Source organism: Microbacterium altimontanum, assembly GCF_058349865.2.
In genome coordinates this window covers 57672-168241 of the sequence record NZ_JBYRJB020000005.1, presented here as the reverse complement: position 1 = coordinate 168241, position 110570 = coordinate 57672, and the positions used below count along the sequence as shown (strand labels likewise).

The window sequence follows — 110570 nt, the reverse complement described above, 5'->3', positions numbered from 1 at the left end:
ATGACCGGCATCTACTCGGGCTTCCAGAGCGGTGTCGCGGCGATCGCCGCAGGCACGTCGGTGCCGATCGCGGGGATGACGGATGCCGGATGGCGCGTGTCGCTCGGCGTATGGGCGGGTCTTGCGCTCATCGGATTCGCCGTGTTCCTGCCGCAGCTGCGCCGGCGCCACACCGCGGCGGCGCAGGCCGCGGATGCCGCGGCGACCGCGGACTCGCCGTCAGACCCCGCTCACGTCGGGTCGATGTGGGGCATCCCGCTCGCGTGGTTCGTCACGCTGTACCTCGGACTGCAGTCGACGATCTATTACACGGTCATCACGTGGTGGCCGGCGATCGAGCACGGCGACGGGCTGCCGGTGGCGGCGGCAGGGTGGCACCAGTTCGTGTTCCAGGCGTTCGGCATCGTCGGGAGCCTGTCGGCCGCGGCGCTGCTGCACAGGTTGAAGGCGCAGAGCGGCCTGGCGGCCGTCGCCGCGATCCTCGCGTTCGCCGGCATCGCCGGGCAGTTCTTCGCGCCCGATCTGGGACTCGTGTGGGTGACGCTGCTCGGCGTCTCGGGCGGAGCGTCGATCACGCTCGCGCTGTCGCTGTTCGGCCTGCGCACCCGCAACCACGACGAGGCGGCGTCGCTGTCGGGAATGGCGCAGTCGGTGGGATACCTGCTCGCAGCGTTCGGGCCGATCGTGATCGGCGTGCTGCATGACGCCACCGGCTCGTGGCAGGTGCCGCTGCTGGTGCTGATGGGCGTGGCGATCGGCATCCTGCTGTTCGGGGCCCTCGCGGGCCGCGCACGCTTCGTCTTCGACCGCCCCTGACCCCTGCCGGCGAGGTCGTACGATTTCGTCGAGTGAACATGAGACTGCGCGCTGGCTGATGTGCCGTCGACGATCTGATGTTCAGTCGGCGACGCGGCGGCGCGGCCGGGGCGGCGGCGGCACCGCGATGGCATGTGTGACGCTCGCGAGCGGCACCGTCACGAGGCCGCGCCGGGTCTCGACCGTGCAGGAATCGGGCGTGACCTCGCGCAGATACCCGAGGGCATCCGCCCACCCGTGGTCGATGCGGCGCCGCACCGTGACACGCGTGCCGATCGTGCACGTGCGCAGGAACGCGACGGGGTCGGTCATCCCGCAAGCTTAGGCAGGATGGCCGACCCTTCGCGGCCCCGTGGGGCGCCTCGCGCAACCGTGGGGCAACTCGGCCAACCGAGGGGCGACTCGGCGAACCATTGGGCTACTGAGCGCGCAGCGCGGGCGGGACTAGAGGGCCGATTCGGCGTAGGTCCGCAGTGCGTCGCGCACGAGGGTCGCCCCCTCCACCCCGCCGTAGTTGGCGGCGAAGCGCGGGTCGGCGACATACATCTCACCGAGACCGAGCACGTACCCCTTGAGGTCGCCGCCGTCGCCGGCGGGTGTGCCCGGGATCGACCGCAGCCACTCGACGTGGCGGCCGGCCAGCGCCTGGGCCTCCTCGTCGGTGGGACGGATGCCGCGGGCCGACGCATCCGTCCAGTCGCGGTTCAGTTCGGCCATGCGCCGCTGCCACTGCTGCTTCTCGTCGGAGCTCAGGCCGCGCCACCAGGCGTCGCTGCGCGCGTACGCGTCGGCGCCCCAGCGCTCGGTGACCTCGTCCTCGTACTGGGTGTGGTCGAACCCGTCGAACATGTCTTCAGCCATCAATCGTTCACCTCCTCTCATCGCATCGATCGTCATACAGACCGCTCGGATCTGGCGTTCCAGCCGCTCCTGCTCGTGCCTGAGCAGTTCGCGGTGCGTCGTGAGCGCGTCGACCTCGCTCGTGTGCCGTGCGAGCACCTCCGCGATCTGCGGCAGGCCGAGGCCCAGCTCGCGCAGCAGCAGAATGCGCTGCAGCCGCACGAGCGCGCGCTCGTCGTAGTGCCGGTAGCCGTTGGCGGCCGTCCGCGTCGGCTCGAGCAGTCCGATGTCGTCGTAGTGACGCAACGTGCGGCTCGTGGTTCCGGTCAGCTTCGCAACCTCCTGGATCGACCAGTCCACGTCGTCCTCCCTTCCTCACTCCACGGTAGAAGTTGACGCCGCGTCAAGGTCAAGCTCGGCGGGTCGATTTCTTCGCACGGCCCTTGACACGGACGCGATATATCGTGTTACTCTTCCGATATCGCGATATATCGCGACTCCCGATCCCCCACACAGGAGACACCATGACCCTCGAGAAGTGGCTCATTCAGCCAGGTCAGACACGCGTGATCGACATCGACGACGTGCGCAAGCTCAAGGTCGGGCTCGTCGGCGGGCAGATCGACGTGATCGCCCACGACGAGCCCGGCATCCGCATCGAGGTCCACGCCGTGACCGGCAAGGACCTCCGCATCGAGGCGACGGGCGACCTCGTCGAGATCGACCACCCGCAGCTGCGATGGGACAACTTCCTCGAGGTGTTCCGCAACTTCGGGTCCAACGGGCCGAAGGCCGAGATCAGCGTCGCGGTGCCCCGCCAGATCGCTCTCACCCTCGGGGTCGTGAGCGCGAGCGCGCTCGTCAGCGGCATCGGCGACGACGTGCGCCTGAACACCGTCTCGGGCGACATCATCGTCGACGACCTGACCGGCGACGTCGTCGTCAACGCGGTGTCGGGCGACGTGCAGATCCGCCAGATGGTGGGCGCTCTCGGCGCGAACAGCGTGTCGGGCGACGTCGCCGCCACCGGCACGATCCGCAAGGCCACGATCGACACCGTCTCGGGTGCGGTTCTCGTCGACGCGGCCGGCGATGTGCACGAGGTCTCGCTGAACACCGTGAGCGGCAACGCCACCGTGCGCCTCGACGAGGGCTACCCCGCGAACGTCGTGGCCCGCAGCGTCAGCGGCCGGGTGCAGATCGACGGCATCGTGCGCTCCTCCTCGGGGCCGACCAACTGGACCGGAGCGACCGGGGAGCTCAGCGGCAGCTTCGTCGACGTGCGCACGAACTCGGTCTCGGGCGACCTGACCGTGCTGCGCCGGCCCGCCGCCCCCGCTGCGAGCGAGGCGCCCGCAGCCGACGAGCAGGAGTGGTGATGGCTCCCGTCTTCTCACACGGCGATCTGCGCCTGTATCTCCTCAGCCTGCTCGACGAGCAGCCTCGCCACGGGTACGACCTGATCCAGGCGCTGTCCGACCGCACCGGCGGCACGTACACCCCGAGCGCGGGGACGATCTATCCGCGCCTGGCGAAGCTGGAGGAGGAGGGCCTCGTGACCAAGACGGTCGACGGTCGCAAGACGATCTACGAGATCACCGAAGCCGGACGCGCCGAGGTGGCTTCGCGCTCGGGTGACCTCGAGGGCATTGAGGCGGGGCTCGCCGACAGCGTGCGCCTCATCGCCGACGAGGTGCGCGGCAGCGTCCGCGAGGCGATGAAGAGCCTGCGGGCCGACCTCGCCTCCGCGGCACGCGACGAGCGCGTCGCCCAGCCGTCGGCCGGCCGGCCCACCGACGACCCACGGGTGCACAGTCGTGAGCAGCTGCAGCGGGCGGATGCGGCGGTGAACGCCTTCCGTGCACAGCTGCGGTCCGACCTGCGCACGCACGTCGCGCGGGGCGGCACTCTCGCCGCATCCGTCGTCGACGACCTCACGCGCGCGCTCGACGAGGCGGCGCGCGCGGTGACGCGCGCCATCCGCTGACTCACCAGGCGATGTCCTGGTCGTCCTCCACGATCTCGCTGATCGGGACGACCAGGACCGGCCGCGTCTGCCGGTGCGCGAGGCGGACGGCGACCGAGCCCGTGAAGAACTCGCGGACCGACTCGCCGAACCCGCGCTTGCGCGTGCCGACGACGATGAGGCGCGCCGTCAGCTGCTCGGCGAGCCGCTTCATCGCGATCGCCGGGTCGCCGACGAGCTGGCGCAGCGTCCAGGCGACGCCGCATCCTTCCAGGGCCGCCGTCACCTCGGTCGTCACCTGCTCGAGTTCGTTCTCGCGGCCGGCGATGCTCAGCTCGAGCGGAGCCGTCTGCACGGCGCCGTCGGGGTCTTCATATGCCACGAAGCGCGTGACGTCGACGTTCACGACGACGAGCGGAGCACCGAACGCCTTCGCGAACCGCGCGGCCTCTCGGACGACCCGCGCGGGCTCCCCCGGAACGACGCCCACGATGACCGCTCCCGCGAGCTGATCATCGGTCGGGCGGTCGGATGCCGCATCGGACATATGCTCACTCACCTCTCGCGGCGGGGCGCTCGCGCACCGCTGTGGGACAGGGCCGGACCTCAGCCCGCGTGTTATCCTGAATGCTACTCTTACCGGTTTGAGACCGGATTCGTGAACGCGTCGGGCCGTGACAGCCCGCCACTTGGACCATAAGGGGGTCTCGCATGGGGCGTGGCCGTCAGAAGGCGAAGCACACCAAGATCGCCCGAGAGCTCAAGTACGACACGTACAGCGTGAACTATGCGGCACTCGAGCGCGAGCTCGGGCATCCCGACAACGCCGAGGACTCGTACGTCGACAAGTGGGCGGATGACTACGCCGACGAAGACGACGACACCGAAGACGACGAGGCGACAGACTCGTACCAGCATCTGAAGGCGTAGACCGCCCTCTCGGACCGCTGCGGCGTCCTCGAGCCGCAGGGGCTTCGCCGCGGAGCGATCAGCTCTCCTGCGAGCCCTCGACCCAGGCGAGATACTCCTCGCTGACCGACCCGGTGACGTACCGGCCGTCGAAGCAGCTCATGTCGAGGTCGTCGAGATCGCTGCCCTCGAGGATCGCCGCCTTCAGGTCGTCGATCTCCTGGTACACCATGTAGTCGGCGCCGAGCTCCTCGGCGATCTCCGGGATCGTGCGGCCGTGCGCGACGAGCTCATGCCGCGACGGCATGTTGATGCCGTACACGTGCGGGTAGCGCACGGGCGGTGCGGCCGACGCGAAGGTGACGGACGTGGCGCCGGCATCCCGCGCCATCTGGATGATCTGCTTGCTCGTGGTGCCGCGCACGATCGAGTCGTCGACGAGCAGCACGTTCTTGCCCTTGAACTCGCTCGACATCGCGTTGAGCTTCTGGCGCACGCTCTTCTTGCGCACCGCCTGGCCGGGCATGATGAACGTCCGGCCGACGTAGCGGTTCTTGTAGAAGCCCTCGCGGTACTCGATGCCGAGCTTGCGCGCCACCTCCATCGCGGCGGGGCGGGCGGAGTCGGGGATCGGCATGATGACGTCGATCTTGTCCATCGGCACGTGCTTCGCGATGGTGTCGGCGAGCCGCTCCCCCATCCGCAGGCGCGACTCATAGACGGCGATGCCGTTCATGATCGAGTCGGGGCGGGCGAGGTAGACGTACTCGAACGAGCACGGGAACAGCTGCGTGTCGGCCGCGCACTGGCGGCTGTGCAGGTTGCCGTCGATGTCGATGAAGACCGCCTCGCCCGGCTCGACGTCGCGCACGACCTCGAACCCGCCGTTCTCCATCACGAGCGACTCGCTGGCCACGAGCCACTCCGCCGAGCCGTCCTCCGCGTCGCGCCGACCGAGGATGAGCGGACGGATGCCGAACGGGTCGCGGAACGCGAGCAGGCCATAGCCGGCGATCAGTGCGATCGCGGCATACGATCCCTCGACGCGCTCGTGCACGCGGGACACCGCCTGGAAGACCTCGTCGGGGCCGAGCTGGAGGCCCGAGATCGACGACTGCAGCTCGTTGGCGAGCACGTTCACGAGCAGCTCGGTGTCGCTCGACGTGTTCAGGTGCCGGCGGTCCTTGTGGAACAGCTCGTCGGTCAGCTCGCGGGTGTTGGTGAGGTTGCCGTTATGCACGAGGACGATGCCGTACGGCGCGTTCACGTAGAACGGCTGCGCCTCCTGCTCGTTGCCGGCGACGCCGCGCGTGGCGTAGCGCACATGGCCGAGGCCGATGTTGCCGAGCAGCGAGCGCATGTCGCGGGTGCGGAACGCCTCGCGCACCATGCCGGAGCCCTTGTGCTGGTGGAACGTGCCGTTCGGCTCCGCCGTCGCGATGCCGGTGGAGTCTTGGCCGCGGTGCTGCAGGAGGAGCAGCGAGTCATAGATGTCCTGGTTGACCGGGCTGCGCCCGACCATGCCGACGATGCCGCACATGTGGTGTTACTTCGCTCCGTGGGGGTGGGAGGGGGTGTCGGTGTAGCCGCCGACGAGGCGCACGGCGCCGCCGTCGACGCCCTTGGCGCCTTCGATCCATCCGCCGCGCTGCTCAGCTGGGCGGGCGCCGTCGCCGACGACGCCGACCTGCCAGGTGTCGATCCCCGCGGCGTTGAGGGCGGATGCCGCATCCTGCGCCTTCGTCGCATCGACGACAGCGAGGAACCCGATGCCGAGGTTCCACGTGCCTTCCGTGTCGACGAGGTCGATGTCGCCGAGGTCCGCGAGCACGCGGAACACGGGTGCGGGCGACCAGGTGGAGCGGTCGAGCTCCACCCAGGTGCCGGGCGGGAGGACGCGGGCGAGGTTGGCGGCGATCCCGCCGCCGGTGACGTGGCTCAGCGAGTGGACGCCCTCGCCGAGCGTCTCGATGAGCTCAAGGAGTGGGGCCGTGTAGAGCCGGGTCGGCTCGAGCAGGGCCTCGCCCCACGTGGCGCCCAGATCTGCGGAGTGGTCGGCGTACGAGATCCCCGCGCCGGTGACGATGTGTCGCACGAGCGAGTATCCGTTGGAGTGAAGTCCCGAGGAGGCGAGCGCCAGCACGGCGTCACCCGGCCGCACCCGGTCGGCGCCCAGCACCCGGTCGGCCTCCACGACACCGGTCGCGGCGCCCGCGACGTCGTAGTCGTGCGGGCCGAGCAGGCCCGGGTGCTCCGCGGTCTCGCCGCCCACGAGCGCTGTGCCGGTGTCGGCGCAGCCGCGGGCGATGCCCGCGACGATGTCGGCGATGCGCTCGGGGACCACCTTTCCGCAGGCGATGTAGTCGGTCATGAACAGCGGCTTCGCGCCGACGACGACGATGTCGTCGACGACCATGCCGACGAGGTCCTGCCCGATCGTGTCGTGCTTGTCGATCGCCTGAGCGATGGCGACCTTCGTGCCGACACCGTCGGTGCTCGAGGCGAGCAGCGGCCGGGCATAGCCGCGCAGTGCGGATGCGTCGAAGAGGCCGGCGAAGCCGCCGAAGCCGCCGAGCACCTCGGGGCCGTGGGTGCGACGGACCGCCGTCTTCATCAGTTCGACCGCGAGATCACCCGCGGCGGTGTCGACTCCGGCGTGAGCGTAGGGGTTCGCAGAGGAGGGCGCGGCCACGGTTCCAGCCTACCCGGGTGGTGCCTGGGTAGACGCCGCGTTGCGCCGGCGAGAACGGCGGTGCCAGAGCGCTCCCCGGGCGGGTGGACGCGCCCCTACAATGGCGGCATGCACAGCGCCGCAGGGCCGGAATGGGTCATCCGCGAGGACGCGGATGTCACTGTGCTGGTCGCCCTGTGCCTGCGTCAGATGATCGGCGTGCGTGCTCCCGAAGAGCTGCCGCATCTGCGCGGTGTCGCGCCGCGGGCCAACGATCGCTCCGCGGAGGCGCAGCAGGCGCTCGAGCGGCAGTGGACGGCGTACTGGGAGATGACGGTCGAGCCCACCGCCCATCCGTCTGCCGTCGCGCTCGAGCTCGTCGACGGGTTCGAGACGCTCGTGGCACTGCCCGTCACGGGGTTCGCCGAGTTGCGGTCGGCGATCATCCCGCATGCCGCCGAGGCGCTGGCCGCCGCGCAGTCGATGCACGCGCGCTATGTGAAGACGGCCGTCGGGGGCTCCGGGGCGACGTCGTACCGCGCCTATGCGAGCGCGATCGCGGAGCACGAGCGGCAGGTCGGCCGGCGCGCGCACTCGTTCGAGCTGAACGTGCAGGTGCTGCCGCTCGCGCAGCGCGGGGTGTGGTGGATCGGTGCCCTGACGATCGCCGTGACGGACGGACTTCGTCAGGATGTCGCGGCCTTCGACGCCGCGATCCATCCGATCATCGCCGAGCTGGCGTGACCCCGATCAGTCGACCGGCGTGACGGTCTCGCGGTCGACGCGGACCCGCTTCGTGCGGCGGCCGATCGTGCGATCGAGAATCACCGCGACGACGCCGCCGACGGCGACACCGATCACTCCGCAGATGAGGACGAGGAAGCCGAAGATCTCGCTCTTGGAGTAGGCCACGGTGGTCTCGCGGCTCACCTCGCTCCCCGTCGCGTCGACGACGCCGAATGCGTAGGTGAGGATGAGCGCGACGATCACGCCGAGCGCTGCGCCGACGATGAGGAACACTGACACCTTGGGCGCACGCCGGACCGTCGCCTCTTCGTAGTCGTCCTCGATGAGCTCGGCACGGGCGCGGGGAGAGGATGCCGCAGCCCGTGCGTGCTCGGGAGTGTGCGCCTCGTCGACCATGCCTCCATTCTCGCACTCCGTCGGGTGCGAGGCTCCTCACTCGTCGGAAGCGAGGAGCGTTCCTAGGGGCGCAGCGGCAGCAGGTCGGAGAGGTCGGCCCGGACTCCGGATGCGAGGATGCGACCGGCTCCCTCGGCCTCCGCCCACTGCTGACGACCGAGCGCCAGCGAGATCCACGTCATCGGGTCGGTCTCGATGACGTTCGGCGGTGTGCCGCGCGTGTGCCGCGGGCCTTCGATCACCTGCACGGCGCCGAACGGCGGCACCCGCACTTCTACGGTGTGACCGGGTGCCTTCTCGGCGAGGAGCTGCAGCAGGTAACGGACGGCGGTGGCGAGGTCGGTGCGCTCGGGATCGCCGCTGTTGACACCGGCGAGCGCGGCTCTGCCATCCTCCGTAGAGATCTTGCGCGCCATGCGCCCACGCTACCCCGCCGATAGGCTGGGCGGGTGAGAATCCTCGTCCTCGGCTCGGGCGCGCGCGAGCACGCCATCATCCTCGCCCTCCGCGCCGAGACCGAGGCGCACGAGATCTTCGCCGCCCCCGGCAACGCGGGAATCGCCGAGGATGCGGTCGTCGTGGCGCTCGACCCGGACGACCCGGCAGCGGTCACGACGTACGCGAACGACGAGCGCATCGACCTGGTCGTGGTGGGGCCCGAGGCGCCCCTCGTCGCCGGCGTCGCGGACGCGCTGCGCGAGCGGGGCATCCCGGTCTTCGGCCCGGGCAGGGCGGCCGCGCAGCTCGAGGGGTCGAAGGCCTTCGCGAAGCGGATCATGGAGGCGGCCGGCGTGCCCACCGGGCGCGCGGTGCGGGCGCACACGCGCGACGAGGTGGCGGTGGCACTCGACGAGCTGGGCGCGCCGTACGTCGTGAAGGCCGACGGCCTCGCCGCCGGGAAGGGCGTCATCGTCACCGACGACCGGGAGGCCGCTCTCGCGCACGCGGAGCAGTACCTCGGGGGTGCCGCGGTGCTCGTCGAGGAGTACCTGGCCGGCCCCGAGGTGTCGCTGTTCTTCCTCGCCGACGGCGACCACGTGCTGCCGCTCAGCCCCGCGCAGGACTACAAGCGCCTGCTCGACGGCGACGCCGGCCCGAACACCGGCGGCATGGGCGCGTATTCGCCGCTGCCGTGGCTGCTCGAGCGCTTCGGCGGCGAGGACGCGTTCGTCGAGCAGGTCACGCGCGAGGTCGCCGAGCCGGTGATCCGGCAGATGGACGCGGAGGGCACACCGTTCATCGGTCTGCTCTACGCCGGGCTCGTGCTCACCGAGAGCGGTGTGAAGGTCATCGAGTTCAACGCGCGCTTCGGCGACCCGGAGACCCAGGTCGTGCTGCCGCGGCTGGTCGATCCCCTCAGCGAGCTGCTGCTGGCAGCGGCATCCGGTCATCTCGAGGACATGCCGCGTCCGGCCTTCGCCGAGGCGACGGCGGTCACGGTCGTGCTCGCCAGCGAAGGGTACCCCGCCGCCCCGATCACGGGTCGGGTGCTGACGGGGCTGGATGCGGCGGCCGCCGTCGAGGGAGTGCACGTGGCGCATGCCGCCACCGGCCGCACCGACGAGGGCCTCGTCGCGACGGGCGGTCGCGTGCTCAACGTCGTGGCACTGGGGACGACGTTCGCCGAGTCGACCAACCGCGCGTACCGGGCGCTCGCGAAGATCGACCTGCAGGGCGGCCAGTACCGCACCGACATCGCCGCCCGCGTCGTCGAGGACTGAGTTTCAGCGCGCCATCCCGGCGACTTCACCGCCCCTGCGTGTGCGTGCTCCACGGATCAGCCGGTGCGGCGGTAGACGAACACGTCGGTGATCTCCGGCAACTCGAAGACGGAACGGCCGCGAGTGTCAGGATGCGTGTCGAGGATGCGCTGCACCTCCGCTGTCATGCGGGCGTGTTCGTTCGGGTCGTCGGCGGCCGGTCGTACTCCTCGCCGATGCCGCGGAACGACCGCGCCAGCCTCGCATCGACCATCTCAGAGCTGGGCGAGGCGGGGCACGACATCGGCGGCGAGCACCTCCACCGATTCGAGCTGATGATCCGGCCGCACGCCGAACACGACGAGGTCGATGCCGAGCGACGCGAACCGCTGCATCGTGGGCCAGAACTCATCCGCGCGGGGATCGAGCCGAGTGCCCATCACCTGCTTCTCGATCGCGTCGAAATCGGTGCCCACATCGTCGCAGTGCCGGCGCAGCACGTCGAGCAGATGCGCCGCCTCGTCGGGATCGGCCGTCGTGAGGTTCACGATCTGGGCGTACTGCGCAGCGATCCGCAGCGTCTTGCGCTCCCCCTTGCCCCCGATCATGAGGGGCGGATGCGGCGCACTGACCGCCTGCGGACTGTTCAGCGTCGCGGCGAGAGAGTAATGCTCGCCCTGGAACTGCCCGTCGTCTTCGCTCCACATCTGCAGCGCGATGCGCACGGCCTCTTCGAGCCGCTCGAAGCGCTCCGCGATCGGCGGGTACGGCACTCCGAGCGCGTGGTGCTCCCGCTCGTACCAGGCGGCGCCGATCCCCAGTGCGGCACGTCCGCCGCTCAGCACGTCGAGCGTCGTCACCGTCTTCGCGAGCAGACCCGGATGCCGGTACGTGACGCCGACCACGAGCGGCGCGAGCCGCATCCGGTGCGTCTGTGCAGCCACATACGCGAGCGTCGAGAACGCCTCCAGCATGGGCTGAGCGGGATCGCCTGCCGCCTCCATCTGGAACCAGTGGTCCATGACGGTGAACTGCCCGAACCCGCCATCCTCGGCGGTGCGGGCGGTGCGCCCGAGCACGTCGGGGATCGTGGCCGGCTGACCCGGCATCGTGTAGTTCCAGAAGTGCAGTCCTGCGCGCATGGCGCAACGCTACGCCTGTCGCCCGCGCTATGGGCTGTGGGATGTCGGCGCAGGTAACGGCCCGATAACACCCGGAGGCGCCTCTCAGCACTCCCGGTCTACGCTCGACGCGTGAGACTTCCCCTGCCGAAACGACTGAATCGCTACGTCCGTCGCGCCGGCCGGGCGATGCAGGCCGAGCGGGTCGCGTACAGCCGGTCGAAGGCCATTCAACACGACGTCGTGCTGTACGAGTCGTTCGCGGGCAACGGCATGCTGTGCAATCCCGAGGCGATCTTCCGCTACCTCGTGAACCGCCCCGAGTTCGACCACCTGTGGCATGTGTGGGCTCTCACCGGCGACGACGCGATCGCCCGCTTCACCGCTGAGTTCGGAACGCACCCCCGCGTCCGCTTCGTGGAACGCGACAGCTTCGCGTATTGGCAGGCGCTGTCCCGCGCCGGCTACCTCGTGAACAACGCGACGTTCCCGCCCGCGTTCGGCAAGCGGCCCGGTCAGGTCTACATCAACACGTGGCACGGCACGCCCCTCAAGCTCATGGGCTTCGACATGCCGAACGGCGCCGTCGAATCGGCGAACACCCTGCGCAACTTCCTCATGGCCGACTACCTGCTCGCGGCCAACCCCTTCATGGCCGAGACCATGTACGAGGACGCATACCGGCTGCGCAACGTCTACCAGGGTCAGATCATCGAAGAGGGCTACCCGCGCGTCGACCGGCAGCGGCTGACGGATGCGCAGAATGCCGGTGTGCGGCTCGAGCTCGAGCGTGCGGGGATCACCCTCGATGACCGGCGCATCGTCCTGTTCGCCCCGACGTGGCGAGGTGCGTCGTTCAGCGACCCCGACGACGATCTCGACGCGCTCGCAGCGCAGGTGCACGCGATCCAGTCGCGCCTCGACGACGACTGCGTCGTGCTCCTGAAGACGCATCAGGTCGTCCACGCCCTCGCCGCCGACCGGCCGGCGCTGCGCCGCATCCTCGCGCCCAACACGATTCCGACGAACGTGCTCCTCGGCGCATCCGCCGCTCTCATCACCGACTACTCGTCGATCTTCTTCGACTACCTCGCGACCGGGCGGCCCATCGCGTTCTTCACACCGGATGCCGACGACTACGCGGTCGATCGCGGCACCTACCTCTCGCTCGACGAACTGCCCGGACCCGTCACGTCCGATCCCTTCGAGGCCGGGGCGGCGGTCGCGGCGAAGCTGCGCAGCGGTGTTCTGCACGAGCGATACACGGAGTGGGCCGAACGCTTCACGCCGTATGAGGACGGCCACGCGACCCGCCGGGTCGTCGACATCGTCTTCCGCGGCGACGCCACGGGCCGGCGCGTGCGTCCCGTGCGCGACGACGGTCGCACGCGGCTGCTCTTCTTCCTCGGGGGCATGCGCTCCAACGGCATCACGACCTCGGTGCTCAATCTGCTGAACGCGATCGATCACACGAAGTACGACGTGACGGCCCTCATGCCGCTGTTCCGCGCCGAGAACCCCCGCGCCAACCAGGCCCTCATCAACCCCGCCGTCCGGCAGGTTTTCCGCATCGGCGGGATGAACGGCTCGAAGGCGCTGCAGCTGCGGCGACGTGCCCGCGACCGGCGCGGCCTGCCGCCGGCGCCGCGCGACGAGCGCTGGCACGCGAAGCTGTGGGACAGCGAGTGGGCGCGCGTGTTCGGGTCGGCCACGTTCGACTGGGTCGCCGACTTCAGCGGATACAGCCCGATCTGGACGAACCTGCTGCTGCACTCGCCCTATGCCCCGCGTGCGATCTGGCTGCACAACGAGATGGCATCCGACCGGGAGCGCACCGTGGGCGGCAAGCAGCCGCTGCGCCGCAACCTCAGCCTGGTCTTCTCGCAGTACGGCGCGTTCGACCACCTCGTCTCGGTCTCGCCGCGGCTCACCGAGCTGAACCGCACGTCGCTCGCCGAGTACGCCTCGCCCGAGCGCTTCACGACGGTGCGCAACCTGCCCGACGTCGACCGCGTCGTCACCGGGATGTCCGCGCCGTTGGAGACGCTCCTCCATGACGACGAAGACATGCCCGAGTGGATGTCGGAGCTGCGCACGCCCGAGCGCGAAACCTACTGGTTCGTCTCGGTCGGCCGCCTGTCGACGGAGAAGAACCACGCGCGGCTCATCCGGTCTTTCGCCGAGGTGCACGCGCAGGATCCGCGCGCCCGGCTGGCGATCGTCGGGGGCGGGCCCCTGGAGGGCGATCTGCGGACGCAGATCGCCGAGGCGGGCCTCGAGCACGCGGCGTTCCTCACCGGACAGCGCTCGAATCCGTTCGCGATCATGGCGGCCGCCGACTGCTTCGTGCTGTCGAGCCGCTACGAGGGCCAGCCGATGGTGCTGCTGGAGGCGGCGCTGTGCGGGCTGCCGATCGTCTCGACCGCGTTCGGCTCGGTGCGCGATGCCCTGCCGGGCGACACGATCCACGTGGTCGAGCAGTCCGACGAGGCACTGCAGGACGGGCTGCTCGCCGCGCTGCGCGGCGATGTCCCCGCGAGCACGCTCGACGCCCCGGCGTACACGGCCGAGGTGGTCGCCGAGCTCGACGCCCTCATCGCCGCCGGAGCCCGGGTCGCGTTCACCGGTCCCGTGCGCACCGTGCGGCCGTAGGTCCGACCGGGCTCATCGGATCGTATGGGAGGGTGGAGGGAGACGGCGGGCGCCCGTCCCGCTCCAGGAGGATCCGATGACTGATGCTGCAGCCACCACCCTCGACGAGTCGGCCCCGTTCTTCCGGGCCGGTCAGCGCCACCGCTTCACGGCGCGCGAAGCGACGGTCGTGGCTGTGACGCATCCGTCGCCCGACTACATCCGCGTCACGCTCACCGGCCCCGACTTCGGCGACTTCGTCAGCGCCGGGCCGAGCGACCACGCCCGCACCTTCTTCCCCGACCCCGCCACGAGCGAGCTCGTGGCGCCGGTGGCGACCGGCCCTGGGGAGGATGGCATCGTCCGACCGGATCAAGCCACGTTCGGCCGCGACTTCACCCCGTTGAACGTGCGCGACGAAGACGGGCGGCGATTGGTCGACCTCGACATCCTCCGCCACGAGAGTCCCGGACCCGCTGCCCGGTTCGGAGCGAAGGCAGCGGTCGGCGACCGCCTCGTCCTCGTCGGTCCGCGAGGGTCGAAGGCCGCGACGCAGAACGCATCCCGCGTGGTGCTCGTCGTCGACGGCACGTCGCTCCCCGCGGCGGGCCGGTGGCTGGCCGAGGTTCCGGTGACGACGGCCGTCGAGGTGATCGTGAGCGGCGCGATCGCGGACGCAGCGCGGGCGTATCTGTCCGGCTTCGCCGAGCGCGAGTTCGGACTGCGCGTCGCCGACGATCTCGTGGCGGCACTGACGGCGGTGGGCGTGGATGCGTCGACCTATGTGTTCGCCGCGGGCGAGGCATCCGCCCTCGTGCCGCTGCGCCGGCACCTGCGCCACGCGCTCAGCCTGCCGCGCGAGCAGTACAGCGTCTCGGGCTACTGGCGACGCGGCGTCGACGCGTGGGACCACCACGCCCCGATCGACCCGGTCGACCCCGACTGACCCGCCGGTCGGCTCAGGCGACGGGCTCGGCCGGCGCCTCGTGCGCGCTCTTCCAGGCTGTGGCCTTCGAGGCGCGCGCCTCCTTCATGAACAGCACCACGACGACCCCCACCGCCATCACGATCGCGGGCAGCAGCATCGACTGCGCCATGGCGTCGGAGAACGGGCCTGCCACGAACGACGGCAGCTGACCCGACCCCATCTGCCCGGCGTGCTCGCTCGCTCCGGGAAGGTTCGCCTCGAGGCGCGCCTGCATGATCGCCGCGATCGCCGACGAGCCGAGCACCGATCCCATGGTGCGGGTCGTGTTGTAGATGCCCGAGCCGGCCCCGGCCTGCCGCGGGTCGAGGTTGCGGGTCGCGGTTGTCGCGAGCGGCCCCCACACGCCCGAGCTGCCGATGCCCATCAGGGCCGAGGGCAGCAGGAACATCCAGATCGGGGTGTCCATGTTCATCAGCCAGGCGTACCAGAACAGGGCACCGGCGAACAGCGCGATGCCGGGCACGAGCAGGAACCGGGAATCGGTGCGGTCGAGCAGCCTGCCCGCGAACGGGGCCAGCACGCCGGACAGGACGGCCATGGGGATCATCAGCAGCGCCGAGTCGGTCGGGCTGAGCCCGCGCGCGAGCTGGATGAAGAACATGAGCGGCAGGGTCATCCCCGTCACGGTGAACCCGACGATCGCGATGCCGAGGTTCGAGACCGAGAAGTTGCGGTCGGCGAACAGACGGAGCGGTACGAGCGCCTCGCTGCGGGTCTTCGCCTGCTGCCAGATGAAGACGCCGAGCAGCACGACGCCGACCGCGATGAGCTCCCACACGGTGATCGGTCCCCAGATCGGACCCCAGTCGAACTTCTCGCCCTCCTGCAGCCCGAACACGATGAAGAAGAGCGCGGCGGCCGAGAGGAACACGCCGACCATGTCGAAGCGATGCTCGTGGGTCGGCAGCTTCGGCACGAGGATGAGCGCGAGCACGAATCCGATCACTCCGACGGGCAGGTTGACGAAGAAGATCCACTCCCAGCCGAAGCCGTCGACGAGCAGACCGCCGGCGAGCGGGCCGACGAGCATCGCGACGCCGGAGGTCGCACCCCACAGCCCCATCGCCGCGCCGCGCTGGTTCGGCGGGAACGTGCGGGTGATGACGGCCATCGTCTGCGGAGTCATCATCGATGCGCCCACGCCCTGCACGGCACGGAACGCGATGAGCATCGGCAGGGTGGTCGACATCCCTGCGCCGAGGGACGCGAGCGTGAAGATCGACAGACCGACGAGGTAGATGTTCTTCGGCCCGAACCTGTCGCCCAGGCGCCCCGTGATCAGCAGCGGCACGGCATACGCGAGCAGGTAGGCGCTCGTGACCCACACGACGTTGTCGAGGTTGTTCGTGTCGGGGTCGAGCGCCGCCTTGATGGCGGGGTTCGCGACCGAGACGATCGTCGTGTCGACGAGGATCATGAAGAACCCGATGACCAGTGCCCAGAGGGCCGGCCACGGGCTGCGCGGCTGGTGGCCGCGGGGGGCGGATGTCGCGGCCTGCGCCGCGGGAGAGGTCTCGGTCATCGCTGGGCTGCCTTTCGCAGTGCCTGATAGGCGTCGATGTGATGGGGAGAGAGCTCCGCAATCCCCCAGGGATAGTCCTCGCGCTGCAGACGCGCGAGGAAGGAATCGGTCCAGTCGAGTTCGGCGGCGAGGAGAGCGCTGTGCCGATCGAGCTCGATGACGAACTGCTCGGCGACGCCCCTGCTTCGTGCTGAATCCAAACCGCCGTGCAGCGCGCGGTATTCCGCCGCGAGCGCGTCGCGCCGCGCGGTGATGAGGGAGATCACCTCGGCACGGTCGAGGTTGTGCGCCTCGGCGAGCGCGACCCGGAACTGCGGCACGCCGTCGGTGCGCGCGAGGTGCATGCGCACCCACTCGGCGAGGACCTCCGGCGCGCGCTCGGTGAGCGTGTAGGTCGTCCGTTCCGGGCGGTTCCCCTCCCGGTCGACGCCGACCTCGGCGATCAGTCCGTCGCGCTCCAGCCGCGCGACCGTGTGGTAGAACGTGCCGTTCGTGAGCTTGACCATGCGGTCGTCGCGCCGATGGCGCAGCAGCCGCATCATCTCGTACGGATGCATATCGCCCTCGCGCAGCAGCGCCACGACCATGACCCCCAAGGGGGTCAGCGCAACATCCTTCACCGTCTACTCCAACTCGACTAGTCCACATGGAATATACACGCCGGCGCCGCCGCTGTCACGACGTGCGTGGGAGGATGGGCGCGTGAGCACCCCCGCAGCAGTCCCCGGCTGGACGCACATCTACTCCGGAAAGGTCCGCGACCTGTACGTGCCCGACGGCACGCCCGAGGGTCCCCGCCCCGAGCGGATGCTCGTCGTCGCGAGCGACCGGGTGAGCTCGTTCGATCAGGTGCTCAGTCCCGACATCCCCGGCAAGGGCGCCCTGCTCACGACGCTGAGCCGGTGGTGGTTCGAACGCCTGGCGGGCGGGGACGGCGGGCCCGCGATCCCGAACCACCTCATCGACGACGCCGAGGTTCCGGATGTCGTGGCCGGCCGGGCGATGATCGTGCGGGGGCTCGAGATGCTGCCGATCGAGTGCGTCGTGCGCGGGTATCTCACCGGGTCGGGATGGGGCGAGTACCAGGCGAGCCAGACGGTGTGCGGCATCCACCTGCCCGACGGACTGCGCAACGGCGACCGGCTGCCGGCGCCGATCTTCACTCCGGCCTACAAGGCGCCGCTCGGCGAGCACGACGAGAACATCTCGTTCGATCGCGTCGTCGAGCTGATCGGCGCGGAGCGGGCTGCGGCGGTGCGCGCGCTGTCGCTGCAGATTTACGAACGCGCGGCCGCCACGGCGCGGGAGAAGGGGCTGATCCTCGCCGACACCAAGTTCGAGTTCGGCGTCGACGATGACGGCGTGATCCGGCTCGCGGACGAGGTGCTCACGGCGGATTCCTCGCGGTACTGGGATGCCGAGACCTGGGCGAACGGGACCACTCCTGCCGAGCGGATGGCGAGCTTCGACAAGCAGATCGTCCGGGACTGGCTCTCGGCGAATTGGGGCCCCGCGCCCGGAGGCTCGGCGCAGCGCGCCAGCGATGCGCCGAGTGGGCGTGGGGAGGGCCCCGCGCCCGGAGGCTCGGCGCAGCGCGCCAGCGATGCGCCGAGTGGGCGTGGGGAGGCTGGGGAGAGCGAGCCGCCGACGCTGCCCGACGACATCGTGGAGCGCACGGCCGCCCGCTACCGCGAGCTGATCGACCGCCTCACCGCGTAACGCGGGGAGGTGTGCCGGCGCTGCGCGCATCCCTTCCAGGCCGCAGCGGCACTGCTCACAGGACGCTCCCAGGTAAAGTCGTCACGGCGGCATCAGGTCGCCGATTCCACCCCCTGGAGACCGCATGCCCCTCTGGACCCTGCACGGAAACGGCCGCACCGTGGCCCCCGGCGACGTCGTGCACCCCGGCGAACGCCTGAGCTGGCCCGCGACGATCGCGATCGGCGCACAGCACGTCGTCGCGATGTTCGGAGCGACGTTCCTCGTCCCGATCCTCACAGGGTTCCCGGTCTCGACGACACTCCTGTTCTCGGGCATCGGGACGATCCTGTTCCTCCTGGTCACGCGCAACAAGCTCCCGAGCTACCTCGGGTCGTCGTTCGCGTTCATCGCCCCGGTGACGGCGGCCACGGCATCCAGCGGCATGGGCACCGCTCTCGCCGGCATCGTGGCCGTCGGCGTGCTGCTGGCGATCATCGGCTTCGTCGTGCAGTTCGTCGGCGTCGGCTGGGTCGATCGCTTCATGCCGCCGGTGGTCGCCGGCGCCATCGTCGCGCTGATCGGCTTGAACCTCGCGCCGGCGGCGTGGGGCAACGTGCAGAAGCAGCCGCTGACGGCGACGATCACGCTGGTCGCGGTCATCCTGTTCTCGGTGCTGTTCCGCGGATTCCTCGGGCGGATCTCGATCTTCCTCGGCGTCGTCGTCGGGTACGTCGCCGCCGGCTTCCAGGATCAGATCGACTGGAAGGCCGTGAACGACGCGGCTTGGGTCGGCCTGCCGGAATTCCACCTCGCGAACTTCACCGCACCCGGCACGTGGGGCGCGATCGCGATGTTCCTGCCCGTTGTGCTCGTGCTCATCGCGGAGAACGTCGGTCACGTGCGTGCCGTCGCCACCATGACCGACAAGTCCGTGAACAAGCAGACCGGCAAGGCCCTCATCGCCGACGGCGCCTCAACGACGCTCGCCGGTGTCTTCGGCGGCTCGGGCACCACGACGTACGGCGAGAACATCGGCGTCATGGCCGCGACCCGCGTGTACTCGACCGCCGCGTACTGGGTCGCCGGCATCGTGGCCATTCTGCTGGCCCTGTCGCCGAAGATCGGCGCGCTGTTCAATACGATCCCGGCGGGAGTGCTCGGCGGCGCGACCACAGCGCTGTACGGCCTGATCGGCATCATCGGCATCAAGATCTGGGTCGACAACCGCGTCGACTTCTCGCGCCCGGTCAACCAGTACACCGGAGCGGTGGCGCTGGTGATCGCGATCGCGAACTTCACGATGGGCTGGGGAGCGTTCCAGCTGAACGGCATCGTGCTGGGCGCGGCGGCGGCGCTGGTGGTCTACCACCTCGGCAACGCGATCGCGCGCTGGCGCAAGACCGGCGCCGACGATGGCGGCCCGATCCCCGCCGTCGGCCCGCTGGGCGGCGATCCGGAGTAGCGGGACCAGCAACCCGGGCAGCAGCTGGACCGGCCAGCTCCCGAGGCCGGGCCGGCCCGGCAGAGACGACGAAGCGGCCGAACTGGTCAACGGAAGCGGCCGGACTGGCCACCCCGGCCCAGGCGTGGCATGGTGAAGCCATGGCCACCGACGAGATCCTCGCGCCCGAGATCGCACGTGCGGCGCGCGCCCTCAGCCGGGTCTCCGCAAAGCACCTTGCAGTGGAAGCCGGCATCGCGAAGCACGACCTCCGCGATTTCGAGCGCGGCAACCGGGAACTGCGCACCGACGACCAGCAGCGCCTCCGCGAAGCGCTCGCCGCGCACGGCGTCGTGTTCATCGCCGACGACGAGGCAGGCGGCGCCGGAGTGCGCCGCAAGTTCAACGCGTCGAAGGTGAGGCGCCTGCACACCTGGGAGGGCGAGGGCGGACCGGTCGCGAACGACCACGTCTGAACCGGGGGAATCGCGGCGGCGGATCCGGCGTTGTACATGCATGTGAATACGACGCCCGACCGGATCGCCGCCGCCACGTCGATGGGCGCGGTGACGCTGCTCGTCGCCGACCTCGACGCGATGACGGCCTACTACCGCGACGCCGTGACCCTTCAGGTGCAGGATGCCGACGGCGAGACGGTGACCCTGGGCCGCGCCGGCCGCCCCCTCGTGATCCTGCGCTACGAGCCCGCGCTGCGGCACGCCCCCGCCGGCGCAGCCGGGCTCTACCACACCGCCCTCCTCTTCGAATCACGCACCGCCCTCGCCGCGGCGCTGTACTCGGTGGCACGGCACGCCCCTGGCACGTTCACCGGCAGTGCGGATCACCTCGTCAGCGAGGCGTTCTACTTCACCGACCCGGAGGGCAACGGCGTCGAGCTGTACACCGATCGCGCGCGCACCGAGTGGTCATGGACACACGGGCAGGTCGAGATGGCCACGATCTTCCTCGACCCGAACGCGTTCCTGCGGGCACACCTCACCGATGATGCGCTGGCGGGTTCCACGGCGCGGGATGCGGCATCCGTCGGCCACGTCCATCTCTCGGTCGGGGATGTCGCCACGGCCAGGGCCTTCTATGTCGACGCGCTCGGCTTCGACACCACCGCGAGCCTGGGCGACACGGCCCTGTTCGTCAGCGCCGGCGGCTATCACCACCACATGGCGATGAACGTCTGGGAGTCACGCGGCGCGGGCCCCCGCATGCCCGCCCTCGGGCTCGGCCGCATCGACCTCGCCCTCCCCGATGCCGACGCGCTCGGGGCCTTGCACGAGCGGCTCCGCGACCACGGGTTCGCCGTCCGAGACGACGGCCGCACGCTGAGCTTCGACGACCCCTGGAACAACGCCCTGCTCGCGACGGTCGGCTGACGGGTCAGGCCGAGGCGCGGACCACGAGCTCGGCCGACAGGATCGTCTCCCGCGGCGGGTGGGCGCCGGCGAGGATGTCGAGCAGCACGTTCGCCATCGTCTGGCCCTGCTCGAACGACGGCTGCCGCATGGTCGTCAGGGCCGGCGTCACCGACGTGGCCACGGGAGAGTCGTCGAAGCCGATCACCGCGACATCGTCCGGCACCCGCAGCCCCTCGCCGGCCAGCACGGTGAGCACCCCGCGCGCCATCAGGTCGCTGGCGACGAACACCGCGTCGGGCGCCGGGCCGCGTCTGAGGACGTCTCGCATCGCCTGCGCTCCCCCGTCGGACGTGAAGCCGCCATCGGCGATCGGCCCCTCCTCCAGCCCCGCGGCGGTGAGCGCCTGCCGGTAGCCCTCGAGCCGGTCGACGCCCGCCGGCATCGTCAGGGGCCCGGTGATCATGCCGATGCGGCGGCACCCCCGAGAGATCAGATGCTCGGTGGCCGCCCGGCCGCCGGCGATGTTGTCGACGTCGACGTAGTGGTCGCCTTCACGATGGTTCACCGGACGGCCGCCGTAGACGACCGGCATGGTCGCCGCGATGCGATCGATGAACGTGTCGCTCGTGTGGTGGGACACGATGATCGCGCCGTCGACGTTGCCGCCGCGCATGTAGCTGGTCATCTTGTGACCCGGGTCGTCGCTCGCGATGAACAGGTTCAGCACGTAGTCCGATTGGACCAGCCGCTCGTTGATCCCCGACACGACGGCGGCGAAGAACGGGTCTCCGAAGAACCGCGTCGTGTCCTCGGGAACGACGAGCCCGATCGCGAGGGTCTGCCGGCTCGCCAGCGACCGCGCGGCGCGGTTGGGCACGTATTTCAGCTCGGCGATCGCCCGTTGCACGGCTTCGAGCGCGGCCGGGCTCACGGCGGTCGAGCCGTTCACAACGCGAGAAACCGTGGAGCGCGACACCCCGGCGGCCGCGGCGACCTCTTCGATCGTCACCGTCGCGCGGGTCGCCTGGTTCGTCGCGTGCTTCACAAGCGGGATGCTACCGGCCCGCGCCGGGGACGGGTTCCTCCAGCGACCGCGCCGCGATGATCCGGGCGTACTCGAGCGCGCTGTCCTTCAGCGTGCGCTCCTGGGTCTCGTAGTCGACGCGGACGATGCCAAACCGCTTGTCGTATCCCCACGCCCATTCGAAGTTGTCCATGAGCGACCAATAGAAGTAGCCGCGCACGTCCACGCCGGCGTCCACCGCGTCGAGCACGGCCGCGAGGTGCGCTCGAACGAACGCCGCACGGTCGGTGTCGTGGACCGCGCCGTCGGTGACCACGTCGTCGTAGGCGGCACCGTTCTCCGTGACGTAGAGCTTCACGCCGGCGGGCCCCGCGTCCTCCTCGGACAGTCGCCTCAGCAGCCGGGTCAGGCCCTCGGGCTGCACCTCCCAGCCCTGGCTCGTGCGGCGCAGTCCGCGCTCCACGGCGTGGATGCCGGCGTCCGACGGATAGGGGCTCCGCCCCGCGCGCGTGGTCGCCGGGGCGCTCACGACCGGCGGGTGGTCCGGCGCCGTCGCCGAGACGAGGTCGCCGTGGTAGTAGTTCACGCCCTGGGTGTCGATGGGGGTGGCGATCGTCTGCAGGTCTCCCTCGTGGATCGCCTCTTCGAACGTGCGCACGGCTGCAGCATCCACCGCGCGGATGTCCTCCACGACGTCGGCTGGATAACTGGCGCGGTAGATCGGGTCGAGGAACCAGCGGTTGAACTGCCCGTCCACACGGCGCGCCGCGTCGAGATCCCGAGGATCCGCGGGGTCGGCGGGGTCGGCGACCGTGTGGTTGAGCGTGATACCCAGATCGAGGGATGCGTCGCGGTCGCGCAGCGCCCGGATCGTGGACCCGTGCGCGAGCAGGAGGTGGTGCGAGGCCAGCAGCCCCTCCTCGATGCTCGTGTGGCCTGGCGCGTGCTCGCCCCCGGTGTAGGAGAGGAAGGAGGCGCACCACGGCTCGTTCAGCGTCGTCCACACGTTCACGCGGTCGCCCAGGGCATCATGCATGTCGAGTGCGTACTCCGTGAACCTCTCCGCGGTGGAGCGGACGGTCCATCCTCCCTGCTCCTGCAGCGCCTGCGGGAGGTCCCAGTGGTACAGGGTGAGCCACGGCAGGATGCCGGCCCCGAGCAGCTCGTCCACGAGGCGCGAGTAGAAGTCGATGCCCTTCGGATTCAGCGCGCCGCCGTCGGGGCGCACCCGCGCCCACGACGTCGAGAACCGATACGTCTGCAGTCCGAGCCGCTTCATGAGGGCGACGTCGTCACGGTAGCGGTGGTAATGGTCGCACGCGACATCGCCGTCGTCTCCGCCGTGCACCGCGCCGGGTACACGGCAGAACGCGTCCCAGATCGAGTCGCGGCGACCGTCCTCGTGGGCGGCGCCCTCGATCTGGAAGGCAGCCGTGGCAGCACCGAACAGGAAGTTCTGCGGGAAGGGGCGAGTGCTGTCGGTCATAGTGGCCGGTCCTCTCTCGGTGGCGGGCGTGGCGGTGAACGACATCCTCAGCCTCTCACTGTGCCCACGGTCGAGGCATAGACACACGTGCCGTCCAGCTTATGAGAGCGCTCCCATAGCCGTCAACGCCAGCACGCTGACGTTCGCCGGTCAAGGAGCATGGTCGTGCGGCGGAGCGGCGGAGCCCGCATCCTCCGCATACGCGCTCAGCTCGTCGAGGAAGCGGATGACGATCTCCCGCTCCGGCGGCGTCAGCGATTTCGCGACCTCGAAGCGCTGGGCATGCGTCTTGCCGACCGTGTCACGCACCTCTCGGTGCGTGCGGTCGGTGATGCGCACCACGAGCGCGCGGCGGTCGGTGGGGTGCGGCGCGCGCTCGATGTGGCCGGTGCGTTCCAGGCGGTCGAGCAGCTTGGTGGTCGACGCCGTCGAGATCCCGAGGTGCTCGGCCAGTGCGCCGGGCGTGACGAGCCGCCCCTCGTGCTTCGCCGCGACGAGATAGCGCAGCGCCTCCATGTCGGTCTCGCCGAGCCGCATGTCTCCGCGCGTGCGGGCGCTGAGCGCGCTCTCGGCGTCGCGCCAGCGACTCATCCCGGCCATACGCGCACGATCTGGGTCATCTCGGCGTCGTCGATCCCGGTCGTGTCGACGAGCTCCTGATCGGGGTCGATCACGCGCGGGTCGAGCATCCGGTCCCTTCCCCGGTGGTCGCGGCGATGCGTGGGCATGGCCGCAGTCTATTCAGCGGGCGCCGTCACCCGGCCGTCGTCCCAGGCGACGCACCGTAGACTTGGCATGCACCCCTACCCGCGACATCCGGAGCCTCGAATGCCCACCATCGTCGTCGACGTCATGCCCAAGGCCGAGCTGCTCGATCCGCAGGGGAAGGCGGTCGCCGGGGCCCTCGCACGCATCGGCGAGGAGGCGTTCAGCGCCGTCCGCATCGGCAAGCGCTTCGAGCTCACCGTCGACGGACCGGTCGACGACGAGACGCTCGCCAAGGCCGAGAAGATCGCCGCCGACATCCTCTCGAACGGCGTGATCGAAGACGTCGTGGGCATCGAGGTCGTCGAATGACCACCCGCATCGGCGTCATCACGTTCCCCGGGTCGCTCGACGACCGCGACGCGCAGCGTGCGATCGCCGTCGCGGGGGCCGAGCCGGTCGCGCTGTGGCACGGCTCGCACGACCTGCAGGGCGTCGACGCGCTCGTGCTGCCGGGCGGCTTCAGCTATGGCGACTACCTGCGTTCGGGTGCCATCGCGGCACTGAGCCCGATCATGTCGGAGGTGAAGGATGCCGCCGAGCGCGGCATGCCCGTGCTCGGCATCTGCAACGGATTCCAGATGCTCGTGGAGGCCCACCTGCTGCCGGGCGGGCTCATCCGCAACGCGAACCAGCAGTTCGTGCGCCGCGATCAGAAGCTGCGCGTCGAGAACACCGCCACCGCATGGACGACGGCATTCGACGACGGGCAGGAGATCGTCATCCCGCTGAAGAACGGCGAGGGTGGGTACATCGCCGATGGCGAGACGCTGAACCGCATCGAGGGCGAAGGGCTCGTCGCGTTCCGCTACGTGGGAGTGAACCCGAACGGATCGCTGAACGACATCGCCGGGCTGACGAACGAGCGCGGCAACGTCGTCGGGCTCATGCCGCACCCCGAGCACGCCGTCGAGCCCGGATTCGGGCCCGACACCGCCGCGGCCATGCGGTCGGGCGTGGATGGACTCGGCTTCTTCACCTCCGCGATCGCCGCCGCCGTCGGCGCCGCGGCCTGACGCGACGCGCGCACCGCGCCGGAGCGTGGTTGACTGAGCGGAACGGAGGTGACCCGTGTCGCAGAAGATCTCTCTCATCGCACAGGCCCGGCAGGAGCTCACGCAGGCCGCCGGCGCGGCGAGCGGTCGCAGCGCCAAGACCGTCTACGGCGGGCACGAGCACGCCCTGCGCCAGACCGTCATCGCACTGCTCGCCGAGCAGCGGCTCGAGGAGCACAACAACCCCGGCGAGGCGACGGTGCAGGTGATCAGCGGCCACATCCGGCTGATCGCCGGAGACACCGTCTGGGAGGGCCTGCCCGGCGACCACCTCATCGTGCCGCAGGCGCGGCACTCGGTCGAAGCCGTCGAGGACTCGGCGATCCTGCTCACCGTGGTCAAGACCGCCTGACCCGGAGGTAGCGTGGGGCGCATGGCCCGTCTCGTCGTCACCGTGCCCACCGACCGTCTCGCCGCCGATCTCGGCGCCATCGACGACGTCGAGGTGCTCGTCTGGCCGATGGACGGCCCCCCTCCGCGCGACGAGATCGACATCGTCGTCCCGCCGTACATGTCCCACCCGCGCGACGGGTTCGGATACCTGCGCGACGTGAGGACGCGCCTCGTGCAGGGGCAGTCGATCGGATACGAGAACGTCGTGACGCAGCTTCCGCCCGGGCATGCCTTCGCGAACGCGGCGACCGTGCACGAGACGTCGACGGCGGAACTCGCGGTCGGCCTCGCGATCGCCGCGCAACGGCAGATCCCGGGCTTCGTGCGGGCGCAGGATGAGCACAGCTGGGCGCCCGTCTTCGCCGAGAGTCTCGCCGACCGTCGCGTGCTGCTGCTCGGCTACGGCGGAGTCGGGAAGGCCATCGCGGCACGCCTCGCGCCCTTCGAAGTCGAGCTCACCGTGGTCGCCCACCGCGCCCGCACCGAGGAGGGCGTGCGCGTCCACGGCATCGATGAGCTTCCCACGCTGCTCCCCCAGGCGGAGCTCCTGATCGCGGCGCTCCCCGGCGGCGACGAGACCCGGAGCCTGATCGACGACGAGGCGCTGGGGCTGCTGCCCGACGGTGCGCTCCTCGTCAACGTCGGGCGCGGCCCGGTCGTCGATACGGATGCGCTCGTCGACCATGTCCGCCGGGGGCGGATCCGCGCGGCGCTCGACGTCGTCGACCCTGAGCCGCTGCCCGCCAACCACCCGCTGTGGGAACTGCCGGGAGTGCTCATCAGCCCGCACGTCGGCGGAGCGTCGACCGCCATGCTGCCACGCATCGCCCGGCTCGTGCGCACGCAGATCGAGCGGATGCTCGCCGGCGAGCCGCCGCTCAACGTCGTGCTGCCGGCATCCTGACGCGGGTCCTCACTCGCCCGCGTGGAGTCCCGCCTCCTTGGCGGTGACGACCCGACGCGCGGCGTCGTCGACCTGCTGCGCGAACGCCGGATCGTTCCGCGCGTGCGTCAGCACCGCGTCGTACATGCTGGGCAGCAGCCGCGGTCCGCTCGAGACGAGCACGATGTCGCAGCCCGCCGCGATCGCCTTCATCGCCCGGCCGCCCGGGGAGTACCCGGCGACGGCCGCCGCGGCCGAGAGGTCGTCGGTGATGACGACGCCGTCGAAGCCGAGCGTGCCGCGCAGCAGGTCCGTGATGACCTTCGGGGAGAACGCGGCAGGAGCCGCCGGATCGATCTTCTTGTAGACGGCCGTCGACGCCATGACGAGCGCGGGCCCCGTCGCAAGCAGCGTGCGGTAGACCTGCACGTCTGGCGAGTCGACGCCGACCACGGTGTCGACGGCGGGGGCGAAGTCGGTGTTGGTGGACGTGCGGCCGAGCCCCGGGAAGTGCTTGAACGTCGGCATGACGCCGGCCCGCCGCATCCCCTCGGCGAACGCCCCGGCTCCCGCCGCAACGCTCTTCTCGTCGTACCCATACTGCCGGTGAAGCAGGCCGATCGGCTTGTTCTGCGCCGCGGTGTCGGGGCTCGTCACGATGTCGGCGACCGGAGCGAGGTTGAGGTCCACGCCGGCGCCGACGAGCTGCGCGCCCCATGCGGCCGCGTCGTCCTCCAGCGTCGCGGGCGCCAGCTCGCCCTGCGTCAGCGCCGACGGGATGGGCGTGAAGCCCGAGCCGGAGAGCACCTGCACATCGCCGCCCTCTTGGTCGGTCGCCACCCACAGCGGGATGCCGTCGGGATGCGTCAGCCCGGTGAACCGGTCGACGAGGGCGCGCGTGGCGGCGAGGCTCGACCGGGTGCCGCTGTGCAGGAACACGCCGCCGACGTGCCGTGTCGTCACCGCCTCGATCGCGCCGGGTTCGGGTGAACCGGTGCCCGTACCGACCATGAACAGCTGCCCGACCCGCTCGGGGAGCGTGAGGTCGGCGATCGGATCCGCCGGAGTGGGAGTCGGCGTGGTCGCGCTCGGCATCGGCGTCGTCGGCGTCCGGCTCGGCGGGGGGACGGCGGCCGGTGCGCATGCGGTGAGCACGCAGGCCGTCACGAGCAGGGCGGTGGCGCGAGCGGATGCGGCGATGCGGGAACGCATGACCCCAGTGTGGTCGATCGGACCGGCCGCCGGAGAGGACCTACGCGGCGAAGACGCTGTGCACGTCGCCTACGATGTCGCGCCCGCCCAGGGCGGTGAGCTCCATGAGCACCGACGTGCCGACGACAGTGCCGTCCAGCTCTGCGATGAGCGCGTGCGCGGCGCGCAGCGTGCCGCCGGTGGCGAGCACGTCGTCGACGAGCAGCACGCGCATGCCGGGGCGGACGTCGTCGTGCACCTCGATCGTTGCGGTGCCGTACTCCAGCGCATAGTCGACGGATGCCGCGGGCCGCGGCAGCTTGCCCGCCTTCCGGATCGGGATCAGGCCCACCTCAGCGGCGATCGCGACGGCACCGGCGAGGAGGAACCCCCGCGCCTCGACGCCTGCGACGACGTCGAACCGGCCTGCGAACGGCTCGATCATCGCGTCGATCGTCGTCCGCAGGGCCGCAGCATCCGCCAGCAGCGGGGTGATGTCGCGGAAGAGCACACCGGGCTCGGGGTAGTCGGGGATCGTGCGGATGAGACTCTGGGCGCGGTCAAGCTCGTCGGACACCCGTCCACTGTACGCGCCGCCCCGCCGCGGCCCGGACGGGGTCGGCGGGCTCAGGCGAGCATGTCCTTCACCATCGGCACGACCTTCTCGCCGTACAGGGTGATCGAACGCAGCTGATCGGCGTGCGGCACCGGTTGGTCGTATTTGAAGTCGAACCGGTCGACCGTGAGCGTCTGGAGCGTGCGGACGATCTTCCGCGCGACCGTCTCAGGACCGCCGACGTACAGCGCACCGCTGTCGATCTCGCGCTCGAAGTCGCCCGGTGACGGCGGCGGCCAGCCTCGCTCGCGGCCCATCTGCGTGCGCATCGCCAGCCACCCGTCGTGGACGATGGCGCGTGCCTCCTCGTCCGTGTCGGCCACGAGACCGGGCGAGTGCACCGCGACCGGCCGGTGTTCGATGCCGAACTCGTCCTGAGCCCGCTCGAACAGGTCGATGTACGGGGCGAATCGCGCAGCCGGACCACCGATGATCGCGAGGAACAGGCCGAATCCGTATTTCGCGGTCCGCACCACCGATTCGGGACTGCCGCCCACGCCGACCCACGCGTTCATCCCCTCGGCGGTCGTCGGGAAGACGCGCTGCTGAGTCAGAGGCGCTCGAGTGGTGCCCTGCCAGGTGACCGGCTCCTCGGCGAGAAGCTCGGCCAGCAGCGCGAGCTTCTCGTCGAACAGCACCTCGTAGTCGTTCAGGTCGTAGCCGAACAGCGGGAACGACTCGATGAACGAGCCGCGACCGGCCACGATCTCCGCGCGGCCGTTCGACACGGCGTCGAGCGTCGCGAAGCGCTCGAACACCCGCACCGGGTCGTCGGAGCTGAGCACCGTCACGGCGGAGCCCAGCCGCAGCCGCTCGGTGCGCGACGCGATGGCGGCCAGTACCATCTCCGGACTCGACACCGCGAAGTCGGGGCGGTGGTGCTCCCCCACGCCGAAGAAGTCGAGACCGAGCTCGTCGGCGACCACCGCGTCGTCGACGAGGTCGCGGATGACCTGGGGATGCGGGAGGGGAGCGCCCTCGGCGTCGCGGGTGACCCCGCCGAACGTGTCCAACCCGAATTCGATGTCCGTCACGCCTCGATCAACCGCCCGACGTCGTCAACGATTCCCATCCGGCTCCGGCGCCCCACCGGGCAAGCCCTGGCCGACGACAAATGTAAGCGCTTGCACTACAGTGATCGCATGACTTCCCCCGTGCTCGACGTCGACCTCGCCCTGCCCACGACCGAAGGCGCCGAGTGGTGGCGCTCGGCCGTGATCTACCAGATCTACCCCCGGTCGTTCGCCGACAGCAACGGCGACGGCATGGGCGATCTGCCGGGCATCACTGCGCACATCGACGATCTGAAGGCGCTCGGCGTGGACGCGCTGTGGCTCTCGCCGTTCATGACGAGCCCGCAGAAGGACGCCGGGTACGACGTCGCGGACTACTGCGACGTCGATCCGCTGTTCGGCACGCTCGACGACTTCGACGCCATGCTCGCCGCCGCGCACGAGCGCGGCATCCGTGTGATCGTCGACCTCGTGCCCAACCACTCCTCCGACCAGCACGCCTGGTTCCAGGAGGCGCTGAAGGCCCTCCCCGGCAGCGCGGCGCGCGCACGCTACCTGTTCCGCGACGGACGCGGCGAGCACGGCGAGCTGCCGCCGAACAACTGGGAGTCGGTCTTCGGCGGCCCCGCGTGGACGCGCGTCACCGAGCCCGACGGCACGCCCGGCCAGTGGTACCTGCACCTGTTCGACTCGTCGCAGCCCGACTTCGACTGGACGAACCCCGAGGTGCGCGCCGAGTTCGTGCGCATCCTGCGCTTCTGGCTCGACCGCGGCGCCGACGGCTTCCGTGTCGACGTCGCGCACGGCCTGGCGAAGAAGGACGGTCTGCCCGACTACACCCCCTCGCCCGACGGCGGCTCCATGGGCGGCGACGAGTCGAACGTGCCGTACTGGGGTCAGCCGGGCGTGCACGACGTGTACCGGGAGTGGAATGCGGTGCTCGCCGAGTACGACGGCGACCGCGCCCTCTGCGCGGAGGCCTGGCTTCCCTCCCCCGCGCTGACCGCCCAGTGGGTCCGTCCGGGCGAGATGCACCAGGCGTTCAACTTCGCGTATCTGGAGACGGACTGGGATGCGTCGGCTCTGCGCGCCGTGATCGATGAGTCGCTGCGCGACTACGGCGCCGTCGGCGCGCCGAGCACCTGGGTGCTCTCGAACCACGACGTCGTGCGCCACGCATCCCGCCTGGCCCTCACCGCCGAGAACCCGCAGGGCCACGGCATCGGCCCCGACTCCCCGGGCCAGCCCGATCCGGTGCTGGGCCTGCGTCGCGCCCGCGCGGCGACGACCCTGATGCTCGCTCTCCCCGGCTCGGCCTATCTCTACCAGGGCGAGGAGCTGGGGCTTCCCGAGGTCATCGACATCCCCGACGACGCCCGCCAGGACCCGACGTGGTTCCGCACGAACCACGAGCGGTACGGCCGTGACGGCTGCCGGGTCCCTCTTCCCTGGGTCGCCGACGCTCCCGCCTACGGCTTCAACGCGACCGGCCGGTCGTGGCTCCCGCAGCCGCCGGAGTGGGCTGAGCTCGCCCGCGACGTCGAGGCGGCGGATGCGTCGTCCACCCTGTCACTTTACAAGAGGCTGCTGGCCGAACGTCGTGCCCGATCGCTCGGCACGGGCGGCCTGGGGTGGACCGACTCCCCCGCCGACGACATCCTCGCATTCCGGAACGGGAATGTGACGGTCGTCGCGAACACCGGCCCCACCGCTGTGCCGCTCCCGGCGGGACACGTCATCCTGGCGAGCGGCCCCCTCGACGGCGACCTGCTCCCCTCCGACACCACGGTCTGGCTCGAGACCGCCTGATCGAGACCAGCCGGAACCCGTTCCGGCGCGACGGGAAGGACATGCCATGGTGAGCATCGACGAGGTGGCCCGACTCGCCGGTGTGTCCACCGCGACCGTCTCGCGCGCCCTCAGCGGACGCGGGCACGTGTCGGATGCGTCGAAGGAGCGGGTCGAGACTGCGGCGACGACGCTCGGCTATGTCGTGTCGGCATCGGCCTCGAGCCTCGCGTCGGGCCGCACCCGCAACATCGGGGTGCTCGTGCCGTTCCAGAAGCGGTGGTTCTTCAGCACGGTGCTCTCCGGCACGTCGGCCGAACTCATGCGGAACGGCTACGACCTCACGCTGTACAGCCTCGCGGAGGACGTCGAGCTGCGCCGCAGCATGTTCGACACCCTGCTGCGCCGGCGGCGTGTCGACGGGGTCATCGCGGTGTCGATCGAGCTCGACGATGCCGAGATCGAGCGCCTGCTGGCCCTCGACATGCCCGTCATCGCCATCGGCGGCCCCGACCCCCGTCTCGTCACGCTCACCGTCGACAATGTGCAGGTGGCGCGCCTGGCCACGCAGCACCTCCTCGCGCTGGGTCACCGCGACATCGCGCACATCGGGGCGAGCCCCGAGTTCGACCTGGATTTCCACATCCCGACGCAGCGGCGTCAGGGCTTCGAGCAGGCGCTCGAGGAGGCCGGCGTGGACGTGCGCTCCACGCTGTTCGAACCCGCCGACTTCACGATGGAGGGCGGGTTCCGCGCCGCGAAGCAGCTGCTCGGACGCCCGGGCACCCAGCCCACCGCGATCTTCGCCGCGTCGGACGAGATGGCGATCGGCGCGCTGCTGGCGGCACGCGAGCTGGGCTTCCGCGTGCCGGAGGACCTCTCCGTGGTCGGCGTCGACGGGCATGAGCTGGGCACCTTCTTCCAGCTCACGACCGTCGACCAGTTCCCCCTGCAGCAGGGCTCGCGGGCGGCCGAGGCGATCCTCGCCGCGCTTCACGGCTCCGGCTCGCCGGCGCCCGGCGAGCTCCCGTTCGAACTCGTCGTGCGCGGCACGACGGCACGGCCCCGCGCCGAGCGCGCGGCCGTCTGACCGCCGCCGAGCGACACGCCGATGTCCATCGGATTGCAACTGCCGCCCGACCGGCGTAGTGTCGCCCGCCGTGACGAATGAGAGTCGCGACGCGACCCCGGAATCCCCTGCGGTCAAACGCATCCTGATCGGCGACCCGCTCGCCTCGCAGAACGCCGACGAGCACCTGCTGCCCAAGCGCATGGCGCTGCCGATCTTCGCGTCCGACGCCCTCAGCTCGGTCGCGTACGCGCCGCAGGAGATGCTGATGATCCTGCTCACCGGCGGCCTCGCGTTCCTCGCGTTCGCACCCTGGGTCGCCGCGGCCGTCGTACTGCTGCTGACGGTGATCGTCCTCTCCTATCGTCAGCTCATCCGCGCCTACCCGTCGGGCGGCGGCGACTACGAGGTCGCCCGCACCAACCTCGGCGAGGTGCCCGGCGTCGTGGTCGCCTCGGCGCTGCTGGTCGACTACGTCCTCACGGTCGCCGTGTCCACCGCATCCGGCGTCGACAACATCATCTCCGCGATCCCCACGCTGAACTCGTGGCGCGTCGAGCTGTCGGTGGCATGCGTCCTCGCGATCGTCCTCATGAACCTGCGCGGAGTGCGCGAGGCGTCGCGCGCATTCGCCATCCCCACCTATGTCTTCATCGGCTCGGTCGGCGTCATGGTCGTCACCGGCCTCGCCCGCACCGCGCTCGGCGCCGCGCCGGTCGCGTCGAGCGCGGAGTACTCCCTGCACGCGCAGAGCCTGACGCAGGCCGCGGTGATCCTGCTCGTGCTGCGTGCGTTCTCCAGCGGATGCTCGGCCCTCACCGGCGTCGAGGCCGTCTCCAACGGCGTGCAGGCGTTCCGCAAACCCAAGATCCGCAACGCCCGCACGACGCTCGCGACGATGGGCGCGATCGCCGCCCTCATGTTCGCGGGTCTCGTCGCCCTCGCTCTCATCGCGCACGTGCAGTACGCCGAGAACCCGTGCGACCTCGTCGGGTTCGACTGCACATCGTCGCCGCAGCCGAGCCTGATGGCGCAACTCGCCGCCGCGACGTTCGGCACGGGCTCCATCCCGTTCTTCATCGTTCAGGCCGCGACCGCGTGCGTGCTGCTGCTGGCGGCGAACACCGCGTTCAACGGATTCCCGCTGCTCGGCGCCGTGCTGGCGCGCGACGGGTACGCACCGAAGGCGCTGAACACCCGCGGCGACCGCCTCGTCTACTCCAACGGCATGATCCTGCTGGGCATCGCGGCGGTCGGAGTGCTGCTCGTCTACCAGGCGAACCTGACGAGCCTCATCCAGCTGTACATCATCGGCGTGTTCGTCTCGTTCTCACTCGGGCAGATCGGGATGATCCGGCACTGGATCCGCGGACTGCGCCGCATCCGCGGACTGCCCGACGAGGCGCAGGCGCAGCAGTCCGCGCGGCGTCAGGCCTTCAGCTACCGCAAGGGGCTCGTCATCAACAGCCTCGGCGCCACGCTGACGATCACGGTGCTCGTGATCGTCACGATCACGAAGTTCACGCACGGCGCGTGGCTCGTCTTCCTCGCGATCCCGATCCTGGCCACGCTCATGATGGGCGTGTACCGCTATTACCGCGACGTCGAGCACGAGATCCGGATGGACGACACGGTGCACTTCGGCGCCGAGGGCGATGTGGCGATCGTGCTCGTGAACCGGCTGCAAAAGCCCGTCGTGAAGGCGCTCGACTATGCGCTGGCCGCCAAGCACTCGAAGACGCTCGCGCTGCACGTGGCCGTGACGAAGGAGGAGTCGGCGGCGCTGCAGCGCGATTGGCAGGCGCACGGGATGCCGGTGCCGCTCGTGACGATCGAGTCGCCGTTCCGCAGCTACGCCGGGCCGATCATCGAGTTCATCACTCAGTACCGCGCCGAGCACGGGTCGAGCGTCATCACCGTGTACCTGCCGCAGTACATCGTCGGGCACTGGTGGGAGGGCATCCTGCACAACCGGCGAGCGCGGCGCATGGCGCAGCAGCTCATGCTCGTGCACGGCGTCACGATCACCCTCGTGCCGTGGCTGCTGGACTCGTCCGAGCTGATCTACGGTCGCCGCTCACGTCCGCTGCCCGGTCAGGAGCGGGCGGGCCGGCCCTACGAGCCTCGGGCGAGGTCGAGGGCCTAGGCATCGCCGGGTGCGCGGCACGCCGACTCACCCGAGCACCTCGCGCAGCCGGGCGGCGAATGCGGGCGGATCGCTCGGCATCCCGGGCGACTCGGTGAAGCCGCCGTGGTGGCTGGGGAAATCGGTGACCGGGATGCCGATGGCCGCCGCGACGGCGCGGCCGGCGCGCGCCGGCATGGTGTCGCCGGACTCGACGCCCGCGCCGATCACGAGCCGGTCGCCCATCCCGCGCAGGGCTTCCGCATCCGGTCGATGGTCGAGGATCGACGGCATATTGCGGAACAGCGGATTCGTGCGGATGCCGTCGTCGTCGGGCGACATGCCGAACATCGCGGGGTCGGGCGCGGGCTGGGCGAGGTAGTCCGCCCCGACCTCGCCCTCGGACATCACGAACCGGATGAACTTCGCCATCGCCGCGCCCTCGCCCTGGTCGGCGTACGTGCGCTTCAGGTCGGCCACGACCCGGACCACCGCGGCCTCGTCGGGGAGACCTACTGCGGTGGCCGGTTCGTGGGCGATCGCTCGCCGCACGTCGTCCGGGTGGGTCGCGAGGAGCGCGAGCAGGTTCACGCCCCCGCCGCTCGTCCCGAACACGTCGACGGGGCCGACACCCAGCGCGGAGATGACCCGGTGAAGGTCGTCGGCATGCTGTTCGACCGTGATGTCGGCGGTGCCGACGGGATTGCGACCCGCGCCGCGCGGGTCGTAGGTCACCACCGGTCGGTCGGTGAAGAGTCCCGCGAGCGTGGTGAAGCCCGACGCATCCATCGGCGCGCCGAACAGGAACAGCGCGGGCCGTTCCGCGGTCGCGGCGGCGAGGTCCCCGCGGACGTCGTAGGTGATGGCGTCATCTGCGTCGCCCACGACGTGGGTCGCCAGGGCGCCGATGGTTGTGTCGGTCATGTCGTCGTCCTTCGCTCTTGTTCCGTGATCAGGCGGGCAGCAGTTCGCGCTCGAGGCGCTGGTAGCTGGTCTCCATGCCGTCGGCCATGCCGGTGGCGAGAACCATGTCGCGGGTCGCGGCATCCGGGTATTCGATGATCAGGGTGAGCAGCGTCGCACCGTCCTCCTCGTACAGCTGAAGGTCGTTGATCGTCGACGGGAAGTCGGTGCCGGTCATGTGCTCGGTCGTCACAGCGCGGCGGGGCGCGTCGCTCAGCAGCGTCTCGCCGTCGAACCCGAACGGCTCGCCCGCGGTGCCCTCATCGGGTGCCCACGCGTACCGGTAGGTGCCGCCCGGCGTGGGGTCGACGTCGCACACCGTCATCCGCCATCCGTCGGGGCCGAGCATCCAGCGCTTGATGAGGTCGGGCTCCTGATGCGCCCGCCAGACGAGTTCGCGCGGTCCCTCGATGAGTCGAGTGATGCGGACGTGCTGGTCGTCGAGCACCTCGACCTGCGTGCCCTTGCCGGCGGCGTAGTCGCGCAGGTCCTGGAGGACGACGTCGAGCTGGCCCATGGCCTGGCGGGTGCCCTCGACCATTCCCATTCCGACGGCCTTCTCGAGCGCCTCGAGCGAGTCGAAGTACGTGACGCCGTTGAGCCGCGTGCCGGTCTCGGTGGGCTCGAACGCGAACACCATCCGCATCGCGGGCATGGCGTCGGTGAGGTCGCCGTTCTCATCCGCGAAGCCGTCGAGCACTTCGAACGAGCGCGGCTCGTCGATGCTGAGGAACTCCCAGCGGCCGCGCGACGTCTCACCGCGCGGCCCGGTCATCGCGTACTGTGCGAGGCCGCCGGGGGCGAAGTCGAAGCGGGTGAAGGTGGCCGGCCAGCCGGGAGGGCCCCAGAACCGCTCGAGCTGCCGGGGATCGGTGAACACCTGCCACACCCGCTCGGGGGTGGCGGCGAAGTCGGCGACGATGTTCATCGTCAGCTTCTCGGGATCGCTGGTGATGTCGGTGACAGGCATGACTGCTCCTTCTTCGGGGCTACTGCTCGATCGGTGGTGTCTCGGCGTCCTCGGCGAGCAGCGCGTCGATGCGGTCGATGCGGTGGCGCCAGAGGTCCTGGTAGCGCTCGAGCAGCTGCTGCGCCCGGGCGATCATCGCGGGATCGGTGCGCACGAGTCGCTCCCTTCCCTCGGCCCGCTTGACGATCAAACGGGCGGCTTCGAGCACAGCGACATGCTTCTGCACCGCCGCGAACGACATGTCGTAGTCGGCTGCGAGCGCCGACACCGACTGCTCCGCACCGATCGTGCGGCGCAGGATGTCGCGCCGGGTCGCATCGGCGAGGGCCCGGAAGATCCGGTCCACCTCCGCGTCGCTGAGCTCACGTTGTATAACCATTTGGTTGTACGTTACGCGCGGTCGGGGCATCCGTCAAGGCTTTTCTGCGGCGTAGCCTGGAGGGCGTGACTTCCCTTGCCGACACCGGCACCTTCGACGTCGCGGCGGTGCGCGCAGACTTCCCGATCCTGGGTGAACAGGTCGGCGGTCGTCCGCTCGTCTACCTCGACTCGGCGGCGACGAGCCAGAAGCCGCAGCAGGTCCTCGACGCCGAGATCGCCTTCCTCACGCGCGGCAACTCTGCGGTGCATCGCGGCGCCCACACGCTCGCCGCCGAGGCGACCGAACTCTTCGAAGACGCCCGCGCCGCTGTGGCCGGCTTCGTCGGCGCCTCGCCCGACGAGCTCGTCTGGACCCCGGGCGCGACGGCGGCCCTGAACCTCGTGGCGTACTCCCTCGGCAACCGGGGCCGAGGCGACGCATCCCGCTACGCCCTCACCGAGGGCGACGAGATCGTCGTGACCGAGGCGGAGCACCACGCGAACCTCATCCCGTGGCAGCAGCTCGCCGCCCGCACCGGGGCGACGCTGCGCCACATCCCCGTGCGCGACGAGGGCACGCTCGACATGACCGCGGCGGCCGAGATCATCGGCGACCGCACCCGCGTCGTCGCCTTCGCGCACGTCTCGAACGTGCTGGGCATCGTCAACCCGGTCGCCGAGCTCGTCGCGCTGGCCCGCGCCGCCGGCGCCTTGACGGTGATGGATGCGTGTCAGTCGGCGCCGCACCTGCCACTCGATCTGCCGGCCCTCGGCGTCGACCTCGCCGCGTTCTCGGCGCACAAGATGCTCGGCCCCTACGGCGTCGGCGCGCTCTACGGCCGCGCCGAGGTGCTCGATGCACTGCCGCCGTTCCTCACCGGCGGCTCGATGGTCACCACCGTGACGCTCGACCGTGCGGAGTTCCTGCCGCCCCCGCAGAGGTTCGAGGCCGGTACCCAGCCGGTGTCGCAGGCGATCGCGTTCGCGGAGGCGGTCCGCTATCTCGATGCCCTCGGTATGGGGGCCGTGCACGGCCGGGAACGCGAACTCGAGCGGCGCCTGCGCGACGGGCTCCGCGCCATCGACGGCATCCGGTTGCTCGGCGATGCGGCCACCGCCGAGCGCATCGCCCTGTGCGCCTTCGACGTCGCCGGCGTGCACGCCCACGACGTGGGCCAGTTCCTCGACGCACGCGGCATCGCCGTGCGCGTGGGCCACCACTGCGCGCAGCCGCTGCACCGCCGCATGGGCATCACGGCCTCGGTGCGCGCGAGCGCCGGCGTCTACACGACGGACGCCGAGATCGACGCGCTGCTCGACGCCGTCGCCGAAGTGCGCGGCTACTTCGGGGCCGACCGATGAGCGACCTCGACGATCTGTACCGGGAGCTGATCCTCGACCACGCGAAGCGCCGTGTCGGCGACGGACTGCTCGACCCCGACGGCGCGCCCAGCGCCGACCATCACGAGCGCAACCCGATCTGCGGCGACGAGCTCACGCTCCGCGTGCGCATGGACGGCGAGCGCATCCGCGATGTGTCGTGGACCGGCGAGGGCTGCTCGATCTCGCAGGCGTCGGCCTCGATGCTCAGCACACTCGTCGCCGAACGCGAAGAACTCACGCGAGACGACGCATCCGCCCTCATCGCGCGGTTCCGCGAGGCGCTGCGCTCGCGCGGCGCGATGGAGCTCGACGAGGAGACGTTCGAGGATGCCGCGGCCCTCTCCGGCGTCTCGAAGTACACCGCCCGGGTCAAGTGCGCGATGCTCGCGTGGGTCGCACTCGAGGGCGCCCTCGCGCAGATCTGACCCCGGAGGTTCGGCGCGGGCTTGCGACTAGTCCACTGGACCGCGGTGGCTGCCGACAACATGCGGAGATCTCACGAAAGACGGAGCCGCGGGGCAGTTTCCCTCCGCCTTTCACGAGGTCTCCGCCTTCGGCGCGCACCCGGCCAGCGCATCCGGGCACCCCGGACCGCGGTGAGCCCGCACAGGGCCAGCAACTAGAATCGACGTGTCCGGCGCCCGCGCGACCTCTGGAGCTCAGCCGCATGACCACCCACACCAAGGCGCCCATCGCCGACACCGTCGAGAACGCGATCGCGACTCCCGAGAAGGAGCAGCCGTACGCGGCACTGGGTCTGAAGCCCGACGAGTACGAGCAGATCAAGGTCATCCTCGGCCGCCGGCCCACGAGCGGCGAACTGGCGATGTACTCGGTCATGTGGAGCGAGCACTGCTCCTACAAGTCGAGCAAGATCTACCTCAAGCGCTTCGGCCAGAAGGTCACCGATCAGATGCGCGAACGGCTCATGGTCGGCATGGGCCAGAACGCCGGCGTCGTCGACATCGGTGAGGGCTGGGCCGTGACCTTCAAGGTCGAGAGCCACAACCACCCGAGCTACATCGAGCCGTTCCAGGGCGCCGCGACCGGCGTCGGCGGCATCGTCCGCGACATCATCTCGATGGGCGCCCGCCCCGTGGCCGTCATGGACCAGCTGCGGTTCGGCGCCATCGACGACCCCGACACCGCGCGGGTGGTGCACGGCGTCGTTGGCGGCATCTCGTTCTACGGCAACTGCCTGGGCCTTCCCAACATCGGCGGCGAGACGGTGTTCGACCCGGTGTACCAGGCCAACCCCCTCGTGAACGCCCTCGCCGTCGGCGTCATGCGGCACGAGGACCTCAAGCTCGCCAACGCCTCCGGCGCCGGCAACAAGGTGGTGCTGTTCGGCGCCCGCACCGGCGGCGACGGCATCGGCGGCGCATCCATCCTCGCGTCCGACACGTTCGCCGCCGGAGGGCCCACCAAGCGCCCGGCGGTGCAGGTCGGCGACCCGTTCGCCGAGAAGGTGCTCATCGAGTGCTGCCTCGAGCTGTACCGGGACGAGCTCGTCGAGGCGATCCAGGACCTCGGCGCCGCGGGGATCTCGTGCGCCACGAGCGAGCTCGCCGCCAACGGCGGATCGGGCATGCGCGTCGACCTCGAGAACGTGCTGCTGCGCGACCCCACGCTCACGCCCGAGGAGATCCTCATGAGCGAGAGCCAGGAGCGGATGATGGCGATCGTCGCTCCGGAGAAGCTCGACGCGTTCCTCGCCGTCACCGGCAAGTGGGATGTCGAGACCAGCGTGCTCGGCGAGGTCACCGGCGACGGACGGCTGCAGATCTTCTGGCACGGCGAGCAGATCGTCGACGTCGACCCCTCCACGGTCGCCGTCGACGGACCGGTGTACGAGCGGCCCGTCGCCTACCCGAGCTGGATCGACGCGCTGCAGCAGAATGCCGCCGGCGCCCTGGAGCGTCCGAGCGACCCCGAGACGCTGCGCGCCCAGTTCCTGCAGCTCGTGGCGAGCCCGAACCTCGCCGACACGTCGTGGATCACGAACCAGTACGACTACTACGTCGGCGGCAACACCGCCCTCGCGTTCCCCGACGATGCCGGCATGATCCGCGTCGACGAGAACTCCGGTCTCGGCTTCGCGATCGCGACCGACGCGAACGGCCGCTACTGCCAGCTCGACCCGTACCAGGGCGCGAAGCTCGCCCTCGCCGAGGCGTACCGCAACGTCGCCGTGACAGGGGCGGTGCCGGCCGCGGTCACCGACTGCCTCAACTTCGGCAGCCCCGAGAACCCCGAGGTGATGTGGCAGTTCTCGCAGGCGGTCGACGGGCTTGCGGACGGATGCCTCGAGCTCGGCATCCCGGTCACGGGCGGGAACGTCAGCTTCTACAACCAGACCGGCGACACGCCCATCCACCCGACCCCCGTGGTCGGCGTGATGGGCATCATCGACGACGTCGCCCACCGCGTGCCGAGCGGCTGGCAGGACTCCGGCGAGAACATCTACCTGCTCGGCGTGACCGCGACCGAACTGAGCGGCTCGGCGTGGGCGGCCACGGTGCACGGCCACCTCGGCGGCCGGCCGCCGGCGGTCGACCTCGACAACGAGAAGCGGCTCGCGCAGCTGCTGCACGCGGCGAACGATCAGAACCTCATCTCCAGCGCGCACGATCTGTCGGAGGGCGGGCTCGCGCAGACCCTCGCCGAGGGCGTGCTGCGCTTCGGCGTGGGTGCCCGCGTGTGGCTCGACGAGATCATCGAGCGCGACGGGGTGGATGCGGCATCCGCCCTGTTCGCGGAGTCGACGGCGCGCGTGATCGTCACGGTCCCCCGCGAGGAGGACGTGAAGTTCCGCGGGCTGTGCGACGGGCGCGGCTACCCGGTGCTGCGCATCGGCGTGACCGATCAGCCCGGTGCGGAGGCCGGTCTCGAGGTGCAGGGGCTGTTCACCGTGACGGCCGCCGAGCTGCGCGCGACGTCGTCCGCGACGCTTCCGGCCGCGTTCGGCCCGACCGTCGTCGAGCCCGCGCTCTAGACTGAAGACCATGTCGGACGACGAGGAATACGGTCTGCTGAGCGAGAAGCGGCAGCGGCGCATCAAGGTGACCGCATGGGTGGTCATCGTCGCGCTCATCCTCGTCGCCGGCGGCGCGACGGTGCTCGCGCTCCTGTTCGGCTGACATCTTCGCCTCGCTGGCGCCTCTGTTGGGCTGGCGTCTCCCGTCGGTCTGACGTCGCACGTCCGGAGCGCGTTGCCCGCTCATCCGGCCACTGGTCCGCTGTGAACGCCGCTGCAGCCGAGTGCCCCGTGGGTACGATGGCCAGATGGACTTCTTGAAGTTCCTCGGCGACTACTGGTGGCTGATCTTCCCCATCATGGGGGTCGCCGGCGGCGCCGCGAAGACCTGGGAGCGCAGCGCCAAGGCGCGCCACGAGCGCCGGCTCGAGACGCTGCGCGCGAAGGCCGAGATCAAGTCGGCGCAGGCCGAGGCCCGCGCCCTGGCCCGGCAGCGACCCGCACGGACGGCGCAGCCCGTCGAGCCGTCGCACTCCGAGGTCCTGCAGCGGCTGTTCGCCGCGCACGACGAGGTCACCGCCCGGTGGCTCGATTACGAGCTGGATGTCGCGAAGCTCATCGCGTTCCCGGCCATGAGCGACGGACGCCAGGAGCTGACGGCGGCGTTCCTCCGCGCGAAGAAGGTGGCCGACCGGCTGCGGCCCGCGTCGGCCGACCAGCGTGTCACGAAAGAGGAGCTCGACGAGTACCGCAACGCCGTGACCGATTACGAGGTCGCCTTCGACGTCGCCGAGCGCGACGCGCGCCGAATCAAGGACTCGTCGTTCTCGGCGGCGGAGCGCAAGCGGCTCGACACCGCGAAGCAGCTGCTCGGCGTCGCGGTGGATCAGGCTGCCACTCCCGCCGAGCGCCAGGTGGCCTACAAGCGCGTGCGGGAAGAGCTCGACGGCCTGATCTCGCTCTCCGACGAAGCCGTCGAGGTGCTCGAGAAGAAGGTGGCGCTGCAGCTGCCGGCGGGGAGCCGCTCGTTCGGGGCGGATTCCGCCGCGAAGACCGCGCAGAACGTGCCCCAGATGCAGGAACCCGCCCCACAGCGAACGGAGACTCCGGATGCGACGCCGTGGCCGGTGCCGCGCCGCGACGGGTCAGCGCCGCGCCCCTGATCCGACGTTGCGGCTGGGATCGGCCCTTCGACTCGCTGCGCGGTTCCTGAGCGAGGGACGAAGTCCCGAGTCGAAGGGCGGCTCAGGGACCTGGCGGGTTCGCTGCGCGGTTCCTGAGCGAGGGACGAAGTCCCGAGTCGAAGGGCGCCCAGGGACCTGGCTCCGGCTCCTGTCGGGCGGATCCGTCAGCTGAGGACCGCGTCCAGGCTCGGGTGCAGGTGCCGGGTCGTGAGGACGGATGCCGCATGGCGCGCCCCGGCCTGGAGCGCCTCGGGCAGATCGGCGCCGTCGAGGGTGGCGTCGAGCGCACCGGCCATGAAGGCGTCGCCCGCCCCGTTGGTGTCGACGACCTCGACCGGCTCCGCGGCGACGCGGTGCACCCGGCCGGACGCGTCCACTCCCACGGCACCGTCGGCACCCAGCGTGCAGACCGCGATCGACGCCCCGCCGTCGATCACCGAGTGCAGGAACGGCAGCGGATCGCCGATGCCGTCGGCGTTCATGAACACGGCGTCGGCCGCCGCGATGAACGGCCGCTGGAAATCGGCGACCCCGTCGTAGTCGTGCACGTCCGTCCAGGTCGGGCGGCCGGATGCCTGCGCCGCAGGGATCAGCCGGCGCGCCTCCGCGGCGAGGTCGAGCACGATGACGGCGGCGTCGGCCATCGCGGCGGCTGCCGCATCCGGCGTGCCCGATTCCGCCTCGCCCGGCGCCGACAGGTACAGCGACACCCGCTCCCCCGCCGGGGTCATGAGGTTGAGGTGCCGCTCGGTGGCCTTCGTCGGGCCCGTCATGAGCTCCACGCCTCCCGCTCGCAGGGCATGCGCCACCCGTTCGCCGTCGGTGTCCGCACCGAGCAGCGCGTACAGCACCGTGCGACGGCCGAGTCCGGCGAGTCCAAGCGCCTTGCCAGCAGACGTGCCGCCGATGGTCTCGTGCTCGGCGAGCGCGAACTGCATGTGCGGCACCGGGTCGGGCAGCCGGTCGAGCAGGACGATGCGGTTCCAGGAGGCGGGTCCGGCGATGAAGACGTGGTCGCTCACCGCTCCATCCTGCCGTGCGCGACCGACCCCGGCCGCACGCCCCCGCACACAGGACCGCTCACCTGTCGCGAATCGACCTTCCGCCGGTGCGGGACGGTCGATGTGCGACAGGTGAGCGGGCCCCGTGGGCAGGCGGGTCAGGAGGTCAGGGAGTCGACGTAGTCCTGGTTGTCGGCCATCCACTTCTTGACGATCTCGGGGTACTCGCTCTGCTTGTGCTCCTCGCGGAACATCACGTTCTCGAGCGAGAACAGCAGGTCCGAGTCCATCTTGAACGCGGTGAACCACTTGTTGGCGTCGGCGAAGTCGTCCTTGAAGCCCGTGCGGGTCACGGTGTGGATCGACTCGGCGGCACCCAGGGCGCCCTTCGGGTCCTTGAGGTCCTTCAGGTCGTACGCGTCGTACGCCCAGTGCGGACGCCACAGCGTGACGGCGATGTCGTCACCGGCATCGAGCGCCTTCTTCAGCTCGGCGAGCATGGCCGGCGTCGACGAGGTGAGGAAGTCCATCTTGTCGAGGCCGTAGCCCGGGATGACCTTGGTCTTCATCGCCTCGGTGAGACCCGCGCCCGGCTCGATGCCGACGATGCGGTTGCCGAACTCGTCGGCGTGCGCGGCGAGCTGATCGATCGAGTCGATCGGCGCATCGGCGTTCACCGCCAGGGTGAGCTTCGCGTCGTCGTTCCACGACCCCACGTCGACGAGGTCGTCGCCGTACTTGTCGAAGTAGCTCTTGTGGGTGGTCGGCAGCCAGCCGTCGAAGGCGACGTCGAAGTCGCCCTTGGCGAGGCCCGCGAACACGGGACCCGCGTCGGCGTACGTCAGCTCGACGTCGTAGCCCTTGTCCTCGAGGATCTGCTGCCACAGGTACGAGGCGGCCTCGCCCTCGGGCCATCCGTTGAACACGCCGACCGTGATCGACTTGTCCTGCGTGTCGCCGCCGGCCTTGTCGCCGCCGTTGCCGCCGCTCGCGGCCGAGCCGGCGCAGCCGACCAGGGCGACGCTCGCGGCCACGCCCATGGCGAGGGAGCCGAACAGTGTGCGCTTCTTCATGTGATTGATTCCTTTCCTCCCGTGTGCTGTCACGGGTGTTGGGGAGAACCGCGACGTCAGCCGCGGATGCGACGGCGCGTGCGGCGCCGAAGGGTGGGGTCAGACCGTCGCGGGGGTGCGAGTGGCGGATGCCGCGGCCTGCGCTGACTCGTCGGCCGGCGCTGCCGCCGACACGGTCTTGCGGCGCGGGCGCTTCACGGCGCCGAAACCGCTCGTCACCCGGTCGAGGATCATCGCGAGGATCACGACCGACAGTCCCGCCTCGAATCCCAGGGAGATGTCGGTGCGGCTCAGCGCCTGGATGACGTCCTTGCCCAGTCCGGGGGCGCCGACCATGCTGGCGATCACGGCCATCGACAGGGCGAGCATGATGACCTGGTTGACGCCGGCCATGATGGAGGGCATCGCCAGCGGCAGCTGGATCTGGCGCAGGATGCGTCCCGGAGTCGCGCCGAATGCGTTGCCCGCCTCGACCACCTCCTGGTCGACGCCGCGGATGCCGAGCTCGGTCAGACGGACACCCGGAGCGACCGCGAACAGGATGGTGGCGACCATTCCGGGCACCACGCCGATCCCGAACAGGAAGATCGCGGGGATGAGGTAGACGAACGCGGGCATCGTCTGGAGGAAGTCGAGCACGGGTCGCACGATCTTGGAGACCGTCTGCGACCGGGCCGCCCAGATCCCGAGCGGGATCGCGATGATCACCGCGATGACCACGGCGACCAGCGTGAGCGCGAGGGTGTCCATCGCGTTCTCCCACTGGTCGACGGCCACGATCACCAGCAGCCCGATCAGGGTGCCGATGGCGAGCCGCAGGCCCTTCGCGAGCCACGCGACGGCCACGAGGGCAGCGGCCACCACGGCGGCGTTCCAGACATCGAGCGGCACGGTGAACCAGCCGCCGAGGTCGACCACCAGCAGCGCGATGCCCGCGACCAGGCCGCCGGTGCGGCCGCGGGTGAGCCAGGTGACGCCGCCGAGCACGACGGCGACGACGATCATCGCGACCAGCGACGGCGTGCTGAACAGCCAGTCGACGCCGTCGTAGAAGGCGGAGAAGATCGTCGCGATCACGTCGAACAGGCCGCCCAGGACGGCGGTGATCCAGCCGATCAGCGTCTCGACGACGTCGCCGAGCGGAATGCGGAACATGTCCATCAGCGCTCACCGCCTTCCGCCGTCGCGAGCTCTTCGCCGGCGGCTCCCGTGGCGGGGGCATGGGCGCCCTTCGACTCGGGACTTGGTCCCTCGCTCAGGAACCGCGCGGCCGGGTCGAGGTCGCGCAGCTCGGCGGCCAGCTCCAGCGCGGTGGCCGGGATGACGTCGATGGTCCCCGTCGTGCTCGGCACGTTTCCGAGCGCCGCCAGCAGCGTGATGCGTGGAATGACCCCGAGCAGGCGTTCGTCCTCGCCGACGACCGGGAGTGCGCCGGGGCTCTCGACGGCGTGCTCGACGATGTCGGTGAGGAGGTCGTCGGGGCCGACGCCGTGCCGGCTGCGGTCGGCGATCGTGCGCAGGTCGGTGGTGCCGGCCTTGGCCGCGCGGATCACCGACCGATCGGTCACCGTGCCGACCAGGCGCCGGTTCTCGACGACGAAGACCTCGTTGACGAGCTCTTCGCGCATGACACGGAGCGCGCCGCGGATGCCCGCGGTGACCGGCACCGCCAGCGGCCGCTCCATGACGGCGCTCGCGGTGAGAACCCGCGCGCGATCGACATCCTGCACGAACTGCGCGACGTAGTCGTTGGCGGGATCGGTGAGGATCTCCTCGGGCGTGCCGTTCTGCACGATGCGCCCGTCGCGCATCACGGCGATGCGGTCGCCGAGGAACATCGCCTCGTTCAGGTCGTGGGTGATGAAGATGATCGTGCGCCCGAGCTCGCGCTGGAGCTCGACGAGCTGCTCCTGCAGCTCACGACGGATGAGCGGGTCGAGGGCGGAGAACGCCTCGTCCATGAGCAGGATGTCGGTGCCCGCCGCGAGGCCGCGGGCGAGTCCGACGCGCTGCTTCATGCCGCCGGAGAGCTCGGAGGGCATCGCGTCGACGCGGTCGCCGAGACCCACCCGCTCGAGGATCTCCCGGGCGCGCTCTCGGCGCTCGGCCTTGCCGACGCCCTGGATCTCGAGCCCGTAGGCGGCGTTGTCGAGCACCGTGCGGTGCGGCAGCAGTGCGAAGTGCTGGAACACCATCGACATCGACTGGCGACGGATGCTGCGCAGTTCGGCCGGGTTCGCCGTCGTGACGTTGGCGCCCTTCACGAGCACCTCTCCCGCGGTCGGGGTCAGCAGCCCGTTGAGCATGCGGATGATGGTCGACTTGCCCGAGCCCGACAGGCCCATGATGACGAAGATCTCCCCCGGCTGCACGGTGAAGCCGGCGTCGATCACGGCGGCGGTGCCGGCGTCGGCGACCTGCGCCCGCGTCTCGCCGGCCTTGAGCCGACGGACGGCGTCCTTCGGGTTGCGCCCGAAGACCTTGTAGAGGTTCTTGGCTTCGACGGCAGGAGGCGTCGCGGCCTCGGCGGGAGATGTGCCCGCCACTCCGGCGGAGGAGGATCCCGCCGCTTCGACGGAGGAGGATTCTGTCACGTTGCTTGGCCTCGGCAGCCGCGGTGCGGCTGCATTGGTTACGCCCGGGTGACGATCTTCGGCGCGCTGTCAGGCAGTCTGCTGCGTCGGGTCTCTCTCGACAGCGCACGTCGGCGACAAGCATCGGGTCCGTCGCCCAGACCGTCGACCATACGCCCTCTCGCGGTGCCTCCGGGGGCACATGCGACCCGGGCGCGGACTGGTCGTCAGGGCACGAAGCCCACCGATCGACCGTACGGGAGTGACCCGAAGGGATGCAAACCCACCACCCTTCGACATTCGCATTCCCGCTCGGGCGTTGACATCCCCGGCGTTCCATGGTTAGTTACTGGAGTAGGTAACCAATTGACCAGGGAGTGATGTGGTCGACGAGGGACGTGCGCTCTTCCTGCAGATCGCAGAGCGCGTCGAAGACGCCATCATCGACGGCAGTCTCGCCGAAGAGGCACAAGCGCCGTCGACCAACGAACTGGCGGCGTTCCACCGCATCAACCCCGCGACCGCGGCGAAGGGAGTGAGCATGCTCGTCGACAAGGGCGTGCTGTACAAGAGGCGCGGGATCGGCATGTTCGTCGCGCCGGGCGCCCGCCGTCGGCTGCTCGACGAGCGGCGGCAGGCCTTCGCCGACCGCTACGTCGAACCCCTCATCGCCGAAGCCCGCAAGATCGGGCTCGGGCCCGCAGACTTGGGCGCCCTCATCCTCGAGCGCGCCCGCACCACCGAAGGGAGCACGCGATGACATCCGTCATCGAAGTCGACCGCCTCACCAAGCGCTACGGTGCCACGACCGCCGTCGACGAGGTCAGCTTCACGATCTCGAAAGACGTCATCTACGGCCTCCTCGGCCGCAACGGCGCCGGCAAGACGACTGTCATGTCGATCCTCACCGCCCAGAACTTCCCGTCGGGCGGCCAGGCACGGGTGTTCGGCGAGCGCCCGTACGAGAACGCGCGGGTGCTGCAGCGCATGTGCTTCGTGCGCGAGAGCCAGCGCTACCCGGACGACGCGAAACCACCGCACGCGTTCGCCACGGCTCGCCTCTTCTTCCCGAACTGGGATCAGGTGCTGTGCGACCGCCTCGTGGCAGAGTTCCAGCTGCCGATGAATCGCCGCATCAAGAAGCTTTCCCGCGGTCAGTTGTCGGCGGTCGGCGTCATCATCGGCCTCGCGTCGCGCGCCGAGATCACGTTCTTCGACGAGCCGTACCTGGGGCTGGATGCTGTCGCCCGGCAGATCTTCTACGACCGCCTCCTCGAGGACTACGCCGAGCACCCGCGCACGATCATCCTGTCGAGCCACCTCATCGACGAGGTGTCCAACCTCATCGAGCGGGTGCTCGTGATCGACGAGGGACGGATCGTCTTGGACGAGGCGACCGACGACGTGCGCGATCGTGCCGCCACGATCGTCGGAAACGCCGCGGCCGTGGACGCGTTCGTCGCCGGCCGCGAAGTGCTGCACCGCGAGACGCTCGGCCCGATCGCCTCCGTGACCGTGCTCGGCGCGCTCGGTCCCGACGACCGTGCTGCGCTTGCGGCAGCCGGCCTCGAGTCGGGTCCGGTCTCGCTGCAGCAGCTCATCGTCCGGATGACCCAGCACGCGGCGGATCGGCGCCGCATCGAGGAAGGAGCGCTGCGATGACCGCGCTGGCACCCGCGAGCCCCGTGGGAGGCCGCATCCTGAACGTCGTGCGGATGCAGCTGATCAACCGCATGACGTTCGTCTGGATCCCCCTGCTGATCCTCGGCTCGGTGTTCCTGTTCTCGCTGCTGATCTGGGCGATGATCCCGTACGGCGGCATGAAGTACTCGGCGGGCGCCCAGGCACTCATCTGGTACTTGGTGGCGGTCGGCATCCAGTCCCTGACCCTGACGTACCCGTTCTCGCAGGCGATGAGCGTCACCCGGCGGGAGTTCTTCCTCGGCACGTACCTCACCGCGGCGCTGAGCGCGGCGCTCCTGGCCGTCGTGTGCACGCTCGGCGGGTTCATCGAGCTCGCCACGAACGGGTGGGGCTTGAACGGCTGGATGTTCTACATCGATTGGATGTGGTCGGCGGGTCCCGCGGGTGCCGCCCTCATGGTGTTCGCCGTCGCGATGCTCACCTTCACGGCCGGGTTCTGGGGCGCCACCGTGTACAAGCGGTTCGGCGGACTCGGCCTGACGGCGGTGCTTGCGGGGATCGGCCTGCTCCTGATCGGCGCCCTCTGGATCATCGGCCGGCTCAACGCCTGGGGAGCCGTGTTCAGCTGGCTCGGCGGACTCGGCGTCGTGTCGCTCGCCCTGTGCGTGCTGGTCGTCGTCGCAGCACTGGCCGCGACCGCGTACGGGATGCTGCGCCGGCTGGTGCCCTGACACCCCGCCGCCTGCGCCGAGTTGCCCCTCCGTCGCGCGAGTTGCCCCTCGGTTACGCGAGTTGCCCGTCGGTTCGCCGAGTTGCCCCTCGGTTCGCCGAGTTGCCCCTCGGTTACGCCAGTGGCTCCTCGGTTCCGGGGTCAGTCACCCTCGGCGGCGGCCTCGTGGTGCCTGATGACCTCGGCCACGACGAAGTCGAACCACTTGTGAGCGAACTCGGGATCGAGGTCGGCCTGTTCGGCGAGGCTGCGCAGCCGGGCGATCTGCTGCTCCTCGCGAGCAGGATCCGACGGCGGCATCCGGTGGACGGCCTTCAGGCGACCGACCTGCTTCGTGCACTTGAATCGCTCGGCGAGCAGGTAGATGAGGGCGGCGTCGATGTTGTCGATGCTGCCGCGCAGGCGCAGCAGCGTGGCAATCGGGTCCTCTGTGGAAACGCGGTCGTCTGCGGCGTCGGTCATGGCATCCTCCCTGCGCGCGAGGCGCCGTTCGAGGGTACCGCGGGCTTCCGGTGCTCCTCGCTTGCGTGACATCCCGCGGCATCCGTCCCCGTCGCCCGTGGCCTGCCCATAGAGTGTGCGCATGACCGATGCAGCCGAGACCTCCGGTGTCGCCGCGCCGTCCCATGCCACGGCCGAAGCCGACGCATCCGTGTCGCCCCCTCTTTCCGGCGGTCCGGTGACGGATGCCGTTGCGGAGCGTTCCGGAGAGGCCCCGCCCTCGCGCACCTTCTGGGCGAGCCTGAATCATCCGTTCGGGGTGGGGTTCTTCGTGACGCTCGGAGCGCTCGTCGCGGTCGTGCTGGGCCTTGCCGTGTCGAACCTGTCGACGGTCATCATCTACGTCGTCTTCGCGATGTTCGCGGCGCTCGGTCTGGATCCGGTCGTGCGCTTCCTCGAGCGCCACAAGGTGTCGCGCGCGTGGAGCATCGTCATCGTGTTCACGGCGTTCGCGGTGATCATCGTGGGAGTTCTCTGGCTGATCATCCCGGTGGTGGTGCAGCAGATCACCCAGTTCGTCCGCGACATCCCGTCGATCATCGCCGACTTCCAGGCCTCGGCGTTCTACGGCTGGCTGCAGGACACCCTCGGCGACCAGGTCGGCGACATCATCAAGCAGGTGCAGGGCTTCCTCACGAACCCGGCGAACATCGCGGCGATCGGCGGCGGCGTCGTCAAGGTCGGCATCACGATCGGCACCACGATCTCGGCGCTGATCATCATCCTCGTGCTGAGCCTGTACTTCCTCGCGTCGCTGCCCTCGATCAAGGAGTCGTTCACGCGGCTGGCACCGGCGCGCAACCGCTCGCAGGTCGGCTCGATCACCGAGCAGATCACGAGCTCGATCGGCGGCTACCTCGGCGGGATGGTGGTGCTCGCCTTCTTCAACTCGATCGTCGCGGGTCTGCTGTTCACGATCCTGGGGCTTCCGTTCCCTCTGCTGATGGCCGTCGTCGCGTTCACCATCACGCTGATTCCCCTCGTGGGTTCGGTGCTGTTCTGGATCACGGGCTCGCTCATCGCCCTGTTCTCCAGTCCGCTGTCGGCGCTGATCTTCGCGATCATCTACCTCATCTACATGCAGATCGAGGCCTACGTGCTGACCCCGCGCGTGATGAACAAGGCCGTCTCGGTTCCTGGTTCGCTCGTGGTGATCGGGGCGCTCGTGGGCGGCACCCTGCTCGGCCTGCTCGGAGCCCTCGTGGCGATCCCCGTCACGGCATCCATCCTGCTCATCATCAAGCAGGTCGTCATCCCGAAGCAGGACGCGAAGGTCTAGGACTGCGCAGGGTCCTGCCGGGCGGCCGCCTCAGGGCAGGGGCAGCAGGCAGGTGGGCGACGGCACGTCCGCGCGGTGCCGGACCCGGCCCGGCACGCCGGTGCGCTCGTCCAGAGTGAGCGATGCCACGTCGTTCGAGTGCTGTCCGGCGACGAGCAGGGTGTCGCGCGCCACCATGTGGTAGCGCGGCCAGTCCACGCCCGATTCGATCAGTGCCACCGGCTCGAGCGCCGACCCATCGTCACGCACGCGGAGGGTGCCGAGCGTGTTCGACCCGCGCACCCCGGCATAGAGGAAGGAGCCGTCGCGCGACATCGCGAGCTCGGCCGCGGCGTCGCCGTCGAGTGTTCCGGCGTTCACCGGCGTGCCCCCGACCAGCCGCCACGCGCCGGATTCCTCGCGGGCGAGAACGAACACCTCGCACGACAGCTCGGTGATCACGTAGAGGTGACCGCTCGGGTGCATGAGCATGTGCCGCGGACCGGTGCCGCGGGGCAGCACGACCTCGCCGACCGGGCGCAGGCCGTCGGCCGTCGGCCGCCAGAACCTCACCAGGTCGAAGCCGAGGTCGGTCGTCGCGAGAAGTCCGTCGGCCAGGAACATCGCCTCGTGCGCCCGTGAGACCCGGTCGTCCTCGCCGTGGTCCTCCTCGCCCTGTTCGCCGGCGTCCACACCCCGTGTGAACAGCTGACCGCCGAGGGCGCGGGCAAGGTCCGCTCCCTCACCGGCGCCCGCCGGACCGAGGACGGCGTCGGGGCCGTAGGGGTCGGTCGCAGGCTCCGCAATGAGCGGGTTCGACGGACGGCCGTCGGCATCCAGCGCCATGCGCACCACCCGGCCGTCACCCCAGCATGAGGCGACGAGCGAGCGGCCGTCGGGCGCGACAGCCACATGGCACACGAGCTCGCCGGCGGGCACCTGGTCGCCGAGGGGAGTGAAGGATGCTTCGCCCGTGCGCGCGAACGCCCGCACGGCGCCGGCTGCCTCCAGCGACGCGTAGACGACATCGAGGGTCGGATGGCGAGCGATCCACGAGGGCGAGCCGTCGGTGGCGACGGCGTCTCCGACGAAGGAGAGCGGTCCGCCGGCGAGTCCGTCGTCGGCTGCACCGGCCAGCAGGATGCCGAGGCCGCTCGCGGCCCCCTTCATGTCGGCGGTGTAGCCGCCCGTGAGCAGACGCATCAGACCAGATCGTTCCGTACGATGACCGCGTCGCGCGCCGCGCCGACGCCGATGACCGAGATGCGGGTGCCGCTCATCCCCTCGAGGGCGAGCACGTAGTCCTGCGCCGTCTGCGGCAGCTCATCGAAGCTGCGAGCGGCCGAGATGTCCTCGCTCCAGCCGGGCAGGTACTCGTAGATCGGGGTCGCGTGGTGGAAGTCTGACTGGTTGACCGGCACTTCGTCGAAGCGCGTGCCGTCGACGTCATAGGCGACGCAGACCGGGATCTGCTCGAGACCGGTGAGGATGTCGAGCTTCGTCAGCACGAGGTCGGTGATGCCGTTGATGCGTGTCGCATAGCGGGTCACCGGCGCGTCGTACCAGCCGACGCGGCGCGGGCGCCCCGTCGTGGTGCCGAATTCGAAGCCGCGCGAGCGCAGCCACTCCCCCGACTCGTCGAACAGCTCGGTCGGGAACGGGCCGGAGCCGACGCGGGTCGTGTAGGCCTTGACGATGCCCACGATGCGGTCGAGGCGGTTCGGGCCGACGCCGGAGCCGGTCGCGGCGCCGCCCGCGGTCGCGGACGACGACGTCACGAACGGGTACGTGCCGTGGTCGATGTCGAGCATCGTCGCCTGGCCGCCCTCGAACACGACGACATCCCCGGCGTCCAGTGCGTCGTTCAGGAGGAGAGAGGAATCGGCGACCATCGGGCGCAGCCGGTCGGCGTAGGAGAGGAGGTCCTCGAGCACCTCGTCGCAGGTGATCGCGCGCCGGTTGTAGACCTTGAGCAGCAGGTGGTTCTTCTGGTCGAGAGCGCCCTCGATCTTCTGGCGCAGGATGTTCTCGTCGAACAGGTCCTGCACGCGGATGCCGACGCGGTTGATCTTGTCGGCGTACGTCGGGCCGATGCCGCGCCCGGTCGTGCCGATCTGGCGCTTGCCGAGGAAGCGCTCGGTGACCTTGTCGAGGGTGCGGTGGTACTGCGTGATGATGTGGGCGTTGGCGCTCACCTTGAGACGGGAGACGTCCACGCCCCGCGCCGACAGCGCCTCGAGCTCGGCGAACAGCACCTCGAGGTCGACGACGACGCCGTTGCCGATCACCGGCGTGACGCCGGGGCTCAGGATGCCGCTGGGCAGCAGGTGCAGGGCGTACTTCTCCTCGCCCACCACGACGGTGTGCCCGGCGTTGTTGCCGCCGTTGAACTTGACGACCCAGTCGGTGCGATCGCCGAGGAGGTCGGTGGCCTTGCCCTTTCCCTCGTCCCCCCACTGGACTCCGACGATGACGATTCCTGGCATGAGAGGGCCCCCGAGAGAAGTTGGAACGGCTTACGCCCCATCCTATCGAGGAGGCTCCGACAGCGTCTGAAAGGGTCGCACCGTGACCGGCTCCGCACCCGACGTCACGGCCCCGGGAGCAGCATCGCCCGCTCAGTAGACTGGAGGGCATGTCGAAGGTCCTCCAGTCCCTGCCCGTCGGCGAGCGCGTCGGCATCGCCTTCTCGGGAGGCCTTGACACCTCCGTCGCCGTGGCCTGGATGCGCGACAAGGGCGCGATCCCCTGCACGTACACCGGCGACCTCGGCCAGCCCGATGAGACCGACATCGAGGCGATCCCCGGCCGCGCCACCCAGTACGGTGCGGAGATCTCCCGCCTGGTCGACTGCAAGCGCGCGCTCGTCGAGGAGGGCTTCGGCGCCCTCGCGTGCGGCGCGTTCCACATCCGGTCGGCCGGACGCACGTACTTCAACACCACGCCGATCGGCCGGGCCGTCACCGGCACGCTGCTCGTGCGCGCCATGAAGGAGGACGGCGTCGACATCTGGGGCGACGGATCGACCTACAAGGGCAACGACATCGAGCGGTTCTACCGCTACGGCCTTCTCGCCAACCCCAGCCTGCGCATCTACAAGCCGTGGCTGGACGCCGACTTCGTGAGCGAGCTCGGCGGCCGGAAGGAGATGAGCGAGTGGCTCGTCGCCCACGGCTTCCCGTATCGCGACTCCGCCGAGAAGGCGTACTCCACCGACGCGAACATCTGGGGCGCGACCCACGAGGCGAAGACCCTCGAGCACCTCGACGTGTCGCTCGAGACCGTCGAGCCGATCATGGGCGTGCGGTTCTGGGACCCGTCGGTCGAGATCGAGGCAGAGGACGTCACCGTCACGTTCGAGGCCGGACGCCCTGTCGCGCTCAACGGGCGCGAGTTCGGGGATCCCGTCGATCTCGTGTTCGAGGCGAACCGCATCGGCGGACGCCACGGCCTGGGGATGAGCGACCAGATCGAGAACCGCATCATCGAGGCCAAGTCGCGCGGCATCTACGAAGCGCCCGGCATGGCGCTGCTGTTCATCGCGTATGAGCGCCTCGTGAACGGCATCCTGAACGAAGACACCCTCGCGACGTACCACGAGCAGGGCCGTCGACTCGGGCGGCTGATGTACGAGGGCCGCTGGCTCGAGCCGCAGTCGCTCATGCTGCGCGAGTCGATCCAGAAGTGGGTCGGATCGACGATCTCGGGCACCGTGACGCTGCGCCTGCGCCGTGGCGAGGACTACACGATCCTCGACACGACTGCGCCGAACCTCTCGTACGCCCCCGAGAAGCTCTCCATGGAACGCGTGGGCGACGCGGCGTTCGGCCCCATCGACCGCATCGGTCAGCTCACGATGCGCAACCTCGACATCGCCGACTCCCGCGGGCGCCTCGAGCAGTACGCCGGGATGGGCCTCATCGGCGGCGCGACCCGCGAACTCGTCGGCGTGCTCGAGCAGGGCGCTGCCGATGAGATCTCCGAGGCGGGCACCGACACGCAGGAGGCGGCGGCAGCGGTGAACGAGGCCGTCGAGGGCGCTGCGTTCGACGCCGGCACCGACTGACGCCGCCACGTGCGCGGCCACCCCGCACCCTGGCCGAGAATTTGCACAGCATTGTGCATTCTGTTTGTGCACAGCGGTGTGTAAGTTCTACCCTTGAGTGGTGACCACACCTCCTCCTCCCCGTCGCCGCGACGCCGCCGAGAACCGCGCAGGCCTCCTCGTCGCCGCCGTCGCGGTGCTCGCCGACGACCCCAACGCGTCGGTCGACGCCATCACGAAGGCGGCCGGGCTCACCCGTCGCGCCTTCTACGGTCACTTCGAAGACCGTGAGGCCCTGATCGCGGCGGTCATCGCGGCGGGAGCCGAGCGCTTCAATGCGATCGCGGATGCCGTCACCGACGACGATCCCCGCGAAGCGCTCGCGCACCTGGCGCGCGCACTCTGGAGCGAAGCGCAGCACGTGCACGCGGCGGCCGCCATCGCCCTCAACGACCGGCTCGTGCATCGCACGGCCGATGCGCTCTCGCCGGTGCGCGCGCGCCTCGTCGAGATCTGCGAACGCGGTTACGAGCGCGACGTGCTCCGTCGCGACATCCCGCCCGCAGTCACCGCCCGCCTCGTCGAAGAGGCGGCGCGCGGCGCCATCACCGGTCTCGATCCAGCCCTCAACGGCGACCACGAGCTCGCCGTGCGGGCCGTGCTCGGCGCTGCCGGCCTCGGCTGGCGCGAGGTCGACCAGCTTCTCACCGACTCGCCGTCTGTTCCGGAGGACCGCGCATGAGAATCGAGCTGCAGGATGTCGCCAAGGGCGACGCGCTGCCACCAACCTCCACGTCCTTCGCCACGGGCACCGCGACGCTCGTGGAGGCCGAGACCGAGCAGCGGCCCACGGTGCTCGGCCTCATCGCCTCCGGCCGGATGAAGCCGGCTGGTGGCACCGTGCTGCTCGACGGCGAGCGCGACGACGCCGCCATCCGTCGCATCACCGCCCTCGTCGACGCGCCCGACGTCTGCGATCCGGCGCCCGATGTCGCGGTCCTCGGTCTCGTCGAAGAGGAGCTGATGTTCGCCGGGCGTCCCTCGAATCCGGTCTCGGCCCGCCGCTGGCTGAGCGACAACGGATACGCGGAGCTCGGGCGGCTGCCGATCTCCGATGTCGCACCGCGCGACCGCATCGCCCTGCTGCTCGAGCTGACCGCGCTGCGCCGTCGCGTCGAGGCGATGGTGCTCGTCTCACCCGACCGCCACGGCGGCGACCCGAGGGAGTGGTGGCAGATCGTCGAGGAGTTCGCCGAACGCGGGTACGCGATGCTCGTCGTCGCGGGAGCCGCGTCTGCCGCCGTACTCGACGGCCTCACTCCGAGCGAAGGAGATTCCGCCCAGCGGAGGGCCGGCATGGGGGCGGGCGCCCTTCTCTCGGCCGATTCTCCTTCTCTCGAGGAGACGACGGTGGTGGACGAGGCGGCCGTGGCCGGCGAGGCGACCCTGGCCGACGAGTTGACCCTGGCCGGCGAGGCGGAGCCCGACACCGCGACGGAGCTCGATGCGGGGACGGATGTCTCGGCCGAGACCGCGACGGAGCCGGACGCCAGGACGGATGCCGCAGCCGACGCCGCCGACCAGCAGCACGATGATGCCGCGGTCACTCCCCTCGGCCACGACGGCCGGCCCCCGAGGGAAGGGGATTCCGCCGAGCGGAGGGCGAAAGCGGCCCGGAAACACCTTCTCCCGGCTGATTCCCCTTCTCTCGACGAGACGGCCGATGGCGCGGCCGACCGTCCAGGCGGCGCGGCCGACCGTCCAGGCGGCGCGGCCGACCGTCCAGACGACACGGCCGACCGTCCAGACGACACGGCCGACGGACCGGGCGATGCCGGAGACGACACCTCTGAGACCGGGGAGAACCGATGAAGATCCCGGCGATGATCATGGCCGAGCTTCGTCGGCTGACCTCGACGAAGATGGCGATTCTCGCGCTCGTCGCGCTGATGGCAGTGCCCATCCTCTACGGCGGCCTGTACCTCTGGGCGAACCAGAACCCGTACGGAAAGTTCAGCGAAGTGCCGGTCGGCCTCGTCGTCGACGACGAGGGGGTCGCGGCATCCGGCGACACCGACGCGGTGAACTACGGCGATCAGGTCGCCGACGAGCTGCTCGAGGGCAGAGCCTTCGACTGGCATCGGATGAGTGCCGCCGAGGCCGAGACCGCCCTGCACGACGGCGAGGTCGACTTCACCGTCACGCTGCCGAAAGACTTCTCGGAGGCTCTCACGAGCGTGGCGGGCGACGACCCGCATCAGGCGCGGATCGAGCTCGAAACGAACGACGCCGGCAACTACCTGGCCTCGTCGATCGGCGACCAGGCGGTCGAGAAGATCCGCCGTTCGGTGGCCGAACTCGTCGGCCGCGAGGCGGCGAGCCGCCTCCTGACGGCGCTCTCCGACGTGCGCGCCAGCCTCGGCGACGCCGCCGACGGCGCCGCGAAGCTGACCGACGGTGCCGGCTCCGCCGAGAACGGCGCCGGGGCACTTCACGACGGCGCATCGCAGCTCGTCACGGGAACGAAGAAGCTCGCCAGCGGCGCACATCAGATCGCCGACGGATCGCAGCAGCTCGTCACCGGATCGCAGAAGCTCTCCGGCGGCGCCCATCAGGTCGCCGACGGAACCCGTCAGCTCGCCGGCTACGCCGACCGGGCCGGGAGCGCCGTGCAGGCGGTCACCGACGCGCTGCCGACGGCACGCGCCGACATCGCGAGGGTCCTCGCCGACAAAGGCCTCAGCCAGGCGGAGATCGACGATGTGCTGGCCACGCTCGACCCGCTCGCCGACAAGGTGCGCACCGGCGATGCGAAGGTGCAGGCCGCCGTCGGCAAGGTCGGCCAGCTCGCCGCCGGCGCCGATCAGGTCGCGTCGGGGGCGGATCAGCTCGCGTCGGGATCGAAGCGGGTCGCCGACGGCGCATCGCAGCTCGCCGCGGGCACCGACAGCGCGGTGACGGGATCGACGAAGCTGCGCGACGGCGCGGCCACTCTGCAGAACGGGCTCGCCACGCTCACCGGTGGCGCCGCGACGCTGCGCGACGGCCTGCGCGACGGGGTGCAGCAGATCCCGTCCTCCACCGCCGACCTGCGCGCCCAGCAGGCGAAGACGATCTCCGATCCGATCCAGATCGAGTCGTCGAAGGTCGCCGAGGCGTCCAACTACGGTGCCGGCCTCGCCCCGTTCTTCGCCGCTCTTGCGGGATGGATCGGCATCTACGCCCTGTTCCTCATCGTCAAGCCGATCTCACGGCGGGCGGTCACGGCGCTCCGCCGGCCCATCGCCGTGACGATGGCGGGATGGCTCACGCCGGCGGTGCTCGGCGGCATCCAGATGGTGGGCCTGTTCGGCGTGCTGGCGCTCGCGCTCGGCTTCGGATTCGCGAACCCGTGGGGAACGCTCGGCGTCATGGTCGCAGCATCCTTCACCTACGCGGCGATCATCCTCGCGCTGAACGTCTGGCTCGGATCGGTCGGACAGTTCCTCGGCCTCGTGCTCATGGTGCTGCAGCTCGTGACCGCGGGCGGCACCTTCCCGTGGCAGACGCTGCCGGCGCCATTGGCAGGGCTGCACCACGTGCTGCCGATGGGATTCGTGGTCGATGCGATGCGCCAGCTCATGTACGGCGGCGACCTCGCCCGCGTCGGCGGCGACCTCGGCGTGCTCGCCATCTGGCTCGTCGCCTCCCTCGCCCTCGCGGCGATCGGAGTGACGCGGATGACGCACCGGCGCACCCTGCGCGATCTGCGGCCGAGCCTCATCGGCTAGCAGGGGCGATCCCGAGCGGAGTTCGGGTTCGCCGGCAGCTTCGCTACGATGCGAGGACGCCCCGAACGACCCGACGTCCGGGCGCGCCGGTACCGAAAGAGCGTCAATGCCGAAACGATCGCCCGCGTCACCATCGACGGCCTCCGGCCGACCCGAGACCGATGCCCCACCCGCATCCCGCCCGGGACGTTCACGCGGCCGAACCGTCGCGATCACGGCGTACGCGGTCCTCGCCGGCCTCGTGGCGATCGCCTTGATCGCGGCGGGATTCGTCGCGTTCACGATCCAGCGCTCGTTCCCGACGCTCGACGGAGAGGTTCGTGCTGCCGGGCTGCACGACAAGGTCACCGTGCTGCGCGACGACCGCGGCATCCCGACGATCACCGCCGACGACGAGCACGACCTGTTCTTCGCCCAGGGGTACGTGCACGCACAGGACCGCTTCTGGGAGATGGACTTCCGCCGCCACGTGACCAGCGGGCGGCTGTCGGAGCTGTTCGGCGCCTCGCAGCTGCCGACCGACAGGTTCCTGCGCACGCTCGGATGGCGCAAGGTCGCCGAGAAGGAGGTCGAGCTCCTCTCCGACGAGGCGCGCGCCTCCTATCAGGCGTACGCCGACGGCGTGAACGCCTATCTCAAGGACCACAGCGGCGCCGCGGTGTCGCTGGAGTACGCGGTGCTCGGCCTGCAGAATGCCGACTACGCGATCGAGAAGTGGACGATCGCGGACTCCCTGTCGTGGCTGAAGGCGATGGCCTGGGACCTCCGGTCGAACCTCGGTGAGGAGACATCCCGCGCCCTGCTCGCGTCGCACTACACGGCTCACCAGATCGGCGAGCTCTTCCCAGCGTACCCGTACGATCAGAACCCCGTGATCGTGCCGACGATCACCTCCGACGCGCCGGCGGCCCACGCATCCGCCGTCGAAACGGCATCGGTGCAGTGGTCGCAGGTCGACAACGTGGTCGAGGCGGCGAGCGCGCTCATCGGCCCCGTCGGGGAGAGCGTCGGATCGAACTCGTGGGTCGTCTCGGGCGACCTGACCGAGTCGGGCAAGCCCCTGCTGGCGAACGACCCGCACCTGGGCGCCGCGATGCCGAGCGTGTGGCATCAGATCGGATTGCGGTGCCGCACCATCTCGGCGGTGTGCCCGTACGACGTCGCGGGGTTCGGCTTCTCGGGTATGCCGGGAGTCATCATCGGCCACAACCAGAAGATCGCGTGGGGCTTCACGAACCTCACGACCGACGTCACCGACCTGTACCTCGAGAAGGTGCAGGGCGAGAAGTACTGGCGCGACGGCAAGCTCGTTCCGCTGCAGATCACCCGCGAGATCATCAAGGTCGCGGGCGGGAAGGATGTCGATCTCGAGATCCGCTCGACGAACAACGGCCCGATCATCTCCGACTCGGGCGACTACGAAGCGATCGCCGCCGACCCGCACACCGGAACCGGCGGCACCGTCGCTCCCCCGTCGAACGCTCCCGAGGGGCAGACGGCCGTCGCGCTGAAGTGGACGGCGCTCACTCCTGGCACCACGGCCGAGGCGATCTTCACGCTCGACAAGGCGCAGGACTTCGCGGCGTTCCGCGCCGCGGCGCAGCAGTTCGACGTGCCAGCGCAGAACCTCATCTACGCCGACGTCGACGGGAACATCGGCTACCAGGCACCGGGCAAGCTGCCGATCCGGGGCAAGGGCGACGGCTCGATGCCGCAGCCCGGGTGGGACTCCGCCTACGACTGGAAGGGCTTCATCCCGTTCGAGAAGCTTCCGGTGTCGTACAACCCGGATTCGGGGTACATCGTGACGGCGAACAACGCGATCGTCGGGAAGGACTACCCCTACTTCCTCACGAACGACTGGGACTACGGATGGCGCGCAGCGCGCATCGTCGACCTCATCGAGCGCACCTCGGCGTCGCACAAGCTCACCGTGGACGACATGCGGGCGATCCAGGCCGACACCGACTTCTGGATCGGCAAGAAGCTCATCGCCGCGTATTCGAAGCTGACGATCGACGATCCCGACGTGAAGGGCGCGCTGAAGCTCTTCGACCTGTGGGACGGCCACAACGAGGCCGACTCCCCCGCGGCCGCGTACGCGAACGTGATCTGGGACGAGCTCGCTCAGGACCTCTTCTCGCGCCGCGAGCACCCGGCTCCGGTCGGCGGTCAGGATCGCCAGTTCCTCGTGGTCGACAAGCTCCTCGGCGAGCCCGCCTCCGCATGGTGGACCAACGAGAAGATCGGCGTGAACGGCATGGACGAGATGCTGACGAAGGCCGCCACAGATGCGTACAAGCGGCTCGTGAAGCTGCAGGGCTCTCAGGTCGACGGGTGGTCGTGGGGCGGACTGCACACCCTCGAGCTCACCAACGCCACGTTCGGCACTTCGGGGATCGCGCCGGTCGAGTGGCTCTTCAACCGGGGGCCGTTCCCGGTGGGCGGCGGATCATCGGTCGTCAACGCGACGGGATGGACCGTCGGGGGCGGGTTCGACGTCGTCACTGTGCCGTCGATGCGCATGGTGGTGGATCTGTCGGACTGGGATGCGTCGACCTGGAACAACCTGACCGGCGAGAGCGGGCACGCGTTCCACCCCAACTACGATGACCAGGTGGAGGCGTGGCAGCACGTCGAGCCGCTGCCGTGGGCATATTCGCGCAAGGCCACCAAGGCCGCTGCAACCCACACCCTGGCCCTGACGCCGTAGCGCTCACTCGGATGCCTGGGCGAGCGCCCTCCGTCAGGTCCCTGAGCGCCCTTCGTCTCGGGACTTCGTCCCTCGCTCAGGGACCTGACATCGTAGCCACACCGTCAGGTCCCTGAGCGAGCGCAGCGAGTCGAAGGGCCGGCGCGCCCTACTGCCCGGGCCGACTTGGCGCGGGTCGGCAGCGCGTCTATCGGTCGTGCGAGGGCCGCCTCGGCGGCATCGTTATCCGACCGGAACAGGCGCTGCGCATCCCAGCCACGTGGGCGTCGCAACGACGCACCGGCCCACGGACACGCCGCTTGTTATCGAACCGTTATCACCGGCCTGCCAGGGACCTCGGATGAACCGTCCAGAAACGCCCCATACCGTGGACCGGTCCGCCGCACGGCGCCCGAGTCGCGGGGTGGATGTCTCGGTTCGGCCCGTGGTCGAACGACATCAGCAGCCGGATGACCCGGTCATCGTCCCTGCGCTCAGGCGCAGCGGGCGTGCGTCGCGCCGAGACGACCAGCCCGCCCGGGCTCGCGTCCGCTGAACGCGAGCCCGTCGCCCCGGAGATCCGCAAGGCCTCCCCCACGCACGGCGGGACAGCACGACAATCGGAGTCCCGTGCGCCTTCGCACCCTCACCCTTCCCCAGAAGTCCCTGCTCGCCGCGGTCTCCATGGCCGCCACTCTCGGGGTCGTCGCGGTTCCCGCCAGCGCCGCCACCCGCGACCCGGCCCCCACACCCGAATCCCACGCGGCCGCCGAGCTCCGCCCGGTCGACCAGAACGCCGCCTACTTCGCGAGCGTCGCCCGCGGCACCGCCGACCTCGCCGAGGGCAAGGTCAACACCGGCAACCTCGACGTGCAGATCGCGCTCGTTGAGCAGTCCGCCGACATGACGCCGGCCACGGCCCGCACGCTCACCGACGACCTCCGCGCGATGACGGCATCCGTCGCGGCGCAGGTCGTCAGCTACGACAAGGAGCAGGCCCGCAAAGCCGCCGCGGCGAAGGCCGCGAAGATCAAGGCAGCCAAGGAGGCAGCCGCCCGCAAGGCCGCCGCCGAGCGCAAGGCGGCCGCCGCCGCGAAGGCCGCCCGGCAGTCGTCCTCCGCCGGCGCGCCCGCCTCGACCGGCTCGGTGTCCTCCGCCGGCAACTCGCCGTCGGCCGCCCGGGCCTACGCCCGGAGCCTCATGTCGAGCAAGTACGGCTGGGGCGGCGACCAGTTCTCGTGCCTCAACTCGCTGTGGAACCGCGAGTCGGGGTGGCGCGTGCACGCCGCCAACCCGAGCGGTGCGTACGGCATCCCGCAGGCCCTCCCCGGGTCGAAGATGGGCGCCGGCTGGCAGAACAGCGCGCAGGTGCAGGTCTCGTGGGGGCTCGGCTACATCAAGTCCCGCTACGGCACCCCCTGTGGCGCGTGGGGTCACTCGCAGTCGACCGGCTGGTACTGACGCGCACGCCGCGGCCGCGGCATCCCGTCGCCCCCTACCGGTGAGGGTACAGCTGGTGGACGAAGGTACGGGAACCACCCACACCCTCGTCCACCAGCTGTACCTTCGCGGCTGCGGGCCCGGCGCGAGCCGGCCCGCCCGGTCGGGCTCGTCCCGGCTCGAGCAGCCGGCACCGCGTCACGACACGTCGTGGTCGGTATCGGCCTCGGCGAGCTCGTCGACGATCATCTCGTCGTGGGCGACGCGTCCGTTGCGGTAGGCCTGGCGACCCACCATGTGCGCGGCCAGCGGCGCGGTCGCGAGCTGGACAACGACGACGGGAACGAGGAACGCGGTCACCGGCCACGACCGCAACGCGAGGGCGATCGCCAGGCAGATCAGCATGAGCCCCAGCACCTGCGGCTTGGTGGCGGCATGCAGCCGCGTCGGCACATCCCGGAACCGCACCACGCCGACCGCGGCGGCGAGGCACAGCAACGCCCCGACGAGCACCAGGATGAGCGCGACCGTGTCGAGCACGGCGTTCAGCACAGACGCATCCATCACTGATCCTTCCGTGCCACGAAACGGGCGATCGCGATGGATCCGAACACTCCCACCGCCGCGATGATCAGCAGGATCGGGAGCGTCTGGGTGTGCCGGTTGATGACCATGTCGGCGCCGAGCGCGCAGAGCACCTCGGTCAGGAGCACGTCGGCCGCCACTGCGCGGTCGAGGATCGACGGTCCGCGCACGATGCGCCACAGCGTGACGAGCGCCGCCGCCGCGAAGACCACCGCGATCACCCACACCAGCCAGCTCATCGCTTCGCTCCCCTCACCTGGTCGATCTGGGCGCGCGAGCCGACTGCCCGCACGATGCGCTCCTCCCAGCGCAGCACGCCCTGACGCTGCTTCTCGACGTCCTTCATCGACCGCACCCCGATGAAGTGCAGGTACAGGATGCGGTTGTCGCGGTCCGTGTGCACCACGAGGGAGCCCGGGATGAGCGACGCCGTCACCCCGACGTGCGTCATGATGAGGTCGTCGTCGGTGCGCAGCCGCACCGCGATGATCGCGGAGCCGGGCTGGCGGCGGAAGTCGAACACCTGCCATGCGACCGTCAGCGAACTGACGACGACAGCGCCGAGGAACTCGACGACGTAGACGAGGCCCCACCAGAGATTGATGCGGCCGGAGAGCTCCACCGGCGGCAGCTGGAACACCCGGGTCACGACGACGGCGACGATGAGCCCGGTGACGAACGCGAGCACCGTGAACTGGCCCCACAGCAGCATCCACAGGGCGATGAGCCATACGAAGAACGGCAGCTGGCGCCACACCGTCTGCACGAACCTCATTCCGCCACCCCCTCGTGCAGCTGCTCGAGGTGCACGGGCTGCGAGATTCCTGCGCCGATGCGAGAGCAGAGGTCGTAGAGCGGACCGGCGAAGACCGTGAGCGCGAGGGTCACGGCCACCATTCCGGCCGTCGCGGCCGTCATGATGCGCGGGATGGCACGGCGCTCCGTCTGCACGCCCGCTGCCGGTGCGCCCTTGAGGTACGCGACCCGGTCGAGCGTCTCGGTCTCGGCCTCGTCGGGCTCGTCGTCTTCGCGCCAGAACGAGAGGTTCCAGGCCCGCATCAGCGCGTACAGCGTGAGGAGGGAGGTGAGGATGCCGCCGACGATCAGCACGATCATGAGCGGCGTGCCGATCTGCGCGGCCGCGTCGAACAGCGCGTACTTGCCGATGAAACCCGAGAACGGGGGAAGGCCCCCGAGGTTGATCGCCGGGATGAAGAACAGCACCGCGAGCACCGGCGCGGTGCGCATGAGGCCCTTCACCTTGAGGATCGATGTCGATCCGGCACGGCGCTCGATGAGGCCCACCGCGAGGAACAGCGTCGTCTGCACGACGATGTGGTGCACGATGTAGTACGCCGTCGCGCCGAGGCCGGCGGGCGTCGCGATCGCCAGGCCGAACACCATGTACCCGATGTGGCTCACGAGGGTGAATGACAGGATGCGTTTCAGCTCCGCCTGCGCGAGCGCGCCGAGGATGCCGACGACCATCGTCGCCAGGCCCACCCAGAGCAGCAGCGTGTTGATGTCACTCGAGGCGAACAGCTGCGTCTCGGTGCGGATCATCGCGTAGACGCCGACCTTCGTCAGCAGTCCCGCGAACACCGCGGTGACCGGCGCCGGCGCGGTCGGGTACGAGTCGGGCAGCCAGAACGAGAGCGGGAAGACGGCGGCCTTGATCGCGAACGCGATGAGCAGCATGAGGTGCAGCACGAGCTGCGTCGACGGCGGCAGCTGGCTGATCCGCTCGGCGACCTGCGCCATGTTCACGGTGCCGACCGCGCCGTAGATCATCGCGATCGCGGCGAGGAACAGGATCGACGAGACCAGCGACACCACGATGTAGACGACGCCGGTGCGGATGCGCGACTCGGTGCCGCCAAGTGTGATGAGCACGTACGACGCGACGAGCAGGATCTCGAACCCGACGTACAGGTTGAACAGATCGCCGGCGATGAACGCGTTGAAGATCCCCGCCGACAGGATGAGATACGTCGGATGGAAGATCGAGACCGGGGTGTCATCGTCGTTGTCGGCCGACCCCTGGCCCACCGAGAACAGCAGAACCGCGAGCAGCACGACGGCCGAGACGCCGACGAGCAGCGCCGAGAGCCGGTCGACGTACAGCACGATGCCGAACGGGATCGGCCATCCCCCGACCGAGACCGCGAGCGGGGTGTCGGATGCGTCGACGGCCACGAGCAGCACGGCCGAGATCACGACGACGGCGGAGAGCGTCACGACGGACGTCGCGATCTGCACGCGGCGGCGATGTGCGGCGATGAGCGTCACGGCGGCGCCGAGCAGCGGCAGCGTCACGATCAGGGGGATGAGTCCGTTCATCGATCACCTCGATCCACGGGAGCGTCGTCGTCGATCGCGGCGTGATCGCGGTGGTGCAGCACGGTGATCGGGTGCGTCGAGGTGTCGACGAAGTCGGTGGAGATCTCCTCGTCGGCGTCTTCGACCTCGACCTCGTCGTCCAGCACGTCCTCGTCCGCGGCGCGACCCGTGCCGCGCAGCGCCAGGTCGTCCTCGTCGTCGGGCAGCGTGTCGGCCTGGCCGAGCTGCCAGGAGCGATAGATCAGTGCGAGCAGGAACGCCGACACGGCGAACGTGATCACGATGGCGGTGAGGGTCAGCGCCTGCGGCAGCGGGTCGCTCATGTCGCCCTTGTCGGCCTCGCCGAAGAACGGTGCGAGCCCCGGGCGGCCCATCACGATCAGCAGCAGCAGGTTGGCCGCATTGCCGAGCAGCAGGAACCCGATGAGCACTCGCGTGAGGCTGCGCTCGAGCATCGCGTAGACGCCGCACGCGAAGAGCACCGCCATGATGACGATCAGGATGCCGCTGACGCTCATCGTGCTCGCACCTGACGCTCGTCCTCCTTCGCCGACTGAGCCTGCCGGTCGACCTCAGCGCCGAGGCTGCGCAGCACATCGAGCACGAGCCCGATGACCACGAGGTACACGCCGACGTCGAAGATCGTCGACGTCACGAACTCGACGTGACCGAGAACCGGGATGTCGGCGCTCAGCACCGCACTCGTGAGCGGCGCCTCACCGAGGAAGACAGGGACGACGGCGCATGCGACGGCGAGCGTCATGCCGGCGCCCAGCAGCCGACCCGCGTCGGTGGGCGCTGCCGCACCGAGCTCGTACCGGCCGCCGGCGATGTAGCGCATGACCAGCGCGATCCCGGCCACGAGGCCGCCGGCGAAGCCGCCGCCGGGCAGGTTGTGGCCGGCGAACAGCAGGTACAGCGAGACGATGATGATCGTGTGGAAGAGGATCCGTACGATCACCTCGAGCATGATCGAACGCTCCTCCGCCCGCACGCGCTGGCCGCCCACGAGCCACGCCCGGCGGCCCTGCGCGCCGGGCGCATCCTGCCGCTGCAAGCCGTCGGCCGTCTCGACGAGGGGGCGGCGGGAGCGGCCGACGTCGGCGGGCAGCGCCGAGGTGGATGACAGCACGTCTGCCCGGTGGGTGACGAAGACGAGGGATGCGACGCCGGTCGCCGCGAGGATGAGCACCGACAGCTCCCCCATCGTGTCCCATCCGCGCAGGTCGACGAGCGCGACGTTCACGACGTTCCTGCCGTGGCCGAGGGCGTACGCGAGCTCGGGGAAGCTGTCGGAGATCGGCGCCTCATCCCGTGCGCCGGTCGCGACGACCGCGACGGCGGCCATTGTGAGACCGACGGCCGCGCCGAGGACGGCGCGGGCGAGGGGCACGACCGACTCGTGGTGCTCGCCCATGCGCGACGGGATGCGTCGCAGCACGAGCGCGAACGAGATCATCGTCACGGTCTCGACGAGCACCTGCGTGAGGGCGAGGTCGGGAGCGCCGCTCGTGGCGAACAGGATGATCATGCCGAGGCCCGTGACCGACACGAGCACGACGCCCGTGTACCGCTTGCGCGCCCGGACGGCGATGAATCCGGCGATGATCATCAGCGGGGCGACCAGCAGCTGCACCGGCGACTGCCACAGATCGAGGCGGGCGCGCCACTGTGGGCTGGCGAGCAGCACGGTGCCCTCGGCCACGACGAACACGATGAAGATCGTCGCCACATACAGCGGCAGCGACCCCCGCTGGGTCGTGCGGGTGACGGCGACTGCGACCCGGGCGATCAGGCGCAGGGCGAGGTTGTAGAGCTCGACCGCCGTGAACGGCAGCACGCGCCGGCGGCGGTCCCACCCGATCATGCGGGCGCCCCAGAAGACGAGCCCGCCCAGGACGAGCGTCGAGAGCGAGATCCACAGCGCGGGACCTGCGCCGTGCCACAGGGCGAGGTGTTCGGCGTGGGGCGACATGACGCCCGGAGTCGCGGCGGGCACGGTGTCGGCGTAGAGCGCGAGGACGGAATCGAGCAGGGGCGCCGCGAAGCCCGCGATGATCGAGAGGGCGGAGAGCACGATCGGTCCGGCAACGAAGCCGAGCGGCGGCCGCGGCCATTCCGTATCGGGCATACGCGCGCCGCGGGGGGCGGGCTCGGCCGACGCGGACGTCTCCTCGTCGCCCTCCGGGGCGGGAACGGGAACCTTCTTGCGCCAGAACGCGCCCCAGACGATCCGGATGCCGTACGCCGCGGTGAGCGCCGAGCCGATGACGACGCCGACGAGGGCCACGACCCCCCATCCCGCTCCCCCGGCCGACTCGTGAAGCAGCGTGGTGAGCACGCCCTCCTTCGCCACGAAGCCCACGGTGGGGATGACCCCTGCCATCGAGCACACCGCGATGATCGTGAAGCCCGCCAGCACGGGCGCCTGGCGGCCGAGCCCCGAGATCTCGCGGATGTCGCGCGTGGACAGCTGCCGGTCGATGACACCGACGACGAGGAACAGGCACGACTTGAACAGCGCGTGACTGACCAGGAGAGCGAGACCCGCGAGCGCGGCGCCGCGGGTGCCGAAGCCGAGAACGGCGGTGAGGAAGCCGAGCTGGCTGACGGTCCCGAACGCGAGGATGCGCTTGAGGTCGGTCTCGCGCAGGGCCTGCACGCCGCCGAGCAGCATCGTGAAGATGCCGAGGGAGACGAGGATCGGCCGCCACGGGCCGGTGTCGGCGAAGGCCGGTGCGAGGCGCGCGATGAGGTAGACGCCCGCCTTCACCATGGCCGCCGCGTGCAGATACGCGCTGACCGGTGTGGGGGCGGCCATCGCGCCCGGCAGCCAGAAGTGGAAGGGGAAGATCGCGGACTTGCTGAGCGCGCCGACCAGGACGAGCACGATCGCCGCGTCGACGACCGGCCCGCTCGGCGGGTGCGCGACGATGCCCGACAGGCTCGTCGTGCCCGACTGCACGACGAGGAGCACGACGCCCACGAGCATGACGAGCCCGCCGACGGTGGTGACGAGGAGCGCCTGCAGAGCCGAGCGGCGACTCGCCCCGCGTCGATGATAGAAGCCGATGAGCAGGTAGCTGAGGACGCTCGTGACCTCCCACAGCATCACGAGCACCACGACGTCGTCGACGAGCACCAGACCGTACATGGCACCGGCGAAGCCCAGAAGGACTGCCGAGAACTGACCGACGCCCTGCATCGACGAGCCGTCGAAGTACCACCGGCAGTAGAACAGCACGATCGCGCCCACGCCGGTGACGACGAGGGCCATGACCCAGCTGAGTGCGTCCATCCGCATCGTCAATCGGATGCCGAGGCTGGGGATCCAGTCATATGCCTCGAACGGAATCTCACCGCCGAGCACGGCCGGAGCAAGGAGCGCCGAATGCAGGAAGGCGACGAGCGGCAGCACGGCCGCGGCGAAGAACGCGCGGGGACCCCAGAGGCGGACCAGCACCGGCATGACCATCGGAACGAGGGCGAACGCGGCGAGGAGGATCAGCACGCGGCGGCCTCCTTGCAGGGTCGGGGGTCGCCCCCATTCTACGGGCCGTCGCCTCCCGCACCCGCGCCGTTCTGCAATGAATCAGCGCGCGGTCGACGTGTTCCCGGCTCGGAATGTGCACGTGAAGCGGAAGGATGCCGGGCTGCCGCCGTCGAGCATGGCCGCGATCGCCTGGCCCGCCATCCGTCCCTTGTCGGCGGCCGGCTGGACCATCGTCGTCAGCACGTACGGCGCGAGCCCGTCGACGTTCACGCCGTCGAAGCCCGTCACGCTGACGTCGTTCGGCACCCGCATGCCCGCCTCCTCGGCCGCACGGATCACTCCTGCCGCGAGCAGATCGCTCTGCGCGAGCACCGCGGTGGGCTGCGCGGCCGGGTTCGCGAACAGCACACGCCCCGCGATGAGCCCCTCGTCGATCGAGCTCGCTCCGGCAGCGAAGGCGGGAGCACCGGCGTACACGTCACGGAATCCGGCGAGCCGGTCACGCGTCACGTCGACCGTGAGCACATCGCCGTCGCCGTGCCATCCGCGTTCGCCCCGCGCATCCCGCGGAAGAGTCACCATCGCCACGTGCTCGTGCCCGAGCGAGCGGACATGACGCGCCATCTGCTCCTGCGCCTCGCGGTTGTCGAGATTGACCTGCGGCACTCCCTCCCCCGCGTCGCCCTCCACGACGACGACGGGGATGCCGCGCGAGCGGAGTATCCCGAGCGATTCCCGCATCCGCCCGTTGCACCCGACGAGAACGGCGGCGTCGAGCGGTGCGGTGGTGAGGCGGGGCTCTCGCGGGCGGCTCTCCGGATCGTCGCGCGTGTGCTCGTCGGCCGCATCGTCCTCCCGCAGCAGGAGCAGGCCCGCGCCGAGCGGCGCGACGCCCTCCGCGATGCCGTCCATCATGATCCGGGTGACCGGGTCGAGGAACACCGTGCGCAGCGCACCCTGGAACACGATGCCGACGATGCCGCTGCGCCCGCGGCGCAGGGAGGCGGCGCGCGGGTCGGGGCCGGTGTAGCCGAGCTCCGCTGCCGCTTGGAGCACCCGCTCACGCGTCGCATCCGACACCGGCGTCTTGCCGCTGAACACGACCGAGGCGGTCGACGCCGCGACGCCGGCGGCCCGCGCCACATCGGCGATCGTCGCTCTGCGTATGCTCATCGCTCCCGATGCTACCCGGCGATCTCGACCTCCGGCCGGGCGGGGAACCGCGCGCTCCGAATCGATTCGGTACACTGACCCGATGGATCTCGTGCTGACCCACTCCCAACTCGTGCGCTGGCGCACCGCGGTCTTCGCGATCTTCCTCGCCAGCGGACTGAGCATCGCGACGTGGTCCGCGCGGGTGCCCGCGATCCGCGACACCCTCGGGATCAGCCGCACGGATGTCGGTCTGATGCTGCTCGTCGGCGGAGTCGCGTCGATCCTCGGCCTCTCGGTCAGCTCGGTCGTGCTGGCCCGGCTGGGCGCACGCCGCGGCATGCTCGTGATGATGGTGACGTTCGCGGTCGGAGTCGCCCTGATCGGCCTCGGCGCCGACGTCTTCCACTCCTGGATCGCCGTCATCGGGGGACTCGTGCTGTGGGGGTTCGGCAACGGCTGCCTCGACGTCATGATGAACGTCGAGGGCACCGCGATCGAGAAGCAGTTCGGGCGAACCCTGCTGCCCCTCTTCCACGCGTTCTTCAGCTTCGGCACCGTGATCGGCGCCGGCCTCGGCGTCGCCGCCATCGCGCTCAAGATGGTGCCCGCCGTGCACCTGCCGATCATCTCCGCGATCATCGTGGTCGTCGGCATCGTCGCGATCGCGAACGTGCCGGCGCGCGAGGCGACGATGGACGAGGCCGACGCTCACGCGCAGAAGGAGGGATGGCGCGAGCGTCTGCATCTCGCCCTGTCGGCATGGAAGGAGCCGCGCACCTACGCGCTCGGACTCATCATGCTCGGGATGGCGTTCGCCGAGGGTGCGGCCAACGACTGGCTCGCACTCGGCGTGGTCGACGGGCACGACGCCCCGCAGGCGATGGGCGCCGCGGCCCTCGCGACGTTCTCGGTGTGCATGACGGTGCTGCGGGTGCTCGGCGGACCGCTCGTCGACAGCATCGGCCGCGTCGCCACGCTGCGCATCCTCGCGGTGCTCGCCGGCGGCGGGCTGCTGCTGTTCATCCTCGCGCCGAACCTGCCGCTCGTCTTCGTGGGGGCGGCGCTGTGGGGCATGGGCGCATCGCTCGGCTTCCCGCTCGGCATGTCGGCGGCCGCCGACGATCCCGCGAAGGCCGCCGCCCGCGTGAGCGCGACGGCGACGATCGGGTATGTCGCGTTCCTCGCGGGGCCGCCGGTGCTCGGTTTCATCAGCGATCACATCGGGCTGCTGAACACCCTGTACATCATCGTCGGCCTCATCGTGCTGTCCGGCTTCGCCTCGGGCGCCGCTCGTCCGATCGCCGGCTCGACGGTCGGCGCCGGGCATTCCGAGCGCAGCGACCGCCGCGACTGAGACCCCGCGTCCCCGCCGCGGGGCGCCGCGGGCACCCGGCCGACGCGAGAGGTCAGGCCACGGGAGCCGCTCACGCCCGCCGATACGCCGCGGCGGTGAGCAGCGCCACGACGAGGTGGACCACCCCGATCGCGACGGCCGCGACGACGACCGATGCCCAGGCCGACGCATCCGCCCCGCCCGTCAGCAGATGCCCGAGCACGACCGTCGCGCTGATCGCGCCGAGGTAGCGCGTGGACTGCAGCAGGCCGGATGCGACTCCCACCGCATCGCGCGGCGCCGAACGGCGGACCCCCTCGGTGAGCACGAGCGAGCCGATGCAGTAGGGGATGCCCATGAGCCCGGCCATCAGCAGCATGAACACCGGCGCGGTCGTGGCCACGCCGATCCAGAGCGACCCCGCCGAGACGAGCAGCACGATCGCCCCGGTGACGAGCACGGGGGCGAGTCCCCGGCGGTCGATCGCGCGTGCCACGAGGGGGGCGACGGCGATCGTCATGCCCGACAGCGGAAGCATGAGCACGCCCACGATCGCGGTCGAGTACCCGCCCGCCGACTCCAGCAGCTGGGGGAGCCCGAAGAACGCGAGGTAGTACAGGGCGCTGAACACCGTGAACCCCACGTAGCTGAGCGTCAGCGCGCGATTCGCGGCGAGCATGCGCACATCGATGAACGGCGCCCGTGCGCGCAGCTCACGCCAGACGAACAGGCCCAGCGCGACCACTCCGATCACCAGCATCGGCCAGAGCGCCGCGCCGGCAGCACCGAGCAGCACGATGAGCAGCGTCACGGCTGCGCCCGCGAACGCGACCACGCCGGCCGGGTCGAGGATGCGCACGACGGCAGCGGCGGTGACGGCCGTGCGCGGGGTGTCGCGCGGCGCGAGTATCCACACGCTCACGAGAGCAGCGACGCCGAGCGGCACGTTCACGAGGAAGATCGCCGGCCAACCGGCGAGCGCGATCAGCAGACCGCCGACCACGGGGCCGAGGGCGGCGGCCGTCGTGTTCGCGACCTGGATGCGGGCGAGCAGCCGTGGGGGAGTGGTGCCGGATGCGGCGGCGAGCGGTCCGACGAGCGCGACGGCGGCGGGGAAGGCGACCGAGGTGCCGAGGGCGAGGATGCCTCGCGCGATGAGCACGAGCGCGAACCCGCCGAGCGGGGCGATCACGCCCGAGGCGATCACGAGCACCATGCCGGCGCAGAAGATGCGCCGCGCCCCGAACGCGTCGATGACGCGGCCCATGAGCGGCTGGCCGATCGTCGACGCGATGTAGAAGACGGTGATGACCCACGTGACGTCGGCCACGCTCACGCCGAAGTCGTGCTGCAGCGACAGCAGCGCGACCGCGATCATCGACGAGTTGAGCGGATTCAGCGTCGTGCCGAGGCTCAGAGCCGCGACGGCGAGCGCCGCGCGCCGTGCCGCGCCCTCGTTCGCCTCGGTTCCCACCCGTCGATCCTCTCGCATCGCGCGGGTAGGCTCGTCGGGTGCGTCTTGTCATCGCCCGCTGCTCCGTCGATTACCGTGGCCGTCTCAACGCGCACCTGCCGCTCGCGACGCGCCTGCTGGTGCACAAGAACGACGGCAGCCTGCTCGTGCACTCCGACGGCGGATCGTACAAGCCGCTGAACTGGATGAGCCCGCCGTGCAGCCTCGTCGTCGAGGAGCCGGGAGAGGATGCGTCGGCCGCCGGCGTGGTCGAGCAGTGGCGCGTCACCCACCGCAAGTCGGGCGATGAGCTCGTCGTGCAGATCTATGAGCTCGTGCACGACTCCGACCACGAGCTCGGCGTCGACCCGGGCCTGGTGAAGGACGGGGTCGAGTCGGATCTGCAGCGGCTGCTGGCCGAGCAGGTCGATCTCATCGGCGCCGGGCTGCAGCTCGTACGGCGCGAGTTCCCCACGGCCATCGGCCCCGTGGATCTGCTGCTGCGCGATCCGGCCGGCGGCACGATCGCCGTCGAGGTCAAGCGCCGCGGCGACATCGACGGCGTCGAGCAGCTCACCCGCTACCTCGAGCTGCTCGGCCGCGATCCCCATCTGGCGCCCGTGACGGGCGTCTTCGCGGCGCAGGAGATCAAGCCGCAGGCCAAGGTCCTCGCGGCAGACCGCGGCATCCGCTGCGTCACCCTCGACTACGACGGGATGAAGGGCATCGAGTCGGGGGCGCCCCGTCTCTTCTGACGCCGTACCGCATCGCTGGTCCGTTCCCCTCGGCCTGCCCGGACCGTCGCCCCGTGCCCTATTGGACTGGACCGTTCCCCTGTCGCAAATCGACCTTCGTGGGGCCGCTGAACGTCGATTTGCGACAGGCGAGCAGTCCCAGGCGCCGCCGTGCTGTGCGTGCAGATGGAGTCTCGGCCCGCGGGAGGCGCCGCGGGCGCACCGCCTAGGCTGGACCCATGCCCGCGCGATCCCCTTTCACCTGCATCCTGTGGGATGTCGACGGCACGATCGTGGACGCATCCGAGGGCATTCTGCACCGGCTCACGATGGCTCTCGAGCACTTCGGTCACCCCGCGCCGACCCGGGCGGAGCTCGTGCACTGGATCGGTCCGCCGATGTTCGAGTCGATGCAGACGAACCTCGGGGTCACCCCCGAGGAGGCCGCCGAGGCTGTGACCTACTACCGCGAGATCGGCAAGGCGCACGGATACACCACCGGTGCGCGACTGTTCGCCGGCGTCGCCGACCTGATCGCCGACCTCGATGCCGCCGGGATCCCGCAGGCGACGGCGAGCTCTAAGCCCGAGGTGCAGGTCGTCGCGCTCATGGAGCACTTCGACGTCGCTCGGCACCTGGTCGCGATGGCCGGTGCGACCCCCGACGAGCGCACCCTGAGCCGCAAGGCCGACATCATCGGCGAGGCGCTGCGCCGGCTCGAGGCCGCCGGCGCCGACACCGAGCGCCCGGTGCTCATCGGCGACCGACACCACGACGTCGAGGGCGGTGTCGAGCAGGACGTCCCGGTCATCTTCGTGCGCTGGGGCTTCAGCTGGCCCCACGAGTCGGAGGGCGCACAAGCGGCGGTCGAGACGGTCGACGAGCTCCGCGCGCTGCTGCTGCTCCCCGCGGAGGACGACTGACATGGATGCCGCAGCCGTCGTCGGCGAGATCCTGCGGTGGCTCGTGCCGGCACTCGTCGTGTTCGGCGTGGCCGCCCTCGCCGGCATCGCGATCGCAGTGGCGGTGCGCGCGTCGCGTCGTTCTCCCCGCGCGAAAGCCGCCGCCGACGCGGCGCGCGTGGCCGCGGGGCAGAGTCTGGTGCGTCTGGACGACGAGGTCGAGGAGCTCGATCTCGAGGTCGGCCTCTCCGGTGCGCTGTACGGCGGCGGGGCCCCGGCATCGCTGCGCCGGGCGCGGATGACGGGCCAGACCGTGCGCGATGCGTCGTTCGCCGACTACGCCGCGCTCGACGATGCCGGCTCGCTCATGCCCGGCGAGGCGCAGCGCCGCGCGCAGCGGATCACAGCCCGCATCGACGAGGCGCTGGGCGTCATCGCGCGAGCGCGTGCCGACAACGAGCAGTGGATGCGCGAGAACACGTCGGCCGCCGCTCAGGTCGACGCCGCGCGGGGCCGCTTGGACCACGTGCGGCAGGAGATGGGAGATCCGACCGCGCTGCTCGACGAGCTGCGCGCGCGATTCGACGAGAGCGAGTACACGGATGCGTCGGCCGCCGCATCCGCTGCCGAAGCACAGGTCGACGAGGCGCAGGTGCTCCTCGACCGCGCCGCAGAGAGCGCACACGACCCGTCGCGGAGCGCGCTGAGCGACCTCACCCTGGCGGAACGCCGCGTCCGGTCGGCGCAGTCCCAGATGCGGCGGCTCGAGACGGTGCATCGGCTCGTCACGCAGGCCGCCGCGGCACTGCCCGACGAGATCGAGGCGGCGCGCGGCGCCATCCGTCAGGCGCTCGTGACGCGCGAATCCCTCGAGCCGGATGCGTCACAGCGGCTCGGGGCCGCGATCGACGACGCCGAGGCGGCCTTGGCGAGGGCGCAGGGCGATGGACAGCGTCGGCCGCGGGCGACCGTGGACGCGATCGCGCGGCTGCGCGACCGCCTCGACCTCGCTCTCGGCGATGCGCGGACGGCACAGCAGCGACTGCACGGGGCGCGCACGGCGCTGCCGGGCACGATGGCTGCGGCGCAGAACGCGGTGGCGCAGGCGGAGGCGGCCGTCGCGACCGCCGGCGTCGACGCACGGGTGCGGCTGGCGTCGGCGCAGCAGGAACTCGCAACGGCACGGCAGCTGGGCGATCCGGTGGAGGCGCTCGACGCAGCGAGGCGCGCCATGCGGCACGCCGAAGACGCGCAGGCGCTGGCATCCTACGATCGGATGTCGACGCGTCGCTGAGGCGCCTGCGCGTGCGACGGCGCCCTGCCGCGCAATCTCGTCGCGGAGATCAGCTGCGGCAGAGCGCCGTCACGATAGTCACACGGGACGGATGTTCTCCGCCTGCAGACCCTTGGGGCCCTGTGCGACGTCGAACTCGACCCGCTGGTTCTCCTCGAGGGAGCGGTAGCCGTTCGACTGGATGGCGGTGTAGTGCGCGAAAACGTCCGCGCCGCCGTCGTCAGGAGCGATGAAGCCGAACCCCTTTTCGGAGTTGAACCACTTGACGGTGCCCTGCGTGCTCATGTACTGCCGTTCTTTTGCATTTCCGGCGCACGGTGCGTCGGATTCCCTCAACCGTAGTCAAACGAGGGTCGGAACGGGAGAGTGATATCAGATGGTGACAGAAATGTTGCATGACCGGAACACCATGAGACGCCCGGGCCGGGCCTAGGGCCAGAACGACCCGGGCGTCCACGGATCCCCCCGGATAGGCCACGCGAAGCGCGGCGTATCCACTGTACTGATATATCGGCCCGAACGGCTGCTGACTCCGTCGCATCATGACGTGGTCGCCGCGACCCGCAGGTGCGGATACGCCGGGGCGTGCTCTTGATACGCGGGACTGATATATTCCGAGCCATCCCCAGTGCTCTTGTTGACTCCCGGACGGCCCCAAACGCCCGGATCCACGATTGAGAAATGACTTGGGTTGTCCATGACCAGCGATGTTGCTTTTGCGCCGCTTGATCCGCGGGGTGCCGTCCTCGGCGACGAGGTGTACCACATTCTCGGGGAGGCGATCCTCGACGAGCGTCTCGCTCCGGGGGAGAGGCTGCGCGACGTCGAGCTCGCCGAGAGCCTGGGGGTGTCACGCACGCCCGTGCGCGAGGCGCTGCAGCGGCTGGAGCGCAGCGGACTTGTCGAGGTGTCGGCGAATCGGTGGACGCGGGTGTCCGTCCCCGACGATTCGATGCGCGCGTCGACGCACGAGTTCGTCGTCTATCTCATGGGCGCGGCGGTGCGGATGACGCTCGCGCGCTGCAGCGACGAGAAGCTCGAGGAGCTGCTCGACGGGATCGACGACATGATCGGGGCCTCGACGGCGGGCGATCGCGGCGAGCTGATGCGGGTGAGCATCGCGTTCTTCGTCGCGGCGACGTACGCCAGCGGCAATCGCGCGCTGCAGAACACCCTGGAGGAGAGCGAGTTCGCGCTGCGGCGGAATCTCCGGGGATGGTCGCCAAGCATCGATGACGAGGCGGAGCGCACGGACATGTATCGCGTGTTCCGGGACGCCGTCGCGGCTCGGGACGGGGATCGAGCGGAACGCATCCTGCGCCTGCAGCACGGCCTGGGCTGATTCTCGCGCCGCTCGACCGTCTGCGGCGCCCCTCTCGCGGCGGTCGACCAGGAGCCGCAACCTTTCGCGTCGCCGGGCCGCGCAGGTACCGTGGGGCCATGGCCCACATCGAGCTGCGCGACCTCGAGGACGACGATCTCGACGCCGTCTTCGACATGATGGCCGACCCCGAGGCACGCGAGATGGCGGCGTTCACGTCGACGGACGGCGCGGACCGCACGGCCTTCGACGAGTGGATCGCACGGCAGCGCTCCCGATCCGACGTCTCGATGCACGTGGTGACCGAACGGGGCGGATTCGCGGGCATCGCGGGCAGCTTCACAGTGGACGGCGACCGTGAGGTGACGTATTGGATCGCGCGGCACGCGTGGAGGAGGGGCGTGGCCACCGAGGTGCTGCGGCTCCTCGTCTCGCGGGAGTCGACGCGTCCGCTGTACGCACGGGTGGCGGCGCACAACCCGGCATCGATCGCGGTGATCGAGCGCAACGGGTTCACGCAGGTGTCGCGGTCGGCGCAGTTCGCGCCGGCGCTTCAGCGCGAGGTCGACGAGCTGGTGTTCGCCCTCATGCCCGTGCTGGAGTAGCCCTTCTCATTCGGCTGTCGAGAGCGGATGCTTGTGCCATGACGGGATTCACTCCCGACAACGCGTTCAGCGGCTTCAGCGTGAACGACGCGGCCGCCGCCAAGTCCTTCTACGGCGAGAGGCTCGGGCTGGAGGTGGTGGAGAACGCGATGGGGTTCCTTGAGATCGTGCTGGGTTCGGGGGCTCGCATCCTCGCGTACTCGAAGCCCGACCACGAGCCGGCGAGCTTCACGATCCTCAATTTCGCGGTGCCGGATGTCGACGCGGCGGTGGATGACCTCAACTCTCGTGGGGTCGTGACCAAGATCTACCGGGACCCCGACTTCGGCACGGACGAGAAGGGCATCGCGCGCGGGAATGGGCGCGGTCCCGACATCGCGTGGTTCCGGGACCCGGCCGGCAATGTGCTGTCCGTACTGAGCGCCTGACCGTTGGGCCGCCGGGCGGCGGCGCCTTCACCCGAACGGGTGAATCTTCCGCAAGTCAACCCCTGGCCGACGCCCGAATGCGATGCTGAAGATAGAGGGAAGAAGAGCTTCTGCACCGTTGCAGGCGCACTCCGACCGGTCGGCGACGACGAGATTCAGAGGTCCGGAGCTTCTCGCACAGAGAGGTGGACTGTCATGGATGGCCATCAATCGAAACCGTTCGCGTTCAATCTGCAGAACGCGACGATCCGCGAACTCCTGGTCGAGCTCGAGAAGGTCGGCTGGGAGCGGGAGCGCGACGACTGCCACCGGTTGCGCTCACGTGAACGGATGCTGACGGCCGAGCTCTCGCGTCGGCGTCAGGCGTTCTCGCCCGAGGCCGAGTCATCGGACGGATTGGAGCAGTCCTTCGGACCAGGGGATCCCGCACCGTCGCGCAACTGATCCCGCGCGAGAGGTGCGGCGCACGGCGCTCGCTGCGGCTGACCAGGCCTCTTCCGTCTGTGCTCGAGGGGGGACTTGTCCCTACGGCGGTTCTCGTCGACATCCTGACGGACAATGAGAAAAGGCCCCTGACGGGACCTCTTCACATTCGTGCGCGAGGGGGGACTTGAACCCCCACGCCCTTGCGGGCACTGGCACCTGAAGCCAGCGCGTCTACCTATTCCGCCACTCGCGCGAGACGAGGTCGCCCTCGTACTCAACCTCACGAGGATAACACGCATGCGACGTGGCCTCGAACGCGCCGCAGCAGCGAGAACTCGCCCGACAAGCGCCTGCGAGAACCCCTGCCTGTGGACTGAATCCATGTCGTCTTCAGCCGGTATGGCTAGCATGTAGCCACTGATCAGCCTGCCTGAGGAGCCGCGTGGGACTACTTGACAGCTTCGAGAAGGGTCTCGAGCGTGCCGTGAACGGCGCGTTCGCAAAGACCTTCCGCAGCGGCATTCAGCCGGTCGAGATCGCGTCAGCCCTGCGCAGCGAACTCGACAAGAAGGCGGCCGTCGTGTCACGCGACCGCATCCTCGTGCCCAACACCTTCGCCGTGCGCCTCGCTCCCGCCGACGACGAGAAGATGGCCGCGATCGGCTCTGCCCTGATCACCGAGCTCACCGAGATCGTGCGCACGCACGCCGCATCCCAGCACTACTCCTTCGCCGGCCCGGTCTCCGTCACCCTCCAGCGCGACGACGCCCTGTCGACCGGCACCCTCCGCGTCTCCTCACGCAACGCCGAAGGGACCGTCTCGTGGCGCGGCGTCGTCGACATCGCCGGCACGCGCCACCCCCTCACCAAGGGCCGCACCGTCATCGGGCGCGGGAGCGACGCCGACATCACCGTGGCCGACTCCGGAACCAGCCGCAAGCATGTCGAGATCCTGTGGGACGGCGAGCGCGCGATGGTGCGCGACCTCGGCTCGACCAACGGCACCAAGCTCGACGGCCGCCAGGTCGGCGAAGCACCGCTTCCCCCCGAGTCGACCGTCACGATCGGACGCACCGACATCGTCTTCCGCGTCGTGCCGCAGACGATCCCCGCCGCGCCCCGCACCTCGGCGGCCGACGCCGCGACCCGCCTGTTCGACGGGGGAGGCGCCCGATGAGCGAACTCACGCTCCTCCTGCTGCGCATCGGATTCCTCGTCCTGATGTGGTTCTTCGTGTTCTCGGTCGTCTACTCCCTGCGCGCCGACCTCTTCGGCGTGAAGGTGCGCAAGATGCCCGAACCCGCCGCCGCCGCGGCCCCCACACCGACCGCCGGCCCCGCCGACGCCACGATGCCCGTCCAGGCGATGAAGACGCCCGCGCCCGTCGGCGGCACCGCCACCACCGCCAGCGTCTCGCGCATCGTCATCACGAGCGGCCCGAAGACCGGTCTCGAGCTCCCGCTCGGCAACGAGCCGCTCACGATCGGCCGCTCCAGCGAGTCGGGCCTCGTCATCCGCGACGACTACACCTCCAGCCACCACGCACGGCTCGTGCTCTGGGGCGACACCTGGATGATCCAGGACCTCGACTCGACGAACGGCACCTGGCACGACGGTCAGCGTGTGGCCTCCCCGGTTCCCGTGACGATCGGCGCGCCCATCCGGGTCGGCGCGACGACCTTCGAGCTGCGGAACTGAGGCCGCACCCGACATGGTCTTCCAGGGTTCGAGCGCCGCGCTCAGCCACACCGGCAAGGTGCGGTCGAACAACCAGGACTCCGGCTACGCCGGGTCGAACCTGTTCGTGGTCGCCGACGGAATGGGCGGGCACGCCGGCGGCGACGTCGCCTCGAGCCTCGCGATCGCACGCCTGGAAGACCTCGACCACACCTACGAGACGCCGGCCGCCGCGGAGCGCGCCCTCGAGCAGGCGATCACCGCCGCCGCCGGCGACCTGATCGACACCGTCAAGGCGAAGCCCGAACTGGCCGGGATGGGCACCACCGTGTGCGCCATCATCATGGTCGACGAGTACGCCGTGATCGCCCACATCGGCGACTCCCGCATCTACCTCTACCGCGACGACGCGCTCACCCAGATCACCACCGACCACACGTTCGTGCAGCGGCTCGTCGACTCCGGCCGCATCACCCCCGAAGAGGCGCGCTACCACCCACGCCGCTCCGTGCTCATGCGCGTGCTCGGCGACATGGATGCCGACCCCGAGGTCGACACGTTCATCATGCCGACGCATCCCGGCGACCGCTGGCTGCTGTGCTCCGACGGCCTGTCCGGTGTCGTCGACGACACGCACACCGGCAAGACGCTCGCCCTCGGCCTCGCCCCCGGCCGCACGGCCGACATGCTGCTCAAGCAGGCGCTCGACGGCGGCGCCCCCGACAACGTGACGATGGTGATCGTCGACGTCGGCGGTCAGCATCCGCTCGTCTCGGGCACCCCCACGATCGTGGGCGCCGCGTCCACCCCGCAGGGCGTCGAGATCCCGCCGACGCGACCGGGCCGCGTGTCGTGGCTGCACCTGAACCGCCAGGCGGCCAACGAGCCCACGCACTATGAGCCGGCTGCCGAGGAGTTCCTCGAAGAGCTCATCGAAGAGGACCGCCGTCGCGCGCGCCGCCGGCGCATCGGCTGGATCGCCGGTCTCATCCTCGTTCTCGCCCTCATCGGCGGAGCGCTGTTCGGTGCATACCAATGGACGCAGACCCGGTACTTCGTCGGCGCCGACGACGACAGTGTCGTGATCTTCCGCGGCATCCAGCAGTCGATCGGACCGATCTCGCTCGCGACGCCCTTCGAGGACACCGGCCTGCCGCTGTCGGCCCTGCCGGAGTTCGAGCAGCAGGTCGTGCAGTCCACGATCTCGGCCGGGTCGCTGCAGGACGCCGAGCGGATCGTCGACCAGCTCCGCCAGAACATCGGAGGTGACTGATGCGCACGCCACCGGGAGGGGTCACCCCCGTCCGCACCGAGCCGACACCCGCACCGGCGCCCGCCGCCGACACCGCCGTACTGCGCGCGCTGCGCAAGATTCGCGTGCCGCAGACGCAGCGCAACCGCGAACTCGCGCTCCTCGTGTTCGCATTCATCGTCAACGGTGCCGCGGTCGTGCTGGTGCAGCTGGGAGCCGCGAACGAAATCGACCCGAAGTTCCTCTACTACCTCGGCGTCCTCACCGCCCTCGCCCTCGCCCTGCACATCACCCTGCGCATCGTCGCACGCGACGCCGACCCCTTCGTCGTGCCCATCGCGACGGTGCTCACCGGCCTCGGGCTCGCGGAGATCTATCGGATCGACGTGGCGAAGCACCTGCACGGATGGGCGGCTCTCTCGATCCGCCAGCTCGCGTGGGCCGGCATCGCGCTCGTCGGCGCGATCCTGCTGGTGATCCTGCTGCGCAACTACCGCATCCTGTTCCGGTACACCTACATCTTCGGCCTCGCCGGAATCGTCCTGCTCGTGCTGCCGATCGTCCCCGGGCTGGGCACCGATGCCAACGCCGACGTGTGGGTCTCGCTCGGCATCTTCTCCTTCCAGCCGGGTGAGCTCGCCAAGATCTGCCTCGCGATCTTCTTCGCCGGCTATCTCGTGCGCACGCGGGATGCGTTGACCTCCGTGGGCACGCGGTTCCTGGGCTTCACGTGGCCCCGCGCCCGGGAGCTCGGCCCGCTGCTCGTCGTCTGGCTCGTCTCGCTCGGCATCATCGTGATGCAGCGCGACCTGGGGACGGGGCTTCTCATCTTCGGGATGTTCGTCGCGATGCTGTACGTCGCCACCGGCAAGACCAGCTGGGTGCTGATGGGCGTCGTGCTGGCGGTGGGCGGAGCGTTCCTCGCATCGCGCGTGCTTCCCTATGTGCGGGGTCGCTTCACGAACTGGCTCGACGCCTTCAACCCGGCCCTCATGGACAACAGCAGCTATCAGCTGGTCAGCGGCATCTTCGGGATGGCCAAGGGCGGACTGATCGGCACCGGGCTCGGCCAGGGCCGGCCGTACCTCACTCCGCTGTCGCAGAGCGACTACATCTTTCCCAGCCTCGGCGAGGAGCTGGGCCTGTTCGGCCTGTTCGCGATCCTCGCCCTGTACATGGTGTTCACGAGCCGTGGCATCCGGATCGGCCTGAACGGTCAGGACGACTTCGGCAAGCTGCTCGCGGTGGGCGTGTCGTTCACGATCGCGCTGCAGGTGTTCATCATGGTGGGCGGCGTCACGCGGCTCATCCCGCTCACCGGCCTGACGACGCCGTTCCTCGCCGCAGGTGGCTCGTCGCTCGTGGCCAACTGGCTGATCGTCGCGATTCTGCTGCGGGTGTCGGACGCCGTGCGCTCACGTCCGAGGGTGGTGATCGGCTGATATGACGATGCGGAACGCATTCGGCGCGCCCGCCGCGCGCCAGTCGCCCGAAGGGGGCGACCGATGACGAAGGAACTCCGGCGCCTGTCCATCATCATGCTGGCGATGTTCCTCGCGCTGTTCTGCTCGACCAGCGTGATCCAGGTGGTGCAGGCCGACACGCTCGCGCAGAACGAGGCGAACAAGCGCACGCTGTACGACTCCTTCGACGTGCAGCGAGGATCGATCATCGCGAGCGGCAAGGCCATCGCGTCGTCGGTGCCCTCCAAGGACATCTACAGCTGGCAGCGCCAGTACACCGATGCGCAGATGTGGGCTCCGGTCACCGGTTACATCAATCCCGTGCTGAACTCGACCACCGGCATCGAGAAGGCGATGAACCAGCAGCTGTCGGGCACCGGGAACTCGCAGTTCCTCACCCGCATCGAGCGCATCGTGACCGGCCAGCCGGCCCGCGGCTCCAATGTCGTGCTGAGCCTCGACACGTCGGTGCAGAAGGCGGCCTACGACGCGCTCGGCAAGCTGCAGGGGGCCGTGGTCGCGATCGAGCCGAAGACCGGCCGCGTGCTCGCGATGGTGACGAGCCCGAGCTTCGACACGAACAAGCTCGCCTCGCACGATCCGGACGCGGTGAACAAGACCTACGACGCACTCGAGGCCGATCCGACGCATCCGCTCTACAACCGCGGCATCGGCGGCAACCTCAACCCGCCCGGCTCGACGTTCAAGATCGTGACCGTCTCGGCCGCCCTCGCGTCCGGCGACTTCACTCCGCAGTCGAAGCTGCCGAACGTCGCCCGCTACACGCTGCCCGGCACATCGACGCAGATCCGCAACGACACCGGCGGCACGTGCGGTCCTGGCAAGGAGGTCACGATCGCGGATGCGCTGCGCCTCAGCTGCAACATCCCGATGGCCGAGCTCGCCGTCAAGGTCGGCCACGAGGCCATGCAGGCCGAAGCCGAGAAGTACGGCTTCAACTCGTCGTTCGAGCTGCCGTTGAAGTCGACGCCGTCGACGTACCCCCGCACGGCGACCCCCGACCGCGTCGCGCTCAGCGGATTCGGCCAGGGCGACGTCACCGCCACGCCGCTGCAGATGGCGATGGTGTCGGCCGGCGTCGCGAACGGCGGCGTCGTGATGAATCCGCGCATGGTCGACCAGGTCGTCGCCCCCGACCTGTCGGTGCAGCAGACGTTCGACAGCACCCAGTTCGGCCGGTCGCTGGATGAGGATCTCAACCAAGAACTCGTGCAGATGATGGTGGCGAACGTCAGCAGGGGCATCGCGACCAATGCAAGAATTGACGGGGTCGACGTGGCGGGCAAGACCGGGACAGCGCAGAACGGCGATGACCGGCCGTACTCGCTGTGGTTCACGGGTTTCGCGCCCGCAGAAGACCCCCAGGTAGCGGTGGCTGTCGTCGTGGAGAATGGCGGGGGCGTCGGGCAATCGGGCAGCGGCAACTCGATCGCGGCACCGATCGCGAAAAAGGTCATGGAGGCGGTGTTGGGTAAATGAGACCGACGCAGGGTGTCACCTTCGGCGGCCGCTACGAGCTCGACTCACGCATCGCCATCGGCGGGATGGGCGAGGTCTGGGAAGCCACGGACCACGTCATCGGCCGCACCGTCGCCATCAAGATCCTCAAAGACGAGTACATGGGCGACCCGGGCTTCCTCGAGCGCTTCCGCGCCGAGGCCCGCCACGCCGCCCTCGTGAACCACGAGGGAATCGCGAGCGTCTTCGACTACGGCGAGGAGAACGGCTCGGCCTTCCTCGTCATGGAGCTCGTCCCCGGTGAGGCGCTGTCGACGATCCTCGAGCGCGAGACCACGCTGTCGACCGACAAGACCCTCGACATCGTCGCGCAGACGGCCGCAGCGCTCCAGGCGGCGCACGCCGCGGGTCTCGTGCACCGCGACATCAAGCCCGGGAACCTGCTGATCACGCCCGACGGCCGTGTGAAGATCACCGACTTCGGCATCGCCCGCATCGCCGACCAGGTGCCGCTCACGGCGACCGGTCAGGTGATGGGAACAGTGCAGTACCTGTCGCCCGAGCAGGCGTCGGGTCACCCGGCGTCGCCCGCCACCGACATCTACTCGCTCGGCATCGTGGCGTACGAGTGCCTCGCCGGAAAGCGCCCGTTCACCGGGGAGTCGCAGGTCGCCATCGCGATGGCGCAGATCAACGACCAGGCGCCGCCGCTGCCGGCGACGGTCGCCGTGCCGGTGCAGAACTTCGTGATGTCGATGATCGCGAAGAAGCCCGAGGACCGGCCGGCGTCCACCGCGATCGTGGCGCGCGCCGCGACCGCGCTGCGACGCGGCGACATCGCCGCCGCGGTTGCCGCCGTGCCGGCGATCGGCGCCGGTGTGGACGATGCCACCCAGCTGCTCACACAGGCCGGCGCGACCTCGGCGACGACCCGCCTGATGCCTTCCGCGGTGCCCGTCGAACCCGCCGCGGCCGAGCAGCGTCCGCCCAAGAAGCGCAGCCCCTGGACGTGGCCGCTCATCGCGCTCATCGCGCTGCTGATCATCGTGCTCGCCGGCACGCTATGGGCGATCTTCGGTCAGCCGAGCGGCGGCGGCGACCCGTCGAAATCGCCGAACACGCCGTCCCGGGAGACAACCCCGAGCGTCTCGCAGACTGAGACGGCGGCACCGGTGAACGTCGGGGCACTGGGTCTTGAGAGCATGAGCTGCGACGACGCCGCGGCGACGCTCACCGAGAACGATCTCGTTCCGAAGCGTGAGGAGGGCTCGCCCGCTCCGTCGAAGGACAAGGTCGGCTACGTCGAGAAGGTCTCCAACACCGGGAACGCGACCCCCGGCGACACGATCACGCTCACCTGCTACACGGCGCAGACCGAGATCACGACGAAGCCGAAGGCCGCCACGATCACGGGCGAGGACGGGCAGGTCGTCGAAGGCGGGCACGCCATCGTCACTCTTCCCGACTTCACCTGCCCGAGCGGTACCGGAAACCTGAGCGGCTACACCGTCACCGCGACGAACGGCCAGTTCATCAACGGGTCGAACTCCGGCAACACCTCGACGATCACCACCGGCGCCTCGCCCGGCGACCTGCAGCTGACCGTCACCGGGAAGCCGGCCGACACGCTCACCGTGTCGTACACCGCCACGTGCTCGGGTGGGAACGGCGACCTCACCTCGCCCTCGTCGCCCGACAAGTCGGTGACGATCAACCCCGCGCCGTCCCCGTCCACACCACCCGCCGAAGGACAGGGCGACGGGACCGTTCCCGAGCCCGGCACCACCGACCAGCCCTGACAAAGGCGAGTCGGAGCCGGTCGATTAGGCTGGCATCTGTTCCACCCCAGGGAGTCAAGTGTCAGCCGAACCGCGCGTGCTTTCCGGCCGCTACCGTGTCGACGAGCCCATCGGGCACGGCGGCATGGCGTCGGTGTACCGCGGCTACGACCTGACGCTCGGTCGCCCGGTCGCCATCAAGATCCTCAACAGCGAGCTCGCTGCCGACAGCGCGTTCCGCACCCGCTTCCGCCTGGAGGCACAGGCGGCCTCGCGCATGTCGAGCACCTCCATCGTGCGCGTGTACGACGCGGGCGAAGACACCGAGGTCGACGAGAAGGGCACGGCGCATCCGCTGCCGTACATCGTGATGGAGCTCGTGCAGGGGCGGCTCCTCAAGGACATCATCGCCGACGGCCCGGTGCCCATTCCCGATGCCGTCCGCTACGTCGACGGCATCCTCGAGGCGCTGGAGTACTCGCACCGCGCCGGCGTCGTGCACCGCGACATCAAGCCCGGCAACGTCATGATCACGCCCTCCGGCCAGATCAAGGTGATGGACTTCGGCATCGCGCGCGCGGTGTCCGACTCGTCGTCGACGGTCGCCGAGACCACGACGATCCTCGGCACCGCCGCATACTTCTCGCCCGAGCAGGCGAAGGGCGATGTCGTCGACGCGCGCGCCGACCTGTATTCCACGGGCGTGGTGCTGTACGAGCTGCTCACGGGGCGGCAGCCGTTCCGCGGTGAGTCGCCGGTCGCGGTCGCGTATCAGCACGTGAGCGAGGCGCCGGTTCCTCCCTCCGAGCTGGTCGACACCGTGCCGCCGGCCCTCGATGCCGTGGTGCTGCGCGCCCTCGCGAAGGACCCGTTCCAGCGCTTCGCCGACGCCGGGGCGTTCCGCCGGGCACTGGATGCGGCGGCCAGCGGCGAGAGGACGACCCAGCGTCAGGTCGACACGCTCGCTCACTCGCTCTACGGCCCGGACCCGCGGCAGGCGGCTGAGACGGCTCGTTCCCTGCGACAGCTGAGCTCCGACCCGACCATGAAGCGCACCCAGGCCGGCCCGCCGGCGGCGTGGATCTGGGCTGGCGTCGCTGTGCTGGCGGTGCTGCTCATCTCCGTGCTGATCTGGGTGATGACGATACGCCCGGGCAGCGTCGTGCCCAACGGCTCGCGGATCGTGCCCAGCGTCGTCGGGATGACATACGACGAGGCGAACGGCGCACTCGCGAAGGACGACCTCATCGCCTACCGGGTGGATGAGCCCAGCGCCGACGTCGCGGCGGGCGACGTCATCCGCACCGACCCGGAAGCCGGTACCCCCCTCGCCCGCGACTCGCGCGTCACAGTGTACGTGTCGAAGGGGCCCGAGGAGACGAAGGTTCCGAAGCTCGTGGGCCTGTCACGGGCGAAGGCCGAGCAGGCGCTGGCAGACGCAGGGCTGCAGCTCGGGCAGGTGCGCCGTGAGGACGATCCGGATGCGGCGGCCGACACCGTGCTGAGCACCGCCCCCGAAGAGGGGGCGACTGCGGCGAAGAACTCGGTCGTCGACCTCGTCGTCGCTACCGGCACCGTCACCGTCGTGGACATGACGCAGAACTACACGCTCGACGACGCGAAGGCGGCGCTCGAGGCGCTCAAGCTGAAGGTCACGGTGCAGGACGATCCGAGCTGCGCCGCCACCGATCCGCGCACCGTGAAGTCGCAGAATCAGGGCCCCGGCGAGGTGCCGATCCACTCCGAGGTCACCCTCGTCTCGTGCTCCGGCACCGGCGACACAGGCGAGGGCGACGGGCAGGGCGCCGAAGGCTCCGGCGACTGACCTTCAGCGCCGGACCGTCATCCGCGCGCCGCAGGCTGCGGCATCCGTCATGCCCGTCGTGGACAGCCAGTTGCCGAGCAGCAGGTAACCTCCGTCGGTGAGGACGCTCTCGGGGTGGAACTGCACCCCGGCGATCGGCGCATGCCGGTGCGCGAGGCCCATCACCGTGCCCGACGCGGTGCGTGCGGTGACGACGAGCTCGTCCGGTACTCGCGTCACGGCGAGAGAGTGGTAGCGGCCGGCGGCGAAGGGCTGCGGCAGGCCGGTGAAGACGCCGGTGCCGTCGTGCCGCACCTGGGACGCGATGCCGTGCATGAGTTCGGGCGCCTCACCCACCTCGCCGCCGAACGCTTCGGCGATGGCCTGGTGCCCGAGGCAGACGCCGAGAAGCGGAGTTCCGGTGGCGAAGGCGGCGCGGACGACGGCGACGGATGCGCCGGCCCGGGCCGGCGTGCCTGGTCCGGGTGAGATCAGCACGCCGTTGAAGGGGGCGATTGTCGCAGCTGCGGCGTGCGGCTCGATCGCATCGGCCTCCACGAACGTGACCCGTGCCCCGAGCTCGATGAGCTGGTCGACGAGGATGTGCACGAAGCTGTCATGATTGTCGACCACGAGGATGTCGGTCATCGTGTCGTGCTCCTCGCCGGGGGCGCTGCCGTCGCCGCAGCCGCGGGGCTGATCATTGGACCGTCACGTCCTGCGGGTCGATGAGCGCGCTCACCCACGGGAAGACGTAGAAGAAGAGCCCGTACAGGATCGCCGCGGCCGCGACGAGCAGGATGAGCACCCGCAGCCACCACGGACCGGGAAGGATGCGCCAGAGCGCCGCGTACATCAGCTGCCTCCCTGCAGTGCTGCCGGCGGGCCGTCGGCACGCGGCGTGAACGAGTCGAAGACGCTGTACGCCACGATCCGTTCGGACTTGAAGTACATCGGACTGCAGCTGGTCATCGTGAGATAGCGGCCGTCGGCCTTGACGCCCGGCTGCTGCGGCACGGGCAGCAGCACATCGACGGCGTCGGGTTTGACGTACTCGAGGTTGCGGAAGCGGTACGTGTACCAGCCGGCCTTGGTCTCGATGACGATCGCGTCGCCCAGTCGCAGCTTCGCGATCTCGTTGAACGGCTTCCCGAATGTGGTGCGGTGCGCGGCGAGCGCGACGTTGCCGACCTGGCCGGGCATCGGGCTGCCCGGGTAGTGTCCGATGCCGATGGGGTCGAGCGTGCGGGGCCGGGTGACGCCGCCGGCGATCGGCACTGCATAGTCCGCCCCGAAGCGCGGGATGTGCATGACGCCGAACACCTGCGCGTCCTTCGGCTCGGGCAGGACCACGGGGGCGACAGGCGTCGGAGACGGCGCGGCGGTCGGAGCCGCAGTGGGCGTGGCCGTCGGCGTCGGGGTGCCGTACGCCGCTGCCCAGTCCTCGCTGATGCTGTGGCCGGCGGCGTTCTTCTCGGCGGCGCCGATCCAGTCGCCGATCCACAGCTGCCATGCCACGAACAGCAGAACGAGCACACCCGCGGTGACCAAGAGCTCGCCGAGCACACCGGAGACCGTGGCGCCGCTGCGACGGCGGGCGCTCGCGGCGCCGCGACGTGGCCGCCGCGACCCCCCAGCATCCGAGCGATCGGTCACACGGGGAGTCTAGTCAGCTCGGCCGGACGCGGACGCGTCGCGGTCGCGGTTGTTCAGCAGGTGCAACGGCGGCGGGTTCGGTGCCGGAGGGCCCCTCCCCGTAGAATGCTCGTATGGCACGATCTGGCAAGGACGACGAGCGGCTCTCCGAGCGCCCCGTCGAGCGCACCCCAGGTGAGGCGGCGCCCAACCCCGTGTGGTTCAAGCCGATCATGATCGGCCTCATGCTCCTCGGACTCGCCTGGGTGCTGGTCTTCTACCTCAGCGGGTCGACCTTCCCGATCCCCGGCCTCGGCGCCTGGAACCTCGCGATCGGCTTCGGCATCGCCTTCGTGGGATTCCTCATGACCACGCGCTGGCGCTGACCCGAATTACACCCGTGTGATTCATCCCCACCTGGGGATGAACCTGTGGATAACTTTCCTGGCGTCGCAGCCGCGTCACCGGCCGGATCACAGGACTGCACCAGTCTGCGACATCCGCGCCATCGAATCGTGGAGCACTTTCCGCGAACGGGCGCCGTCGGGATGTGGCATGCGGCCCGGGCTTCCCGAGGCCGCACCCGCGCTTCGTCAGACGTAGAGGACTGCGGGGATGACGAGCAGACCGAGCAGGACGACGGTCAGGGCGACGAGCAGCACGATCTGCAGCCGACTCTGACGGGCCGCGCGAGTGCGCGCGTAGATGAACCCGACGGCACAGCCGGCGATGAGGCCGCCCAGATGCGCCTGCCAGGAGATCTGCACACTCGCGAGCGATCCCGACAGCAGGCCGATCACGAACGGGAACGCGAAGTTGATCGCGATGATGATCGCGATGCTCGCGACGTTCGCGCCGATGTGCCGCCCGATCACGAGCAGAGCGCCGAACAGACCGAAGATCGCACCGGATGCCCCGACGACCCACGTGCCCGGGGCGAGAAGCGCGACCGCCACCGACCCGCCGATCCCGGAGATCAGGTACATCACCACGAACCGCGTGTGGCCGACGAGCGGCTCGAGGATCCGCCCCATCATCCACAGCGCGAGCATGTTGAGCCCGACGTGCAGGAAGCCCGAGTGCACGAGAAGCACCGTCAGCATCCGCCACGGCTCGAAGCTGCCGAGCTGCGGGATGAGGAAGGCGCTGTTGAGCGCGAGCCAGCTCTGCACCGGCGAACCGGGGATGAGCTGCGCGAGGTAGGCGGCGATGGTGAGGCCGACGATCCAGTACGTCGCGAGGGGCCGGCGGTCGGCGGGGGCGGCGACGGTCGTCGAACGTCGCCCCCAGCGCCGCTCAGCCTTGCGCTGCGCGCTCGATGCGCCCTTCTGCTGATCGCGCAGGCATTCCGGGCAGATCACGCCGACCGGCGCGGGGTTCTGGCATTCCGGGCAGATCGTGCGCAGGCACCGTTGACAGAGCACGAAGCTCTGCCGGTCGGGATGCCGGTAGCAGAAGTTGTCGCGGTTGCGGGCGAAGTCGGCCGACGTCATGCGGTCAGGAGCCGGTCCTCAGGCTGCGGCGACGTCGATCGACGAGATGACGACGGGCTCGAGCGGACGGTCCTGCGCACCCGTGGGCACCGCGGCGATCGCGTCGACGACGGCGCGGGATGCGTCATCCGCCACCTCACCGAAGATCGTGTGCTTGCCGTTCAGCCACGGGGTCGGGTCGGTCGTGATGAAGAACTGCGAGCCGTTGGTGCCCTCGACTTCGCCGGTGATGGCGTTGCGGCGCAGGCCGGCGTTGGCCATGGCGAGCAGGTAGGGCGAGCCGAACGAAAGCTCGGGGTGGATCTCGTCGTTGAACGAGTAGCCCGGGCCGCCGACGCCCTGGCCGAGCGGGTCGCCGCCCTGGATCATGAAGTTCGGGATGATCCGGTGGAAGATGACGTCCTTGTACAGCGGACCCTCGCCGGGCTTGCCGGTGCGGGGGTCGGTCCAGCTGCCGGAGCCGTCGGACAGGCCGATGAAGTTCTGCACGGTGCGCGGGGCGTGGTCGCCGAAGAGGTTGACGACGATGTCGCCGTGGTTGGTGTGAATCGTGGCGACAGCGGTAGCAATGGGCATGGGATTCATTGTCTCAGAGATATCTCTTGATGTTCCGCAAGCCCCTTTCTCTTCAGGATGCGTCTGGCAAGATGAGAAAGCACACGACCCAACGACAGGGAGGGCATCCCGTGAGCCTCAGCCGCAAGCGCAAGAAGGAACTCCGCCATCTTCAGGACCAGGCGAACAAGCTGTGGTCGTCGCAGCAGGTGCTCGTGGGCGAGGCCGCGTCGGTCGCCCGTGAGGCCGGCCGTCAGCTCGGCAACTACAACCGTGAGCACCTCGCCCCCGCCGTCCAGGCGAACTACGAGAAGTACGCCGCCCCGTACGTCGACAAGGGCGTGAAGACCGCGCAGCACGTCTTCAACGACACGGTCATCCCGGCCGCCGGAGCCGTGGTCGGTTCGGCGATGTCGGTGTGGGATGCCGCGAACGACACGCGCTCCAAGCTCGCTGCCGGCCGCGGTCTCTCCCTTCCTGACTTCGACTCGCTCGCGAAGAGCGCCAAGAAGAACAGCAAGAAGGCGTCGAAGAAGCTCGCCGCCGCCAAGATCCAGCCGGCGAAGCAGGGCATGGGCGCGGGCGGTGTCATCGCGATCCTGCTCGGTGTCGCTGCGGCGGTGGGCGTGCTCTACGCCGCCTGGCAGACGCTGCGCGCCGACGACGAGCTCTGGGTCGCCGACGACCCGCTGCGCGCCCCCGAGGCGTGACCCACGGTCAGGCCCCTGAGCGAGGCCGCGCAGCATGACCCAGCATGAGGTCCCTGAGCGAGGCCGCGCAGCGGCCGAGTCGAAGGGCGAGCGACACGACGACGCCACCGGGCGGGTGCGGGAAGCCGCATCCGCCCGCGGTCTTTCCATCGAGCTGCGCGAGCGCCCCGTGGCGCGGAGCCTGCCGGAGGCGGCGGCCCTCCTCGGCCTCGAACCAGCCGATATCGTGAAGACCCTCGTCGTCAAGCGCAGCGACGACTCGTACCTCTTCGCACTCGTGCCCGGCGACCGCGCGATCTCATGGCCGAAGCTGCGCGCCGTGGTCGGGGTGAACCGGCTGCGGCTGCCGGAACCCGAGCTGGCGCTGCACGCCACCGGCTACGAGCGCGGGACCATCGTGCCCATCGGCAGCACGCACGACTTGCCCATATACGCCGACACGTCGATCGCGGGCCGCCGCATCGCAATGGGCGCGGGCGCCCACGGCTACAGCCTCTTCGTGGATGCCGACGCCCTCATCGCGGCGTACCAGGCGACAGTCGCCGACATCACGCAGCCGCTGCCTGCTCCCGATCGGTAGTCCGGCCTCTCTCCGGTCGTTGCGCGAGCCGCCCGTTGGTCGTGAGCCAACCGGCCCCGGTCGTCGAGCGAGTCGAAACGACGCCGCCTCCCCGCGACATCCTCAGAACCCGATCCCGGCCATCCTCAGTGCGATGTCGACGAGCTTCACGCGCTGCAGCGAGCGCACGCTCCTGAGCGCGAACCAGTCGGCGCGATCCGTCGATCCGTCGATCTCGTTCCTCTTCTTGCCGCCGACCACGCGCGCGCGGTACACGATGCGGAGGGTGTGCAGCGGCACGCCGGCACCGGGCGTCACGCGCCGTCCGGCGGGGATGACCCGGGAGTGGATGCCGAGCAGCTCGCCGACTTCGGCCTTGTACCCGGTCTCCTCCCGCACCTCGCGGCGCACGGCGTCGACGGGATCTTCGCCCTCTTCGAGCCCGCCGCCGGGCATCGTCCACGCGGGGCGGCGCCCCTCGATCCAGTGTGAGAGCAGGAGGCGGTCGTCGTCGATGATCACGGCGTAGGCGGCGACGCGCAGGTCCATGACTACACCCTAGGATGCGGCGGACCTGTGACGCCTGAGCCGGCGCTGTGTGCCCGTGCGGTGGCTAGAGTGCAGATGAGGAGTGTCACCCATGGATCCGCAGAGGCAGCATCGTCGCACCGAGCCGGCACAGGCGGCACCGCCCACCCGCGTGTGGCCGGTCGCCTGCTGGATCTTCGTGCTCGCTGCGATCGGTGTCGTCCAGATCGTCCGTATGCAGTGGTTCGACGCGGGGGTGTTCTTCGTGATGGCGACCCTGGTGAGCCTCGATGCGCGCGGCGGGCTGATGCGGCGGAACGTGCGGCGCATCGGTCTGCCGTGGATCGCCGGCGGCGCTGCTCTGGTCGGGGCGGCGATGTGCTTCCTGCCCCGGCACAGCCCGGGGATGCAGGTCCTCACGGTGGCGGTGGGAGCGATCGCCGTGATCCTCGCGTTCACGGGTGCCGCCGTCGCACACCCTGAGCTGGCCGCGCCGCTGGGCAGCGGCATCCGGCGTCTGGCCCTCGCGTGGGCGGTGATCGTCGTGATCGGATGCGTGTGGGAGCTCGTGCAGTTCATCCTCGGCCTCGTGCAGCCGACGGCGACGTGGTTCTCGCTGAGCGATCTGCTGAATCCGGCCGTCACGACCGTGCCGGGCAAGGTGCTCTTCGTCGCGCTGTGGCTCAGCGGCGGCGTCTGGCTGCTCCGGCGGGGAGGCACACGATGATCGTGATCAGCGCCGGCGCTTTCCTCGCCTGTGCGGCGGCACTCGCCGTGGCGGGCTGGCTCATCGGGCGGCGGTATGCCGACGCATCCGTCACCGCCCTGTTCGATCGGCTGATGACGCAGCGGTCGGTACGCCTCGCGGTGATCGTGATCTGGTGGTGGCTCGGGTGGCACTTCCTCGCCGGGCAGACCCTGTAGCTCGACGAAGCCTGGCGGCGGCCGCGACAGCGCAATAGCGTGGGGAGATGAGCTTCGCCGCGGGTGTCCATGCCGCACGTCTCGATCGCGCCCGCCGGCTCACCGGCGAGGCCGGCCTCGCTGCCGTCGTGGTCAGCGCGGGGCCCGACCTCACGTATCTCGTCGGGGTCGAGGGCGACACGATCGAGCGGCTCACCGCGCTGATCATCCCCGTGGAGGGGCCCGCGACGATCGTCGTGCCGCGGATGGAACTCGCGAAGGTGCGCGATACCCCCGTGGGCGATCTGGGCGTGCGGCTCGCCGATTGGGTCGATGGCGACGATCCCTATGAGCTGGTCGCGGCGGCGGTGCCCACGGGCGCGACTCGAGTCGCCGTTTCGGACGCACTGCCGGCACTGCACGCGGTGCCCCTCGGCGAGCGGCTCGACGTGCGGCTCGAGCTTGCGACGCCGGTGCTCCGCGAGGGCCGCATGGTCAAGGACGACGCCGAGATCGCTGAGCTCCGGCGAGCCGGGGAGGCCATCGATGCGGTCCACCGGCAGGTTCCGGAGCTGCTGCGCGCGGGCCGGACCGAGCGCGAGGTGGCCGCCGACATCGCGGCAGCCATCGTGGAATCGGGCCACCGCACCGTGGAGTTCGTGATCGTCGGCTCCGGCCCGAACGGTGCCGACCCGCACCATGAGGTGTCAGACCGGGTGATCGAGGACGGCGACATCGTCGTGGTCGACATCGGCGGCGCGGTGCCGTCGGGGTACAACTCCGACAGCACGCGCACGTACGCCGTCGGAGAGCCGGACCCCGAGGCCGCTCGGTGGATCGAGGTGCTGGTCCGAGCCCAGCAGGCGGCGGTCGATGCCGTGCGGCCCGGTGTCACCGCCGAGAGTGTGGATGCGGCAGCCCGCCGCGTTCTGGCGGAGGAGGGTCTGGCCGACGCGTTCCTGCATCGCACCGGCCACGGCATCGGCCTGTCGGTGCACGAGGAGCCGTACATCGCCCCGGGCAACGACCTGGTGCTGCGGGAGGGGATGGCCTTCAGCATCGAGCCCGGCATCTACTTCCCCGGCGAGTGGGGTGCGCGCATCGAGGACATCGTCGTAGTGACGGCCGACGGCTGCGAGCGGCTCAACGTCACTCCGCATGAGCTCACTCCAGCCGGGCGCTGAGCCTCACGCGACGGAAGAAGTCGGGGCCCACGTCACCGGGTCAAGCGGGTCAGCGGTGCCTCCGCATCAAGGCCTGAGAGCTTGTCGGGGTTCGCGACCGAGAACACCTGCGTGATGCGACCGTCCTCCACCGTGAAGCTCACGGCGGCCAGCAGCTCGCCACCGACCCGGATGCCCGCGGCGAGCATGCCGTTGATGCGCAGAGGCACGACAGCGAACGCCGTATCGAGCTTCGCGATGCTGCCCTGCAGGAAAGCCACCACCCGGTCGGCGCCGTGCAGCGGGCGCCGCGCCGCGTGCCGCACGAGCCCTCCGCTGTCGGTGACCGACACCACGTCGGGGGCCAGCACGTCCATGAGGCCCTGCACGTCGCCCGAGTTCATCACTCCGATGAAGCGCTCCACGGCGAGGTCGTGCTCGGAAGCGTCGACCGCGATGCGCGGCCGCCTGGCGGCGACGTGATCGCGCGCGCGGTGCGCGATCTGACGCACCGCCGCCGACGACTTGCCCACCGCGTCCGCGATCTCGTCGAAGGGCACGTCGAACACCTCGCGCAGCACGAACACGGCGCGTTCCGTCGGCCCCAGCGTCTCGAGCACGGTGAGCATCGCGAGCGACACGCTTTCCGCGAGCACCACGTCGTCGGCGACGTCGGCCGACGTCAGCAGCGGCTCCGGCAGCCACGGACCGACGTACTCCTCGCGTCGGCGCGACGCCGCCCGGAGGAGGTTCAGGGCCTGCCGCGTGACGATCCGCACGAGATACGCGCGCGGATCCTGGATCCGCTCGCGATCCACCTCGTCCCAGCGCAGCCATGACTCCTGCAGCACGTCCTCCGCATCTGCGGCCGAGCCGAGGATCTCGTATGCGACCGTGAACAGCAGCCGACGATGGGTGACGAACGGATCCTCCGACTCGGCGGCGGGCACGGTGCTCATGCTTGCGACGCTACGCCGGCCGGCGTGGCGGTGGCCAGCGGCGCGAGGCCACAGGCGTCGGCGAAGCCGTCGGAGTGGATGCCGAGGGCGATGTTCATCCGGGCCGTCGCGTTGAGGTAGCCGACCTTCGCGGCGAGCTCGAGCAGCGCCGGTGCGCCGATCTCGGCGAGGAGCTCGTCGGACAGCTCGTCCGTCACCGCAGGCGGGGTCTGGCTCATCGCCTCGGAGTACTCCAGCACGAGGCGCTCGAGCCGGGTGAACCGGGTCGACTCACGCCAGACCGGCACTTCGCGCGCCTTGTCCTCGTCGAGGCCGTGATCGTGGGCCATGAAGTAGTGCAGGTCGAGGCAGAAGCTGCAGCCGACGGTCGCCGCGGCGGCCATGGTGGCGAGGGTCGAGAGGCCCTTGTCGAGCTCGCGCCACTTCTCGGTCTTCCCGCCGAACTTCATCATGTCCATCATCACCGGCCGGTGCTGCCACAGCACGCCAAGCGAGTCGGGCACGAGGCCGAGCTTGCGCCTTGCCACGGTCTTCACCACGGCCCCGAACGGGCCGGTCACCTCGACCGCGGGGATCCTGGTCGTGTTCGTCATGATCTGCTCCTTCCGCGACGCGCTTCTCGCGCCTTCGAACATGGAGACACCGCTCGGCCGCGGAATGTGACATCCCGGCCGCGCGCTCTGCGACACGGAGCTCGACGGCGACGAAGGCTTGGAGCAGAAGAGGATGGTTTGACGCGCATGGCACGCCCGGCCCCATCCAGACGCCTTGGCCGATAACCCGCGAGTTCGAATCGCCCTACCGATAACGCAAGAAGAGCCGACCCATGCGGGCCGGCTCTTCTCACGTTGTGGAGCCTAGGAGTCCCCGGCGCTGCGCGCCGTGGGCCCATCGAACGCGGCTGCGCCGCGAGTTCGAATCGCCCTACCCGATAACGCAAGAAGAGCCGACCCATGCGGGCCGGCTCTTCTCACGTTGTGGAGCCTAGGAGTCCCCGGCGCTGCGCGCCGTGGGCCCATCGAACGCGGCTGCGCCGCGAGTTCGAATCGCCCTACCCGATAACGCAAGAAGAGCCGACCCATGCGGGCCGGCTCTTCTCACGTTGTGGAGCCTAGGAGATTCGAACTCCTGACATCCTGCTTGCAAAGCAGGCGCTCTACCAACTGAGCTAAGGCCCCGAGAGGTGTCGTGTGGGGGTACCAGGACTTGAACCTGGGACCTCTTCATTATCAGTGAAGCGCTCTAACCGCCTGAGCTATACCCCCGGGTGATGACATGCACTGTCAACCTCCAAGAGATTACCCGAATCGCGGCGATTTTCCGAATCGGGAAGGGCATGCGAACTTGTGGCGATCGGGGTCGCTTGATTCACTGGTGCGATGAGCGACAGCGCCGCGATGCACGCGGGAGAAGCCCATTCCGACCGCATCGGGCAGCGGCTGAACTGGCTGCGTGCGGGTGTCCTCGGCGCGAACGACGGCATCGTCTCCGTCGCCGCCGTCGTGGTCGGCGTCGCCGCCGCGACCCCCGATCTCGGTGCCATCTTCACCGCCGGGATGGCGGCCCTCGTCGGCGGAGCGGTCTCGATGGCGCTCGGCGAGTACGTCTCGGTCAGCAGCCAGCGCGACACCGAGCGCGCCCTCATCGAGAAGGAGCGGCGCGAGCTCGCCGAGATGCCCGAAGAGGAGCTCGCCGAGCTCACCGAGCTCTATGAGAACCGCGGCCTCAGCGCCGAGACCGCACGACGGGTCGCCGAGGAGCTCACTGCCCACGACGCCCTCGCGGCGCACCTCGAGGTCGAGCTGCACATCGACCAGGACGACCTCGTCAACCCCTGGCACGCGGCGCTCTCCTCTGCGGTGTCGTTCACGATCGGCGCGATTCTGCCGATGCTCGCCATCCTGCTCGTTCCCACGCCCGCTCGCATCGCAGTCACATTCATGGCCGTGCTGGTCGCGCTCGCCTTCACCGGCACCGTGGCCGCCCAGCTCGGCGGTGCACCGAAGCTCAGAGCCATGGCGCGACTCGTCATCGGCGGCGCGCTCGCGCTCATCGCGACGTTCCTCATCGGGATGCTGCTGGGCACCACCGGCATCGCCTGACTCCCAGCGACCGCAGCGCGCTGCGGCCCACCGGCGGAGATCTCGCGAAAGGCGGAGCCGAGTCGCGGCATCCGTCCGCCTCTCGCGACATCTCCGCCTTTCGTGCCGTGCGCGGGTCGGCAAACGCCAACGCCGGCCCCACAAGGAGGACCGGCGCTGGATGACGCGGTTCAGTTCGAGGTGAAGCCGATGAGCAGGCCGCCCGTCACCTTCACGGCGAGGTTGTAGAGCCCCGCGATGACGGCGCCCATCACCGTGATCACGATGAGGTTCAGGATGGCGATGATCGCCGCCATCGCCATCACCTGCGGCAGGCCGATGATGGCCGACAGGGCCACGCCGCCGTCGGAGACGCTCTTGAACAGCTCGTCCGCCTTGCCGACCAGCCCGGTCGCGGTGACCACCATGTAGATGAGGAAGAACGCCACGATCGTGACGACCGCGACCGCCACGGCAGCGAGGAACGACAGCTTCACGGCCGACCAGAAGTCGACGTACACCAGGCGCAGCCGCACCTGCTTGGCGTTCGTCTTGTGAGTCGACTTCTTGGCAAGTCTGTCGGCTACGGTGCTCATGCGTCAGTACTCTCTTCGGGGGTCGGGGAGGAAGGCTCAGTGGTAGCCGCTGCCGCGTCCTCGGCAGCGCCGTCCGGGGCGCCCTCGGTCTCGCCCAGTCCGCGTTCCGAGTTGCGGGCGATCGCGATGATCCGGTCATCATCACCGGGGCGGGCGAACACGACACCCATGGTGTCGCGGCCCTTGGCGGGCACCTCGGCCACGGCAGAGCGTACCACCTTGCCGCTGGCAAGAACCACAAGGATCTCGTCGTCCGCGTCGGCGATGAGACCGCCCGCCAGAACGCCGCGATCGTCGTTCAGCTTCGCGACCTTGATGCCGAGACCGCCGCGGCCCTGGACGCGGTATTCGCTCACCGCGGTGCGCTTCGCGTATCCGCCGTCGGTGACCACGAAGACGTAGCCCTCGTCGGTGACGACCGATGCCGACAGCAGGCAGTCGTCGCCGCGGAACGACATTCCTTTCACGCCCTCGGTCGAGCGTCCCATCGGACGCAGCGCCTCATCCGTCGCCGCGAACCGCAGCGACATGCCGTGCCGGCTGATGAGCAGGATCTCGTCGTCCTCGTCGACGAGCAGCGCGCTCACGACCTCGTCGTCCTCGCGCAGCCGGATCGCGATGATCCCGCCCTGACGGTTGGTGTCGTAGTCGGTGAGCCGGCTCTTCTTGACGAGTCCGCTGCGGGTGGCGAGCACCAGGTATGCCGCGTCGTCGTACGTGCGCACCTCGAGGATCTGCGCGATCTTCTCGTCGGGCTGCAGCGCAAGCAGGTTCGCGACGTGCTGACCCTTCGCATCGCGCCCGGCCTCCGGCACCTCGTAGGCCTTCGCGCGGTACACCCGGCCCTTGTCGGTGAAGAACAGCAGCCAGTGGTGCGTCGTCGTGACGAAGAAGTGCTCGACGACGTCGTCGGCGCGCAGCTGGGCGCCCTTCACGCCCTTGCCGCCGCGGTGCTGCGAGCGATAGTTGTCGCTGCGTGTGCGCTTGATGTACCCCTCGCGTGTGACCGTGACCACCATCTCCTCTTCGGGGATGAGGTCTTCGATCGACATGTCGCCGTCGAATCCGGGCAGGATGTGCGTGCGCCGCTCGTCGCCGAACTTCGCGACGATCTCGCCGAGTTCGTCGCGCACGATGCCGCGCTGGCGCTCCGGGCTCACGAGGATCGCATTGAAGTCGGCGATCTGCAGCTCGAGCTCCGCCGCCTCATCGATGATCTTCTGCCGCTCGAGGGCCGCCAGGCGCCGCAGCTGCATCGCCAGGATCGCGTCGGCCTGATCGGAGTCGATCTCGAGCAGATCCTTCAGCCCCTCGCGCGCCTCGTCGACGGTCGGCGAACGGCGGATCAGCGCGATCACGTCGTCGAGCGCGTCGAGCGCCTTGAGGTAGCCGCGCAGGATATGCATGCGCTCCTCGGCCTTGCGCAGCCGGTACCGCGTGCGCCGGACGATGACCTCGATCTGGTGCGTGAGCCAGTGCGTCACGAAGCCGTCGAGCGCCAGGGTGCGCGGCACCCCGTCGACGATCGCCAGCATGTTCGCGCCGAAGTTCTCCTGCAGCTGCGTGTGCTTGTACAGGTTGTTCAGCACGACCTTGGCTACGGCATCCCGTCGCAGCACGATCACGAGGCGCTGCCCGGTGCGGTCGCTGGACTCGTCGCGGATGTCGGCGATGCCGGCGATCTTGCCGTCGCGCGCGAGGTCGCGAATCTTCACCGCGACGTTGTCGGGGTTCACCTGGTACGGCAGCTCGGTGACGACGAGGCAGGTGCGGCCCTGGATCTCCTCGACGTTCACGACCGCGCGCATCGTGATCGATCCGCGACCGGTGCGGTAGGCCTCCTGGATCCCGCGGGTGCCGAGGATCTGCGCCGCCGTGGGGAAGTCCGGGCCCGGGATGCGTTCGAGCAGCGCCTCGAGAAGCTCTTCGCGGGTTGCCTCGGGGTGCTCGAGCGCCCAGAGCGCGCCGGCGGCGACCTCGCGCAGGTTGTGCGGCGGGATGTTCGTCGCCATGCCTACCGCGATGCCGACCGAGCCGTTCACCAGGAGGTTCGGGAACCGCGCCGGCAGGACGACCGGCTCCTGCGTCTGACCGTCGTAGTTGTCCTGGAAGTCGACGGTCTCCTCTTCGATGTCGCGCACCATCTCGAGCGCGAGTGGAGCCATCTTCGTCTCGGTGTATCGAGGAGCCGCCGCGCCCTGGTTGCCGGGAGAACCGAAATTGCCCTGGCCGAGCGCGAGGGGATAGCGCAGCGACCACGGCTGCACGAGGCGCACGAGGGTGTCGTAGATCGCGGAGTCGCCGTGCGGGTGGTATTGACCCATCACCTCGCCGACGACGCGCGCGCACTTCGAGAACGACTTGTCGGGGCGGTACCCACCGTCGTACATCGCGTAGATCACGCGGCGGTGCACGGGCTTGAGACCGTCGCGCACGTCGGGCAGCGCACGCCCGACGATGACGCTCATCGCATAGTCGAGGTAGCTGCGCTGCATCTCGACCTGGAGGTCGACCTGGTCGATCTTTCCGTGATTGTGCTCGGGGGCCTCGGCGGGCCGGTCGTCGTCAACCATGTGTTCTGCTCTCTCTGCGTCGTTTCGTCTCGCTTCGCTCGCTCAACGACCCGGGGGCCGTGGAGACGAAACGCCTAGATGTCGAGGAAGCGCACGTCCTTGGCGTTGCGCTGGATGAAGCTGCGGCGCGACTCGACGTCTTCACCCATCAGCACGGAGAAGATCTCGTCGGCCGCGGCGGCGTCGTCGATGGTGACCTGACGCAGTGTGCGCGTCTCGGGGTCCATCGTCGTCTCCCACAGCTCCTTGGGGTTCATCTCGCCGAGACCCTTGTAGCGCTGGATGCCGTTGTCCTTCGGGATGCGCTTGCCGCTCGCGAGCCCGTCGGCCAGCAGCGCGTCGCGCTCGTTGTCGGAGTAGACGTACTCGTGGGGGGAGTTGGTCCACTTGAGCCGGTACAGCGGCGGCATGGCCAGGTACACGAAGCCGGCCTCGATGAGACCGCGCATGTAGCGGAACAGCAGCGTGAGCAGCAGCGTCGTGATGTGCTGGCCGTCGACGTCCGCATCCGCCATCAGCACGATCTTGTGGTACCGCGCCTTGTCGATGTCGAAGTCTTCGCCGATGCCCGTGCCGAACGCCTGGATCATCGCCTGGATCTCATTGTTGCCGAGAGCGCGATCGAGGCGCGCGCGCTCCACGTTCAGGATCTTGCCGCGCAGGGCGAGGATCGCCTGCGTGTGCGGGTCGCGGCCCTGTACGGCCGAGCCGCCGGCGGAGTCGCCCTCGACGAGGAAGATCTCGCTGATCGAGGGGTCCTTGCTCGTGCAGTCCTTGAGCTTGTCGGGCATCGATGCCGACTCGAACACGCTCTTGCGGCGTGCGGTCTCGCGCGCCTTGCGCGCCGCCATCCGTGCGGTCGCCGCGTCGATCGACTTGCGAATGATGTTCTTGGCCGCGGCGGGGTTGCGGTCGAACCAGTCGCCGAGCCGGTCGCCCACGACCTTCTGCACGAACGCCTTGGCCTCGGTGTTGCCGAGCTTGGTCTTCGTCTGTCCTTCGAACTGCGGCTCGGAGAGCTTGACTGAGATCACGGCCGTGAGACCCTCGCGTACATCATCGCCGGAGAGGTTGTCATCCTTCTCCTTCAGCAGATTGTTGGCGCGGGCGTACCGGTTGACGAGGGTCGTCAGCGCCGCACGGAAGCCCTCTTCGTGCGTGCCGCCCTCGTGCGTGTTGATGGTGTTGGCGAACGTGAACACGTTCTCGGTGTAGCTCGTGGTCCACTGCATCGCGACCTCGAGCGAGATCTTGCGGTCGGTGTCCTCGGATTCGAAGTCGATGATCTCCTCGTGCACGTGCTCCGACTTGCGCACCTTGTTGAGATATCCGACGTAGTCGACGAGGCCGCGCTCGTAGAGGAACCGGTCCTGGCGCTGCGACACGATCTCCTGGCCGTCGACGTCCTCCACGATGATGGCCTTCTCGCGCTCGTCGCGCAGCGAGATGCTCAGTCCTTTGTTCAGGAACGCCATCTGCTGGAAGCGCAGCCGCAGGGTGTCGTAGTCGAAGTCGATCGTGTCGAAGATCGAACCGTCGGGCCAGAAGGTGATGGTGGTGCCCGTCTCCGAGCTCTCCTCATCCTTCTCCAGCGGGCCCTGAGGCGCGCCGCCGTCGGCGAACGTCTGCCGCCAGACGTGTCCCTCGCGCTTCACCTCGACCTCGAACCGGGTCGAGAGCGCGTTCACGACGGATGAGCCCACGCCGTGCAGCCCACCCGAGACGGCATATCCGCCGCCGCCGAATTTGCCACCGGCGTGCAGCACCGTGAGGACGACCTCGACGGTCGACTTCGACGGGTCGGAGGCGTGCGGAGCGACGGGGATGCCGCGGCCGTTGTCGACACACCGGATGCCGCCGTCGGCCAGGATCGTGACCTCGATCGTGTCGCAGTATCCGGCGAGGGCCTCGTCCACGGAGTTGTCGACGATCTCCTGCACCAGGTGATGCAGGCCGCGCTCTCCGGTGGATCCGATGTACATGCCGGGGCGCTTGCGCACGGCTTCGAGCCCTTCGAGCACCTGGATGGCATCGGCACCGTAGTCGGTCTTCGGCGAGGCGGGGATCGGGGTCTCCTGCGCGGACTCGTTCTCCGGTGTGTCTGACGTCATAGAATCCGCGCTCCCGATCTCAAGGCCTACCGATCCATGTTACCAGCGCCACCTCTGGAATGGAGCGTGTACGGCCCTGTGCCGCGCCGAAATCGCGCGAGCCGGTCGCGGACGTACCTCAGCCGTAGGTATCGCGTGGACCGCGCCCTGGAACGGCTCTGGGACCCCATTTCCAGGAGGGGACGTCGGGCCCGATGAACCGGATGCTGTCGACGCCGGCGTCAGGGTACCGCCGGAGGATCTCGGTGAGGATGTGCGCGCGCATGAGCTGGAGCTGCTTCGCCCACGCCGTCGAATCGCACTGAACCGTGAGCAGTCCCTCGCTCAGGGCGACCGGCCGGGTGTGCTGCGCGGTCTCGTCGCCGGCGACCTCGCCCCACTGTCGCACCAGGTCGGCGCGGGCGAGCTGGGATTCCCACCCGGACTCGCGGGTGAAGGCGACGACGACGTCGCCGAGGCCGCGCGGGTCCCGACCCCTCGTGAAGGGCTGGTTCTCGTCGTCGTCGTTCCGGCGTCGCCGCCGCCGCTTCGCGCGAGCCGACGGTTCGAGGCCCCGGAGCCGCAGATAGGTGGCAAGCGTCTCGGGCAGGTCGTCGGCGTCAGCGGGCATCGGCGACCTCCGTCTCGACGGGCGGTTCGGTCGCGCGGGACGGTTCGGTCGCCGCAAGGGGTTCTGCGGGATCTGCGGGAGCGGGCGCTTCGGTCCCGACGAGAGGCTCCGTGGCGACGATCGTCCCCGCTTCGACGCGCACGACGTGCGCGCGCAGCGCGTCGGGCACATCCGGTTCCACGGCAGCCGTCACGATCACCTGCTCGTACTCCGATGCCAGCGTGGCGAGGCGCTGGCGACGGTCGGCGTCGAGTTCGGCGAACACGTCGTCGAGGATTAGCACGGGATCGCCGAGCCGCGACTCCGCACGCAGCAGCTCGGCGGACGCGAGGCGCAGGGCGAGCGCGACCGACCACGACTCACCGTGCGATGCGTAGCCCTTCACCGGCAGGCCCCGCACACGGAGGACGAGGTCGTCGCGATGAGGACCGACGAGCGTGATGGCGCGCTCGAGCTCCGCCGAACGCCGGGCCGCCAGGGCCGCGCGGAACACGTCGGCCGTGTCGCCGATCGCGCCCGACTCGGACGCGTCGTCGCCTTCCTCCGGATCGACGCCGCGCACCGACAGGGCCCATTCGAGCTCCGGCGCGTGATCGGCGCCCGCGATCGCGGCGTAGGAGCGCGCCATCGGACGGGCGAGCTCCGCGGTCAACGCCATCCGTGCATCGATGACCTGAGCGCCGAGCGAGATGAGCTTCTCGTCCCACACGTCGAGAGTGGAAAGCTGGTCGCCGCGGATCCCGCGCGCGCGAGCCGATTTGAGCAACGCGTTGCGCTGTCGGAGCACGCGGTCGTAATCGGCGAGGACGCCGGCCATGCGCGGAGCACGCTGCACGAGCAGCTGGTCGACGAAACGGCGCCGAGCCGAGGGGTCGCCGCGCACGATCTGCAGGTCCTCCGGGGCGAACAGCACGACCTGTGCATATCGCGGCAGCTCGGCGGCCTTGACGGGCGCCCCGTTGACCCGCGCCTTGTTCGAGCCCTGCTTGTTGACCTGCACCTCGAGGAGCACGCGTCGCTCGCCGTGTGCGAGGCGCGCCCGCACGATCGCCGCATCCGCACCGTGCCGCACCATCGGCGCGTCGGATGACACGCGATGCGAGCCGAGCGTGGCGAAGTACGCGATCGCCTCGGCGAGGTTCGTCTTGCCCTGACCATTGCGCCCGACGAAGACGTTCGGCCCGGTGCCGAGCGCCACGTCGGCGGCCGCGTAATTGCGGAAATCCACCAGGCTGAGCTGCTCGACGATCACCGGATCAAGCCTACCGAGGCCCGCCCCCATCCCCGCCTGTTCGCCGGCTCCACATGAAGCAGCCTGCTCCACATCAAACCGACGCACGTTCGATGTGCAACGGGCGATTTCATGTGAAACCGCGGGACTGCGGGATGCGTGGAGGCGGCGGCCGCGGCGGGGGTCGTTCAGCGCAGGAGGAGGTTGGGCTGGAGGAGGTAGCGGAAGGTGTCCTCGCCGCCCTTGTCGACCGAGGTCTGCGGGGTGATGAGCACGGGGCTCAGCTTGTTCTGGTTCTCGGCCGACGTGAACGTGATGCGCGTGAACTCGCTCCGCACGGCGCCGAGGGCCTCGAGCAGGTACTGCGGGTTGAGGCCGAGCGTGACGTCCTCGCCGACGAGCGTCGCCTCGACGGTCTCGTTCGCCCGCGCCTGCTCGGTACCCGACGCATCCATCGACACACTGTCCGGCGTGAACGTGAACCGCAGCGGCGCGGAGCGGTCGAGCACGAGCGACACGCGGCGTACGGCCTCGGCGAGGTCGGCGGTGTTCACGACGGCGTGATGTTCGGTCTGCTCGGGGAACAGTCGACGCACCGGGGGGAAGTTGCCCTTGATCAGCAGCGAAGTGACGGTCTTGTTGCCCGACGTGAACGCGATGATCTCGCGGTCACCCGATCCGGAGAACGACACCGAGATGTCACCGCCGTGCGAGAACGTCTTGCCGACCTCGGTGAGAGTGCGGGCCGGAACGAGTGCCGAGGTGCTGTCGTCGGACGCTGCTGCGCCGCCGTCCCACGGGATGTCACGCAGCGCGACCCGGTAGCGGTCGGTGGCCACGAGGCTCAGCTGGGTACCCGACACCTCGAGTTGCACACCCGTGAGAACCGGTGTCACGTCGTCGCGGGACGCTGCGAAAGCGACCTGCGAGATGGCGGTGGCGAATTCGTCGCCGGGCACAAGCCCCGAATCTCCGGTGACCTCGGGGATCGCCGGGTATTCCTGCACCGGCATCGAGGCGAGCATGAAGCGTGCAGAGCCGCACGTCAGCGCGATGCCGTCTTCCTCCACCTCCATCTGGATCGGAGCATTCGGCAGACGGCTGGCGATGTCGGAGAGCAGACGACCGTGCACGAGGATCGTGCCCGGCTCGTCGACGTTCGCCTCGATCGTCGTGCGCGCCGAAGCCTCGTAGTCGAACGCCGACAGTGAGAGGCCGTGATCGCCGGCTTCGATGAGGACGCCGGCGAGGATCGGCTGCGGATTGCGCTGGGGCAGGAGCTTGACGACGAACGAGACGGCTTCGCTGAAGACATCGCGACCTACGTGGAACTTCACTTGCGCTCCCTTGACATGGGCGTGGGTTTACTCATGCTAGTGCCCTCGTCGCGCAATCCCGATGCCTGGATCTCCGGGCGGTCATCCACCAGCCGACGCGTACAGGGTGATCGGATGGCCCCTTGGATCGTTAACTCTTCGTCATGGTGTTAACACCTGTGGGAACTGTGGATAAGTCGGTGGATCGTTTGCGGCAGTAGGAAACTACATTCGTGTGAGTTGTGGATGTCCTGCGGAATCACGGGGGACGCGGGGGCGAGCGCAAAATCCCCAGCGCCGGAGTTATCCACAACGATGCGTCGATCGCTCACAGGGAATGACACTCGACGACGTGTTCTCCACAAGTTATCCACACTGTGCAGAACGCGGATTCTGGCGGTGACGGCACCCCAAGTCAAGGACGGATTCCGGCATACGCACGACGGCCGAACGTCGAGCGCCCCGGCTCGGAGAGAAAGGCGAGTCAGCGACGGCCGAGCTGCGCGGTGATGTCGGTGACGTGGTTGTAGATCGAGCGACGCTCCTTCATGAGGTCGCTGATCTTCTTGTACGCGTACATCACGGTGGTGTGGTCACGGCCGCCGAACAGCTGCCCGATCTTCGGGAGCGAGAGGCTCGTACGTTCGCGGCATAGGTACATCGCGATCTGGCGCGCCTGGGCCACCGCCTGCGAGCGGCTGGAGCCGTAGAGGTCGTCGACCGACAGTTTGAAGTACCCGGCGGTCGCGGTGATGATGTCGGTCGGTGACACCACGTTCGCGTCGTCCTGATCGACGATGTCGCGCAGCACGGTCTGGGCGAGGGACATGTCGAGCGTGGAACGGTTGAGGCTCGCGAATGCCGAGACGCGGATGAGAGCGCCCTCGAGCTCGCGGATGTTCGACGAGACGACCGTGGCGATGTACTCGAGCACCTCGTCGGGGATCTGCAGTCGCTCGCTCTGGGCCTTCTTGCGGAGGATGGCGATGCGGGTTTCGAGATCGGGCGCCTGCACGTCCGTGATGAGACCCCATTCGAAGCGGGATCGCATGCGGTCCTCGAACCCCGTGAGGTGCTTCGGCGGCACGTCACTGGTGATGACGACCTGCTTGTCGTGGTCGTGCAGGGTGTTGAAGGTGTGGAAGAACGCCTCCTGCGTCTCGGCGCGTCCCTGAAGGAACTGGATGTCGTCGATGAGCAGGATGTCGACGTCGCGGTAGCGTGCCTGGAACGCCGAGCCGCGGTTGTTGGCGATCGAGTTGATGAAGTCGTTCGTGAATTCCTCGCTCGACACGTAGCGCACCCGGATGCCGGCATACATGCTCTGGGCGTAGTCGCCGATCGCGTGCAGCAGGTGCGTCTTGCCGAGTCCGGAATCGCCGTAGATGAAGAGCGGGTTGTAGGCCTTCGCCGGTGCCTCGGCCACGGCGACCGCCGCGGCGTGAGCGAACCTGTTCGACTGGCCGATGACGAAGCTGTCGAACGTGTACTTGGGGTTCAGACGGGTGTCGTTGCGTGTGCTGCTCTGCACGGTCGGCGCCGACTCGGAGCGCTCGGGGATGATGGGCGCGGCATCGATCGTGGGCGACGGGGAGGTCTGGGCCGGAATCGACGCCGTGAGGTGCGCGTCGGTGATGTCCGGGTTGACGACGACCCGGAACGACGTGACGCCGTCGCCGGCGTGCTCGAGCGCTTCCATGATCGACGCGCGCATGCGCTTCGTGATCTGACCGGCTGTGAGGTCATTCGGCACATCGATGTACAGGATCCCGCCCATCACCCCCTGCGGGACGGCGAGGTGGAGGAAGCCCCACATCTGCGGGGTGATCCGGTCGTCGGCCTCGAGCAGGTGCAGTACCGTGCTCCAGACGGGAACGTCGGGATCTTCCTGCGGTGCCATGGCCCCCCCGGCTGTTTTGTGTTACAGGCGGCGGGCGCGCCTCGGCCTGTGGATAACTTGCTCGGAGCAACGCTAGTCAGCCGCTGCTCGCAGAGCAAACTCCACTGTAGAACCGGGCCGCGCGTCGTCTCCAGCGATAGCACCAGGCTGTGGATAATGTGGGAGCGCACTCCCCGGTTTGAGATATGGGCACTGTGGACGTAGCCTTAATCGGTTGACTTATGCCATTTGGGCAGAGTCCCCCATTCGTCGTCTCCGGGCACGTGACCCGGTGAACCTCCGGAGTGATTCCATGAGCAAGCGCACCTTCCAGCCCAACAACCGTCGCCGCGCCAAGAAGCACGGCTTCCGCGCTCGCATGCGCACCCGCGCCGGTCGCGGCATCCTCTCGGCTCGCCGCGCCAAGGGCCGCAGCGAGCTGTCGGCCTGACCCGATCCCGGTGCTCGCGAGGCCGAATCGTCTGACCCGCGGTGCGGAATACAAGGCCGTCGTCCGTCGGGGCGTGAAGTGTGCCGGTCCGAACACCGTGATGTACGTCGTGTCCTCTGAGGAGGAGCGCGCGGCGCGCTTCGGCTTCATCGTGAGCAAACAGGTCGGTACGGCGGTCGTGCGCAATACGGTGCGCCGCCGCCTCAAAGCCGTGTGCGCCGGTGCCCTGCCGCAGGTGCGCGAGGGAGCCGACATCGTCATCCGGGCGCTTCCGGGTGCCGCGCGCGCGGACTTCGCCCAGCTGCAGGCCGAGGTGTCGCGCTGCCTCGCACGGAGAGCCGCCGCATGAGCGCCACGACGCTGCCGACCGCGTTCGTGGGAGCGGGAACGTTCCGACACACCGGTGTCGGCGCGACCCTCCTCCTCATTCCCCGCAACGCAGTGCTGGCGATCCTGCATGCATACCGGGCGACCATCTCGCACACCTACGGCGATGTCTGCCGGTACTACCCGTCGTGTTCGGCATATGCCGTCGGCGCGGTGCAGCAGCACGGAGCACTGAAGGGGGCGGCGCTTGCGGCGCTGCGCGTCGCACGGTGCCACCCGTGGGCTGCCGGCGGCGTCGACGACGTGCGCCCGCACGAGCACTATCGCTATGAGCTGACTCCGCACGGATTCGTCGTGCCCCCCAGAAAGGACTGATCCGTGCAGGATCTGCTGTTTCTCGCAACGAGCACGCCCGCCGCCCCATCCGGCGGCGGTTTCGATCCGCTCGGCTTCATCCTGTGGCCTCTGAAGTGGCTCGTCGAGCTTGTCCTGGTCGCGTTCCACGCCCTGTTCACCTTCATCGGGATGGACCCGGCTGGTGGTCTGACCTGGGTTTTGTCCATCATCGGCCTCGTGA

Annotated in this window: 111 protein-coding genes and 3 tRNA genes (2 of these 114 cut by a window edge); 60 read left to right on the top strand and 54 right to left on the bottom strand. The window is 69.7% G+C overall.

The features are described from left to right. Positions 1 to 816, top strand: partial view of a CynX/NimT family MFS transporter gene (locus AC3RX1_RS10400; RefSeq protein ID WP_491501165.1) — the 3' portion only. 429 nt of this gene lie to the left of the window's left edge; the window shows 816 of its 1245 coding nt (coding positions 430-1245); its start codon lies beyond the left edge, outside the window; the stop codon is at positions 814 to 816. A gap of 81 nt (positions 817 to 897) precedes the next feature. On the opposite strand, the gene AC3RX1_RS10395 is transcribed toward AC3RX1_RS10400, so the two are convergent. Together AC3RX1_RS10395 and AC3RX1_RS10390 are read right to left on the bottom strand one after the other, a co-directional pair. Beyond that, positions 898 to 1128, bottom strand: a complete 231-nt coding sequence (locus AC3RX1_RS10395; protein WP_491501164.1) for a hypothetical protein — start codon at positions 1126 to 1128, stop codon at positions 898 to 900. A gap of 132 nt (positions 1129 to 1260) precedes the next feature. Then, entirely contained in the window at positions 1261 to 2016 is a 756-nt protein-coding gene (locus tag AC3RX1_RS10390; protein ID WP_491501163.1) for a MerR family transcriptional regulator, read from the bottom strand. Between the two features lie 164 nt (positions 2017 to 2180). Between AC3RX1_RS10390 and AC3RX1_RS10385 the strand changes: the two genes are divergently transcribed. Both AC3RX1_RS10385 and AC3RX1_RS10380 read left to right on the top strand, forming a co-directional pair. Next, entirely contained in the window at positions 2181 to 3035 is an 855-nt protein-coding gene (locus tag AC3RX1_RS10385) for a DUF4097 family beta strand repeat-containing protein (protein ID WP_491501162.1), read from the top strand. Beyond that, positions 3035 to 3643 (top strand): PadR family transcriptional regulator, encoded by a 609-nt coding sequence (locus tag AC3RX1_RS10380; RefSeq protein WP_491501161.1) that lies wholly within the window; start codon positions 3035 to 3037, stop codon positions 3641 to 3643. The genes AC3RX1_RS10385 and AC3RX1_RS10380 overlap by 1 nt, the downstream gene beginning before the upstream one ends. Before the next feature lies 1 nt (position 3644). Here the strand turns inward: AC3RX1_RS10380 and AC3RX1_RS10375 are convergent, their stop codons facing one another. Further along, on the bottom strand, positions 3645 to 4169 hold the full coding sequence (locus tag AC3RX1_RS10375; RefSeq protein ID WP_491501160.1) for a universal stress protein: 525 nt from the start codon (positions 4167 to 4169) through the stop codon (positions 3645 to 3647). 164 nt (positions 4170 to 4333) lie between these two features. Between AC3RX1_RS10375 and AC3RX1_RS10370 the strand changes: the two genes are divergently transcribed. Beyond that, positions 4334 to 4552 (top strand): DUF3073 domain-containing protein, encoded by a 219-nt coding sequence (locus tag AC3RX1_RS10370; RefSeq protein WP_491501159.1) that lies wholly within the window; start codon positions 4334 to 4336, stop codon positions 4550 to 4552. Between the two features lie 58 nt (positions 4553 to 4610). Here the strand turns inward: AC3RX1_RS10370 and purF are convergent, their stop codons facing one another. Continuing rightward, positions 4611 to 6071, bottom strand: coding sequence for an amidophosphoribosyltransferase (gene purF, locus AC3RX1_RS10365; RefSeq protein ID WP_491501158.1), 1461 nt, complete (start codon positions 6069 to 6071; stop codon positions 4611 to 4613). Positions 6072 to 6077: 6 nt separating this feature from the next. Further along, positions 6078 to 7223: a phosphoribosylformylglycinamidine cyclo-ligase gene (gene purM, locus AC3RX1_RS10360; RefSeq protein WP_491501157.1), complete on the bottom strand. Its 1146-nt coding sequence runs from the start codon at positions 7221 to 7223 to the stop codon at positions 6078 to 6080. Between the two features lie 108 nt (positions 7224 to 7331). Here purM and AC3RX1_RS10355 point away from each other — a divergent pair, with 108 nt between their 5' ends. Beyond that, complete coding sequence (locus AC3RX1_RS10355) at positions 7332 to 7946, top strand: zinc-binding alcohol dehydrogenase (protein WP_491501156.1); 615 nt, start codon at positions 7332 to 7334, stop codon at positions 7944 to 7946. 6 nt (positions 7947 to 7952) lie between these two features. Here AC3RX1_RS10355 and AC3RX1_RS10350 read toward each other — a convergent pair whose 3' ends face one another. Together AC3RX1_RS10350 and AC3RX1_RS10345 are read right to left on the bottom strand one after the other, a co-directional pair. Then, on the bottom strand, positions 7953 to 8345 hold the full coding sequence (locus tag AC3RX1_RS10350) for a potassium transporter Trk (protein ID WP_491501155.1): 393 nt from the start codon (positions 8343 to 8345) through the stop codon (positions 7953 to 7955). 62 nt (positions 8346 to 8407) lie between these two features. After that, positions 8408 to 8761, bottom strand: coding sequence for a sterol carrier family protein (locus AC3RX1_RS10345; RefSeq protein ID WP_491501154.1), 354 nt, complete (start codon positions 8759 to 8761; stop codon positions 8408 to 8410). 33 nt (positions 8762 to 8794) lie between these two features. Here AC3RX1_RS10345 and purD point away from each other — a divergent pair, with 33 nt between their 5' ends. Continuing rightward, positions 8795 to 10066 (top strand): phosphoribosylamine--glycine ligase, encoded by a 1272-nt coding sequence (purD, locus tag AC3RX1_RS10340; protein ID WP_491501153.1) that lies wholly within the window; start codon positions 8795 to 8797, stop codon positions 10064 to 10066. A gap of 254 nt (positions 10067 to 10320) precedes the next feature. On the opposite strand, the gene AC3RX1_RS10335 is transcribed toward purD, so the two are convergent. Then, positions 10321 to 11187 carry an LLM class F420-dependent oxidoreductase gene (locus tag AC3RX1_RS10335; RefSeq protein ID WP_491501152.1) on the bottom strand — a complete coding sequence of 289 codons (867 nt, stop codon included), beginning with the start codon at positions 11185 to 11187 and terminating at the stop codon, positions 10321 to 10323. Between the two features lie 111 nt (positions 11188 to 11298). Here AC3RX1_RS10335 and AC3RX1_RS10330 point away from each other — a divergent pair, with 111 nt between their 5' ends. Both AC3RX1_RS10330 and AC3RX1_RS10325 read left to right on the top strand, forming a co-directional pair. Then, positions 11299 to 13818, top strand: a complete 2520-nt coding sequence (locus AC3RX1_RS10330; protein WP_491501151.1) for a CDP-glycerol glycerophosphotransferase family protein — start codon at positions 11299 to 11301, stop codon at positions 13816 to 13818. Positions 13819 to 13894: 76 nt separating this feature from the next. Further along, the gene (locus tag AC3RX1_RS10325; protein ID WP_491501150.1) at positions 13895 to 14743 is read left to right on the top strand and encodes a siderophore-interacting protein; all 849 of its coding nucleotides are present in this window, start codon (positions 13895 to 13897) and stop codon (positions 14741 to 14743) included. A 13-nt stretch (positions 14744 to 14756) separates the two neighbouring features. On the opposite strand, the gene AC3RX1_RS10320 is transcribed toward AC3RX1_RS10325, so the two are convergent. Together AC3RX1_RS10320 and AC3RX1_RS10315 are read right to left on the bottom strand one after the other, a co-directional pair. After that, positions 14757 to 16307, bottom strand: a complete 1551-nt coding sequence (locus AC3RX1_RS10320; RefSeq protein ID WP_491501149.1) for a DHA2 family efflux MFS transporter permease subunit — start codon at positions 16305 to 16307, stop codon at positions 14757 to 14759. Beyond that, complete coding sequence (locus AC3RX1_RS10315; RefSeq protein ID WP_491501148.1) at positions 16304 to 16927, bottom strand: PadR family transcriptional regulator; 624 nt, start codon at positions 16925 to 16927, stop codon at positions 16304 to 16306. Before AC3RX1_RS10315 ends, AC3RX1_RS10320 begins: the two co-directional genes overlap by 4 nt. A gap of 82 nt (positions 16928 to 17009) precedes the next feature. Here AC3RX1_RS10315 and AC3RX1_RS10310 point away from each other — a divergent pair, with 82 nt between their 5' ends. The 4 genes from AC3RX1_RS10310 (at position 17010) to AC3RX1_RS10295 (ending at position 20837) form a co-directional block, all read left to right on the top strand. Further along, a complete protein-coding gene (locus tag AC3RX1_RS10310; protein WP_491501147.1) occupies positions 17010 to 18026 on the top strand; it encodes a phosphoribosylaminoimidazolesuccinocarboxamide synthase in 1017 nt (338 codons plus the stop codon). A gap of 124 nt (positions 18027 to 18150) precedes the next feature. Then, on the top strand, positions 18151 to 19470 hold the full coding sequence (locus tag AC3RX1_RS10305) for a uracil-xanthine permease family protein (RefSeq protein ID WP_491501146.1): 1320 nt from the start codon (positions 18151 to 18153) through the stop codon (positions 19468 to 19470). A 140-nt stretch (positions 19471 to 19610) separates the two neighbouring features. After that, on the top strand, positions 19611 to 19925 hold the full coding sequence (locus AC3RX1_RS10300; protein WP_491501145.1) for a helix-turn-helix domain-containing protein: 315 nt from the start codon (positions 19611 to 19613) through the stop codon (positions 19923 to 19925). 36 nt (positions 19926 to 19961) lie between these two features. Further along, entirely contained in the window at positions 19962 to 20837 is an 876-nt protein-coding gene (locus tag AC3RX1_RS10295) for a VOC family protein (RefSeq protein ID WP_491501144.1), read from the top strand. A gap of 4 nt (positions 20838 to 20841) precedes the next feature. Here the strand turns inward: AC3RX1_RS10295 and AC3RX1_RS10290 are convergent, their stop codons facing one another. The 4 genes from AC3RX1_RS10290 to AC3RX1_RS10275 form a co-directional block, all read right to left on the bottom strand. Beyond that, entirely contained in the window at positions 20842 to 21864 is a 1023-nt protein-coding gene (locus AC3RX1_RS10290) for a LacI family DNA-binding transcriptional regulator (RefSeq protein WP_491501143.1), read from the bottom strand. Positions 21865 to 21874: 10 nt separating this feature from the next. After that, a complete protein-coding gene (locus tag AC3RX1_RS10285; RefSeq protein WP_491501142.1) occupies positions 21875 to 23329 on the bottom strand; it encodes a GH1 family beta-glucosidase in 1455 nt (484 codons plus the stop codon). 150 nt (positions 23330 to 23479) lie between these two features. Continuing rightward, the gene (locus AC3RX1_RS10280; protein ID WP_491501141.1) at positions 23480 to 23929 is read right to left on the bottom strand and encodes a MarR family winged helix-turn-helix transcriptional regulator; all 450 of its coding nucleotides are present in this window, start codon (positions 23927 to 23929) and stop codon (positions 23480 to 23482) included. After that, positions 23917 to 24057, bottom strand: a complete 141-nt coding sequence (locus AC3RX1_RS10275; protein ID WP_491501140.1) for a hypothetical protein — start codon at positions 24055 to 24057, stop codon at positions 23917 to 23919. The genes AC3RX1_RS10280 and AC3RX1_RS10275 overlap by 13 nt, the downstream gene beginning before the upstream one ends. A 100-nt stretch (positions 24058 to 24157) precedes the next feature. Here AC3RX1_RS10275 and AC3RX1_RS10270 point away from each other — a divergent pair, with 100 nt between their 5' ends. From AC3RX1_RS10270 to AC3RX1_RS10255, 4 genes are read left to right on the top strand one after another with little or no spacing between them, the layout of a single operon-like run. Further along, positions 24158 to 24406 (top strand): phosphoribosylformylglycinamidine synthase subunit PurS, encoded by a 249-nt coding sequence (locus tag AC3RX1_RS10270; protein WP_491501139.1) that lies wholly within the window; start codon positions 24158 to 24160, stop codon positions 24404 to 24406. After that, positions 24403 to 25110, top strand: a complete 708-nt coding sequence (purQ, locus tag AC3RX1_RS10265) for a phosphoribosylformylglycinamidine synthase subunit PurQ (protein ID WP_491501138.1) — start codon at positions 24403 to 24405, stop codon at positions 25108 to 25110. The genes AC3RX1_RS10270 and purQ overlap by 4 nt, the downstream gene beginning before the upstream one ends. Positions 25111 to 25165: 55 nt before the next feature. Further along, complete coding sequence (locus AC3RX1_RS10260; protein WP_491501137.1) at positions 25166 to 25501, top strand: cupin domain-containing protein; 336 nt, start codon at positions 25166 to 25168, stop codon at positions 25499 to 25501. Positions 25502 to 25522: 21 nt separating this feature from the next. Further along, positions 25523 to 26446: a 2-hydroxyacid dehydrogenase gene (locus AC3RX1_RS10255; protein WP_491501136.1), complete on the top strand. Its 924-nt coding sequence runs from the start codon at positions 25523 to 25525 to the stop codon at positions 26444 to 26446. Between the two features lie 9 nt (positions 26447 to 26455). Here the strand turns inward: AC3RX1_RS10255 and AC3RX1_RS10250 are convergent, their stop codons facing one another. Genes AC3RX1_RS10250 through AC3RX1_RS10240 form a run of 3 tightly spaced genes read right to left on the bottom strand, consistent with a single transcriptional unit; the run spans position 26456 to position 29266 of the window. Continuing rightward, a complete protein-coding gene (locus AC3RX1_RS10250) occupies positions 26456 to 27637 on the bottom strand; it encodes a glycoside hydrolase family 3 N-terminal domain-containing protein (protein ID WP_491501135.1) in 1182 nt (393 codons plus the stop codon). Between the two features lie 40 nt (positions 27638 to 27677). Continuing rightward, a complete protein-coding gene (locus AC3RX1_RS10245) occupies positions 27678 to 28193 on the bottom strand; it encodes an adenine phosphoribosyltransferase (RefSeq protein WP_491501134.1) in 516 nt (171 codons plus the stop codon). Positions 28194 to 28243: 50 nt separating this feature from the next. Next, a complete protein-coding gene (locus tag AC3RX1_RS10240; protein ID WP_491501133.1) occupies positions 28244 to 29266 on the bottom strand; it encodes an Atu2307/SP_0267 family LLM class monooxygenase in 1023 nt (340 codons plus the stop codon). A 108-nt stretch (positions 29267 to 29374) separates the two neighbouring features. Here AC3RX1_RS10240 and AC3RX1_RS10235 point away from each other — a divergent pair, with 108 nt between their 5' ends. From AC3RX1_RS10235 to AC3RX1_RS10225, 3 genes are read left to right on the top strand one after another with little or no spacing between them, the layout of a single operon-like run. Next, complete coding sequence (locus AC3RX1_RS10235; RefSeq protein WP_491501132.1) at positions 29375 to 31054, top strand: glycoside hydrolase family 13 protein; 1680 nt, start codon at positions 29375 to 29377, stop codon at positions 31052 to 31054. 46 nt (positions 31055 to 31100) lie between these two features. Then, positions 31101 to 32123 (top strand): LacI family DNA-binding transcriptional regulator, encoded by a 1023-nt coding sequence (locus AC3RX1_RS10230; RefSeq protein ID WP_491501131.1) that lies wholly within the window; start codon positions 31101 to 31103, stop codon positions 32121 to 32123. Positions 32124 to 32181: 58 nt separating this feature from the next. Continuing rightward, complete coding sequence (locus AC3RX1_RS10225) at positions 32182 to 34248, top strand: APC family permease (protein WP_491501130.1); 2067 nt, start codon at positions 32182 to 32184, stop codon at positions 34246 to 34248. 27 nt (positions 34249 to 34275) lie between these two features. Here AC3RX1_RS10225 and AC3RX1_RS10220 read toward each other — a convergent pair whose 3' ends face one another. Genes AC3RX1_RS10220 through AC3RX1_RS10210 form a run of 3 tightly spaced genes read right to left on the bottom strand, consistent with a single transcriptional unit; the run spans position 34276 to position 36539 of the window. Next, positions 34276 to 35151, bottom strand: a complete 876-nt coding sequence (locus AC3RX1_RS10220) for an alpha/beta fold hydrolase (protein ID WP_491501129.1) — start codon at positions 35149 to 35151, stop codon at positions 34276 to 34278. Positions 35152 to 35179: 28 nt separating this feature from the next. Further along, on the bottom strand, positions 35180 to 36160 hold the full coding sequence (locus AC3RX1_RS10215; RefSeq protein WP_491501128.1) for an SRPBCC family protein: 981 nt from the start codon (positions 36158 to 36160) through the stop codon (positions 35180 to 35182). A 19-nt stretch (positions 36161 to 36179) separates the two neighbouring features. After that, positions 36180 to 36539, bottom strand: a complete 360-nt coding sequence (locus AC3RX1_RS10210; protein ID WP_491501127.1) for an ArsR/SmtB family transcription factor — start codon at positions 36537 to 36539, stop codon at positions 36180 to 36182. A 65-nt stretch (positions 36540 to 36604) separates the two neighbouring features. Between AC3RX1_RS10210 and AC3RX1_RS10205 the strand changes: the two genes are divergently transcribed. The 5 genes from AC3RX1_RS10205 to AC3RX1_RS10185 all read left to right on the top strand — a co-directional run bounded on the left by AC3RX1_RS10205 (position 36605) and on the right by AC3RX1_RS10185 (position 42043). After that, positions 36605 to 37882: a SufS family cysteine desulfurase gene (locus tag AC3RX1_RS10205; RefSeq protein WP_491501126.1), complete on the top strand. Its 1278-nt coding sequence runs from the start codon at positions 36605 to 36607 to the stop codon at positions 37880 to 37882. Continuing rightward, positions 37879 to 38328, top strand: coding sequence for a Fe-S cluster assembly sulfur transfer protein SufU (gene sufU, locus AC3RX1_RS10200; protein ID WP_491501125.1), 450 nt, complete (start codon positions 37879 to 37881; stop codon positions 38326 to 38328). Before AC3RX1_RS10205 ends, sufU begins: the two co-directional genes overlap by 4 nt. Before the next feature lie 242 nt (positions 38329 to 38570). Beyond that, complete coding sequence (gene purL / locus AC3RX1_RS10195) at positions 38571 to 40898, top strand: phosphoribosylformylglycinamidine synthase subunit PurL (protein ID WP_491501124.1); 2328 nt, start codon at positions 38571 to 38573, stop codon at positions 40896 to 40898. 10 nt (positions 40899 to 40908) lie between these two features. Beyond that, positions 40909 to 41043, top strand: coding sequence for a hypothetical protein (locus AC3RX1_RS10190; RefSeq protein WP_491501123.1), 135 nt, complete (start codon positions 40909 to 40911; stop codon positions 41041 to 41043). Between the two features lie 145 nt (positions 41044 to 41188). Then, positions 41189 to 42043, top strand: coding sequence for a hypothetical protein (locus AC3RX1_RS10185; RefSeq protein ID WP_491501122.1), 855 nt, complete (start codon positions 41189 to 41191; stop codon positions 42041 to 42043). A gap of 185 nt (positions 42044 to 42228) precedes the next feature. Here the strand turns inward: AC3RX1_RS10185 and AC3RX1_RS10180 are convergent, their stop codons facing one another. The 4 genes from AC3RX1_RS10180 to AC3RX1_RS10165 all read right to left on the bottom strand — a co-directional run bounded on the left by AC3RX1_RS10180 (position 42229) and on the right by AC3RX1_RS10165 (position 46684). After that, positions 42229 to 43086 carry a carbohydrate kinase family protein gene (locus AC3RX1_RS10180; protein WP_491501121.1) on the bottom strand — a complete coding sequence of 286 codons (858 nt, stop codon included), beginning with the start codon at positions 43084 to 43086 and terminating at the stop codon, positions 42229 to 42231. Positions 43087 to 43223: 137 nt separating this feature from the next. Further along, positions 43224 to 44138 carry a glycine betaine ABC transporter substrate-binding protein gene (locus tag AC3RX1_RS10175; RefSeq protein WP_491501120.1) on the bottom strand — a complete coding sequence of 305 codons (915 nt, stop codon included), beginning with the start codon at positions 44136 to 44138 and terminating at the stop codon, positions 43224 to 43226. Positions 44139 to 44237: 99 nt separating this feature from the next. Continuing rightward, a complete protein-coding gene (locus AC3RX1_RS10170; protein WP_491501382.1) occupies positions 44238 to 45143 on the bottom strand; it encodes an ABC transporter permease in 906 nt (301 codons plus the stop codon). A 155-nt stretch (positions 45144 to 45298) separates the two neighbouring features. After that, positions 45299 to 46684, bottom strand: coding sequence for a quaternary amine ABC transporter ATP-binding protein (locus AC3RX1_RS10165; RefSeq protein ID WP_491501381.1), 1386 nt, complete (start codon positions 46682 to 46684; stop codon positions 45299 to 45301). A gap of 409 nt (positions 46685 to 47093) precedes the next feature. On the opposite strand from AC3RX1_RS10165, the gene AC3RX1_RS10160 reads away from it, so the two are divergent. The 3 genes from AC3RX1_RS10160 to AC3RX1_RS10150 are packed head-to-tail and all read left to right on the top strand — an operon-like array spanning position 47094 to position 49086. After that, the gene (locus AC3RX1_RS10160; protein ID WP_491501119.1) at positions 47094 to 47471 is read left to right on the top strand and encodes a GntR family transcriptional regulator; all 378 of its coding nucleotides are present in this window, start codon (positions 47094 to 47096) and stop codon (positions 47469 to 47471) included. After that, a complete protein-coding gene (locus AC3RX1_RS10155; RefSeq protein WP_491501118.1) occupies positions 47468 to 48373 on the top strand; it encodes an ABC transporter ATP-binding protein in 906 nt (301 codons plus the stop codon). The genes AC3RX1_RS10160 and AC3RX1_RS10155 overlap by 4 nt, the downstream gene beginning before the upstream one ends. Next, positions 48370 to 49086 (top strand): hypothetical protein, encoded by a 717-nt coding sequence (locus tag AC3RX1_RS10150; protein WP_491501117.1) that lies wholly within the window; start codon positions 48370 to 48372, stop codon positions 49084 to 49086. The genes AC3RX1_RS10155 and AC3RX1_RS10150 overlap by 4 nt, the downstream gene beginning before the upstream one ends. Positions 49087 to 49226: 140 nt before the next feature. On the opposite strand, the gene AC3RX1_RS10145 is transcribed toward AC3RX1_RS10150, so the two are convergent. Beyond that, positions 49227 to 49547: a chorismate mutase gene (locus tag AC3RX1_RS10145; RefSeq protein ID WP_491501116.1), complete on the bottom strand. Its 321-nt coding sequence runs from the start codon at positions 49545 to 49547 to the stop codon at positions 49227 to 49229. 121 nt (positions 49548 to 49668) lie between these two features. Between AC3RX1_RS10145 and AC3RX1_RS10140 the strand changes: the two genes are divergently transcribed. Then, complete coding sequence (locus AC3RX1_RS10140; protein ID WP_491501115.1) at positions 49669 to 50865, top strand: AI-2E family transporter; 1197 nt, start codon at positions 49669 to 49671, stop codon at positions 50863 to 50865. A gap of 30 nt (positions 50866 to 50895) precedes the next feature. Here the strand turns inward: AC3RX1_RS10140 and AC3RX1_RS10135 are convergent, their stop codons facing one another. Continuing rightward, entirely contained in the window at positions 50896 to 52047 is a 1152-nt protein-coding gene (locus AC3RX1_RS10135; RefSeq protein WP_491501114.1) for a lactonase family protein, read from the bottom strand. Beyond that, positions 52047 to 53330 (bottom strand): adenylosuccinate synthase, encoded by a 1284-nt coding sequence (locus AC3RX1_RS10130; RefSeq protein WP_491501113.1) that lies wholly within the window; start codon positions 53328 to 53330, stop codon positions 52047 to 52049. The genes AC3RX1_RS10135 and AC3RX1_RS10130 overlap by 1 nt, the downstream gene beginning before the upstream one ends. A gap of 149 nt (positions 53331 to 53479) precedes the next feature. On the opposite strand from AC3RX1_RS10130, the gene argG reads away from it, so the two are divergent. The 6 genes from argG (at position 53480) to AC3RX1_RS10100 (ending at position 62812) form a co-directional block, all read left to right on the top strand. Continuing rightward, positions 53480 to 54910 carry an argininosuccinate synthase gene (gene argG, locus AC3RX1_RS10125; RefSeq protein WP_491501112.1) on the top strand — a complete coding sequence of 477 codons (1431 nt, stop codon included), beginning with the start codon at positions 53480 to 53482 and terminating at the stop codon, positions 54908 to 54910. A gap of 100 nt (positions 54911 to 55010) precedes the next feature. Next, positions 55011 to 55631: a TetR/AcrR family transcriptional regulator gene (locus AC3RX1_RS10120; protein ID WP_491501111.1), complete on the top strand. Its 621-nt coding sequence runs from the start codon at positions 55011 to 55013 to the stop codon at positions 55629 to 55631. Further along, the gene (locus AC3RX1_RS10115) at positions 55628 to 56761 is read left to right on the top strand and encodes a hypothetical protein (protein WP_491501110.1); all 1134 of its coding nucleotides are present in this window, start codon (positions 55628 to 55630) and stop codon (positions 56759 to 56761) included. Before AC3RX1_RS10120 ends, AC3RX1_RS10115 begins: the two co-directional genes overlap by 4 nt. Next, positions 56758 to 58659, top strand: coding sequence for a YhgE/Pip family protein (locus tag AC3RX1_RS10110; RefSeq protein WP_491501109.1), 1902 nt, complete (start codon positions 56758 to 56760; stop codon positions 58657 to 58659). Before AC3RX1_RS10115 ends, AC3RX1_RS10110 begins: the two co-directional genes overlap by 4 nt. 106 nt (positions 58660 to 58765) lie before the next feature. Then, positions 58766 to 61372: a penicillin acylase family protein gene (locus tag AC3RX1_RS10105; protein WP_491501108.1), complete on the top strand. Its 2607-nt coding sequence runs from the start codon at positions 58766 to 58768 to the stop codon at positions 61370 to 61372. 609 nt (positions 61373 to 61981) lie between these two features. Beyond that, complete coding sequence (locus tag AC3RX1_RS10100) at positions 61982 to 62812, top strand: aggregation-promoting factor C-terminal-like domain-containing protein (protein WP_491501107.1); 831 nt, start codon at positions 61982 to 61984, stop codon at positions 62810 to 62812. 177 nt (positions 62813 to 62989) lie between these two features. Here the strand turns inward: AC3RX1_RS10100 and mnhG are convergent, their stop codons facing one another. The 7 genes from mnhG to AC3RX1_RS10065 form a co-directional block, all read right to left on the bottom strand. After that, the gene (gene mnhG / locus AC3RX1_RS10095) at positions 62990 to 63355 is read right to left on the bottom strand and encodes a monovalent cation/H(+) antiporter subunit G (protein WP_491501106.1); all 366 of its coding nucleotides are present in this window, start codon (positions 63353 to 63355) and stop codon (positions 62990 to 62992) included. Next, a complete protein-coding gene (locus AC3RX1_RS10090) occupies positions 63355 to 63615 on the bottom strand; it encodes an MrpF/PhaF family protein (RefSeq protein ID WP_491501105.1) in 261 nt (86 codons plus the stop codon). The genes mnhG and AC3RX1_RS10090 overlap by 1 nt, the downstream gene beginning before the upstream one ends. Next, positions 63612 to 64151 carry a Na+/H+ antiporter subunit E gene (locus tag AC3RX1_RS10085; RefSeq protein ID WP_491501104.1) on the bottom strand — a complete coding sequence of 180 codons (540 nt, stop codon included), beginning with the start codon at positions 64149 to 64151 and terminating at the stop codon, positions 63612 to 63614. Before AC3RX1_RS10085 ends, AC3RX1_RS10090 begins: the two co-directional genes overlap by 4 nt. Beyond that, positions 64148 to 65716: a Na+/H+ antiporter subunit D gene (locus AC3RX1_RS10080; protein WP_491501103.1), complete on the bottom strand. Its 1569-nt coding sequence runs from the start codon at positions 65714 to 65716 to the stop codon at positions 64148 to 64150. Before AC3RX1_RS10080 ends, AC3RX1_RS10085 begins: the two co-directional genes overlap by 4 nt. Next, positions 65713 to 66234 (bottom strand): Na(+)/H(+) antiporter subunit C, encoded by a 522-nt coding sequence (locus AC3RX1_RS10075; RefSeq protein ID WP_491501102.1) that lies wholly within the window; start codon positions 66232 to 66234, stop codon positions 65713 to 65715. The genes AC3RX1_RS10080 and AC3RX1_RS10075 overlap by 4 nt, the downstream gene beginning before the upstream one ends. Beyond that, on the bottom strand, positions 66231 to 69227 hold the full coding sequence (locus tag AC3RX1_RS10070) for a Na+/H+ antiporter subunit A (RefSeq protein WP_491501101.1): 2997 nt from the start codon (positions 69225 to 69227) through the stop codon (positions 66231 to 66233). Before AC3RX1_RS10070 ends, AC3RX1_RS10075 begins: the two co-directional genes overlap by 4 nt. 81 nt (positions 69228 to 69308) lie before the next feature. Continuing rightward, complete coding sequence (locus tag AC3RX1_RS10065; protein WP_491501100.1) at positions 69309 to 70382, bottom strand: LacI family DNA-binding transcriptional regulator; 1074 nt, start codon at positions 70380 to 70382, stop codon at positions 69309 to 69311. A gap of 82 nt (positions 70383 to 70464) precedes the next feature. Here AC3RX1_RS10065 and AC3RX1_RS10060 point away from each other — a divergent pair, with 82 nt between their 5' ends. Beyond that, a complete protein-coding gene (locus tag AC3RX1_RS10060) occupies positions 70465 to 71718 on the top strand; it encodes an MFS transporter (protein WP_491501099.1) in 1254 nt (417 codons plus the stop codon). Positions 71719 to 71788: 70 nt separating this feature from the next. Here AC3RX1_RS10060 and AC3RX1_RS10055 read toward each other — a convergent pair whose 3' ends face one another. Further along, on the bottom strand, positions 71789 to 73171 hold the full coding sequence (locus tag AC3RX1_RS10055) for an MFS transporter (protein ID WP_491501098.1): 1383 nt from the start codon (positions 73169 to 73171) through the stop codon (positions 71789 to 71791). A 38-nt stretch (positions 73172 to 73209) separates the two neighbouring features. Between AC3RX1_RS10055 and nucS the strand changes: the two genes are divergently transcribed. The 3 genes from nucS (at position 73210) to AC3RX1_RS10040 (ending at position 76080) form a co-directional block, all read left to right on the top strand. After that, entirely contained in the window at positions 73210 to 73905 is a 696-nt protein-coding gene (gene nucS, locus AC3RX1_RS10050) for an endonuclease NucS (RefSeq protein WP_491501097.1), read from the top strand. A 218-nt stretch (positions 73906 to 74123) separates the two neighbouring features. Continuing rightward, positions 74124 to 74807, top strand: coding sequence for an HAD hydrolase-like protein (locus AC3RX1_RS10045; protein WP_491501096.1), 684 nt, complete (start codon positions 74124 to 74126; stop codon positions 74805 to 74807). Position 74808: 1 nt separating this feature from the next. Beyond that, positions 74809 to 76080 (top strand): hypothetical protein, encoded by a 1272-nt coding sequence (locus AC3RX1_RS10040; protein ID WP_491501095.1) that lies wholly within the window; start codon positions 74809 to 74811, stop codon positions 76078 to 76080. Positions 76081 to 76158: 78 nt separating this feature from the next. Here AC3RX1_RS10040 and AC3RX1_RS10035 read toward each other — a convergent pair whose 3' ends face one another. Next, positions 76159 to 76365: a cold-shock protein gene (locus tag AC3RX1_RS10035; protein WP_491501094.1), complete on the bottom strand. Its 207-nt coding sequence runs from the start codon at positions 76363 to 76365 to the stop codon at positions 76159 to 76161. A 412-nt stretch (positions 76366 to 76777) separates the two neighbouring features. On the opposite strand from AC3RX1_RS10035, the gene AC3RX1_RS10030 reads away from it, so the two are divergent. From AC3RX1_RS10030 to AC3RX1_RS10015, 4 genes are all read left to right on the top strand, one after another. Next, entirely contained in the window at positions 76778 to 77422 is a 645-nt protein-coding gene (locus tag AC3RX1_RS10030; RefSeq protein WP_491501093.1) for a GntR family transcriptional regulator, read from the top strand. Between the two features lie 98 nt (positions 77423 to 77520). Then, a complete protein-coding gene (locus tag AC3RX1_RS10025) occupies positions 77521 to 78006 on the top strand; it encodes a GNAT family N-acetyltransferase (protein WP_491501092.1) in 486 nt (161 codons plus the stop codon). Positions 78007 to 78044: 38 nt separating this feature from the next. Beyond that, the gene (locus AC3RX1_RS10020; RefSeq protein WP_491501091.1) at positions 78045 to 78434 is read left to right on the top strand and encodes a VOC family protein; all 390 of its coding nucleotides are present in this window, start codon (positions 78045 to 78047) and stop codon (positions 78432 to 78434) included. A gap of 195 nt (positions 78435 to 78629) precedes the next feature. After that, positions 78630 to 78878, top strand: coding sequence for a hypothetical protein (locus AC3RX1_RS10015; protein ID WP_491501090.1), 249 nt, complete (start codon positions 78630 to 78632; stop codon positions 78876 to 78878). 151 nt (positions 78879 to 79029) lie between these two features. On the opposite strand, the gene AC3RX1_RS10010 is transcribed toward AC3RX1_RS10015, so the two are convergent. Beyond that, positions 79030 to 79113: transfer RNA gene (locus AC3RX1_RS10010), tRNA-Leu, on the bottom strand. Between the two features lie 189 nt (positions 79114 to 79302). Here AC3RX1_RS10010 and AC3RX1_RS10005 point away from each other — a divergent pair. The 7 genes from AC3RX1_RS10005 (at position 79303) to pknB (ending at position 88334) form a co-directional block, all read left to right on the top strand. Beyond that, complete coding sequence (locus AC3RX1_RS10005; protein ID WP_491501089.1) at positions 79303 to 80037, top strand: FHA domain-containing protein; 735 nt, start codon at positions 79303 to 79305, stop codon at positions 80035 to 80037. Further along, positions 80034 to 80558, top strand: coding sequence for an FHA domain-containing protein FhaB/FipA (locus AC3RX1_RS10000; RefSeq protein ID WP_491501088.1), 525 nt, complete (start codon positions 80034 to 80036; stop codon positions 80556 to 80558). The genes AC3RX1_RS10005 and AC3RX1_RS10000 overlap by 4 nt, the downstream gene beginning before the upstream one ends. 13 nt (positions 80559 to 80571) lie before the next feature. Continuing rightward, entirely contained in the window at positions 80572 to 81810 is a 1239-nt protein-coding gene (locus AC3RX1_RS09995) for a PP2C family protein-serine/threonine phosphatase (protein WP_491501087.1), read from the top strand. Further along, positions 81810 to 83231, top strand: a complete 1422-nt coding sequence (locus tag AC3RX1_RS09990) for an FtsW/RodA/SpoVE family cell cycle protein (RefSeq protein ID WP_491501086.1) — start codon at positions 81810 to 81812, stop codon at positions 83229 to 83231. Before AC3RX1_RS09995 ends, AC3RX1_RS09990 begins: the two co-directional genes overlap by 1 nt. A 63-nt stretch (positions 83232 to 83294) precedes the next feature. After that, entirely contained in the window at positions 83295 to 84752 is a 1458-nt protein-coding gene (locus tag AC3RX1_RS09985) for a peptidoglycan D,D-transpeptidase FtsI family protein (protein ID WP_491501085.1), read from the top strand. Continuing rightward, positions 84749 to 86530, top strand: a complete 1782-nt coding sequence (locus AC3RX1_RS09980; RefSeq protein WP_491501084.1) for a serine/threonine-protein kinase — start codon at positions 84749 to 84751, stop codon at positions 86528 to 86530. The genes AC3RX1_RS09985 and AC3RX1_RS09980 overlap by 4 nt, the downstream gene beginning before the upstream one ends. A 58-nt stretch (positions 86531 to 86588) precedes the next feature. Beyond that, on the top strand, positions 86589 to 88334 hold the full coding sequence (pknB, locus tag AC3RX1_RS09975; protein ID WP_491501083.1) for a Stk1 family PASTA domain-containing Ser/Thr kinase: 1746 nt from the start codon (positions 86589 to 86591) through the stop codon (positions 88332 to 88334). A 3-nt stretch (positions 88335 to 88337) separates the two neighbouring features. Here the strand turns inward: pknB and AC3RX1_RS09970 are convergent, their stop codons facing one another. The 3 genes from AC3RX1_RS09970 to AC3RX1_RS09960 are packed head-to-tail and all read right to left on the bottom strand — an operon-like array spanning position 88338 to position 89969. Then, positions 88338 to 88961 (bottom strand): anthranilate synthase component II, encoded by a 624-nt coding sequence (locus AC3RX1_RS09970; RefSeq protein ID WP_491501082.1) that lies wholly within the window; start codon positions 88959 to 88961, stop codon positions 88338 to 88340. 52 nt (positions 88962 to 89013) lie between these two features. Continuing rightward, positions 89014 to 89169: a hypothetical protein gene (locus AC3RX1_RS09965; protein ID WP_491501081.1), complete on the bottom strand. Its 156-nt coding sequence runs from the start codon at positions 89167 to 89169 to the stop codon at positions 89014 to 89016. After that, the gene (locus AC3RX1_RS09960) at positions 89169 to 89969 is read right to left on the bottom strand and encodes a class E sortase (protein ID WP_491501080.1); all 801 of its coding nucleotides are present in this window, start codon (positions 89967 to 89969) and stop codon (positions 89169 to 89171) included. Before AC3RX1_RS09960 ends, AC3RX1_RS09965 begins: the two co-directional genes overlap by 1 nt. Before the next feature lie 113 nt (positions 89970 to 90082). Between AC3RX1_RS09960 and AC3RX1_RS09955 the strand changes: the two genes are divergently transcribed. Further along, entirely contained in the window at positions 90083 to 90334 is a 252-nt protein-coding gene (locus AC3RX1_RS09955) for a cell division protein CrgA (RefSeq protein WP_491501079.1), read from the top strand. Positions 90335 to 90541: 207 nt separating this feature from the next. Here AC3RX1_RS09955 and AC3RX1_RS09950 read toward each other — a convergent pair whose 3' ends face one another. Continuing rightward, complete coding sequence (locus AC3RX1_RS09950) at positions 90542 to 91441, bottom strand: rhomboid family intramembrane serine protease (protein WP_491501078.1); 900 nt, start codon at positions 91439 to 91441, stop codon at positions 90542 to 90544. Between the two features lie 18 nt (positions 91442 to 91459). Beyond that, positions 91460 to 92017, bottom strand: coding sequence for a peptidylprolyl isomerase (locus AC3RX1_RS09945; protein ID WP_491501077.1), 558 nt, complete (start codon positions 92015 to 92017; stop codon positions 91460 to 91462). Positions 92018 to 92127: 110 nt separating this feature from the next. On the opposite strand from AC3RX1_RS09945, the gene AC3RX1_RS09940 reads away from it, so the two are divergent. Next, positions 92128 to 92706: a DNA helicase gene (locus AC3RX1_RS09940; protein ID WP_491501076.1), complete on the top strand. Its 579-nt coding sequence runs from the start codon at positions 92128 to 92130 to the stop codon at positions 92704 to 92706. Between the two features lie 148 nt (positions 92707 to 92854). Then, positions 92855 to 93286 carry an aminoacyl-tRNA deacylase gene (locus tag AC3RX1_RS09935; RefSeq protein WP_491501380.1) on the top strand — a complete coding sequence of 144 codons (432 nt, stop codon included), beginning with the start codon at positions 92855 to 92857 and terminating at the stop codon, positions 93284 to 93286. A 102-nt stretch (positions 93287 to 93388) separates the two neighbouring features. Here AC3RX1_RS09935 and AC3RX1_RS09930 read toward each other — a convergent pair whose 3' ends face one another. Then, entirely contained in the window at positions 93389 to 93814 is a 426-nt protein-coding gene (locus AC3RX1_RS09930; protein WP_491501075.1) for an NUDIX hydrolase, read from the bottom strand. 91 nt (positions 93815 to 93905) lie between these two features. Between AC3RX1_RS09930 and AC3RX1_RS09925 the strand changes: the two genes are divergently transcribed. Genes AC3RX1_RS09925 through AC3RX1_RS09915 form a run of 3 tightly spaced genes read left to right on the top strand, consistent with a single transcriptional unit; the run spans position 93906 to position 95880 of the window. Further along, positions 93906 to 94520 (top strand): hypothetical protein, encoded by a 615-nt coding sequence (locus AC3RX1_RS09925; RefSeq protein WP_491501074.1) that lies wholly within the window; start codon positions 93906 to 93908, stop codon positions 94518 to 94520. Further along, entirely contained in the window at positions 94517 to 94717 is a 201-nt protein-coding gene (locus AC3RX1_RS09920) for a DUF6186 family protein (RefSeq protein ID WP_491501073.1), read from the top strand. Before AC3RX1_RS09925 ends, AC3RX1_RS09920 begins: the two co-directional genes overlap by 4 nt. Before the next feature lie 47 nt (positions 94718 to 94764). Continuing rightward, positions 94765 to 95880, top strand: coding sequence for a M24 family metallopeptidase (locus AC3RX1_RS09915; RefSeq protein ID WP_491501072.1), 1116 nt, complete (start codon positions 94765 to 94767; stop codon positions 95878 to 95880). Between the two features lie 32 nt (positions 95881 to 95912). On the opposite strand, the gene AC3RX1_RS09910 is transcribed toward AC3RX1_RS09915, so the two are convergent. The 4 genes from AC3RX1_RS09910 to AC3RX1_RS09895 all read right to left on the bottom strand — a co-directional run bounded on the left by AC3RX1_RS09910 (position 95913) and on the right by AC3RX1_RS09895 (position 98083). Continuing rightward, positions 95913 to 96818, bottom strand: a complete 906-nt coding sequence (locus tag AC3RX1_RS09910; RefSeq protein ID WP_491501071.1) for an RNA polymerase sigma-70 factor — start codon at positions 96816 to 96818, stop codon at positions 95913 to 95915. Beyond that, a complete protein-coding gene (locus AC3RX1_RS09905; protein WP_491501070.1) occupies positions 96815 to 97411 on the bottom strand; it encodes a carboxymuconolactone decarboxylase family protein in 597 nt (198 codons plus the stop codon). The genes AC3RX1_RS09910 and AC3RX1_RS09905 overlap by 4 nt, the downstream gene beginning before the upstream one ends. Before the next feature lie 512 nt (positions 97412 to 97923). Beyond that, positions 97924 to 97996 (bottom strand) — tRNA-Ala (locus AC3RX1_RS09900). Between the two features lie 13 nt (positions 97997 to 98009). After that, a tRNA-Ile gene (locus tag AC3RX1_RS09895) sits at positions 98010 to 98083 on the bottom strand. Between the two features lie 114 nt (positions 98084 to 98197). Between AC3RX1_RS09895 and AC3RX1_RS09890 the strand changes: the two genes are divergently transcribed. Next, positions 98198 to 98920, top strand: coding sequence for a VIT1/CCC1 transporter family protein (locus AC3RX1_RS09890; protein WP_491501069.1), 723 nt, complete (start codon positions 98198 to 98200; stop codon positions 98918 to 98920). 170 nt (positions 98921 to 99090) lie between these two features. Here AC3RX1_RS09890 and AC3RX1_RS09885 read toward each other — a convergent pair whose 3' ends face one another. The 7 genes from AC3RX1_RS09885 to dnaA form a co-directional block, all read right to left on the bottom strand. Then, a complete protein-coding gene (locus AC3RX1_RS09885; RefSeq protein ID WP_491501068.1) occupies positions 99091 to 99495 on the bottom strand; it encodes a DUF3566 domain-containing protein in 405 nt (134 codons plus the stop codon). Further along, positions 99492 to 102068 carry a DNA gyrase subunit A gene (gene gyrA / locus AC3RX1_RS09880; protein WP_491501067.1) on the bottom strand — a complete coding sequence of 859 codons (2577 nt, stop codon included), beginning with the start codon at positions 102066 to 102068 and terminating at the stop codon, positions 99492 to 99494. Before gyrA ends, AC3RX1_RS09885 begins: the two co-directional genes overlap by 4 nt. Positions 102069 to 102142: 74 nt before the next feature. Next, positions 102143 to 104179: a DNA topoisomerase (ATP-hydrolyzing) subunit B gene (gyrB, locus tag AC3RX1_RS09875; protein ID WP_491501066.1), complete on the bottom strand. Its 2037-nt coding sequence runs from the start codon at positions 104177 to 104179 to the stop codon at positions 102143 to 102145. Positions 104180 to 104297: 118 nt separating this feature from the next. Next, positions 104298 to 104789 (bottom strand): DciA family protein, encoded by a 492-nt coding sequence (locus AC3RX1_RS09870; RefSeq protein ID WP_491501065.1) that lies wholly within the window; start codon positions 104787 to 104789, stop codon positions 104298 to 104300. Further along, a complete protein-coding gene (gene recF, locus AC3RX1_RS09865; protein WP_491501064.1) occupies positions 104779 to 106041 on the bottom strand; it encodes a DNA replication/repair protein RecF in 1263 nt (420 codons plus the stop codon). The genes AC3RX1_RS09870 and recF overlap by 11 nt, the downstream gene beginning before the upstream one ends. A 167-nt stretch (positions 106042 to 106208) precedes the next feature. After that, positions 106209 to 107357: a DNA polymerase III subunit beta gene (dnaN, locus tag AC3RX1_RS09860; RefSeq protein WP_491501063.1), complete on the bottom strand. Its 1149-nt coding sequence runs from the start codon at positions 107355 to 107357 to the stop codon at positions 106209 to 106211. A gap of 463 nt (positions 107358 to 107820) precedes the next feature. Continuing rightward, positions 107821 to 109236, bottom strand: a complete 1416-nt coding sequence (gene dnaA / locus AC3RX1_RS09855) for a chromosomal replication initiator protein DnaA (RefSeq protein WP_491501062.1) — start codon at positions 109234 to 109236, stop codon at positions 107821 to 107823. A 292-nt stretch (positions 109237 to 109528) separates the two neighbouring features. Here dnaA and rpmH point away from each other — a divergent pair, with 292 nt between their 5' ends. The 4 genes in view from rpmH to yidC are tightly spaced (at most 10 nt apart) and all read left to right on the top strand, a layout consistent with a single transcriptional unit that may run on beyond the window. Next, on the top strand, positions 109529 to 109666 hold the full coding sequence (rpmH, locus tag AC3RX1_RS09850; RefSeq protein ID WP_029146106.1) for a 50S ribosomal protein L34: 138 nt from the start codon (positions 109529 to 109531) through the stop codon (positions 109664 to 109666). Between the two features lie 10 nt (positions 109667 to 109676). Further along, positions 109677 to 110015 carry a ribonuclease P protein component gene (rnpA, locus tag AC3RX1_RS09845; protein WP_491501061.1) on the top strand — a complete coding sequence of 113 codons (339 nt, stop codon included), beginning with the start codon at positions 109677 to 109679 and terminating at the stop codon, positions 110013 to 110015. Then, a complete protein-coding gene (yidD, locus tag AC3RX1_RS09840; RefSeq protein WP_491501060.1) occupies positions 110012 to 110368 on the top strand; it encodes a membrane protein insertion efficiency factor YidD in 357 nt (118 codons plus the stop codon). Before rnpA ends, yidD begins: the two co-directional genes overlap by 4 nt. Positions 110369 to 110371: 3 nt before the next feature. Further along, on the top strand, positions 110372 to 110570 hold the 5' portion of the coding sequence (gene yidC / locus AC3RX1_RS09835) for a membrane protein insertase YidC (RefSeq protein WP_491501059.1). The gene runs 914 nt beyond the window's last position; 199 of the gene's 1113 nt are visible here — the first part of the coding sequence; its start codon is at positions 110372 to 110374; its stop codon lies beyond the right edge, outside the window.

What these genes read in the sequence shown, in the direction of transcription:
- AC3RX1_RS10370 (WP_491501159.1), top strand. Translation starts at nt 4,334, where the DNA reads ATGGGGCGTGGCCGTCAGAAGGCGAAGCACACCAAGATCGCCCGAGAG.
- AC3RX1_RS10140 (WP_491501115.1), top strand. Translation starts at nt 49,669, where the DNA reads ATGACCGATGCAGCCGAGACCTCCGGTGTCGCCGCGCCGTCCCATGCC.
- sufU (WP_491501125.1), top strand. Translation starts at nt 37,879, where the DNA reads ATGAGCGACCTCGACGATCTGTACCGGGAGCTGATCCTCGACCACGCG.
- AC3RX1_RS09905 (WP_491501070.1), bottom strand. Translation starts at nt 97,411, where the DNA reads ATGACGAACACGACCAGGATCCCCGCGGTCGAGGTGACCGGCCCGTTC.
- AC3RX1_RS10015 (WP_491501090.1), top strand. Translation starts at nt 78,630, where the DNA reads ATGGATGGCCATCAATCGAAACCGTTCGCGTTCAATCTGCAGAACGCG.
- AC3RX1_RS10210 (WP_491501127.1), bottom strand. Translation starts at nt 36,539, where the DNA reads ATGGTTATACAACGTGAGCTCAGCGACGCGGAGGTGGACCGGATCTTC.
- gyrB (WP_491501066.1), bottom strand. Translation starts at nt 104,179, where the DNA reads ATGACGTCAGACACACCGGAGAACGAGTCCGCGCAGGAGACCCCGATC.
- purL (WP_491501124.1), top strand. Translation starts at nt 38,571, where the DNA reads ATGACCACCCACACCAAGGCGCCCATCGCCGACACCGTCGAGAACGCG.
- AC3RX1_RS09920 (WP_491501073.1), top strand. Translation starts at nt 94,517, where the DNA reads ATGATCGTGATCAGCGCCGGCGCTTTCCTCGCCTGTGCGGCGGCACTC.
- AC3RX1_RS10105 (WP_491501108.1), top strand. Translation starts at nt 58,766, where the DNA reads ATGCCGAAACGATCGCCCGCGTCACCATCGACGGCCTCCGGCCGACCC.
- AC3RX1_RS10350 (WP_491501155.1), bottom strand. Translation starts at nt 8,345, where the DNA reads ATGGTCGACGAGGCGCACACTCCCGAGCACGCACGGGCTGCGGCATCC.
- AC3RX1_RS09890 (WP_491501069.1), top strand. Translation starts at nt 98,198, where the DNA reads ATGAGCGACAGCGCCGCGATGCACGCGGGAGAAGCCCATTCCGACCGC.
- AC3RX1_RS10065 (WP_491501100.1), bottom strand. Translation starts at nt 70,382, where the DNA reads ATGAGCATACGCAGAGCGACGATCGCCGATGTGGCGCGGGCCGCCGGC.
- AC3RX1_RS09985 (WP_491501085.1), top strand. Translation starts at nt 83,295, where the DNA reads ATGACGAAGGAACTCCGGCGCCTGTCCATCATCATGCTGGCGATGTTC.
- AC3RX1_RS10270 (WP_491501139.1), top strand. Translation starts at nt 24,158, where the DNA reads ATGCCCACCATCGTCGTCGACGTCATGCCCAAGGCCGAGCTGCTCGAT.
- AC3RX1_RS09995 (WP_491501087.1), top strand. Translation starts at nt 80,572, where the DNA reads ATGGTCTTCCAGGGTTCGAGCGCCGCGCTCAGCCACACCGGCAAGGTG.
- AC3RX1_RS10085 (WP_491501104.1), bottom strand. Translation starts at nt 64,151, where the DNA reads ATGAGGTTCGTGCAGACGGTGTGGCGCCAGCTGCCGTTCTTCGTATGG.
- purQ (WP_491501138.1), top strand. Translation starts at nt 24,403, where the DNA reads ATGACCACCCGCATCGGCGTCATCACGTTCCCCGGGTCGCTCGACGAC.
- AC3RX1_RS09925 (WP_491501074.1), top strand. Translation starts at nt 93,906, where the DNA reads ATGGATCCGCAGAGGCAGCATCGTCGCACCGAGCCGGCACAGGCGGCA.
- AC3RX1_RS10335 (WP_491501152.1), bottom strand. Translation starts at nt 11,187, where the DNA reads ATGCGCGCAGGACTGCACTTCTGGAACTACACGATGCCGGGTCAGCCG.
- dnaA (WP_491501062.1), bottom strand. Translation starts at nt 109,236, where the DNA reads ATGGCACCGCAGGAAGATCCCGACGTTCCCGTCTGGAGCACGGTACTG.
- AC3RX1_RS10295 (WP_491501144.1), top strand. Translation starts at nt 19,962, where the DNA reads ATGCATGTGAATACGACGCCCGACCGGATCGCCGCCGCCACGTCGATG.
- AC3RX1_RS10385 (WP_491501162.1), top strand. Translation starts at nt 2,181, where the DNA reads ATGACCCTCGAGAAGTGGCTCATTCAGCCAGGTCAGACACGCGTGATC.
- AC3RX1_RS10090 (WP_491501105.1), bottom strand. Translation starts at nt 63,615, where the DNA reads ATGAGCTGGCTGGTGTGGGTGATCGCGGTGGTCTTCGCGGCGGCGGCG.
- AC3RX1_RS10380 (WP_491501161.1), top strand. Translation starts at nt 3,035, where the DNA reads ATGGCTCCCGTCTTCTCACACGGCGATCTGCGCCTGTATCTCCTCAGC.
- AC3RX1_RS10230 (WP_491501131.1), top strand. Translation starts at nt 31,101, where the DNA reads ATGGTGAGCATCGACGAGGTGGCCCGACTCGCCGGTGTGTCCACCGCG.
- AC3RX1_RS10130 (WP_491501113.1), bottom strand. Translation starts at nt 53,330, where the DNA reads ATGCCAGGAATCGTCATCGTCGGAGTCCAGTGGGGGGACGAGGGAAAG.
- gyrA (WP_491501067.1), bottom strand. Translation starts at nt 102,068, where the DNA reads ATGGTTGACGACGACCGGCCCGCCGAGGCCCCCGAGCACAATCACGGA.
- AC3RX1_RS09980 (WP_491501084.1), top strand. Translation starts at nt 84,749, where the DNA reads ATGAGACCGACGCAGGGTGTCACCTTCGGCGGCCGCTACGAGCTCGAC.
- AC3RX1_RS10170 (WP_491501382.1), bottom strand. Translation starts at nt 45,143, where the DNA reads ATGATCGTCGTCGCCGTCGTGCTCGGCGGCGTCACCTGGCTCACCCGC.
- AC3RX1_RS10040 (WP_491501095.1), top strand. Translation starts at nt 74,809, where the DNA reads ATGGATGCCGCAGCCGTCGTCGGCGAGATCCTGCGGTGGCTCGTGCCG.
- AC3RX1_RS10305 (WP_491501146.1), top strand. Translation starts at nt 18,151, where the DNA reads ATGCCCCTCTGGACCCTGCACGGAAACGGCCGCACCGTGGCCCCCGGC.
- argG (WP_491501112.1), top strand. Translation starts at nt 53,480, where the DNA reads ATGTCGAAGGTCCTCCAGTCCCTGCCCGTCGGCGAGCGCGTCGGCATC.
- AC3RX1_RS10075 (WP_491501102.1), bottom strand. Translation starts at nt 66,234, where the DNA reads ATGAGCGTCAGCGGCATCCTGATCGTCATCATGGCGGTGCTCTTCGCG.
- AC3RX1_RS09915 (WP_491501072.1), top strand. Translation starts at nt 94,765, where the DNA reads ATGAGCTTCGCCGCGGGTGTCCATGCCGCACGTCTCGATCGCGCCCGC.
- AC3RX1_RS09885 (WP_491501068.1), bottom strand. Translation starts at nt 99,495, where the DNA reads ATGAGCACCGTAGCCGACAGACTTGCCAAGAAGTCGACTCACAAGACG.
- AC3RX1_RS10235 (WP_491501132.1), top strand. Translation starts at nt 29,375, where the DNA reads ATGACTTCCCCCGTGCTCGACGTCGACCTCGCCCTGCCCACGACCGAA.
- AC3RX1_RS10080 (WP_491501103.1), bottom strand. Translation starts at nt 65,716, where the DNA reads ATGAACGGACTCATCCCCCTGATCGTGACGCTGCCGCTGCTCGGCGCC.
- AC3RX1_RS10020 (WP_491501091.1), top strand. Translation starts at nt 78,045, where the DNA reads ATGACGGGATTCACTCCCGACAACGCGTTCAGCGGCTTCAGCGTGAAC.
- AC3RX1_RS09950 (WP_491501078.1), bottom strand. Translation starts at nt 91,441, where the DNA reads ATGACGTCGGCCGACTTCGCCCGCAACCGCGACAACTTCTGCTACCGG.
- AC3RX1_RS09965 (WP_491501081.1), bottom strand. Translation starts at nt 89,169, where the DNA reads ATGTACGCGGCGCTCTGGCGCATCCTTCCCGGTCCGTGGTGGCTGCGG.
- AC3RX1_RS09990 (WP_491501086.1), top strand. Translation starts at nt 81,810, where the DNA reads ATGCGCACGCCACCGGGAGGGGTCACCCCCGTCCGCACCGAGCCGACA.
- AC3RX1_RS10045 (WP_491501096.1), top strand. Translation starts at nt 74,124, where the DNA reads ATGCCCGCGCGATCCCCTTTCACCTGCATCCTGTGGGATGTCGACGGC.
- AC3RX1_RS10145 (WP_491501116.1), bottom strand. Translation starts at nt 49,547, where the DNA reads ATGACCGACGCCGCAGACGACCGCGTTTCCACAGAGGACCCGATTGCC.
- AC3RX1_RS09930 (WP_491501075.1), bottom strand. Translation starts at nt 93,814, where the DNA reads ATGGACCTGCGCGTCGCCGCCTACGCCGTGATCATCGACGACGACCGC.
- AC3RX1_RS10000 (WP_491501088.1), top strand. Translation starts at nt 80,034, where the DNA reads ATGAGCGAACTCACGCTCCTCCTGCTGCGCATCGGATTCCTCGTCCTG.
- AC3RX1_RS10175 (WP_491501120.1), bottom strand. Translation starts at nt 44,138, where the DNA reads ATGAAGAAGCGCACACTGTTCGGCTCCCTCGCCATGGGCGTGGCCGCG.
- AC3RX1_RS10325 (WP_491501150.1), top strand. Translation starts at nt 13,895, where the DNA reads ATGACTGATGCTGCAGCCACCACCCTCGACGAGTCGGCCCCGTTCTTC.
- AC3RX1_RS10345 (WP_491501154.1), bottom strand. Translation starts at nt 8,761, where the DNA reads ATGGCGCGCAAGATCTCTACGGAGGATGGCAGAGCCGCGCTCGCCGGT.
- AC3RX1_RS10115 (WP_491501110.1), top strand. Translation starts at nt 55,628, where the DNA reads ATGAGAATCGAGCTGCAGGATGTCGCCAAGGGCGACGCGCTGCCACCA.
- AC3RX1_RS10135 (WP_491501114.1), bottom strand. Translation starts at nt 52,047, where the DNA reads ATGCGTCTGCTCACGGGCGGCTACACCGCCGACATGAAGGGGGCCGCG.
- purF (WP_491501158.1), bottom strand. Translation starts at nt 6,071, where the DNA reads ATGTGCGGCATCGTCGGCATGGTCGGGCGCAGCCCGGTCAACCAGGAC.
- AC3RX1_RS10215 (WP_491501128.1), bottom strand. Translation starts at nt 36,160, where the DNA reads ATGCCTGTCACCGACATCACCAGCGATCCCGAGAAGCTGACGATGAAC.
- AC3RX1_RS09910 (WP_491501071.1), bottom strand. Translation starts at nt 96,818, where the DNA reads ATGAGCACCGTGCCCGCCGCCGAGTCGGAGGATCCGTTCGTCACCCAT.
- AC3RX1_RS10320 (WP_491501149.1), bottom strand. Translation starts at nt 16,307, where the DNA reads ATGACCGAGACCTCTCCCGCGGCGCAGGCCGCGACATCCGCCCCCCGC.
- AC3RX1_RS10375 (WP_491501160.1), bottom strand. Translation starts at nt 4,169, where the DNA reads ATGTCCGATGCGGCATCCGACCGCCCGACCGATGATCAGCTCGCGGGA.
- rpmH (WP_029146106.1), top strand. Translation starts at nt 109,529, where the DNA reads ATGAGCAAGCGCACCTTCCAGCCCAACAACCGTCGCCGCGCCAAGAAG.
- AC3RX1_RS10185 (WP_491501122.1), top strand. Translation starts at nt 41,189, where the DNA reads ATGGACTTCTTGAAGTTCCTCGGCGACTACTGGTGGCTGATCTTCCCC.
- AC3RX1_RS10395 (WP_491501164.1), bottom strand. Translation starts at nt 1,128, where the DNA reads ATGACCGACCCCGTCGCGTTCCTGCGCACGTGCACGATCGGCACGCGT.
- AC3RX1_RS10025 (WP_491501092.1), top strand. Translation starts at nt 77,521, where the DNA reads ATGGCCCACATCGAGCTGCGCGACCTCGAGGACGACGATCTCGACGCC.
- AC3RX1_RS09970 (WP_491501082.1), bottom strand. Translation starts at nt 88,961, where the DNA reads ATGACCGACATCCTCGTGGTCGACAATCATGACAGCTTCGTGCACATC.
- AC3RX1_RS09945 (WP_491501077.1), bottom strand. Translation starts at nt 92,017, where the DNA reads ATGCCCATTGCTACCGCTGTCGCCACGATTCACACCAACCACGGCGAC.
- AC3RX1_RS10150 (WP_491501117.1), top strand. Translation starts at nt 48,370, where the DNA reads ATGACCGCGCTGGCACCCGCGAGCCCCGTGGGAGGCCGCATCCTGAAC.
- AC3RX1_RS10255 (WP_491501136.1), top strand. Translation starts at nt 25,523, where the DNA reads ATGGCCCGTCTCGTCGTCACCGTGCCCACCGACCGTCTCGCCGCCGAT.
- AC3RX1_RS10110 (WP_491501109.1), top strand. Translation starts at nt 56,758, where the DNA reads ATGAAGATCCCGGCGATGATCATGGCCGAGCTTCGTCGGCTGACCTCG.
- AC3RX1_RS10285 (WP_491501142.1), bottom strand. Translation starts at nt 23,329, where the DNA reads ATGACCGACAGCACTCGCCCCTTCCCGCAGAACTTCCTGTTCGGTGCT.
- AC3RX1_RS10275 (WP_491501140.1), bottom strand. Translation starts at nt 24,057, where the DNA reads ATGCCCACGCATCGCCGCGACCACCGGGGAAGGGACCGGATGCTCGAC.
- AC3RX1_RS10155 (WP_491501118.1), top strand. Translation starts at nt 47,468, where the DNA reads ATGACATCCGTCATCGAAGTCGACCGCCTCACCAAGCGCTACGGTGCC.
- yidD (WP_491501060.1), top strand. Translation starts at nt 110,012, where the DNA reads ATGAGCGCCACGACGCTGCCGACCGCGTTCGTGGGAGCGGGAACGTTC.
- AC3RX1_RS10190 (WP_491501123.1), top strand. Translation starts at nt 40,909, where the DNA reads ATGTCGGACGACGAGGAATACGGTCTGCTGAGCGAGAAGCGGCAGCGG.
- AC3RX1_RS10220 (WP_491501129.1), bottom strand. Translation starts at nt 35,151, where the DNA reads ATGACCGACACAACCATCGGCGCCCTGGCGACCCACGTCGTGGGCGAC.
- AC3RX1_RS09870 (WP_491501065.1), bottom strand. Translation starts at nt 104,789, where the DNA reads ATGCCCGCTGACGCCGACGACCTGCCCGAGACGCTTGCCACCTATCTG.
- AC3RX1_RS09955 (WP_491501079.1), top strand. Translation starts at nt 90,083, where the DNA reads ATGGCACGATCTGGCAAGGACGACGAGCGGCTCTCCGAGCGCCCCGTC.
- mnhG (WP_491501106.1), bottom strand. Translation starts at nt 63,355, where the DNA reads ATGGATGCGTCTGTGCTGAACGCCGTGCTCGACACGGTCGCGCTCATC.
- AC3RX1_RS10300 (WP_491501145.1), top strand. Translation starts at nt 19,611, where the DNA reads ATGGCCACCGACGAGATCCTCGCGCCCGAGATCGCACGTGCGGCGCGC.
- AC3RX1_RS10250 (WP_491501135.1), bottom strand. Translation starts at nt 27,637, where the DNA reads ATGCGTTCCCGCATCGCCGCATCCGCTCGCGCCACCGCCCTGCTCGTG.
- AC3RX1_RS10035 (WP_491501094.1), bottom strand. Translation starts at nt 76,365, where the DNA reads ATGAGCACGCAGGGCACCGTCAAGTGGTTCAACTCCGAAAAGGGGTTC.
- AC3RX1_RS10355 (WP_491501156.1), top strand. Translation starts at nt 7,332, where the DNA reads ATGCACAGCGCCGCAGGGCCGGAATGGGTCATCCGCGAGGACGCGGAT.
- AC3RX1_RS10060 (WP_491501099.1), top strand. Translation starts at nt 70,465, where the DNA reads ATGGATCTCGTGCTGACCCACTCCCAACTCGTGCGCTGGCGCACCGCG.
- AC3RX1_RS10030 (WP_491501093.1), top strand. Translation starts at nt 76,778, where the DNA reads ATGACCAGCGATGTTGCTTTTGCGCCGCTTGATCCGCGGGGTGCCGTC.
- AC3RX1_RS10280 (WP_491501141.1), bottom strand. Translation starts at nt 23,929, where the DNA reads ATGGCCGGGATGAGTCGCTGGCGCGACGCCGAGAGCGCGCTCAGCGCC.